Origin of the sequence: Marinobacter lipolyticus SM19 (assembly GCF_000397065.2) — a bacterium.
In the GTDB taxonomy this organism is placed as follows: Bacteria; Pseudomonadota; Gammaproteobacteria; order Pseudomonadales; family Oleiphilaceae; genus Marinobacter; species Marinobacter lipolyticus.
Genome location: NZ_KE007328.1, coordinates 55,386 through 170,728 on the forward strand (window position 1 = coordinate 55,386; position 115,343 = coordinate 170,728).

Consider the following 115,343-nt stretch of genomic DNA (forward strand, 5'->3'; position numbering starts at 1 on the left):
CTCCGCAGGGTTTTGGAAAGGATTACCCGACCGCACCACCCAACTGTTGAGTAATATCGATTCTTGCACGGAGCATGAGCATGCAGTTGAGGATGGGTATACGAAACCGTGCGGAGCCATGGATGGCGGAGCCCGAGCCGCACAGGGACGTCTTGAGGCGTGTTTCGTATACCCATCCTCAACTGCATGCCTGCACCAATGCTTAATGTGCTGAATCCTGAAATGGGGTTCGACCGGGGTATTTCAACCCCGTCCGGATCGAATTCAGTCTTCCAGGAGAAAGTGGGCTCGCGCCGTGGCAATTGGTTGGGAACGGGATTTCTGCCAGGCGGTGATCATCACGTTGGCCACACGGTTGCCCTGCCGGGTCAGTCGGCACTCGGCATAGGTTTCGCGGTCCAGGCCAGCGCGCAGGTAATCCAGGGAAAAATCCACGATACGAGGCATGCGCATACTGTCCTGGGACATCATCAGGTAGATGGCAGCAGACATTTCCATAAAGCCGCCGATGACGCCACCGTGAATGGCGGGCAGGATCGGATTGCCCAGGTTTTCTTCCTTTTTCGGTAAGCGGAAGATCAGGTCGTCGCCGAAACGGTCGCACTCCAGGCCGATAAAGCGGGCGTAGGGAACGCTTTCCAGCAGCCGGGAGAAATCACCGCTTTCGCGGGTGTGACGGAGGATTTCAGGGTCGGTCATTCTTCACCTCCGGTGATCAGATCCCGATAGCCTTTCGGTGTTGCTTCCTTACCAATACGCATGAAGGTGCCGACGCAGTTGGCGATGGTTTCGCCGCCTTCCTGGTAGGCCTCGCACCGGGTAAAGATGATGTTGCGGGTAATCTTGTAGGTTTCCGCGCGGGCAAACACCGGTTTGTGGGGTTCCGCGGGGCGCATGTAGTCAACCCTCAGGTCCAGCGTCGGGCACAACTCAAAATCCTGCAGGGCGCAGATGATCACCGAACCCGAGGTCGTGTCCATCAGCGTGGTAATCGCACCACCGTGGATCACGCCGGTATCCGGGTTACCGATAATCCGGTCACTGTATGGCAAGCACATGGTCAATACGCCGTCGCCAGTGGCCTCAACGGTCAGGCCCAGTTCACGCGCCTGGTTCAGGGTCTCTAGAAACCGGCGAACCCGGTTCAGTCGGATATCATCAGTCATTCAGAATCGCCAGATCGGTAACTGTTGGATTTCGACGCGGCATCGGATTTCGCCGCAGGTTCTTCAAACACTTTTCCGCCGCGCAGGGCCTCCAGGGCGTTGGAATGAAATTCCCGACGGTACAGAACGATGACAACCAGCGTGGAGCCCGCAATAAAGGCCACCGGGTGGATAAACCACGCCACCACCGCCATGGCATAGTAATAGGATCTCAAGCCAAGGTTGAACGCGTCCCCCGCCAGGTTACATACCCGCGCCGCGCTCTGGGCAAAGGCTTCCCGCGCAGCCGGACTGACTTTGGTGTCCTCCGGTAATGGTGCGCTCCCGATGAGCACAGCCACGAAGTTATACATGCGCATGGACCAGGTGAACTTGAAGAAGGCATAGATAAACACCATCAGCAAAACCACCATGCGTAACTCCCAGATCGCACGACTCGGCAAGTTGCCGAACGGCAGAGTACTGAACACCTCCATTACTTCCTGAGTGTAGCCCAGTGCGGTAATAATACCCGCGAGAATCAGCAGGCAGCTGGACGCAAAGAAAGCGCCGTTGCGTTCCAGGTTTCCCACGACCGACGCATCCGGAATGCGGTTATCCCGGCGCAGCATCCCCCGCATCCAATCCTCCCGGTACAGGTCCAGGGTGTTGGACAGGCAAGGTCTGTCATTGGCTTTGCGGCTGGAATACTCGGTATAGCCAATCCAGCACACCAGAAACCAGGCCAGCGCAATCAGTTCCAGATAATCAACCATGAAGGTTCCATTTGCGGAATCAGAAAAAGGAAGGTTAACAAGCGCTTTATCATACACTTCGCAAGGAATTCTCTCCAGATTACAAGGGCACCATGACTATAACCGTCGGTCATCGGATGTGGTATAAACTGACCCTGACCACCCGGGGTTACGTACATCCCGGATCAAGGACTGATAACAGGAGTTTACTGTGACGAACCGGCTGTTTTTTCGCTGCCTGCCCCTGACAATCCTGCTCTTTGCGATGACGGGATGTTCTGTAAACCCGGTCACCGGGGAAAAGCAGTTGTCACTGATACCGGAAAGCCAGGAGCTTTCCATAGGCGCGGAGCAATACACCCCGACCCAACAGACCCAGGGCGGTCAGTTCTATCTCGACCCGGACCTGACCGTGTACGTACGCGAAGTGGGCCAGAAGCTGGCCAGGGTCAGCGATCGCCCCGACCTGCCCTATGAATTCGTGGTGCTGAACAGCAGTGTTCCCAATGCCTGGGCACTGCCGGGCGGCAAGATCGCTATAAACCGGGGTCTTCTGACCGAACTGGAAGACGAAGCCCAACTCGCATCTGTGCTCGGCCATGAGATTGTCCATGCCGCCGCACGTCACAGCGTCCAACGCATGCAACAGGGTATGTTGATCAGCGCCGGGGTCGCCGGGCTGGGATTCGCCCTGTCGGATAATGAATGGACTGGCCTGCTCATGGGTGGCGCTGCTCTTGGCGCGCAGATTATTCAGGCTCAGTACAGCCAGGGCGATGAACTTGAGTCGGACCGTTATGGCATCGAGTACATGGTTGAGGCGGGCTACGATCCCCAGGCAGCGGTAGAGCTTCAGGAATTATTTGTGAAACTGTCGGAGGGGCGTCAGTCCAACTTTATTGATGGCCTCTTCGCCAGCCACCCTCCGTCACAGAAGCGGGTTGCGGAGAACCGCAAACTGGTTCAGAAATACGGCGCCGGTGGATACCGCGGTAAGGATGTTTACGACAGAAAACTGGCCAAGGTCAGAAAACTCAAGCCCGCTTACGATGCCCATGACGAAGCCTTGAAACTGGCCAGCGAGGGAGACATGGAAGCGGCGCTGACCAGGATCAACGAAGCCATCCGCATAGAGCCGGACGAAGCCCTGTTCTTCTCCCTCAGGGGACGCATTTACGAAGCGCAGGAAAAGAAGGCCAAGGCCGAGGCGGACCTCGAGAAAGCGGTGTCCCTCTATCCCGAAATGTTCAGTTACCGCCTGCACAACGGCCTGAATGCGCTGTCCCGGAACAAGCTGGATAAAGCCCGGACCAACCTCACCAAGGCCAACGAAGTGGTTCCGACCTCCATAGCCTTCCTTCGTCTGGGTGATGTGGCGGTGAAACAGAACCGTCGCGATGACGCCATCAGGTACTACCAAACAGCGGCGGAAGCCGGCGGCGCAGTGGCTGAAGAGGCCAAACGAAAACTCGCCAATCTGACCCAGTAACTACTGGACAGCCCTTCTCCAAAGGCCCGGATCCACTCCGGGCCTTTCTGTATCGGGACACCTTGTACGCAGGCGTTAGCCCGACTTTTGCCGTGGTGACAGCACCTCCCTGTCAATGATCGCATTGACTTTTAGAGCAATAACTCTAAAAATCAGATCACACCAACAACAATCGGATGATTGCCATGTTAGCGAAACGTATCCAACCGATGGCTTTCCAGGCGAGACGACTGTACGTGGAGCTGATGTTCCAGGTTATGGGTCGCGCCCTTCAGGCCGTTAGTGAAGTGGATGAGACAGTCCAACAGGAAGCCATTGCCCTTCCCGAAGGTTTTCTGTTTGAAATGATGGTGATGCCGAACGGCTCCAACCTCATCGTCGAACATACCGGTAACGGGCGCTTCCACTACCATGGCAGTACCGCCCCACGACCGGTGGATCTGTCAATACAGTTCAAGCACATCGCCCACGCCTTCATGGTGCTGTCGTTCCAGGAGAAGACTTCCGTGGCCTTCGCCAATGACAGGATGCTGGTGGATGGCGATATCAGCTACGCCATCCGCATGACACGGGTACTGAACCGGCTGGAAGCGTTCATACTTCCGAAGCTGATTGCGAAGCGGGCCGTCAAGGAATATCCCGCCAACCTTCACCTGCCGGAAAAGCTGATCAGTGCCGCACGGATCTACCTCAAGGTCGCAACCAATTTTGTCGAAACGGTGAGAGCATAATGACTAACAAATACTATGAGTTCTTTTGCCCGGTTAAGGTGATCGCCGGAAAGGCGGCCCTGGAGCATATCCCTTACGAACTGACCGGCATGGCGGCCAAGCGCCCCATGATTGTGACCGACAAGGGCGTACGTGCCGCTGGCCTGCTCGATCCGGTCATTTCCGCGTGCGAGGAAAGCGGGTTGGAGATCGTCAGTATTTACGATGACGTACCACCGGATTCATCCACCGGAGTGGTCCGCGACATTGCTGGCATCTACCGAGCTGAAAAGTGTGACTCCATCATCGCTGTCGGTGGTGGTTCCGCCATTGATACCGCCAAGGCTGTCAACATCCTGGTGTCCGAGGGTGGTGATGATATTGCCGCCTACTCCGGTGCCGGCGTACTCAAGCACCCACTCAAGCCGTTCTTCGTTGTGCCGACTACCGCTGGCACCGGCTCCGAAGTTACTGCTGTCGCAGTTATTGCTGACACTGAAAAACACGTGAAGCTGCCGTTCACTTCGTCATTCCTGTTGCCGAATGCCGCGATCATCGATCCCCGCATGACGCTGACGCTGCCGCCCCACATCACGGCGGCAACGGGGATGGATGCGATGACCCACGCGATCGAAGCTTTCACCTGCATGGCGAAGAACCCGCTCAGCGACGCCTACGCCACGGCCGCGATCAAGAAGATCAGTACCTCCCTGCTGTCGGTGATGGAAAACCCGAAAGACGCCGATGGCCGTCTGGAGCTGGCTCAGGCTTCCACCATGGCGGGGATTGCTTTCTCCAATTCCATGGTCGGCCTGGTCCATGCACTGGGTCACGCGACGGGTGCTATCTGCCAGCTACCTCATGGCCTGTGCATGAGCCTGTACCTGCCCTACGTGCTGGAATACAACATTGAATCCATCCGTGAGCCCTTGGGCGAGTTGCTGTTGTACCTGGATGGCCCCGATGTGTACGCGGCGACGCCGGCGGCCCGTCGCGCTGAAGCCAGCATTTCCACCATCCGCCGCATGCGGGATGCGCTTTACAAGCACTGCCAGCTGCCGCGTACGCTGAAGGAAACCGGCAAGGTGGTTGAGGCACAACTGGATCAGATCGCCGAACTGGCGTTGGATGACGGCGCGATCATGTTCAATCCGAAAGAGGTGACTCGGGAAGACGCCCGCGAGGTCCTGCGCCGCGCCTGGGCATAATCCCTGGCCTTTCTCTGGCTATTGGTGCAGGTTACCCCCGCGAGGCCGGGGCCTGCACCGATATGGGTCAGAGTAAATATTTGCAAAACATATACATCAAATCATTGAAAAGGCCTTACAGAAACGTAACAATTGCCGAAAAGCTGGCAAGGATGTGCCGGGTTAATTTTTTTCCGACATCAGAGCCATCCTTTTATGCCAAATCGAACATCCGGCCTTCCTGTCCTCCCCCCTGTCGCGTCAATCCTGCTACTCGTTATCGCCTTTATATTGTCAGCTCCGGTATTCGCGGACGACATCGCTCCGACGAAAAAAGCCAGAACTCTGCATTTCAATGTGTCTCCCAATGGCTATCCGCCGTACCTGATCGTAGATGGACAAGAACCTTCGGGCATTATGTGGGACGTCGTCACGCTGATCGCGGATCGTATTGGCTATGAGGTTGTTCCGGAGCAGATTCCCCGCAAACGCGTGGACACGATGTTGCTGGAGGGCTACATAGATGCCACTTCGCGGGCCATCGAATGGACGGACAACCCGGAGCAGTTCCTTTTTACCGATTCCATTGTCGAGGTCGAGGAGGTTGTTTTCATCCCCGCCGACTCTGACCTGACATATCAGACGACGGAAGATCTGTTCTCACGGACCGTGGTGACTCACCTTGGCTACTTCTACCCTTTGCTGGAGTCTCATTTCCAGTCAGGCGCGATCAAGCGCTTTGACGTCTCCCGCGACCGGGACATGTTCACCTTCTTGCTCCACGGAAATCGCTTTGATGCCGCTATAGCTGATCGACTGGTCGGTCAGTGGATCCTCCGAAACGAGGGTTGGCGTGAAGACTTTCGCATCTCCAAGGAAAGTCTCACCAATTACGGCTTCCGCCTGATGCTTCGCAAGGACTGGACAGCGTTTGCCCGGTTATTCAACGCCGAACTGGCCAACATCCGTGCAAACGGAGAACTGGAAGCCATCCTCTCCCAGTACCGCTGAGGCCGGATTACTCCAGGCGCCGCAGTAACAACATCGGGGAAACATTCAGCACCGGTCTGAGCTGCCAGCGTCCGAACAGCGCGAGAACCACTGCGCTCAATAGAGGTATCGGCAACACGATCGCCCAATGCCACTGGAACTCTCCCTCAAACATCCGGAATTGCAGAGTCCAGACCGCAGCCTCTGCCGCGGTTACGCCCAGGACACCAGCAAACAATCCCAGCAATGCGAACTCCAGCATGGTGCTTCGCACCAGCAGAGACTGCCGCCCACCGAGTGTACGCAGCAGGGCTCCCTCCCGCTGACGGTCCCGGAGGGTGGCACTGACCACCGCCGCCATGACGACCAGGGCCGCAGCCAGAATCAGCGCCAGAATGGCTTCAATGGCCTGGGTTACCTGCCTGACGATGTCCTGTATACGCTCGATGATGTGATCTATCTCCAGCACCGAGATTGTTGGATACTGACGGGAAAACTCATTGAGGGCATTCTTGTTGCCGGGTGACAAGTAGAAGCTGGTAATCCAGGTGGCCGGCATCTCCTCCAGCCCGCCGCCTGGCGGAAAGGCCATGTAGAAATTGGGCTTCATGCTGTCCCACTGCACCGTGCGAATACTGGTAACCGCCTCGGTGACTTTCTCCGATCCGATGGTAAAGGTCAGTTCATCGCCGACTTTCAGGCCCAGCTTTTCCGCCAGCTCCGCCTCAACGGAAACACCGCGGGTCTCGCCCGGACTGAACCACTCACCCTCCACGATCTCATTGTCTGCCGGCAGCGACTCCATCCAGGTCAGGTTCAGCTCCCGGTTCAGGGCGCCTACCCTCTCGTCTTTGCTGACCGCTTCCTTGACCGGTTCCCCATTCAGTTCGGTAAACCGGCCACGCACCATGGGATACAGCTGATCCAGCGGTTGCCCCCGATCCTGCCAGAAGGCGTCAACGTCTTTGACCACGTCAGGGGCAATGTTGATCAGAAAGTGGTTGGGCGTATTTTCCGGTAATTGGGCCTGCCAATCCGCCAGCAGCGAGGTTCGAACCAGAATCAGCGTCGCCGCCAGCATCAGCGTCATGGCGAACACGGCAATTTGCGACAGGCTGGCCCGGCGATGCCGGTAGAGCCCCACCAAGGCCAGGCGCCAGGCATTGCCACCACCACTGATTCTGCGCAATCCCAGCACCATCAGCCACCCGAGCAATGCCAGGGTGCCCAATAACAGGATCAGCCCACCCAGCAACGCCAGAACCAGAGACACTTCGCCGGCATACATCCACACCAGCCCGAAAATCGCCACCAGGGCAACAATCAGGTCGGGCAGCGCTTCGCGACCGGATTCTCCGGGCTGGGAACGCAATACACGCATGGCCGGTACGTTGCGTAAGCGCCGGATGGGCGGATAGGCAAAAGCAAACAGGGACACCAGAGCCGTCAGCAGCGACGGCGCCAGTGCGGCAGGATCGAGCTGGTAATCCACCGGTCGTTCCAGCACATCGCTGAGCAAGCGGGACAGCAACCAATACAGAGGCAACGCAATCACCAGCCCCCCGACAGCGCCGGCCAGCCCCCAGAGGCCCAGGCGTTGCAGGTACAGCCTGCCAATGCCCTGACTGCTCACCCCGAGGGTTTTCAGCAGTGCCACGGTGTCTCTCTGTGACAGCGCATACTGACGGCTGGCGACGGCTACCGCGACAGCCGCCAGCATGACCGCCAGACTGCCGCCCAGCAGAAGGAATCGCTCGGCACGCTCCAGGGATCGGGAAAAGGTTTCGCCATCCCGTACCCCCTCCCACTCATGGCTCGGCTCGAGTTGCGGCTGCAACCAGCGATAGTAGCCTTCCAGTGCCGCTTCCTCACCGGCAAACAGGTAGACATATTCCACCCGGCTGCCTTCCTGTATCACGCCAGTGTCCGGTACGTCGTCGGCGTGCATCATCACCCGGGGTGCCAGGGCCGACAGGCGGAAGCCGCCATCGGGTTCGCGCACCAACAGGCCGGATATTTCCAACTCAAGATTACCGACTTCCAGGGTGTCGCCCACACTGGTGTCCAGCAGCCGGAGCAGTCGAGGGTTGATCCAGACTTCACCCGGGCCCGGGCCTGACGACACCAGTTGCCGTGGTTCATCCGGGCCCAGTTGATATTCGACCTGGCCACGCAACGGATACTCGTTGCTGACCGCCTTGATTGATACCAGCTGGAAAGTATCCGCGCCGAACACCATGGTAGAAAATTCCACCATCTGCCCGGTTTCCAGTTGGCGATTCTGCGCTTCCGCCAGCCAGGCGTCAGGAATGGGGCGACCGTTTTCAGCTTCCAGTTGCCGGTCCGCCGCCAGAAAGGAGCTGGCCGAGGATACCAGTGTTCGTTGTAGCTGGCTGGCGAACAGCGCAATGGTGGCCACCGTGGCAACGGCAATCATCAATGCCGCCAGCACAACGCGAACGTCCCGTTCACGCCAGTCGCGGCGTATGGACATCAGTTTACGGGAGGCCACCATCAGATGACTGGCTCCTCGTCGGTGCGGGTATCGGGTTCAGTGAGAACGCCCGCCTCTATACTGAACTGGCGGCCACAGCGCACGGCCAGGTGCTCGTCGTGGGTCACCATCACCAGCGTTGTACCCTGCTCATGGTTCAGTGCCATCAACAGGTCCGACACTGCCTGCCCGGTGCGGTTGTCCAGGTTGCCAGTGGGTTCGTCCGCAAACAGCACCACCGGATCCGAGGCAAAGGCCCGGGCAATGGCAACCCGCTGCTGTTCACCGCCGGACAGCTGGCGCGGCGTATGGGTGAGACGCTCGCCAAGGCCCACGCGCTCCAGCAATTCCCGCGCTTTTTTCTCCGGAGCCTCATGCCCACCAAGTTCCAGCGGTAGCATCACGTTCTCGAGCGCTGTCAGTGCCGGCAACAATTGGAAAGACTGGAATACAAATCCGACCCGTTGTGCACGCAACCTGGCACGCTCGTCCTCGGACAGCTTGCTGATGACCGCTCCGTCCAGTTCAACGGTCCCCTCTGTGGGAGTATCCAGCCCGGCCAGCAACCCCAGAAGCGTCGTTTTGCCAGACCCGGACCGCCCGACAATCGCCACCGACTCACCTCGATTGATTTCCAGACTGACCCCCTGCAATATCGTCAACGTATCAGTCTCCAGACTGACACGGTGGGTCAGGTCACTGACTTTCAGCATGGGTTCGTTCACAGTGTCTCCAACGAGATTAAGTCTTTAACGGGTTGTCTATGGATACGGTATTTTTACGTCTGAGATCAATAGTTTTCATCGTTTTTCTTTGTGTCTTCACACAGAGTCAGGCTGATGAGAGTCCGGCATCCAATACCTTGCTGATTGTTGGAGACAGCCTGAGCGCGGCCCACGGCGTTCAAACCGAAGAGGCCTGGGTGACCCTGTTGCGTGGCCGCCTGGATGCCGAGGGCCTGGAAAACTGGGAGGTCGTCAACGCCAGCATCGGTGGAGAAACGACCGACGGCGGGCTCAGACGCCTGCCGGAACTGCTCCAGAAGCACGATCCGGAGGTTGTGGTTATCGAATTGGGCGGCAACGATGGGCTGCGAGGTTTCCCGCCAAATGTGATTGAGAAAAATCTGGCCAGAATGATTGAGCATGTCCGTAATGCCGGCGCCCACCCGTTACTGGTCGGCATGCAGATACCGCCCAACTACGGTGAACGCTACACCCGGATCTTTGCCGGCATATTTCCGAAACTGGCGGAGCGGTACGACACCGGTCTGGTTGAGTTCTTTCTCGAAGGCATCTACGACCAGGACGGTATGATGCAGCCTGACGGCATACACCCTTCTGCTGCGGCCCAGAGCCAGTTGCTGGCCAATATCTGGCCCGAGCTGGAGCCGCTGCTGAAATAATCCGGGTTATCCCGCCACGGTCTGGATATGAGCTATGGCCCGGCGTTCAGACCAGTAGTAGCCGTCCCGGGCGTGCTCTACAAACCCTACATGACCACCCCAGCGCGGCGCTTCCAGACGAACGTGCTGCCCCAACAGCTCCCGCGATTCCGGAAAGCACTGGGGAGACAGGAAGGGATCATCAGCGGCGTTCACCATCAGTGACGGCACACGGATATCCCGCAGCTTACCGAGAGCAGAGCAGCTGGCCCAGTAATCCCGGGCATCACGAAAGCCATGCAATGGCGCTGTGTAGCGGTTATCAAATTCGTGAAAGCTACGAATGCTATCGAAGCCGGTTACATCTATCAGATCCGGAAAACGCCGGGCTTTCTCTTCCATCTTGATATGCAGATCCCTCAGGAATCGCTGCATGTAGATTTTCCGGCTGGGTTTGGCCAATTCATCCGCACTGCCCGCCAAATCACAGGGCACGGAATAGGTAACCGCACCACAGATGCGGCTGTCCACTCTCTCCGACTGTTGACCCAGGTACAGCAGGGTCAGGTTACCACCCATACTGAAACCGGAAAGGAATAACGTCCGATAGTCCCGCGACAACCCGTGACGCACCACGCGATCCAGATCTTCCGTGGCACCACTGTGGTAGAACCGGGGCTGCAGGTTCATCACTCCGCCGCAGGAACGGAAGTTCCAGGCCAGCACATCCCATCCCGCCGTCAGCAGCGCCCGGGTCAGCCCAAGCATATACGGCCTGCGACTGTGTCCCTCAAGCCCGTGGGACAATATTGCCAGCCGGTCACTGCCCTGTCGGTACCAGTCCAGGTGCAATTCGTCATTATCGCAGGTGGTGAGCACCTCCCTTTCTGGCTCGGCCAGAGTCACCTTGCGAAACAGCGTTGGCCACACCGATTGCAGGTGACCGTTACGAAGCCACGGTGGTGGCTGATAACGGAACACCCGTTTACCAATATCCGGCGGCACGGGATGGGGAGCAGACTGGTAGTACAATTTTTAACCTTTTAATTCAGAGGGTTGACCCCAACGAATAAAGCCCTTATTATTCGCGCCACTTAGCTGTTCCCCGATAGCTCAGTTGGTAGAGCAACGGACTGTTAATCCGTTTGTCGCTGGTTCGAGCCCAGCTCGGGGAGCCACTTATTCCGAAATGCCGCTGTTTCTTCTGAAACCAGCGGCATTTTTCGTTCAGGACCTCAGAAAATCTGAGGTCGCTGCATAAATGCCTGCATTACACGATACAGTGTATAACCGTCTTCCGTTCCGGTCATCTCACGAATCGAGTGCATACCCAGCTGAGGCACACCGATGTCGAGCGTCGTCACCCCCAGATTCCCGGCTGTCAGCGGTCCGATGGTGCTGCCGCAACCCATATCACTTCGCACAACGAATGTCTGGTAGGGCAATCCCAACTCGTCACTGATATGGCGGTACACCCCGGCGGAACGACTGTTGGTGGCATAACGCTGGTTGTGGTTGACCTTGATCACTGGCCCCTGATTGATCAGCGGACCGTGGTTCTCGTCGTGGCGGTCCATGTAGTTGGGATGGATGCCGTGGGCGTTGTCCGCCGAAATCATCATCGAGCGCGCAATGACTCGGGACTTTTCTGTCCCACACCAGCGATCCAGAAGAGCTGACAGGAATGGCCCCTGGGCACCTTCCGCCGACACACTTCCCACCTCTTCGTGATCATTGCAGACCAGCAGCGTGGGCTCATCAGCGGAGGTGTCCAGTAATGCCTGGAGACCAATGTAACAGCTCAGCAGATTGTCCAGCCGAGCCGAAGCAATGAACTCGTCCCGTAACCCCACAAACGAGGCACCGCGGGCATCGTAAAAGCTCAGTTCATAGCCCAGCACCTTGCGAACCCCGATTCCGGCTTCGGTGGCTATCTGACGCTCCAGCAAGGAAGCAAACGTTGTGGTATCAGAATCCGGCACCTGCATCATCACCGGTGGCAGGTCAGTCTGGGCATTGATGGAGCGGTTGCTGTTAGCCTCACGGTCCAGATGGATTGCCAGGCTGGGAATAAACGCAACCGGCTTGCTGAAGTTAACCAATACATCCTTCACGGTACCGGCGTCGTCAAGAACGGTAACACGGCCAGCAAGCGACAGATCACGGTCAAACCAGGGGTTCAGTAATACGCCGCCGTAGACTTCCACTCCGACCTGGAAAAACCCCTTACGGCGAAGCTCCGGGTTGGGCTTCACCTTCAGACAGGGACTGTCTGTGTGAGCGCCGACCATACGGATGCCGCTTTCCACAACCTCTCCCTTGCCGGTACGAAACGCCACAATCGAAGAACCGTTACGGATTACGTAGTAGCCCTGCCCCTTCTCCAGCGACCACTCGTCTTTCTCATCCAGCTCCGCAAAGCCAGCCTCGTCGAGGCGGGCCTTTATGGTGGCCACCGCATGCCAGGGGGTTGGGGAGGAATCGAGAAAATTCAGCAAACCGTGATTAAACTGCGCGTGTTCCATGATGCTCCTGATTAACTGATAATACCGCCAACAGTATGGCATGAAGCCAATAACCGTCATACTGCTAACCAAAGTTCGTCGGATTACGGCTTCGCCTAATCCGACCTACGGTGGAGCCGCCGACACGCAAACGTAGGTCGGATTAGCGCAGCGTAATCCGACATAGACACGAACTAAATGGCACCGGGAGTTTACCTTGCCGCTACCACGATTTCTCGACATCGAATACTGCCAGACCGACGACACCCTGTTTCCCACCGCCATGTCCTGGTCACTGGAAGACGGCCGCCTGAAAACCGTTGTCATTGCTCCGGAAGACAGCTGGATCCCCGAAGACGGCGACCTGGGCGACATCGACCTGCTCTACCTGGAAGAACAGGGCGTGCCACTGATCGAACTGGCACGGGAACTCCATCAGGACCTGCCAGACCAGACTGTGTTCACCGATGGCATGGACCCGGATGAAATCCTGGTGGACCTGATCTTCACCGCGGTCAGTATGGAAGCCCCATTCGAAATCGCCCCCATTACCGAGCTGATCACCACCTCCGATACCGACAGACTTGAAGACCGCCGCCGCCAACTGCTGTTTGATGAGGGATTGGAGCCCACACAATCAGAAAACGGCGTTTATGCCCTACTCCTGCTGGCCCGCGAAGAAGGCCTGCTGGAAGACTAAGAGAGTAATCCGGGGTTCCCTGAGGGAAGTGTGACGCGGGTCGACGTAACACACCGTTACAGAAGGCAGAATCTGCCCGTACCCGCAATCGTCAGGAAAGCCCATAACAATGAACAAGGTGTTGCGACAAGCTCTTCCGGCAGCCCTGCTGCCCATCGCACTGCTCGGCGCTGATCTCACCTCGGCCGAGGAGAAAGCCCGCGAGGACATGCACTACGTTGGCGTTTACGCCACCGCGCTGAACCATCGCAGCATCGGCGAAATCAGCAACGACTCCGCCTGGGGCCAGACTGGCACACTCGTTGTTGGCGGGCACATCACTGATCTGTTCCACGCGGAAGTTCGCGCCGGCGGTGGCTACAAAGATGCCAAAACCGGCGACCTGACCCTCTCCATCGACTACTTCGCCAGTTGGTACCTCGGGTTACATTATCCCGTCACCAGCTACGCCAATGTCTACGCCCAGGCCGGTTTCTCCCACATCAGCGGCGACGCCGAACTGGCCAACGCCGATGCGGACGAAAACCGCCAGTTCCGGGATATTGAGGGAGACTTCCCCGACAGCAGCTTCAGCATCAGCTGGCTGGCGGGGGTGGACTTTGAAGTGATCGACAACGGCTACCTGGTGTTTGAAGGTGGCCGACTGTTCAAGGATACCGGGTCAGGTGCCAACACCTTCCAGTTCTCTGGCGGGGTTCGATACGAGTTCTAGTAGGTCGGATTAGCGCAGCGTAATCCGACAAGATATATGGCAACAATCATGCAGGCAAAGGTGTCGGATTACGCTGCGCTAATCCGACCTACGGGTTAAATTCACACTTTATGGCGAATATGCCAGCACCGATGAATCCGCGCATTACGCTGGAAGTCCTTGTCGATGGTGTCCCGTGACACTTCCTCAATGGCAAATTCCTGCTCCAGTGCCTCATCCAGCTTGAAGCGTCGGAAGTTGTTGGAGAAGATCAGCAGCCCCTCTGACGTCAGTCGCTGCATTGCCTGACGGACCAGCTTGCCATGATCCTTCTGGATATCCAGCACCCCGGCCATCCGGGCGGAATTGGAAAACGTGGGTGGGTCCATGAAAATCAGATCGAACCGCTGGTCCGGAGTTGGCTTCGCCGCCAGCCAGGCCAGACAATCCGCCTGCTCCACCTTGTGATGGCGGGCATCGATCCGATTTAGCGCCAGATTGTCCTCGGCCCACTTCACATAGGTCTTCGACATATCCAGGCTCAGGGACCGGCTCGCGCCACCAACCGCAGCGTGCACCGTTGCCGCCCCGGTGTAACAGAACAGGTTCAGAAAGCGCTTGCCAGAGGCATGCTGCTGAATCCAGTGCCTCACAGGACGATGATCAAGGAACAGACCGGTATCCAGATAATCCTTGAGGTTTACCTTCAGCGCACAGCCATGCTCGTGAACATTGAAAAACTCACCGCTGGCCGCCTGCTTCTCGTACTGGGAAGTGCCTGACTGTCGCTGGCGGTGTTTGCACACTATGTCCTCCCGCTCAACCCCGAGTGCGTCGGGAATGACTGCCAACGCTTCCGCCAGCCGCTCCCGCGCGGAGCGTTCGTCCACCGATTTGGGCGCAGCGTATTCCTGGACGTGAACCCGCCCGTCATAAATATCGATGGCCAGGGCAAATTCCGGCATATCTGCATCATAGAGTCGATAGCATTCAATGCCCTGCTTGCGGGCCCATTGACCAATCGTCTTCAGGTTCTTCTTCAGCCGGTTACGCAGCATTGCCGCCCGTTCTTCATTGGCGATGCGAGGTTGAACTTCACCGGGTATTCCCGGCTCCCGGGGTGTCATCGCGCTGGCGTCGTCTACCGAGAACAGCAGCAGTTGCGCCGGCAGCTTGGCGTTAAACAGGTTGTACTGCTTGTAGCTGCGCAGGCCGACGGATTTGCCGAACTCTGGCGCGCCGGTAAATACCCCCAGTCGCCAACCGGGCACCGCAGCCTTCACTGCCTCGCCCAGAGAACGGTAAAGCGCCCCCAGCTCCTTACGCTCGCTCAAACGCTCACCATAGGGAGGATTGGTCAACACCAGACCCTGCTCAGCCCATTCGCCGTCAAGGGCAAGGTCTTCGACCGATCGACATTCAACATGAACCAGGCCGTCCAGCCCCGCACGTTGGATATTTTTCCAGGCGGTGGCAATGACACGGCTGTCCTGATCGTAGCCGGCAATACGGGGCAGCTCGCCCTGCTTGCCTTCGTGGGCACGGCGTTCGGCTTCCTGGCGCAGTTGCAGCCACAACTCCGGCAGGTGGCCGGGCCACGTCTCAAAACCGAACCGGTCCGTGTTCCGACCAGGAGCAATATCCAGCGCCATCAATGCTGCCTCGATAGCCAGCGTGCCGGAGCCGCACATCGGATCAATAAAATCGCCGCCAGCTTTGACCAATTCCGGCCAGCCCGCGCGTAACAGCAGTGCCGCCGCCAGGTTTTCCTTGAGCGGGGCAACCCCCTTCTCGGTACGGTAACCACGCATATGAAGGCTGTGGCCACTGAGATCCAGCCCCAGAGACAGGCGACCACGGTTCAGGCGCGCTGAAATAGTGACATCCGGTGTTTTGGCATCCACTGAGGGTCGCTGCCCGCTGCTCGATCGCATGCGGTCAACAATGCCGTCTTTAACCCGCTGGGCACCGTACTGGGTGTTTCGAATCGCCTCATTCTGTCCCAGGAACATGACCCGGAAGCTGCCATTGGCCGGGACGTGCTGCTGCCAGTCCAGGTGCACCACGCCATCATAGAGCTCGTCGCCGCTGGTGGCACTGACCTCGTCGATGTGAAGAATGACGCGGTTCGCCAGCCGCGACCAGAGACACGCCCTGTAGCCGCTTTCCAGGGGCCCTTCTGCCCACACGCCAGCAGGCGCATTTCGCACTGGTTCCATACCGAAGGTGCGAAGTTCATCCGCCAGAAGGTACTCGACGCCCTTCGGACAGGTTACGAAAAAGACAGAATCAGACAAGTTCTACTCCCGGGAGTTTCGGTATTCGGCTAACTGCATGGAAATGGCGCATTTTCTCTGGATCAATACACCTTCGTTATGTCACACAACTATAAGAGAAGCTTCATATAGATGAAATAATTAGTGTACATCGGCGCGATGTTCGACTTACCTTGTATGAGACGCGTCGTTCGGGAGAGCTTACGAGCTTCTCCGTTAACAGGATCCTGACTGCTCTGGCCGGAACTGGCAATAGTGAGTTACCCCACTTGGTTTGTTCTTGGGGGCAACCGCATGCCAGGGCTACAGCAGAAGTGTACACGCTTGTTCTGTTAATCCATCAGTGAGGAACGGCATGAAAAGACAGAAAAGAGATATGTACGCTCGTGCATTCAAACGGGGTTATCTGGCCGGTGTGTCCGGTAAATCCAAAGACAGCTGCCCGTTAGAGCAAATGGAAGTCCGCCAGGAATGGTTAAACGGGTGGCGAGAAGGCCGCACAGATCAATGGGAGGGCATGACCGGTGTATCCGGCATCCATAAGCTCGCAAATGTCACCACCGCGTGACGCAGTCCATTAACCCCGATCTTTAATCTGATCTTTTAACACATACAATTTGACGCAACATTCAGAATAACCCAAACGGGTCCTCCCGACCCGTATCATGCGAAGAAGCGCCACGGGGTTTATTCCCCGCAAGGGCCCGCTCAGCGGGCCCACCTTCGTTCTGGGCCCAAAGAAATCCTGCGCCTTTTTTACCACTCCCGAAATTTCCGGCTCACTGCAGCTTACGAATCGCCTCGACGGCCTCTTTGATTAATGCCGGTCCCCGGTATATGAAACCGGTATATATCTGGACCAGTTTTGCCCCTGCCTGAATCTTTTCAGCGGCACTCTCGCCGTCTGTGATTCCGCCCACGCCGATGATGGGCAGATCTTCGCCCAGTTCCGCGTACAGCCCCTTAATCACCCTCAGGGAAGGCTCACGCACTGGCGCTCCACTCAGCCCACCGGCTTCATCCGCATGCGGGTGTCCCTGGACCGCATCACGTCCGATGGTTGTATTGGTAGCGATAACGCCATCCAGCCCCGAGTTTCGCAACGCTTGTGCAACAAACCGGATTCCCTCGTCGTCCATATCCGGTGCGATCTTGACCGCGATGGGAACATAGCGTGAGGTGTTGGCAACACATTTGCCCTGTTCGTCCTTGACGGCATCCAGCAGGCGCTTCAGGGAATCTCCGAACTGAAGATCCCGCAGCCCGGGTGTGTTCGGCGAAGAAACGTTCACAGTGATATAGTCAGCCCGGGAATACACGGCGGCGATACCCTTACGGTAGTCCGATTCGGACTCTTCATTGGGAGTGTCCTTGTTCTTGCCGACATTGATGCCAAGGATGCCTTGATACCGACGCTTGTCTATCCGGGCAAGCATGTGCTCGAGGCCTTCATTATTAAAGCCCATGCGATTGATGATGGCCTGATGTTCGGGCAACCGGAACATGCGAGGCTTCGGGTTGCCAGGCTGAGCCAACGGCGTCACGGTTCCCACTTCGATGAATCCAAAGCCCAGGGCGCCGAGGGCATCCAGATGGTCGGCATTCTTGTCCAGACCGGCAGCCAATCCCACCGGATTGGGAAACTCCAGCCCCATAACATTCACTGGGCATGCATCAAACTTCGGAGCCAATGCCTTCAGCAATCCAAATCGGTCGGCCAGGTCAAGTCCGGAAAGTGCAAAGTTGTGGGCCTGTTCCGGGGGCAACCGGAATAACAGATTGCGAATAGCGCCGTACATCGAAAAAACTCCTTGCGTTTGGGTGACGCGGAGTATACCGGAAGTTTTCCACAGCATCTTCCAACTTACTTATTTCACCCGTAAATGCCTGTAACGTGGACGTCTCGTAAGCTTTTCCACGGTTTCTGTGGATAAACCTGTTGAAAATCGAGGGGCAACGGTTGCTATCCCTTGATAACTGCGCCGGTCTACAGATTGATCATTTTTTGACCAGTTATTTTTTTCTTTGATATCATAGTCTTACAGAGTATTTGCATTACGGGCCAACACATAAGAACAAAACGTTACAGATTCACCGTTTTGTCACCATGTGCATAAATCGTACAGAGGTACCGCTTTTTACCCTTTTGCTCGGAAAGCACTCCATTACCGCTATAATGAGCCCAGAACTTACCGGAGATTGCCACGAAATGTCCCTACACCAGAAAGCGTCAGTTCACCACAGTGCCAATCTGGATGCGGAACGACAGGCCGCTTCACGGGTGACAGTCATTGGTATGATCCTGGATGCAGTGCTTGGCGCCATTAAAGTCATCGCCGGTGCTCTTTTCCATTCCCAGGCCCTGATCGTCGACGGCATTCATTCATTCAGTGACGTCGCATCGGATTTAGTGGTTCTCGGAGTAATGCGATTTTCACGTCAGGCGCCGGATCAAAACCATCCATACGGCCACCAGCGCATCGAAACCATTGGCACCCTCGCTCTGGGCAGCATTCTGATTGCCGTCGGCGCCATTCTGGCCTGGGATAACATTCTGCGCCTGTTTGCTGGCGGCGCCGATCATGTGCCCGAATGGCCGGTGCTGGTCGCTGCTGCCGTGTCAGTTGGCAGTAAAGAGTGGATTTATCGCTACACCCGGCACGTCGGTCAGGCAATACGGTCGGATCTGATTATTGCTAACGCCTGGCATAGCCGCACAGACGCATTTTCCTCCGTCATTGTCCTATTCTCCACCATTGGGGCAATGGTTGGTTTTATCTGGCTCGATATTCTGGCCGCAGTGGTGATTGCGGCCATCGTTATTCACATCGGCTGGAAATTCACCTGGGACAGTGTCAAGGAACTGGTTGACACCGGACTGTCGGCGGAAGACACCCGGATGCTGAAGATCATTGCCAACGATACCGACGGTGTACGTAACGTACACGAACTCCGCAGCCGCCGGATGGGACATGACATCCTGCTGGATATCCATTTAGTGGTGCGCCCGGAAATCAGCGTATCGGAAGGTCATCAGATTGGCATGCAGGTGGTGTCCAACATGCGGGACGCCCTCGGCAACATTCGGGATATCAATTTTCACATTGACGCCGAACACGATGAGGACCACCCACCCACTTCGGAACAGCTTCCCTCCAGGCAGGAAATTGTCGACGTTCTCACCAGACACATGGGTGAATTGCCGTCCCACACCCGTCTGCGCCTGCACTATCTGAAGAATAAGGTGCACATGGAACTGTTCTTTGATAACCGGGAGCACGAGCCAGCGCTTGAAAACAGCGAGATCAGAAAACAATTAGCCCACTATCCCTGGTTCGGAAGCCTGCGCACCTGGTACGGCGCCCATTAACGGCGCCGGTTATCTTCCATGCGGGAAAGGAATTCCTGCATGATCAGGGTGTAGAGCTCACCACCCAGGAAACGGTCCTCGACACCCGCATCGATGCTGGGGTTATCGTTGACTTCAATCACCGCGACCCGGTTCCCGGACTGCTTGATGTCGACACCGTAAAGGCCATTGCCGATCAACCGCGTCGCATTCAGGGCGGCCTGAATCACATTTCGCGGTACTTCATAGGTCGGCATGGTCTCGAATCCGCCGCTGTCCACTTCGGCTCCGCCGTGCTGATAGATTTGCCAGTGGCCTTTCACCATATAGTATTTGCAGGCATAAATGGCCCGACCACCCAGTACGCCGATACGCCAGTCGTAATCGGTGTAGAGGTATTCCTGGGCCAGTACCAGGGCCGATTGTTTGAAGAGCTCCTTCAGGCCCGCCTTCAATGATTTCTCATCTACCGCCTTGGTTACCCCTCGCGAAAAGGCGCCGTCTGGAATCTTGATCACCGCCGGAAAGCCGAGCTCGCGGACCACCTGTTCCACGCTGTCTTTCTGGTCTTTCGACAGAATCAGGGTCTTGGGAGTGGGCACCTTGTTGTTCTTGAGCAGATCGGCAAGGAACACCTTGTTGGTGCAGCGCAGGATCGATACCGGATCATCAATCACCACCATACCCTCGGCTTCTGCCTTGCGGGCAAAGCGGTAGGTATGGTGATCAATCGCCGTGGTTTCCCGGATGAACAGGCCATCGTATTCCGGCAGGCGCATATATTCACGACGGGTAATCTGTTCCACATTGATACCGAGTTTGCGTCCGGCCTTCTCGAAACGGCTGAGTGCCACCTTGTCGCTGGGTGGCATTTCCTCTTCCGGATTAACCAGCACTGCCAGGTCAAAGCGATAGCGCCGGCGCGTTCGGGGTTTGCGCCAGACCATGCTGCTAAAGCGATCGAAGGCCGTGGCGAAGACGTCCTGCTCTTTCTCATCCAGGTCCGCCGGTGCCGCCGGCTTCATGGATTCAATCTGCCAGGCCTTGCGGCGTTTGAAGACGATTTCCAGGATCGGGCACGGAAAGCGCTCAAAAAGAGCGCGGGCAACCGGCTTCAGGTCTGGGTGCTCCGCCTGGCCAAAGTACGTGCGGATACGCACTTCGTGTGTGGCGTGGCGTTCGTCGCTAGCCGGATCAATCTCGGATCCGGCCGCTTCCAGCCAGTTAATAACGCTGGCATCCAGCTCTTCCAGCTCCAGGGAAAACAGCCCCTTGCGGCTCAGGTCGTTCAGGGTCATCACGGATGGAACCACATGGTGACCACGGGCCTCCGCCAGCAGGGAACAGTAATAGCCCCGGCTAAGATACTTCGCGCTCTGACACAGATTAATGACCCGCACCCGACTGGAAGGCGGCGCGGAAAATTGAAGGTACTGATCAAAGGTGAGGACATCCTCACTGGGATAATACGGGGCCCAGTCTTTGGCGCGATCCACAACGATGAGCAAACGGGACATGACATCCCTCCCTGGAGGTAAGAACAGACAGAATTCCGGCAACAATACGCCTGCCCCCATACCCGCACAATCCTTTCAGGATGCGTGCTTTTACGCATGGTTGCGCTTGCCGGACTCTCTACCATAATAGCCTGATACGGGAAGCACGCGAGCACACCCGGCCACGATGTACCAAGGCACCACGTTTATGTCCGATCTGACCCTCCGCCAAGCCACCCAGGATGACCTGGACGCCTTGATACAGCTGGAACACCGCTGCTTCCGCGAGGACCGACTCTCCCGGCGGAGTTTCCGGCGTTTCCTGGAAATGCCCCGGGACCGGCTGATCATTGCTGAATTGGAAAACGAGCTGGTGGGCTACTGCCTGGTTCTGATGAGCGCCGCGACCCGACTTGCTCGCATCTATTCCATCGCCGTCTCCCCTGACATACGAGGCCGGGGTCTTGGTGAAAAGCTGGTGCGGGAAGCTGAAAAGGAGGCCGTGGAAGCAGATCGCATCGTGATGCGACTGGAAGTACGGGAGGACAATGCCGCTGCCATCAATCTCTACAGGCGCCTCGGGTATCGTCAGTTCGGAACCTACCGGGACTACTACGAGGATCACGGCGACGCCCTGCGTTTCGAGCGCCGTATCCTGTTCTATGAACCGTCCCGTGAGTTCCCGCAGGTGCCCTACTACCCGCAAACCACCGAGTTCTCCTGTGGCCCGGCAGCATTGATCATGGCGATGGCAACCATAGACCACCACCAGCCTGTAACCACCCTGGAAGAACTGAAACTGTGGCGCGAGGCCACCACCATATTCATGCTTGCCGGCCACGGCGGCTGCGGTCCCCACGGCCTGGCGCTGTCCGCCTGGAACCGGGGCTTCCATGCCAGTGCCTGGATCAGCAAGGAAGGCGCCCTGTTCAAAGATACTGTCAGAAATGACGACAAGAAACGGGTACTGGAACTGGTGCACGAGGGTTTTTTGCACGACATTGGCCAGACCGGAATTCAGCTCCATCATGACCCGCTGACGCTCGACGGCCTGGAAAACGCCCTGCACGAAGGCAGCGTCCCGGTGATCCTGATCAGCACCTGGCAACTGAACCGCAGCCGCGTTCCCCACTGGGTTACGGTCTGTGCCATTGACGACCAGTTCGTCTACATCCACGATCCGGAAATCGACGTCGAAGCCGGTGAAACCGTCGCAGATAAACAATACCTGCCCATTGATCGCAGAGTCTTTGACAAGATGTCCCGTTATGGCCGCAATCAGCCTTTACAGGCCGCGGTCATTGTTGGCCCGAAACGACCTGACTAACTACTATCCCGTCCGCAGTGCGGCTTCCTTCAGTTCGGAAATATCATCCCGCAGGCGGGCAGCGGTTTCAAAATCCAGCTCCGCAGCCGCCTTGTACATCTCGTCTTCCAGACGCGCCACTTCCTTGAGGACTTCCTGAGGCGACTTGTTTCCGGTCCTGGCACGGTACTGTTCGGCTTCTTCCGCTGCCTTCTCTCCGGGCCGTTCAGCTCTGCGGCGACCGCGACCACCGCCACCCGCGCCTTCCATGATATCAGCGATTTTCTTGTTCAGGCCCTGAGGGGTAATACCCTGCTCCAGATTATGGGCTTCCTGTTTGGCACGTCGGCGCTCGGTCTCATCAATGGCCCTCTGCATGGAGCCGGTGATTCGGTCACCATACAAAATGGCTTTGCCATGAATGTTCCGTGCGGCACGCCCGATGGTCTGAATCAGTGAACGTTCGGACCGCAGGAAACCTTCCTTGTCGGCATCCAGAATGGACACCAGGGAGACCTCCGGCATATCCAGTCCTTCCCGCAGCAGGTTGATACCGACCAACACATCAAACTCACCCCGGCGCAGATCGCGGATAATTTCCACCCGCTCGACGGTGTCGATATCCGAGTGCAGGTAACGAACGCGGATATCGTGCTCCATCAGGAAGTCCGTCAGATCCTCCGCCATGCGCTTGGTCAGAGTGGTGACCAGCACTCGCTCATTCACTGCAGTACGGGCACGGATTTCCGATAACAGATCGTCCACCTGTGTAGACGCAGGACGAACTTCAATCTCCGGGTCGAGCAACCCGGTCGGTCGCACCACCTGCTCAACCACCTGCCCGGCATGGTCGGCTTCGTAGTTGCCGGGGGTAGCTGAGACGAAGATCATCTGGGGTGCAATCCGCTCCCACTCGTCGAACCGCATGGGCCGGTTATCCAGTGCCGATGGCAGCCGGAAACCGTATTCCACCAGGGTTTCCTTACGGGATCGGTCACCTTTGTACATGGCGCCGATCTGGGGAATGGTAACGTGGGACTCGTCCACCACCAGCAAGGCGTTGGGTGGCAGGTAATCGAACAACGTGGGCGGCGCCTCACCGGGACGGCGACCCGACAGATAGCGGGAATAGTTCTCGATGCCGTTGCAGTACCCCAGCTCCATCATCATCTCGATGTCGTAGCGGGCCCGTTCTTCCAGGCGCTGTGCTTCCACCAGGCGGTTATTGTCCCGCAACTGTTGCAGTCGTTCGTCCAGCTCCACCTTGATTCGTTCAACCGCGTCCAGCACGGTCTGCCTGGGGGTGACGTAGTGGGATTTAGGGTAGATGGTGACCCGGGGTACGCGCCGCAGCACCTCTCCGGTGAGCGGATCAAAATAGCTGAGGTTTTCCACCTCGTCATCAAACAACTCGATGCGGATCGCTTCTTTCTCCGATTCCGCCGGAAACACATCGATCACATCGCCCCTGACCCGATAATTGGCCCGGTGGAATTCAACATCATTCCGGGTGTACTGGAGCTCGGCCAGCCGCCGCAGGATGTCACGCTGATCGATCTGATCACCCCGATCCAGGTGCAACATCATTTTCAGGTAGGACTGAGGATCGCCGAGACCATAGATCGAGGATACAGTGGCCACGATGATGGCATCCGGCCGTTCCAGCAACGCCTTGGTGGCGGACAGACGCATCTGCTCGATGTGCTCGTTGATGGACGCGTCCTTTTCGATAAAAGTGTCCGAGGAAGGCACATAGGCTTCCGGCTGGTAGTAATCGTAGTAGGAAACGAAGTACTCAACGGCGTTGTCCGGAAAAAACTCCCGGAACTCCCCATACAGCTGCGCTGCCAGAGTCTTGTTGTGCGCCATGATGATAGTGGGCCGCTGAACCTGCTGGATCACATTGGCGATACTGAAGGTCTTGCCGGAGCCGGTGACCCCCAACAGCGTCTGGTGTGCCAGCCCCGACTGAATACCATCCACCAATTCGGCGATCGCCTTGGGCTGATCCCCGGCGGGCTGGAATGGTGAATCGACCTTGAACGCACCGTCTTTCATGAGGGCGCCGGTTTCTGAAGTGGCCATGATCGGCAGACAACCTCCACTGAATGGTTCGAATATTCTATTGCTGCATACTACAGAGAAATTTATCGTTGCGCTGGCTTCATGGTACCATCACTGCGATCGACGACCGCCCGCAAACCAACCAGAACAACTGGATGCCGGCGCATCGGAGCCCTATCAGACGCAGCTTTAAGGAGCGCAAGTTTGGACCTTCAACTTTCCAGCCGAGTACAGGCAATCAAGCCCTCTCCCACCCTCGCTGTCACCAACAAAGCAGCCGAATTACGCGCTGCTGGCCAGGACATTATCGGCCTCGGTGCCGGCGAGCCGGACTTCGACACCCCTGAACACATCAAACAGGCAGCCATGGAGGCCATTAAGAACGGCCAGACCAAGTACACTGCCGTAGATGGCACGCCCGCGCTGAAAAAGGCGATTATTGCGAAGTTCAAACGGGACAACGGCCTGGAATACGAAGCCAACCAGATTTTAGTAAGCAGTGGTGGCAAACAGAGCTTTTTCAACCTCGCCCTTGCCACACTGAATCCAGGTGATGAAGCCATCATCCCGGCGCCGTACTGGGTCTCCTACCCGGATATGGTGCTGGTCGCTGAAGGCCAGCCGGTCATCATTGATACCACCGCTGACACCCGCTTCAAGATCACCGCGGAACAGCTGGAAAACGCCATTACCGATCGCACCCGCCTGTTCGTGATCAACAGCCCGTCCAACCCCAGCGGTATGGCCTATACCCTGGAAGAGCTGCAGGCCATTGGTGAGGTGCTGAAAAAACACCCGCAGATCATGATCGCCACCGACGACATGTACGAACCGATTCTGTGGACCGGCAAGCCGTTCTGCAACATCCTGAACGCCACCCCGGAACTTTACGACCGCACGTTCGTTCTGAATGGTGTATCCAAGGCTTACTCCATGACTGGCTGGCGTATCGGCTACGCCGCAGGCCCGGCAAAAATCATCGGCGCCATGAAGAAGATCCAGTCCCAGAGCACGTCCAACCCGGCGTCGATCTCTCAGGCCGCCGCACAGGCTGCCCTGGATGGCCCGCAGGATTGCGTGAGTGAGATGGTCACAGCGTTCAAGGAACGTCATGACTGGCTGGTAGAGGCCCTGAACAAGCTGCCTGGCGTAGAGTGTCTGACTGGTGACGGAACCTTCTATGTGTTCCCGAGCTTCCAGGGCGCTATCGATGCCGACAGCAGCGTCAGCACCGATGTTGAATTCGCCGAGAAGCTGCTGACTGAAGCGGGCGTGGCCCTGGTTCCAGGCTCGGCGTTTGGTTGCCCAGGCCACATGCGCCTGAGCTTTGCGACCAGCATGGATAACCTGAAAAAGGCCATCGAGCGGTTGCAGAAAGCCCTCGGCTAAAAAGTTTTGGCCAGGGGTTGACGGGGCGGTATAGCCACCTTAATATACGCGCCTCGTCACATGACGACGTTCCCCGATAGCTCAGTTGGTAGAGCAACGGACTGTTAATCCGTTTGTCGCTGGTTCGAGCCCAGCTCGGGGAGCCACTATTCCGAAAGCCCGCTAATTCTCTGAGTTAGCGGGTTTTTTCGTTTTTGGCCTTTATGGTTTGTATTCCTGGCTGGATTGGTGGTTGCTGTTTTGGTTCTGCCCTAGCCTGCTTGGTTTGGGGTATGGGGCGATGGGAGCTTTCTCCCAAAAACCGCTACGAGCACCCCTCCGGGGTCCAGCCACACCACTCCCGCCAAACATAAAGGTTAGGGTCGAACTAGAATGCCAGGCACCGAAGTCAGAGGGCCACGATCTCAGAGTGAATAGCCTCCAAAGCCGCCAGAGGGTCAGAGGCCTGGGTAATCGGACGCCCGATAACTAGGTAGTCGGACCCGGCCTTGAGGGCATCCGTAGGCGTCATGATGCGTTGTTGGTCGCCTTTGGCGGCGCTCAGGGGACGGATGCCCGGGGTGATCAGTTTGAAGTCGGTGCCCTGTTCGGCTTTCAGCTTGGGGGCTTCCTGGGCGGAGCAGACGACACCGTCGAGGCCGCAGTTTTTGGTGAGGGTGGCCAGGCGGGAGACGTGGGCCTCCGGGCTCTCGGTGATGCCGATACCTGCCAGGTCATCCGCTGACATGCTGGTGAGTACGGTAACCGCGATCAGTAACGGGCGGTCAGCGCCGAAGGCTTCCAGGCGCTCGCGACAGGCGACCATCATGTTTTCGCCGCCGGAGGCGTGGACGTTCACCATCCACACGCCAAGATCCGCCGCCGCCGCTACTGCTGCGGAGGTAGTGTTGGGGATATCGTGGAATTTGAGATCCAGGAACACATCGAAACCGCGGTCCTGCAGGCCGCGTACCAGAGACGGACCGGAGCGGGTGAACAGCTCCTTGCCGACTTTCAGGCGGCATTTCGCCGGGTCCAGCTGATCCACCAGCGCCAGCGCGGGGTTTTCTGAAGGGAAATCGAGAGCGACGAGGATTTTCGGGTCGTTTTTGGTTTGCACGGTCGGATCCTGCAGATAATCGAATTAAAAAGGGCTATTCGGCTTCCACGCCCTGAATCGGGCGAACGGTTTCCCATTGTTTACAACTGGGACACAGCCAGTGCAGCTGCCGGCCCGAGAAACCACAGCTGACGCATCGGTAAACCGGTCGGTTGGCCAGAATCAGGTGACCGATACGGCTGACGAGACGACCTTCATCAGTCGTCATGCCTTTCTCGTAGCCTGCCATCTCCACCAGACGCAACAACCCCCGGACACTGGGACGAACCTCCAGCTCAAGGCGTAACAAATCAATAGCAGCTGGACGACCGGATGCACGCTCCACCGACTCCACCAGCGCCAACAGCAGGCTGGTGCTCGGCCAGGTTTCGTAAAGCTTGCGGAGTTTTTTCACCAGGCGCCCGATATCGCCGTGCTCATGCTCCAGCTTCATCAGACGATCGACCGCTTCGGAACCAAATTCCGGGTTCTGATCAAATACTTTCAAACTCTGACTCGCAGCTTCCTTGAAACTGCCCTGCCGTACCTGCAACTTCATAATGATAAAGGTGGCCCGGACGCATGATTGATCGTAATCCAGCGCTTCTTTGGCCAGTTTCTGAGCGCCCCAGCGATCATCGTTCTTAAGGGCTTCATCGGCAAGTTCACAAGTGATATAGGCCAGGGTTTTCAGAACGGCAGGATCGGTCTGACCGCTCGTCAGGGTTCTGGCAACCTGAGCTGCTTTCTCCCATTCTTTTTCCTGCTGATACAACTCAATCAGCTGTAATGCCGATTTCCGGCCGTATTCCCGGTCCCCCATCAATTCATGGAGCAACGTTTCCGCCCTATCCAGAAGACCGGCATTCAGATAATCCAGCGCAAGCTCGAACGTCACTTGCGGGGAGAAACGGGTTGGAAGTTCCGGGCGGGCAAGCAGGTTTTGATGAATCAGAATTGCCCTGTCGGTTTCACCCTTGTGGCGGAAATGAGCACCAACAGAAAGATGCAGGCTAACTGTGTCGCGGTTTACTGCCAAGGACTGGACAAAGTTCTCTACCGCCTGGTCGGAGTAGTTGGTAAACAGAAACTGAAGACGATCCCGCACCGACTCTTCGTCTGAAATGGCTTTCTTGGAGCGCCGCGTGGAACTGCCAAGGCGCCCGGCAAACCAACCAGCCGCCACAGCGATTGTCAGAAGCAGCCATTGAAGCACTATGTCCATTAAAGAGTCCGGTCGTTCTCGGCCCTGGATTTCTCCAATGCCTGCTCGGTACGAGCAAGTCGTTTCTCAAGGTTCCGGCGCGAAACAGAGGTTCGAAAAGTCGCCAGCATGGTAATCAGAACACCGAGCAGTGCGCCAATAACAAAGGACATGATAATCCAGACGGCCACACCATGAGGCTGGGTCTCAAAGATCAGGAAATTCAGGGAAACCGCCATCTGGTTATTCAGGGAAAAGACCAGTGCCAGCAGGACCAGGAACAAAATCAACAGAACAATGAGAATTTTCTGCAATCCTGCCATCGATATAAAGCTCCCCAAGGATGGTGTGTGCCGCGGCTAGTGTCTTGTCCAGTAAAGGACAATCAGAAGCCTTTCTTCAGGCTGTCATTAACCTGTTCGCGCAACTCCTTGCCCGGCTTGAAATGCGGCACAAACTTGGCCGGTAGCTGTACGGCTTCGCCGGTTTTCGGGTTCCGGCCGGTTCTTGCCGCACGATGATGCAGGGAGAAACTGCCAAATCCACGAATCTCAATCCTCTGGCCATTGGACAGCGACTGAGACATATGCTCAATAATCGTTTTTACAGCCAGCTCCACATCTTTCACGGAAAGCTGTGTTTGCTTGGATGCAATCAGCTCAACCAGTTCGGACTTCGTCATGAGGCTCTTCCCTCTTCTTTATTATTGGATAGCCGGTTACCAGCTCCATGCCCCCTAGTTTAGCCAAACCAGAAAAAAACACAAAAAAAACGGGCTCTTAGAGCCCGTTTTTTTATACCAACCGGAAAATTTATTCCTTGTTGGCGTTTTGCTGCTGCATCTGCTCCTTGATGAGATCACCGATGGTGGTCGCACCAGAAGTTTCAGCGGTCTTGCTGCGCACGTTCTCAAGCGCCTGCTTGTCGTCCTCAACGTCTTTGGACTTCACAGACAGATTGATAATGCGGTTCTTGCGATCGATGCTGATGATCTTCGCTTCCACTTCTTCGCCTTCCTTCAGCGCGTTGCGTGCGTCTTCAACACGGTCACGGCTGATTTCGGAAGCCTTCAGAACAGCTTCAACTTCGTCGTTCAGGGAGATAGTAGCTGCCTTGGCGTCAACGGCGGATACAGTGCCCTTAACAATGGAGCCCTTGTCGTTCAACTGAACAAACTCGGCGAACGGATCGCTTTCCAGCTGCTTGATGCCCAGGGAGATGCGCTCACGCTCCGGGTCAACAGACAGGATAACGGTTTCAACTTCGTCGCCCTTCTTGTATTCACGAACGGCTTCTTCGCCAGTCTCGTTCCAGCTGATGTCAGACAGGTGAACCAGGCCGTCGATACCACCGTCCAGTCCGATGAAGATACCAAAGTCAGTGATTGACTTGATCTTACCGGAGATACGGTCGCCCTTGTTGAACTTGCTGGAGAAGTCTTCCCATGGGTTGGAAACACACTGCTTGATACCCAGGGAAATACGACGACGCTCTTCGTCGATATCCAGAATCATCACGTCTACTTCGTCGCCTACCTGAACAACTTTGGACGGATGGATGTTCTTGTTGGTCCAATCCATTTCGGATACGTGAACCAGACCCTCAACACCTTCTTCCAGCTCAGCAAAGCAGCCGTAGTCGGTCAGGTTGGTAACGCGAGCCTTGACCTTGCTGTTCTCCGGATAGCGACCCTTGATATCAACCCAGGGATCTTCACCCAGCTGCTTCAGACCCAGGGATACACGGTTACGCTCACGGTCGAACTTCAGTACCTTGACGTTGATCTCGTCGCCCACATTCACGATTTCGCTCGGATGCTTGATACGCTTCCAGGCCATATCAGTGATGTGCAGCAGGCCGTCAACACCGCCCAGATCCACGAACGCGCCGTAGTCGGTCAGGTTCTTGACGATACCCTTGATTTCCAGACCTTCGGTCAGGGTTTCCAGCAGAGCTTCACGCTCGGCGCTGTTTTCAGCTTCCAGAACGGCGCGGCGGGAAACAACCACGTTGTTACGCTTCTGGTCCAGCTTGATAACCTTGAATTCGAGCTCTTTGTTCTCCAGGTGCGCGGTGTCGCGAACCGGACGAACGTCTACCAGAGAGCCTGGCAGGAAGGCACGGATGCCGGCCAGATCGACGGTGAAACCACCCTTGACCTTGCCATTAATAATACCCTTGACCACTTCTTCAGCTTCGAAGGACTTCTCGAGTACCTTCCAGGCTTCAGCGCGCTTGGCCTTTTCGCGGGACAGACGAGTTTCACCGAAACCGTCTTCAACAGCGTCGAGAGCTACATCGACAACGTCGCCAATAGCAACTTCCAACTCGCCTTTTTCGTTCAGAAACTGGGAGGCGGGGATAACGCCTTCGGACTTCAGTCCGGCGTTAACGGTGACCCAGTCGTTGTCGACGTCAACTACGGTTCCCTGGACGATGGAACCCGGTTGCATGTCAATTTCTTTTAGGCTTTCTTCAAAAAGATCCGCAAAGCTCTCGCTCATTATGTGTCCTATATGATCAACGCAAGTGTGCTCCGTGCCACCAGCAACACGGTCTGTTAGTAAGTTCCGGACGCAGCCTGTGGCTGGCAGATAGCGCTACGACCGGCATTTCAACAACAAAAAGGTGTGGTCAGGCCTGGCCCGCTGCGGCCATACACCTGCCCAACACCTCTTCTATACTCAAGCCTGTAGAATCAATGACTTGCGCATCATCCGCGGGCTTGAGAGGGGCTGCGGAACGGTTCATGTCCCGTTCATCGCGAACCCGTATCTCCTCTAAAAGGGCGTCAATATTAACATCGACACCTGCGTCCTTCAACTGGCTGTAGCGTCGCCGGGCTCTCTCCTCGGCACTGGCCGTCAGGAAGATCTTGACCGGGGCGTCCGGAAATACCACGGTGCCCATGTCGCGACCATCGGCCACCAGGCCGGGAGCCTGCCGGAAGTCCCGTTGGCGCTGCAACAGGGCATCGCGAACCGGCTGCATCACAGCAACCCTGGAGGCGTTGTCACCGGTCGTTTCTGTACGTATATCTGCGGTCACGTCCTGACCGGCGAGAATCACCCTGACCGGCTCACCTGCTGCCGTTGGCTCAAAGGCCACATCAAGACCAGCAGCCACCTTCACCAGACCCGCTTCATCGTCCAGGGCTACGCCCTGGCGCACGGCGGCCAGAGCTGTCAAGCGATACAGCGCACCGCTGTCCAGCAAATGCCAGCCCAGCTTGCGAGCGAGCATCTGGGTAACGGTACCCTTGCCGGAGCCTCCCGGGCCGTCAATGGTGATGACCGGAGCCTTGGTGCTGGGCATCATTCCCCTCCTTCGGCGGTTATGCGAATGCCGGTGTTGCGGGCAAGTTCCACAAATCCCGGGAATGACGTCGCCACGTTGGCGCAATCGGTCACCTCAATATCTCCGGTTGCCCGTAGAGACGCTACGGCAAAAGACATGGCTATGCGATGATCCCCGTGACTGTCGACCGTACCACCACCAATAGTCTGACCGCCGTCGATAATAATGCCATCGGGTGTTACGGTGGTTTCGACGCCGAGTGCCGCCAGGCCATCCGCCATCACCTGAATCCGATCGCTCTCTTTTACCCGCAGTTCTTCCGCCCCGCGCAGGACCGTGCGACCTTCAGCGCAGGCGGCGGCAATGAACAGGACCGGGAACTCATCAATCGCCAGAGGTACCTGATCTTCCGGGATATCAATACCCTTGAGTTGTGCGGAACGGACCTTCAGATCCGCCACCGGCTCGCCACCGATCTCGCGCTCTTCCAAAACTTCAATGTCCGCACCCATCTTCTTCAGGATGTTAATGACGCCAACGCGCGTCGGGTTCATACCAACGTGGCGCAAAGTCAGTTCGGAATCCGGAGCAATACTGGCCGCTACAAGGAAAAAGGCCGCAGAGGAAATGTCAGCCGGCACATCAATAGCGGCAGCTTGCAGCCTGCCACCACCGGAAACACTGGCTGTAGCACCATCACGATGCACATGATAGCCAAATCCTGCCAGCATTCGTTCGGTATGGTCGCGGGTCGGCGCGGGCTCGGTTACCGAGGTGACACCTTCAGCATACAGGCCCGCCAGCAACAGGCAGGATTTGACCTGGGCTGACGCTACCGGCATTTCGTAATGAATTCCCGTCAGCGGCTGGCCGCCACGAATCTTTAACGGTGGGCGACCACCGTCGGCGGTATCGATCACAGCCCCCATAGCGCGGAGCGGATCGGCAACACGCCCCATCGGCCGCTTCGAGAGACTGCTGTCACCGGTCAGTTCGGAATCAAACGGCTGCGCCGCCAGCAACCCCGAAAACAGGCGCATGGCAGTGCCAGAATTGCCCAGGTACAGCGGACCACGGGGCGCCTGCAGGCCATTCACACCCACTCCGTGAATGCACACAAACCCATCATCCGGCCCTTCGATGGTTACCCCCATGTCGCGAAACGCCTGCAGGGTTGCAAGACTGTCCTCTCCCTCCAGGAAGCCCTTTACTTCAGTGATCCCATCTGCCAGAGCGCCCAGCATGATGGAACGATGAGAAATGGATTTGTCCCCCGGCACCCGGATATCACCGGCAATGCTGCCACCGGGCTGAAGACGAAACGTTACCTGATTCTGACTGTTGTTTGTCACGTAAGCCTGTCCTGAAAGCATCTTCGAAAAATGTTCCCGCGCCGCCTTGGCGCGACTGAAAACCCTGAGCATGGTCGCACCGTCTCCGTTGGCAATGGCGGTGCGGAGCTGGTCGAGATCGTGCGTAAAGTGGTCAATGACCCGCAGTACGGCATCCTTGTTAGAGAGAAAAATGTCGTGCCACATTACCGGATCACTGGCAGCGATCCGCGTAAAGTCCCGGAAACCACCCGCCGCGTAGCGAAAAATATCCAGATTCTCATCCTCGCCGGCCAGGGTGTCCACCAGCGAAAACGCAATCAGGTGCGGCAGATGACTGGTTGCCGCCAACACTTCATCATGGTAAGCCACGGACATGGTCAGGACGGTAGCACCACATCCCTCCCACAGCGCTTTCAAACGCGCCAGATCCCCGGCATCGACGTTATCTGGCGGCGTAAGAATGACCTTGTGATTAGCGAACATCCCGGGGTTTGCTGCGCGGATACCACTTTTTTCGGATCCCGCGATTGGGTGGCCGGGAATCACGCGGGGTGAGAGCTCACCAAAAACTGCCCGCACATCTTCAACAAAGCTGGTCTTGGTGCTCCCTACGTCGGTAAGAATAGCGTCGGCGGGCAGATGGCATTTCAATTCTTCCAGAACCGTACGGGTAGCGCGAACCGGAACGGCAAGGATCACCAGCTCACAGCCGGCAACCGCTTCGGCAATGGTGCCAGCAGCCCGGTCAATGACACCCAGCTCAACCCCTAATGACAACTCATCCTCTCGCTTGTCGGTGCCGACAACGGTTTTGGCCAGCCCGTTTTCACGCATGGCCTTCGCCAGTGAGCCGCCAATCAACCCCAGACCAATAACGGCAACCCGACTGAACAGTGGCTTGGTCGTCGCCACGTTACGCCCCCTGCCCCGACAGGCCGAGCGCATTGGAAAGAGCCTTCAACAGTTTTGCATTTTCCCGCTCAAGACCGATGGACACTCGCAGATGCCGGGGCATGCCATAACCGGCGATCGGTCGCACAATGACGCCCTGCTCGAGCAAGGACTGGTAAACGCCCATGGCATCATCCCCAACATCCACCGCGATGAAGTTACCCGCGGAAGGAATAAAGGACAGGCCAAGTTCGCCGAAGCCGGCTTCCAGCTGGGCCATCCCGCTGACATTGACCTTGCGGGAACGCTGCACGTATGCCTCATCCTCAAGAACCGCTGTCGCCGCGGCCAACGCTATGGTGTCCACATTGAACGGCTGGCGTACCCGGTTAAGAATATCCGCGATTTCAGGAGAACTGATGCTGTAGCCAACCCGCAACGCCGCCAGCCCCCAAGCTTTGGAGAAAGTACGGCAAACGATCAGATTCGGGAAACGGGACAGCAATTCGACACCATCAGCGTATCCCTCGCCCTGCAGGTATTCGCAGTAGGCTTCGTCCAGCACGACCACAACCCGCTCAGGGATTCGCTCCAGGAACGCCAGAATGGCTTCGGCGTTATGCACCGTACCAGTCGGGTTATTGGGGTTGGCCACAAAGACCAGCTTTGTGCGATCCGTCACCGCTGCGGCCATGGCATCCAGATCGTGCCCCCAGTCCTTCGCAGGTACAGGGACGCCCTTGGCACCAATCGCCTGGGTGACCAGAGGATAAACCGCAAACGCATACTGGGAAAACACCACCTCGGATTCCACATCTGCAAAGCAACGGGTAATCACCTCCAGCACATCATTGGAGCCATTGCCCAGGGTAATCTGCGACATATCGACGCCGAAACGGGCCGCCAGTGCCTGCTTGAGGTCAAAGCCGTTACCGTCAGGGTAAAGGCACAACTCGCTGAGGGCTTCCCGGGCTGCGGCCAGCGCTTTTTCGCTTGGGCCCAGCGGATTCTCGTTACTGGCCAGCTTGATGATATCGGCGGGATCCAGCCCGAGTTCACGGGCCAGCTCATCGATGGGCTTGCCGGGCTGATAGGGGGACAGCGCCTGCACTCCCCTGACCGCCAGACTCTGATAATCAATCGACATTACACCTTCCTCAACCCTGTCCGATTCGTTTTACTGTCAGTAACTTTCGCTGATGTCGCTACTCTCGTTAAAGTACACCAATCGGGTATGAACCGAGGCGCTTGAGCTCCACGGCTTCGTCTTCCACATCCGCCAGCACTTTACGCACCTGCTCGTCTTCCACATGCCCCTCAAAATCGATATAGAAGACGTAAGCCCAGGTGCCACTTGGGGACGGTCGGGTTTCAATGCGCGTCAGGCTGAGGCCGTGGCGATGGAATGGCTCCAGCAACTGATACAACGCCCCGGGCTTGTTCCGCATGGACACGAGAATGGAGGACTTGTCGTGTCCACTGGCGGGCACTTCTTCCCGACCAATGATCAGGAACCGGGTGGTGTTATCCGGACGATCTTCAATGCTGTTGGCTACAATCTCAAGCCCATACAACTCCGCCGCCATATCACCGGCAATCGCAGCTGTTCCCGGCTCTTCCGCTGCCCGACGTGCGGCCTCGGCGTTGCTGCTCACCGTCACCCGCTCAATACCATAGCGATGGGTATCCAGCCACTGCCGACACTGGGCGAACGACTGTTGATGAGAGTATATGCGAGTGATCTCCTGATCCTTGTTGGCTGGCGAGACCAGCAGGTGGTGATGGATGCGGAGCTGGACTTCACCGCAGATCTTCAGGGGCGATGACATGAACATGTCGAGGGTATGATTGATCATACCTTCAGTGGAGTTTTCCACCGGAACCACACCGTAATGAGCCGCACCGGATTCCACTTCCCGGAACACGGCATCAATCGCAGGCAGCGGAACACTGACCACGGAATGCCCGAAGTGCTTCAGGGCCGCCGCCTGGGTAAAGGTGCCTATCGGCCCCAGGAAAGCGATGTGCATGGGCTTTTCCAGCGCCAGGCAGGCGGACATGATCTCGCGGAACAACCGGGCCATCTCCTCACCGGACAAGGGACCGGGATTCTGCTCCTTGATGCGCCGCAACACCTGAGCTTCCCGCTCGGGACGGTAGAAGAACACGTCCTGCCCCGAATTGGACGTCATCTTGACGCTTGCCACTTCCTGGGCGCACTTGGCACGTGCGCTGATCAGCTCCATGATTTTCTGGTCAAGCTGGTCGATTTCTTCCCTCAGTTCGCCCAGACGGGTTTGCTCGTCGGTCATGATCAGCCCCGCTCCTTCGCAAATTCCGCCATATAGGCGATCAAGGCATCCACGCCGGCTTCCGGCATGGCGTTGTAGATGCTGGCGCGCATGCCACCTACCGAGCGGTGGCCCTTCAGGTTCAGCAACCCGCGGGCATCCGCACCTTTCAGGAAATCACCGTTCAGGGCATCGTTCCCCAGAGTGAACGGTACATTCATCCAGGAGCGGAAACGGGGATCGATGGGGTTGGCGTAGAAATCATTGTCGTCAATGAAATCGTACAGTTTCTTCGCCTTGCGCAGGTTGATCTCTCCCATGGCCTGTACGCCGCCCCGGGCCTTCAGCCACTTGAACACCAACCCGGCCAGGTACCAGGAATAGGTCGCCGGGGTGTTGTACATGGAGTCGTTATCCGCGATGACCTGATAGTTCATCATCGTCGGGGTTTCCTTGCGGGCTTTGCCCAGCAGGTCCTTGCGGATAATGACCACCACCAGACCAGACGGCCCGATATTCTTCTGCGCGCCGGCGTAGATCAGGCCGAACTTCGACACGTCCAGTGGGCGTGACAGCATGGTGGACGACAGATCCGCCACCAATGGCACGCTGCCGGTGTCAGGCACGAAGTCGAACTCCAGACCACCGATGGTCTCGTTCGGCGTGTAGTGCAGGTACGCGGCGTCAGCGCTGGTTTCCCAACGGCTCTGGTCGGGAATGGTGGTGAAACCATCCGCCTCGCTGCTGGCCGCTACATTAACGGTTCCATACCGGCTGGCTTCCGCAATGGCCTTCTTGGACCAGATACCGGTGTTCACGTAATCAGCCGATGTTTTGTTTCCCAGCAGGTTCAACGGAATGGTCGAGAACTGACTGGAAGCTCCACCCTGCATGAAGAGTACGGCGTAATCATCTGAAATTCCGGCCAATTCACGAAGATCATTTTCGGCCGTCTCGGCAATTTCCACGAACTCGTCACTGCGATGGCTCATCTCCATCACCGACATGCCGGTACCGCGCCAGTCGAGCATTTCATCCCGTGCCTGTTGCAGCACGCTTTCCGGCAAGGTTGCCGGGCCTGCACAAAAATTATACGCCCTGCTCATGATCCTGTGATCTCTCAAGTCTTACCAATCGTTCGTTCTGCGAAGCACCGGCTTATTCCTCGCCGGTGCCCTCTTCTGTGTTATCGCCTTCTGCGGCAGGACTTTCCTCGCCTTCGACGTCTTCGTCATCGCTTTCAGCGATACGCTCAACACCGACCAGACGTTCGTCTTCCTGGCTCAGTTTGATCAGGCGAACACCCTGGGTATTCCGGCTCAATACCGACACTTCATCGGTGCGGGTACGAACCAGCGTGCCCTTGTCCGAGATCAGCATCATTTCGTCGCCATCGAATAACTGCAGCGCCGTAACCAGGTTACCGTTACGCTCAGAGCACTGCATGGCAATAACACCCTGGCTGCCCCGGCCATAGGTCGGGAATTCGTCGATCGCGGTGCGCTTACCATAGCCGTTCTCGCTGGCAGTCAGAATTACGCCGTCTTCCTGCGGAATGATCAGGGACACCACGTGGTGGCCTTCCGGCATTCTGATACCACGAACCCCGCGGGCCGTGCGGCTCATCGGACGAACGGCCTCCTCATTAAAGCGAACGGCTTTGCCGGCGGTGGAGAACAGCATGACCTCAGCATCGCCCTTGGTGATGGCCGCGCCGATCAAGGTATCGCCTTCGTCCAGTGACAGGGCGATCAGGCCGCTGCTACGCGGACGGGAGAAGTTCGGCAGCGGGGTCTTCTTGACCACGCCAGCAGAGGTGGCCATCAATACATACTGGTCTTCCGGATAGTCACGGACCGGCAGGAAGGTGGTAATGCGCTCACCCTCGTCCAACGGCAGAATGTTGACCATCGGGCGACCACGGGAAGCGCGACTGGCACGGGGAATCTCGAACACGCGCAGCCAGTACACCTTGCCACGGTTGGAGAAACACAGGATGGTGTCGTGGGAGTTGGCAACCAGCAGTTTCTCAACGAAATCCTCGTCCTTCATGGACGTTGCCGCCTTACCCCGGCCACCACGGCGCTGGGCCTGATAGTCTTCAACGGCCTGGGTTTTGGCATAACCACCGTGGGAAATGGTGACCACCAGGTCTTCTTCATCAATCAGGTCGGCAATGGTCAGGTCACGTTGTGAACTGGTGATTTCGGTACGGCGCTCGTCACCGAACTCGGACACCACGGCTTCCAGTTCTTCGCGGATCACCTGCATGAGACGCTCCGGATCCGCCAGGATTTCCAGCAGGCCGGCGATCTTCTCCAGGATTTCCTTGTACTCGTTCTGGAGCTTTTCCGTTTCCAGACCGGTGAGGCGGTGCAGACGCATATCCAGGATCGCCTGAGTCTGCTCCGGCGACATATGGTACAGCCCATCACGCAGGCCATAGATTTCCGGCAGATCATCAGGGCGGCAGGCGTCTTCACCAGCACGCTCCAGCATCGCCAGCACATCACCCGGTGCCCAGCCCTTCGACATCAGCTTTTCTTTTGCTTCAACCGATGTGGGAGAAGACTTGATCAGCTCAATCATCTCGTCGATGTTGGCCAGGGCAACGGTCAGGCCTTCCAGGATATGACCGCGCTCACGGGCTTTGCGCAGCTCGTAGATGGTTCGGCGGGTCACCACTTCACGGCGGTGGCGCACGAACGCGTCGAGCATTTCCTTCAGGTTGAGGATCTTTGGCTCGCCGTTGATCAGTGCCACCATGTTGATACCAAACACGGTCTGCAGCTGGGTGTGGGCAAACAGGTTGTTGACGACCACTTCCGGGTTTTCACCCCGGCGCAGCTCGATCACAACTCGGATACCTTCCTTGTTGGACTCGTCCCGCAGTTCGGTAATGCCTTCCAGGCGCTTTTCCTTGACCAGCTCTGCGATCTTCTCGATCAGGCGCGCCTTGTTCAGCTGGTATGGCAGCTCGGTAATGATGATGGCATCGCGATTGGTCTTCTTGTCGTGCTCGATTTCGTGACGGGCACGAATGTAGATACGACCACGGCCGGTGCGATACGCCTCAACAATACCGGCACGGCCATTGATAATGCCCTGAGTCGGGAAATCGGGGCCGGGAATGAACTCCATGAGCTCATCCACGGTCAGGTCCGGATTATCAATCAGAGCCAGACAACCGCTGACCACCTCGGTCAGGTTGTGAGGTGGAATGTTGGTGGCCATGCCGACCGCAATACCGGAGGAGCCGTTGACCAGCAAGTTCGGAACCCGGGTGGGAAGCACATCGGGAATCCGCTCGGTGCCGTCGTAGTTGTCGACGAAATCCACGGTTTCCTTGTCCAGATCCGCCAGCAGGGAGTGAGCAACCTTCTCCATGCGAATCTCTGTGTAACGCATGGCGGCAGCGTTATCGCCATCAATGGAACCGAAGTTACCCTGACCGTCGACCAGCGGATACCGCAGGGAGAATGGCTGGGCCATACGAACGATGGTGTCGTAAACCGCCGAGTCACCGTGTGGGTGGTATTTACCGATGACGTCACCCACCACACGGGCAGATTTCTTATAAGCCTTGTTCCAGTCATTGCCCAGTTCGGACATGGCGAACAGAACACGGCGATGAACCGGCTTGAGGCCGTCACGAACATCCGGAAGGGCCCGCCCGACGATGACGCTCATGGCGTAGTCGAGGTAAGACTGCTTCAACTCATCTTCAATATTTACCGGCAGGATCTCTTTGGCTAACTCACCCATCGAGAAAGGTTCCTTTGCGTTTGCTGGAAGTCGTTTCAGGGCTATTTCTGTGCCCCATAGTTATTCTTTAACAAGCGGCCAATACTATCACAGTCAGCCCCTTACGGGGGCATACAGCGACTGTGCCTTAATTAAAAACCACCGTCTTGTTTTCGTAGGTGATGACCCGATCCTCGATATGCGACCTCAGGCCACGGGCCAGGACGTTCTTTTCCACATCCTTGCCGAGGCGGACCATGTCCTCTATGGAATCGCTATGGCTGATGCGGATCACGTCCTGCTCAATGATCGGACCTTCGTCCAGGTCCTGGGTCACGTAGTGGCATGTGGCACCGATCAGCTTTACCCCACGACTGTAGGCCTGATGATACGGTCGCGCACCGGCAAATGACGGCAGGAAGCTGTGGTGAATATTGATCACCTTGCCGGCGAACTTTTCACACAGGCTGGCAGGCAGGATCTGCATGTAGCGGGCAAGCACCACCACATCCGTATCATAACCCTCGATCAGGCCTTCGATTTCACCAAAGGCCTCGTCACGATTGTCCCGGGAAACCGGAATATGGTGATAAGGTATCTCATGCCATTCGACCATGCGGCGCAGGTCCTCATGGTTGGAGATCACGGCAACGATTTCGGCATTGATCTCACGACTGTGCCAGCGATGCAGCAGGTCCGCCACGCAGTGGGATTCCTTGCTGCACATCAGGACGACTTTCTTGGGTCGGGCCGAATCCGCAATGTGCCAGTTCATGCCGAACTCGCGGGCAATCGGCTCAAAGGCCGTCCGAAACTGGTCCAGGCCGAACGGAATCGAGCTGGCCTTGATCTCGTGGCGCATGAAGAACCAGCCGGTCTGTGTATCAGAATGGTGGCTCGCCTCGGTAATCCAGCCATTGTAGGTGGACAGAAAGTTACTCACCTTGGCGACAATTCCAACCCGATCCGGGCAGGAAATCACAAGACGATAAGTATGCTCCATGAAAGCCTTTCCTTAACTGAATAACGGGAAAGCAGGCGCGTCGGGGAATCACCACCGGCATTAACGGCAGGTTAACGGCACGCACCTATTAAAATGACCGGCTATCATAGCCTATCTGAACGCCAGAAACGAGGAATGGAGATATGGACAGAGGCCTCTACCACCGCACAAACAAAAACCCCGCCAGGAGGCACTCAGGCCGCCTTTCAGTTGTAGCTGCCATGACTTTTCTTTTCGTCATCGGGCCTGCATTCGGGCAAGCCATTCTTGAGGGTGAGCGTTTTCACCCGGTCACGGCAAAACAGGGCATGGTCGCAACCAGCCACACACTGGCCACCGATGTGGCCCTTGAGGTACTGAAAAAAGGCGGCAATGCCGTGGATGCCGCCGTGACGGCAGGTTTTGCCCTGGCGGTGACCCAGCCCCGGTCCGGCAATATTGGTGGCGGCGGTTTTATGTTGATATCCAAAGGGGATGGCTCGGAGCCGGAAGCTATTGATTACCGGGAGAAGGCGCCCGCCGCAGCCACGGAGAGCATGTTTCAGGATGAATCCGGCAATGTCGTCCGTGATCGCAGCCGTTTCACCCACCTGGCTGCCGGCGTTCCGGGGACCGTGGCGGGCCTGGCCCTGGCACTGGAGCGACACGGCACCATCTCCCTGAAACAGGCACTGGCGCCGGCCATCACACTCGCCCGGGAAGGCTTTATTGTGCCCCTGCGTTTCACCGAAGGCCTGGAACAGGCCCGGGACAGGCTTGAGCGATGGCCTGCTACCCGAACCACCTTCTATAAAGAGGATGGCCGCGCATGGCAGCCCGGCGAACGCTTTCGTCAGCCTGAGCTGGCCGACACACTCCAGAGGATTGCTGATAACGGTGTGAAAGGCTTTTATGAGGGCAAAACCGCCACACTCATTACCGAAGAAATGGCCCGGCACGGCGGCCTGATCACCCGGGAGGATTTGATAAACTACCGTCCCGCAATCCGTACTCCGGTCCATGGCACGTATCGCGGATACGACATTTACTCCATGTCACCCCCCTCATCCGGCGGTACCCACATTGTCCAGATCCTCAACATTCTGGAAGGCTTCCCCATGGCGCAATTCGGTCACAACTCCGCTGATGCGATCCATCATATGGCCGAGGCCATGAAGCTCGCCTATGCCGACCGGTCGAAGTACCTCGGTGACACCGATTTTGTAGACGTACCGCTGACGGGCCTGACCAGCAAAGGTTACGCCGAAGAACTACGTAAGAGCATCGACCCTGACAAGGCCCGCCCCGCCGACGACATCAACCCCGGTCAGCCGGCAGCCTGGGAGAGCCCGGAAACCACCCACTTCTCGGTGGTGGACAAATGGGGCAATGCGGTGTCCAACACCTACACCATCAATTTCAGTTATGGCTCCGGCATCACGGTAAAGGGCGCCGGTTTTCTGCTTAATAATGAGATGGATGACTTCAGTGCCAAACCTGGCGTCCCTAACGCCTATGGACTGATCGGCGGTGAAGCCAACAAGGTGGAGCCCGGTAAGCGAATGCTCAGCTCAATGTCACCGACCATTGTCAGAAAGGATGGCCAAAATGTGCTGGTAACGGGCAGCCCGGGTGGCTCACGGATCATTACCACCACCTTGCAGGTGATCCTGAATGTGATTGATCATGGCATGAACATCCAGACCGCCGTGAGTGCGCCACGCATGCACCATCAGTGGCTGCCGGATGAGATCCGGGTTGAGCAGGGCATCAGCCCCGACTCAATCCACCTGCTGGAAGAACGGGGCCACACAATAGTCCATGGTTCAGCCATGGGTGCCATCCAGAGTATTATGGTGAGTGAAGATGGCGTTTTGCATGGTGGTGCAGACCCAAGGCGTAGCACATCGTCAGCCATGGGCTATTGATGGCGGTAATTGACCAGAGTCACTGACCTGACCGGAGGCATTATGTATCTTTCTGTACAACTGAGCTGTTACCCCCTGAAAGACGACTACAAACAGCCAATATGGGATCTCATCACACGGCTGGAGCAATCCGGACTGGAAGTCCACTCGGGACGTATGAGCACGGAAATTTTTGGCGACTATGATGAGGTTATGAAGGTTCTCTCGGATACCATGAAGTGGTCGTTCGAGACGTACGGTAAATCCGTCTTCGTGGTGAAGATCATGGAGGGCGACCGGAGACCCAAATGACAGCACCCAACGGGCCAGGAAACCAGCAAAAGCCGGACAATAATCCGCAACCGGCTCTTCCCAACCGGTACTCGTTCCTGTGGCTCAGCGCCGCCATCTTCCTGATGATGCTCTGGCTACAGGACAGCGGACAGCCCCGGCTTCAGGAACTGGCCTACTCGGACTTCAAGACAGCGGTGGCGAACGATCAGGTCGCGGAGGTCACGCTCAAGGAAGAATCGATTACCGGCCTGTTCACAGACAGCGGTGCTGCGTCTTTCAGCTCGGATAGCCCCGCGCGGCTCAGCAGCCCGGGATTCCACACCATACGTCCGCCCATGGAAGATCCGTCACTGCTGACTCTGCTGGAAGAACACGAAGTGACCATCAAGGCCACACCCTCGGGACTGCCCTGGTGGCAGGAGATGATTCGTGGTTTCCTGCCGTGGCTCCTGCTACTGGCGCTGATGTTCTGGTTCTGGGGCGCGGCGCAGAAAAAGATGACCCAGGGCGGCGGGCCCTTTGATTTCAGCCGCTCGAAAGCCCGAAGAGCCCGCAAGGAAACCTCCACGGCCACACTGGACGATGTGGCCGGGATCGAATCCGCCAAGCGTGAGATCGCCGAGATCATCGATTTCCTCAAATCCCCTGAAAAGTACCGGGCCCTGGGGGCCGTGATGCCTAAGGGGGTCTTGCTGGTTGGTCCGCCGGGAACGGGCAAGACCCTGCTGGCGCGCGCTATTGCCGGTGAAGCGGAAGTACCCTTTTACAGCATCAGTGCGTCAGAATTTATTGAGATGTTTGTCGGCGTAGGTGCGGCCCGGGTGCGGGATATGTTTCAGGAGGCGCGCAAGGACGCGCCGGCGCTGACCTTCATCGATGAACTGGACGCTATTGGCCGCTCACGAGGCGCTGGCCTGGGTGGCGGTCACGACGAACGGGAACAGACGCTGAACCAGATCCTCACCGAGATGGATGGCTTCGAAGCCCATGAAAATGTTCTGGTACTGGCCGCCACCAACCGGCCGGATGTGCTGGACAGCGCCCTGCTCCGTCCGGGACGTTTCGACCGCAAAATAACCCTGGACCGCCCTCACAAGGAAGCCCGCACGGCCATCCTGCAGGTCCATGTCCGCAAGGTACCGCTGGCAGAGGATGTGAACCTGGAGCAACTGGCTGCCCGGACCATTGGATTTTCTGGCGCAGACCTCAAAAACCTGGTGAATGAAGCAGCATTGACCGCTGCCCGGGAAAATCTCCATGAGGTCACTGCGCACTGTTTTGAACTGGCCCGGGACCGGATCATTCTTGGCGAAGAGCGGGACGCCCATCTTACTCCGCAGGAACGGGAAGCCGTGGCGTATCACGAATGCGGCCACGCCATCATGGCCTACTACATGCCGAACGCCGACCCGCTGACGAGGGTGACGATCATTCCCCACGGCATGGCCATGGGCGTAACGGAACAAACCCCGAGAGAAGACCATTACACCTACACAGAAAGCTACCTGAAGGATCGCATCAAGGTGATGCTTGGCGGGCGGTGCGCCGAAAAGCTCATCTACGGCGAGGTGAGCACCGGCGCCCAGAACGATCTGAAGGAAGCCACCACCCTGGTGCGCCGAATGATCGGTCAGTGGGGCATGAGCGAAACAATCGGTCCCCTGGGCCTGAGCATCGGCGAAGAACACGTGTTCCTTGGTCGGGAAATGGGCCTGCCAAGGGAGTTCAGCGAAAAGATGGCCGATCTGATCGACACGGAAATCCAGTCAAAGCTGATGTCCCTGGAAAAAGACACCCGTGAGTTCCTGAGCGAGCACCGTAACCAACTTGAAGCTTTGGCGAAGGCGGTGCTGAAGAAGGAAACCCTGGCAGCCGAGGAAATCGAGGAAATTCTGCGCAAGGAAGACGCCCGTAAAATTGCCTGACCAGCTTCAAGATTCAGGGTGTTATCGTTACCGGGAGGTTCAGTGTCGCCAGCAAATGCTCAGCTCCGGGCTCCCGCAGCAATGTACAATCCCGGCTGAGCACCAACTGGGCTGCCCTCTCCTGACGCAAAACCTGAACAACGGTCGCCGGATCGGTGGATGGCAGCGTTCGCACCCGGAAGTCCGAGTCAGACACGCCCAGATCCTGCTTGATAGGCTCAAGGCGATCCGGGGGGATATCCACTCCCGCCCCCAACAGCAGGGTCACTGGCTGATGGGTATGCCAGACAGCGTCCGCCGCGGCCATAATAGCCCGGCGATTTACATCATCGTGGTCGTTCAGAAATACCACAACCCTGCCCCGGGACGAGGCCTGGCTCTCGCACCAGAGCAACATCCTGCCCGGGGACCGGCGCCACAAGCCTTTAGCCGTGGAACCCAATCGCGCCCCCGGTGCAGATGACCAGCCAACCCGACCAAGAACCAACAGATCGTTGGGCTGCGCCAGAGCCAGGACTTCATCCACAACGCTGCCGCGGGTAATGCTCAGGGCATGTCGGCCACCGTAACGAGCAGCCGCGACGGCGAGAGCACGACGGGCATGCTCCGCCAGCCTCTGTATACGCTGCTCAATCTCAGCCGTACCGAAAGGCCGACTTACACCCGACTCTGAACCAACTTCCCTGGCAAAACCAAATCCGGCACTACGCAAGAGATTCAGTTCCTCTACAAAAATACCCAGTACATCCGCCCCCGTTTTCGACGCAATATCCGCAGCCGCATCCAGGGCGGCGTAACTCATTCTGGAACCATCCAGAAGCACCAGCACACGCCCTCTTGGGGCGCCGGAGCCAGACTGAGTTGCGGGTGTGTCAGTCACTGCCATTGCCCCCGCTGTTATTATTCACATCGCCCGTGTCATCCTGTTTCTTACTGGCTTCGGCGAACTGTGCCAGACGCTCGGCAACCCGTCTGTTAAAGCTGTTTTCCGGAAACTCACCTTTGCCGTCCGGCTCTCCCGCCTCCAGGCCAGTCAAAAGCTCAATCGCCTGGTTAATGTCGGAAACCGGATAAATCCGGAACCGTTGCTCGGCAATGGCCTGCCGCACATCGGCTCTGAGCATCAGGTGTTCCACGTTACTGGCCGGCAGTAAAACGCCTTGCTCCCGCACGTCACCAGCCTCTCGGCACACGTCAAAGAAGCCTTCTATTTTTTCATTGACCCCACCAACGGCCTGAACCTCGCCATGCTGGTTCATGGAACCTGTAACGGCAAACGATTGCTTCAGAGGAATCCGGGCAATTGCCGAAAGCAGCACGCAGGTCTCTGCCACTGACGCAGAATCGCCTTCAACGCCACCATAGGATTGCTCAAAGGCCAGACTTGCCGACAGAGACAACTCCCCCTCCCCGGCATAACGGCTTGCTATAAACCGGGACAAGATCATCACGGCCTTACTGTGAATGGGTCCACCAAGCTTGGCCTCACGTTCGATATCCACGACTTGCCCCTTACCCGGGCGAGCCGTTGCGGTAATCCTGGTAGGCTGCCCGAACATGGAGGCACCAAGCCTGAGCACCGATAAACCGTTCACCTGAGCCACTTCCTCACCTTCCGTGGCAATCATCACAACGCCCCGGCTGATTTGCTCCCGGCTCCGCTCACGAACCCGGCTGGCACGGTATTCCCGCTCATCAATGGCCTGCTGAATATGGCTGGCTTCTACGGTATCAGCGCCGGACTGGCCGGCCCAGTGATCTGCTTCAGTCAGAATGTCCCGAAGCACGCGATCGTGGGCGGTCAATTTGCGCTGATCTGCCGCCAGGCGGCTGGCGTGCTCGATCAGGCGGGCCACGGCATCACGTTCCAGCGGCCGCATTTTCTGGGCCCTGGCCATGGTGGCAATCATTCGGGAATAGAGCTCGTAGCACTCGTCGTTCCGGTCGAGATCGTCCTCGAAATCCGCTTCCACCTTGAACAGGTCCAGAAAATCGGGATCGAAATGGGAGAGCAGGTAATACAGCATGCGATCCCCCAGCAGCACCACCTTGATCGAAACCGGAATCGGCTCCGGCTGCAGACTGACGGTGCTGACCAGTCCATAGAGCCGCTCCAGTGACTCAATACGAATCTCACCGGAAAGCAGAATCCGCTTCAAACTCTCCCACGCCATTGGCTGGGTCAGCACCCGCCGGGCATCGATAATCAGGTAGCCTCCACTCGCCCGGTGCATGGAGCCTCCGCGAATGAGGGTGAAATCGGTGTAGAGATTGCCTTGTCGCGCCCGGTGCTCAATCTGCCCCGTCAAATGCTGGTGATTGGGAAGGTCTTCGTAAATGACTGGCGCACCCACGGTATCTGCATTGTCGACCAGTAGGTTGGCCCTGTAGCGGGCCAGCAAACCGACCGGTGGACCGTTTTCGCTGTCCTGGAAAGCTTCAGCGTGTTCAACCACGTCCTCACGAACCGCATCCAGATAATCGACAACATCCGGGAGGTGCGACCACTTTTCGCGCAGCTCACCAATGGGACCGCCAAGGGTCAACTGCACCATCTCCTCATTCAGCGCGTGAATCCGCTCCCTCACGTCCTTCCGCAATCTGGGAATCTGCTGAATCGTGTGCTGCAGCTTTTTCTGCAGCTCTTCGACCTTGGATTCAATCAGTTGCTTTTCTTCGTCAGAGAAGTTTTTGTATTCCTCCGGATCGATCACTTCCCCCTTTCGCATGGGCGCAAAAGTAAAGCCGGCCGGCGTGGTGATCATCGCAATGTTATTGCGGTTCGCCTCCTCCTGGATATCAAACAGGCCCTGGTGCTGGCGTTTGGCCGTTTCTTCCTGAAGCTCCTGGATCCGGGCCTGGTATTCCTCGCTCTCAAATGTTGCCGGAATGGCTGTGCGAAGCTCTTCAGCCAGGTCATTCAGATCCTTCTTGAACTGCTGCCCTTCACCAGCCGGCAGCCGTATGGCCGTTGGACGGTCTGAAAACCGGAAGTTATAAACGTGGCACCAGTCCGGAGGCACTGGCTCCCGGGCTGCGTGTTGGGATAGGAAACGCTCGACAAACTCGTGCTTGCCTGCGCCTGATGGCCCCAGGACAAAGAGATTGAAGCCACCAGCCTGCATACTTGCCCCGAACTCCAGCGCTCTCAGAACCCGGTCCTGACCGCAGGGCTGCTCCAGGTCTTCGAGGTCGTCCGTGGTGATGAAATCCAGCTTTTCCGATGGGCAACCGTGGTAGACCTGGTCTTCTGTCAAAGGGGCAGGTAATGGCATTGCATCCTCCTGATGACTTCAACGGTATGGCAACATGCCTTGGTGCCAGACCAGTTGATGCATTCTCATGAGGAAACTATAGATTATCCCGCACAATTCTAAAGCGGATATGCGGAATCACTAAGTCTGTAACAGGTAATGCGCACATCCACGGTGACTGTCAGGGAGTTCAGCGCAGAGGCGCGCTCAATCCCCTCCGCGCCGGCCCGGTATAGATGTGGCGTCATCGCCAGCAGATCAGCAATCTGGTCCTGACTGGTCAGTTCCAGGGAAAACCGCTCCGCTGTGGTCGCCAGCGTAGTGAACCCCTCGGGTGCAACGGTGTCCTCATTCTTCTCCGGTTTCACTGTGGGGTAGATAATCTCACGCAACTCTCGCAGGTGCCCGGGGCCTGCGTCCACCTGCACAATCTGACCGCCCGGCTTCAGAACCCGGGCAAACTCGGAATACACGGGAAACCCGAATAAGCACAGTATCCGATCCACCGAGGCAGACAGTACCGGGAGCCTGGCGTTGGTGCCCACCACCCATGCCGGACGCTTGTCCTGCTTTGCCGCAGCCAATACCGCCCACTTGGAAATATCCACCCCAAGCAGCTCCAGGGTTCGCCGTTCTCCGGCGGCAGTCGCGAGCTGCCTCAGGTAATACCCTTCACCGCATCCGGCATCCAGGCAGCTGAGCGTCCCCTCACCGGGTACATCCGCCAATGCTGCACGATTCACCGCTTCGGCGATGGGTTGATAAAAGCCGCCATTCAGGAACTTGCGGCGTGCCGCTACCATCTCCTTGCTGTCGCCTGGATTGCGGGAGCGCTTGTTCTGCACCGGCAGCAGATGGGTATAACCCTGGCGGGCAATATCAAAGCTGTGACCGGCCGGGCAGCGCCAGGCGGTGTCAGTCCGGGTCAACGGGTCACCGTCCAATGGGCAGGCCAGGGCCTGAAACGGGGTAACGGGCATGCAGTATCCGCCTGAGTTCATCTATGTACGGGGATGCAAGGCTAACCCAAACGAATCCAATGGTCTAAATTGAAAACCACACATCTCATGAAACCAGCCCGTTGCGCGTTTATGAGCAACCCATTCGCCAAGCTGTTTAACATCCACCGCGAGGAAATCTTCCCGGTCATGCTTGCGGTGTTGTTCTTTTTCTGTGTACTCACCGCACTGATGGTATTGCGTCCTGCGCGGGAGGCCCTTGGTATTCAGGGTGGCATCGAGACCGTGCGCTGGCTGTTTGTCGGAACCGCGGTCATTACCCTGCTGGTTAACCCGGTGTTCGGGCTACTGGTCAGCCGCTTGCGCCGCCTGACCTTCATCACCACGACCTACGCTTTTTTCGGGTTCAGCCTTATTGCGTTCTATCTGGTCATGACACGGGCTCCCAACATCATCGGTGTCATTTCCGGGCAGATATTCTATGTCTGGTTCAGCGTGTTCAATCTGTTCATCACCATGGTGTTCTGGGCGCTGATGGCGGACCGCTTCACCCTCGATCAGGGTAAACGCTTTTTCGGTGTTATCGCCGTGGGTGGTACCTGTGGGGCCATTTTCGGACCCTGGCTGACGTCCGTGCTGGCTGAACCCCTGGGGACTCCGGCCCTGCTTCTTGTCAGCACCGGGTTTCTGGCTCTGGCGATGGCTGCCTGCTGGGCCATTACCCACATACAGCCGGACCGGATCGGTCGTACACATGAGACCCGGCCAGCCATCGACGAGCGCGAACTGATCGGTGGTAAAGCCTGGGAAGGCTTTCGAGCAGTTTTTCAATCCCGTTACCTGTTGGGCATTGCCATCTACGTCACCATCCTGGCGATCGTGGTTACGTTCATTTATTTCACGCGGTTGCAGATGGTGGCCGAACTCGGTGAAAGCACCGACCAGAGAACCACCCTGTTTGCCAGAATCGATCTGATCACCCAGGCGGCCACGCTCATCATGCAGGCACTGGTAGCCGGCCACCTGATGAAACGGCTCGGCGTACACATCACCCTGGCTCTGCTACCTTTAACTACAGTGCTGGGTTTTATCGGCCTGGCCATGGTCGGCTCTCTGGCGGCGCTGATTACCCTGGAAGCGTCCTTCCGTGCAGTTCAGCGCGCCATTATGCGCCCGGCCCGGGAAACCCTGTATACCGTGTCAAGCAGGGAGGACAAATACAAAGCCAAGGCCTTTATTGATACCTTCGTCTATCGTGGTGGTGACGTGGTGGGCGCGCAGGTAGAAGGCCTGCTCGGGCGCCTGGGTATGGGGCTGGCCGCCGTGGCCAGCGTCGCGGTTCCCCTGGCATTAATGTGGGCCTTACTGGGGCTATGGCTGGGCAGGACGCAACAGTCCATCGCGACCGCTCTGGAATCGGAGGACACCACCGACAAGAGGACATCACCATGATTTCCCGCAGGGATTATCTGAAACTCGCCCTTGCCGCCGGGACCACACTGGCCCTTAAACCCGGCCTACTCTGGGCCGAAGACAAACAACTGGACCTGATTACCCGTGCCATCCCGTCGTCCGGCCAGCGCCTGCCAGTAGTGGGACTGGGCAGTTCCGCCACCTTCGCCAGCGTGTCCCGCAGCGAAGATCGGGATGCCTTGCGGGACGTTCTGAAAACACTGGTCGAGCAAGGCGGCAAAGTCTTCGACACTGCCCCGAGCTATAGCGCTTCAGAAGCAGTCGCCGGGCAGATCGCCAGGGAACTGAACATCACCGATGACCTGTTCTGGGCCACCAAGGTCAACGTTGCCGGATGGGGTGACGGCAAGGCCGATCCCGACACCGCGAGAGAGCAGATCGAAACCTCTTTCAAGCGCATTGGTAAGCCTGTCATTGACCTGATACAGGTCCACAACCTCGGGGACGTACCCACGCAACTTGGCATTCTCAAGGAGATGCGGGAAGAACAACGGGTGCGTTATATCGGTGTGACCACCACCTTCCCCCGCCAGTATGACGATCTGGAGCGCATCATGGCGCGGGAACCCCTGGACTTCATCGGCATTGATTACGCCATCGACAACCTCACGATGGAACAGCGGATACTGCCACTGGCCAGGGAAAAAGGCATGGGTGTACTGGTCTACGCCCCTTTCGGCCGGACCCGGCTCTGGGACAAAGTGAAAGGCAAAGATGTACCCACCTGGGCGGCGGAGTTCGACGCCTATTCCTGGGGTCAGTTCTTCCTGAAATTCGTCGTCGCCCACCCGGCGGTCACCGCGGCCACACCAGCAACCAGTAAGCCTCGCCACATGGCGGACAATATGGGGGCCGCCATGGGTGTTTTACCCGACGAGGAAATGCGTCAGAGGATGATCCACCACATCGCCGGCCTTTGATCACGGCAGACCGGAACCATACTGATCAGCCCCCGAAGGCTGCATCCGTTCGTGCCGCCATAATGAAGTCATTTTTATGAAGACCACCGATCTTGTGGGTCCACCAGCGCACAGTCACCTTACCCCATTCCAGCAGGATTGCAGGATGGTGCCCCTCCGCTTCAGCCAGTTCCCCGATCGTGTTAGTAAACGCCAGAGCCTTGGCAAAATTGCTGAACTTGAATACCCGCTTCAGCTGCTCTTCGCCATCCAGTTCAATAAGCTGCCACTCTGGAACTTCTCGCTGCAGGCTCTGCTTCTCTTCTTCGGTGGCTTTCGGAGCATCCGCACGACAGGCTTCGCAGGATTGCGTGGTCAGTGAACTCATGGTTCAACCTCCCTGGTCAATGACTGGTACTACAAGCGTGGGTGCGGGGCTCCACATTATCAAGCCCACTATTGAAATCCCCGCCTTTTCGGAATACTGTATATTTAAACAGTATTCCGAGAGTTTTCATCATGAGCGAGATTCTGAACACGCTGATGCAGGATGCCCGCATCTGGCAGGGGCATCGTCACGTACAGACCACACAGACTGCGGAGCCAACCGGGTATCAGGTGCTGGATAACCAGCTTGGCGGCCTGGGCTGGCCCCGGGGCGCCCTGAGTGAATGTCTTCTGGATGCACCGGGTATTGGGGAGCTCCATTTGTTGTTACCACTTATGCAACGGGTGTGCACTGAGGGTAGAACCGTGTTCTGGCTGAATCCACCGCACACGCCCTATGCACCTGCCCTGGCCCGGGAAGGTGTCAATCTGGACCAGGTAGTGCTGGTCCAGACCGAAGACGAAGGCGACTTTCTGTGGACACTGGAAAACTGCCTGCGCTCACCGGTGACCGGGTTAGTCGTGGCCTGGCCCGGGAAACTGGCCTCCCGGGAAGTCCGGCGCCTGCAGCTGGCCGCCGAAGCCGGCAGCAATGTGTGCGCATTGTTCCGGGAACGGCGTTACGCCGAGCAGAACTCTCCGGCCGCCCTGCGTCTGGAGCTGGAGCCCGATGAGCACCAGGCGCTCAAGGTGAATGTGCTGAAGCGCCGGGGCAGCTGGCCCGGGCAACGCTGCTCACTGGACATGGCCCAGCGGGCCGACCTGTCATTCCGTGAAACCACCCGGATCGTCCAGGGCCCCTGGTCGGATTCAACCGGGTAATCATTCGTCATGCTGTGGCTGTATCTGCATTTCCCGCACCTGTTGCTGGACCACATTCGCCGTTCCCGTGAAAACCAGGGCGCTCTGGTCATTGTGGAAGGCTCTGGCCAAAAGGTTACCCAGGCCTGCCCTGAGGCCAGGACCCAGGGCATCCGTACTGGTATGCGCCTGAAAACCGCCATCAGTCTGGCGCCAGATCTGGGTATGGTCCGGGCCGATGCCTTTCAGGAAGCCCGAATCCTGGAAGACCAGGCCCGCTGGCTTTACCGCTACGCGGCCCACATTGTGCTGGTTCCTCCGGATGGCATGCTGGCCGAGGTAGGCAGTCTGCAAAAGCTGTATGGTGGTTTACCCGCCGTCTGGCAAACGGTGGAACAGGGGCTGAATGAGCGCCAGCTGAATGCCTGGATCGGGATTGGCTACACGCCCTTGGCCGCCCGCCTGATTGCGCGTGCAGGCAAAGGGGAGTGCACGTCAGACAAGGGGCATATTCAGCGAGCCCTGAGCCAGATGCCCCTGCTCGCGGCGGAACTCGATGAGAAAGCCTGCACCCGCCTGCAGCGACTGGGGCTGAATACGCTGGGGGAGGTTTTTGATTTGCCGCCCAATGAACTGGCCCGCCGCCTGTCTCCGGAACTGCTGGCTTACATCCAGAAAATCCAGGGCACCCGGCCAGACCCTCGAACACCCTGGCAACCGCCCCACTCTTTCCGCCAACAGGCAGATTTCGTGCAGGAGATTGAGCACACCCAGGGGCTGTTGTTTCCGCTCCAGCGAATGCTCACAGAACTGGAAGAGGATCTTTGCTGGCGCCAGCAGGATACCGACAGCCTGCGGCTGGTACTGAAACACCGGCACTCTGAGCCCACCCGCATGCATATCCGCACTTCCGGGCCGGAGCACCGGGCCGACAACTTCCTCAACCTCATTCGCCTGCGGCTGGAACAGCACTCGCTGCAGGCGCCGGTGATTTCTCTGATGTTGTCGGTGAAGCGCTTCCTGTCCCGGGAGGCGCCCTCCGGCCAGGATTTACTGGGCGAAACACAGGATCTGAACGAGGCCTGGCATACCCTGATCAGCCGCTTGCAGGCCCGGCTCGGGGAAAAAGCGCTCAGACAGCTCTCGCCCCAGGCCGATCACCGCCCCGAACGGGCATGGTCTGCTTCGGAAGTCCTGCGCAAAACCGGAACGCCGCTAAAGCCTGTCGAAGAACTGCCACGGCGCCCCCTCTGGCTGCTGAAAGGCCCACAACCGCTGACTGAGGCACCGGTTGCCTGGTTTGCCGGCCCGGAGCGAATCAGCGGTGGCTGGTGGGATGGCCAGCGGGTGCACCGGGATTACTACATTGCCCAGTTGCACAGCGGCCAGTTGGCCTGGGTCTTCCGGGATGCCCGGGAGGGCTGGTTTGTGCATGGGTGGTTTGGCTGATGTCCGAGCGTCAGTACGCGGAACTGTTCTGCTTCAGCAACTTCACGTTTCTGACCGGAGCCTCTCACCCTCAGGAGCTGGCCGAGCGGGCACACGAGCTTGGCTACACGGCTCTGGCCATCACCGATGCCTGTTCCGTTGCCGGTATCCCCCGGGCCTGGGCGGCACTGGCAGAAAGCCCGGTCCAATTGATTACCGGCAGCTGGTTTGAACTGTCCGATGTGCTGCCCGGCGCCACCACTCCACGCTTCATCCTGCTGGCCCGCACCCGCAAGGGCTATGGCCAGCTCTGCCAGTTGATCACCACCGGCCGTCGCCGGGCCGAGAAAGGCCAGTACCAGCTGTTCTGCCGTGACATTGAGACTCACACGCTGGATGACTGCTTGTGCCTGTGGCTGCCACCCTCGCCGGCCGAGGCGGCGTCCGATCAGGCCCTGGCCTGCGGCGAATGGCTGGGCCGCCTGTTTGATCTGCGGCTCTGGATTGCCGCCGCCCGCACCCTGGAGTCCGGCGAGGAACAGCGGCTTGCCCGGATACACTGGCTGGCTGACCAGTTACGCATCCCGGTTGCCGCCGTTGGTGAAGTACACATGCACAGCCGGGAGCGCCAGCCTCTGCAGGATGTGCTCACGGCCCTGCGCAATCACACCAACCTGGAAAATGCCGGCCACTGCCTGTTCCAGAATGGGGAGCGATACCTGCGCCCATTACCCGTGCTGCAACGGCTGTTTCCACAAACCTGGCTGAATGAAACCCTGACCATTGCCCGGCAGTGCACCTTCGAGCCCGGCAGCTTGCGTTACGAATACCCGCCAGATCTGGTACCGGAAGGCGAAACCCCTGCCGCTTACCTGAAGCGGCTGACCAGTGAGGGCGAGTGCCGGCGTTATCCGGAAGGCACGCCGCTGCAGGTCCAGAGCCTGATCCGCAAGGAGCTGGGCCTGATCTCCGAGATGAAGTACGAGCACTATTTCCTGACCATCCACGACATCGTGGCCTTTGCCCGCAGCCGGGGCATCCTGTGCCAGGGCCGGGGTTCCGCCGCCAACTCTGCGGTCTGTTATTGCCTGGGCATCACCGAGGTGAATCCGGCCCGGGTGGAACTCCTGTTCGAGCGGTTTATTTCCAAAGACCGCAACGAGCCCCCGGATATTGATGTGGATTTTGAGCACGAACGCCGGGAAGAAGTCATCCAGTATATCTACCGGCGCTACAGCCGCGAGCGGGCCGCCCTGGCCGCCACGGTGATCCGTTACCGGCCCCGCAGCGCCATTCGCGACGTCGGTAAGGCTCTCGGCTTTGATCCCGCCCTGGTAGAACAACTGCTGGAAGGTATTGACTGGCGAGACCAGGCCACCAACTGGCGCCAGCAGATCCTGGACAAGAAAATCACCCGTAACCCGCAGGTGGCAGACCAGTTCTTTAGCCTGGTCAACACCCTGCTGGGCTTCCCACGGCACCTGTCCCAGCATGTGGGCGGGTTTGTCATCAGCGCCGGGCCGCTGGCCGAGCTGGTACCGGTGGAAAACGCCACCATGGCCGACCGCACTGTGATCCAGTGGGACAAGGACGACCTGGAAAGCCTGGGCCTGATGAAAGTGGATGTGCTGGCCCTCGGTATGCTCTCTGCCATACGCAAGGCCCTGGAGTTAATCAGCGAAGAAAAGGGCCAGCCATTCCGCATGCAGGACATTCCCCAGGAAGACCGGGCCACCTACGCCATGCTCCAGAAAGGCGACAGTATCGGCGTATTCCAGGTGGAATCCCGGGCCCAGATCAACATGTTGCCGCGCCTGAAACCGGAGACCTATTACGACCTGGTGATCGAAGTGGCCATCGTACGACCCGGCCCCATCCAGGGAGACATGGTGCATCCGTACCTGCGCCGTAAACACGGCCAGGAACCAGTGGACTACCCGAATGGTGCCGTACGCAACGTTCTCGAACGTACTCTTGGCGTGCCTATCTTTCAGGAACAGGTCATCAAACTGGCCATGGTGGCGGCCGGTTTCTCCGCCGGCGAAGCCGACCAGCTGCGCCGGGCCATGGCCGCCTGGAAATCCCATGGCGACCTCACCCCGTTCCGGGAAAAACTGATTACCGGTATGCTCGAACGCGGCCACGATGCCGACTTTGCCGAACGGCTCTACCAGCAAATCTGTGGCTTCGGTGGCTACGGTTTCCCGGAATCCCACGCCGCCAGCTTTGCCTTGCTGGTGTACGTCTCCGCCTGGATCAAACGGCATTATCCCGCGGCCTTTTACTGCGCCCTGCTCAACAGCCAGCCCATGGGATTCTATTCCCCCTCACAACTGGTGCAGGACGCCCGGCGGCACGACGTTACCGTCCTTCCGCCGGACGTGAATTTCAGCCAATGGAACCACACACTGGAGAGCAAAGAACGCCACCTGCGCCTGGGCCTGAGGATCATCCAGGGCCTATCCGCCAACGGCGCCGAACGCATCCACCAGAACCGCCCGGCAACCGGCTACCGCTCCGCCAGCGAACTCCGCCATCTGGCCGCCCTGAATCAGCGGGATATGGAACTGCTTGCCGGCGCCAACGCCATGCCCGGATTCACCGCCAACCGGCATCAGGCTTACTGGCAACTGCTCGACCACGAACAGCCTACAGAACTGTTCGCTGAGGAAACTTCGGTTGAATACCAACCGGAATACTGCACCCAACTACCGGAGCCCACGGAAGGCCAGAACGTCCTCGCCGACTACGCCAGCCAGGGCCTGACCCTGCAACGCCACCCGCTGGCCCTGCTGCGGGAACAAGGCCACCTGACGTTCTGTCTGAGCGCCGAGCAACTCAGAACCACCAAAGCCGGCATCCCCGTCCAGGTCGCCGGTCTCGTCACCGGCCGCCAACGCCCCGGCTCCGCCTCCGGCGTGACCTTTGTGACCCTGGAAGACGAGACCGGTAACGTGAATGTGGTGGTGTGGCTGGAAACCGCGCGGCGGCAGCGCAAGCCGTTATTGACTGCCCGGTTACTGCATGTGAAGGGGATTCTGGAGAGAGAGGGAGACATTGTGCATGTGATGGCGGGGAAGCTTTCCGATCTGAGCCACCTGATTCAGTCGTTGCCCGTTCATTCCAGGAATTTTCATTAAAAACAAAAAAACCCCGCACAAAGGCGGGGTTTTCGGTACTGCGATAAGAGGATCAGCTCAACAGCTTGATCATCACACCGGCAGCAACCGCAGAGCCGATAACACCAGCCACGTTCGGGCCCATGGCGTGCATCAGCAGGAAGTTCTGCGGGTTAGCTTCCAGGCCAACCTTGTTGGAGACCCGCGCAGCCATCGGCACGGCAGATACACCGGCAGAACCAATCAACGGGTTGATAGCTTCTTTGCTGAAGCGGTTCATCAGCTTCGCCATCAGAACACCAGACGCGGTGCCCACACCGAAGGCAACAATACCCAGGCCGAGAATACCCAGAGTCTGCGGATCCAGGAACTTGTCAGCCATCAGCTTGGAGCCAACCGACAGGCCCAGGAAGATCGTCACGATGTTGATCAGCGCATTCTGGGCGGTGTCACTCAGACGCTCAACAACACCACATTCGCGCATCAGGTTACCGAAGCAGAACATACCCAGCAGCGGAGCCGCATCTGGCAGGAACAGAACCACGGCAATCAGCACTACCAACGGGAAGACGATCTTCTCCTTCTTGCTGACCGGGCGCAGCTGGGACATCTTGATGGCCCGCTCTTTCTGACTGGTCAGCGCCTTCATGATCGGCGGCTGGATCATCGGAACCAGCGCCATGTAGGCGTAGGCTGAGACCGCAATGGCACCAATCAGGTGAGGAGCCAGAACACTGGACACGTAGATGGATGTTGGGCCATCCGCGCCACCAATGATACCCACAGCCGCGGCTTCAAGGATGGTGAAATCCAGAATACCGAAGAAATCCAGCAGGGCCGCACCGATCACGGTACCGAAGATACCGAACTGAGCAGCCGCACCCAGCAGCATGGTCTTGGGGTTCGCCAACAGCGGACCAAAGTCGGTCATGGCGCCCACACCCATAAAGATCAGCAGTGGGCCAATGGTGCTTCCGATAACCACTGAGTAGAAGTTATAGAGCATGCCATTGCCATAACCGAAATCCTGCGCCAGCGAATTCGCCATGGCCATTTCAGAGTAGCTGGCTTCCTTGACGCCGATCTTGAAGGCTTCCTTCACCTCAGGCGTTATAGCCTGGCCGGCCTGGTAGGCCACATCAAGGGGGGCAGCCAATGCGGCCAGAATATTCGAGGCGCCGCCCTTCAAAGCAAAATGAATGGCATTTTCGGCCGCAGTCAGGGCAAGCCCTGCCTCCGGAATGTTCGCCAGGATGCCACCGAAGCCAATCGGCACCAGCAGCAGTGGCTCAAAGCCCTTGCGGATAGCAAGGAACAGCAGGAGCAGTCCAATGGCAATCATCACCACCTGGCCCGGCTCGATATTGAACAGGCCACTGCCTGTCCAGAGCGTCATAATTTTATCCATGGAATGCTGGCCCTTATGCGATTGTCAGCATTTCATCATCAGGGGAGACGGCATCACCGACCTTGATGAAGACTTCGCCGATAGTACCGGCCTTGGGTGCGCGAACCTCGGTTTCCATCTTCATGGCTTCGAGGATAATCAGCACATCGCCTTCTTCTACGGTGTCACCCGGAGAAACCAGAACCTTGAAGATGTTACCGCCCAGGGGCGCAACTACAGGCTCACCTTCGCCAGCAGCAGGTGCTGGTGTTGAAGATGCAGCCGGCGCAGAAGCAGCACCGCCCTCACCCTGGATCTGGCTGATCTCACCACCTTCAGATACTGCCACCACGAACTTCTTGCCGTTCACCTCAACGGTGTAAGTCTCGGGGCCTTCAGTCTTCTTGGCAGGTGCGGCATCTTCGGCGGTCGGAACCGGCTCGAATGCATCCGGGTTGTTGCGGTTTTCCAGGAACTTGAGACCGATCTGCGGGAACAGAGCGTAGGTCAGCACGTCGTCCACGACGTTGTCTGCCAGCTTGATGCCCTTCTCGTCCGCCAGCTTCTTCAGCTCGTCGGTCAGTTTGTCCATTTCTGGTTCAAGCACATCCGCTGGACGACAGGTCATCACTTCCTTTCCATCCAGAACACGCTCCTGCAATTCCTTGTTCATTGGCGCCGGTGCTGCACCGTACTCGCCCTTCAGGATCGCAGAGGTTTCCTTGGAGATGGACTTGTAGCGTTCACCAGTCAGAACGTTCAGTACCGCCTGGGTACCCACGATCTGTGAGGTCGGCGTTACCAGCGGGATGAAGCCCAGGTCTTCGCGAACCTTGGGAATCTCGTCCAGAACCTGGTCGAACTTGTCGCTTGCGTTCTGTTCGCGCAGCTGGTTTTCCATATTGGTCAGCATGCCACCCGGTACCTGGGCAATCAGGATGCGGGAATCGGTACCCCGGAGGCTGCCTTCAAACTTCGCGTACTTCTTACGTACCTGACGGAAGTAGCTGGCGATCTCTTCGAGCAGATTCAGGTCAAGACCGGTGTCACGGTCAGTACCTTCCAGGATGGCAACCACAGCTTCTGTGGGCGAGTGACCATAGGTCATACTCATGGAAGAGATGGCCGTATCCACGTTATCAATACCGGCTTCCGCCGCCTTGATGGCGGTGGCGGTAGACATGCCTGTGGTCGCGTGGCACTGCATGTGAATCGGGATATCCAGTTCTTTCTTCAGACGGCTGACCAGGTCAAAAGCCACATAAGGCTTGAGAATACCCGCCATATCCTTGATGGCAATGGAGTCCGCACCCATATCGGCGACTTCCTTTGCCAGCTCTACCCACATGTCGATGGTGTGCACCGGGCTGGTCGTGTAGGCAATAGTGCCCTGCGCATGCTTTCCGGTCTTGCGTACGGCCTTGATGGCGCGATCCAGGTTACGGGGATCATTCATCGCATCAAAAATACGGAACACGTCGACGCCATTCTCGGCAGCACGCTCACAGAAACGGTCCACAACATCATCCGCGTAATGACGGTAACCCAACAGGTTCTGGCCCCGCAGAAGCATTTGCTGCTGAGTGTTGGGCATGGCCTTTTTCAGTTCGCGGATACGCTCCCAGGGGTCTTCGCCCAGGTAACGGATGCAGGAGTCGAAGGTAGCTCCACCCCAGGATTCCAGAGACCAGAAACCGACTTTGTCGAGTTTCTCGGCAATGGGCAGCATGTCGTCAAGCCGCATACGGGTGGCGAGCAGGGATTGGTGGGCGTCACGCAGGATAACGTCCGTAATCCCCAGCGGTTTCTTTGTGTCAGTCATCGTGTCAGCCTTCTGTTTAAAGGTTCTATCTTTTACCGGGTCACTTCTTGTGGCGCGACCGGAATTGTGCAATCGCCTTCTTGATGGCCTCGGCGGTGTCAGGGTCAACCGACGTTGGCGCCTTGGGCTTGGCACGTGGCGTTCTGGCCGGGGTTGCCGGCTCTGGCGGCGCAAACCGTGAGATGAGCTTGGACATGAGCAGCGTTGCGAATACCAGCACAACCAGGAACGCAAACACGAACCCCATACCTGCAATCATCAGATCTACGGCTTGTGACATCAGGTCATTCATATCGAATAGCTACCTGTATTGGTTTGTGTGATTTCCCCGACTTGCCCGGTGCAACCGGATTGGACTAAGGTCATAGGTCCAACAAAAACAATTCGGGAGGCAAAATCCTGCGTAATTTACCGTTTTAGATTGCCATGGGCAACCTGAATGCGAATTACTATACGCGCTTTCCGAGCCTCAAGACCCATTATGACAGAAATGGGTCCCGCCTTAATCCGCCGTCACTCAGGCATATCGGACGCGCATTTTACGGCCTTTTATCCTGCCATTCTCCAGCCTCTTCAGCGCCTCTCCGGCGACACTACGGTCAACTGCCACAAAGCACTGGAAGTCAAACAGATCAATTTTGCCAACGGCTTTGCCCGGGATACCCGCCTCTCCTGTGAGCGCTCCCAATACATCTCCCGGCCGGACCTTGTCCTTGCGGCCGCCAGAAATACATAACGTGCGCATCGTCGGCACAAGCGGCCTGTCAGGGTTGGCTAACAGTTTTTCTGTATCTCCCCACCGCACTTCCTCGTCACGCAGGGATTCCAGACGGGAAATCTTATGGCCTTGGGAGGGTGTACTCAGAGTCACTGCCAGACCCGCCTCACCTGCCCGGCCGGTGCGGCCAACCCGATGTGTGTGAACCTCCGGATCTCTGGCCGGCTCGACATTTACCACCAGCGGCAACGCTTTGATGTCCAACCCACGGGCAGCAACATCCGTTGCCACCAGGACCGAGCAACTCTGGTTCCCGAAGCGAACCAGCACACTGTCACGATCCCTTTGTTCGAGATCTCCGTGCAGGGGCAAAGCCGAGAAGCCGCGATCGCCTAAAGCCGCAGCCAGTTCATCGCACTGCTGCTTGGTGGTGCAGAAGGCAATACAGGAGGTAGGCTGAAGATCCGACAACAGCGCCGCCAGCGCATCCGCCTGCCGGCCGGAAGCAATCTCATAAAAAATTTCACGAATGTCGGGCTTCTCAATATGCCCTTCAACCCGGATATCGATCGGATTGGACTGGTAACGTTCACTGAGTGTGCGAATAGCGTCCGGCCAGGTTGCCGAAAACATCAGGGTCTGACGCTGCGATGGCGCCTGACTGATGATATCTTCCACCGTATCCTGAAACCCCATATCCAGCATGCGATCCGCTTCATCCAGCACCAGGGTTTGCAGCTTATCCAGGATCAGAGTGCCCTTGCGCAGATGGTCCTGGATACGTCCCGGCGTACCAACAACGATATGGGCGCCATGACTCAGGGAACCAATCTGTGGTCCTATGGCAACACCACCACACAGCGTCAACACCTTTACATTGGTCTTTGCCCGCGCCAGTTCCCGCAAAGCTTTGGCCACCTGATCGGCAAGTTCCCGGGTCGGACATAAAACCAGCCCCTGAACCGAAAACTGCCGCGGCCTGAGCTTCTCAATCAGTCCGATCCCGAACGCCGCTGTTTTACCACTGCCGGTTTGCGCCATGGCAATGACATCCTTCCCAGCGATGGCAGCAGGCAACGCCCTGGCCTGTATGGGCGTGGGTTGCTGGAATCCCAACTGTGCAAGATTGGAGACCATGGCCTGCGAAAGGCCAAGCTGGTTAAAGGAAGACATAAATAGAAAATCCTGAAATGAATAATGCTGGTTATGGCGGAGTTTGCAGTGCGCGTATACTACCTTATCAACGCACGCCCCGTCTGGTTAATTCATCATCAAGACGGGCGTCAGAGTCAGCAACTATAGAGGGAGGCGTCGATGGCATCACTTCAGGACCAGCTACTGAAAGCAGGACTTGCCGATGAAAAAAAAGCCAAGGCCATTCGCAACGAAAAGAAAAAGCAACGGAAGCAGCAACCCAAAGGAACCGTGCAGGTCAGCGAGGCTGAAATCCGCGCCCGCAAGGCCCGGGAAGAGAAAGCAGAGCGTGATCGCCAATTAAACCTGGAACGCCAGAAGGAAGCCGAGAAAAAAGCCATTCAGGCACAGATTCGCCAATTGGTTAACACCAACCGACTGGACCGATCCCGGGGCGAAACCTCCTACCAGTTTGTTCACGACAAGAAAATCAAGAAAATCTTCGTCGACGACAAAATGGTCGACCAGCTGTCCCGGGGCCGCCTGGCCATTGTGTTCGTCAACGATCAGTACGAAATCGTTGCCGAAGGCGTTGCGCGGAAAATTCAGGAGCGGGATGAAAATGCCGTGGTTGTACTCCATGACCGCCAAAAAGACGATGTCGGTGAGGACGATCCTTATGCCGGGTTCGAGATCCCTGACGATCTGATGTGGTGATCGCCCACATGTTCTTCTGGGCCAAATTGCTGATTATTTGTTATGAGGTGCATCTGATTTGCCACTTCATGCGAATACTCCTATGCGGCTTACCGCTAAAACAGCAAAAACCAAGGAGAACACCGATGAAATCATCCAGCGTAAAAACCCTGATGGCAGCAACTCTGACCTGTGCCGCCATGGGCGTATCGTCTGCGGCCATGGCGGGTCACACTAACCACGTGCTGACCACCCAGTTAAGCGCCAAGGAGATGGTAGGTAGCAAAGGCGACCCCAACGGCAAAGGGCATGGCCACGTTTTCGGTGTGGACGGTGACCCCACGACTCTGTGTTACATCCTTCAGGTAAAAGGCATTCAGACTGTACCGGTGGGCGAAGGCATGGCTGCCCACATCCATGAAGCGGGCAAAGGCATGAATGGTGCCCCGATTGCCATGCTTGCAGGCCCTGAAGACGGCGATGCAGCGGACTGCCTGACCGAAGGCGAGAAAGGCAAGTTCCCGACAGGTGAGAGCGGTATCGTAAAGCGTATTCTTGAGAATCCGTCCGACTTCTACATTAACGTGCACAATCCGGAATACCCCGATGGTGCTGTTCGTGGACAGCTGATGGGAGCGGACCAAAAACACAAAATGTGAGAATTCAGGCCAGGAGGCCGGAAAGGATGGCCTATCAGGACGGTCAGGGTGACTACTAGAGGTGGTAACAACGTTAGCGTCCCGCCTGGTTAATTCGCAGCAGGTTAACGAATTAGCCAGACGGAACGCTATGTCTAAAGCTCCAGTATATAGAACAACAACGGCACCGGTGCCACCGCCAATGCCACGGTTAACAAGTACTGATAGTATGGAATCAGCCGACTCATACCGAGCACCAAACTAATCCCCCCTCCTCCACCGATCAACGCATTACCCGGCAGATTCAACAACGCGGCAACCGCCAAAAACCGGTGGCGCAGCAAAAACGGAACGATGCCCGCTGGAGCCAGATTGTAGATTTTGCCTATCCGCTCCGAGGGTGACACCTCTTCCACCTGCATCACCATCTTCGCAGCACGATGGAAATGCAGCCATTGCAACAATCGGCTGATGGTACGCTCAGGCATCAACCGGCCAACCCAATAACTGATGGACAAGGCCAGAACAGTACTCATGTAGACGAGCAATGCTCCCTCCCCCCCCAGCAGCAGTAACAGCGCAAGCCCAATCTCAATGCCTGGCATAAAGGGGATTGCCATCAACATAACGTAAAGCCCGGCCGCACTCAGGACCATCAGATGCAGCACCGGCTCATGCCGTGGAAATACCTGGAAATCCAGCTCATCTACCAGAGCGTGCCCCATCAAATTCAACCCGACTGCCAGGGACACCAATAAAGCCAACCTAACGAATCGACCGCTCAGCGCCATGACCTCTGCTCACCTTTCCACTCCAGGCCATCAATTGGCGATGCCAGGAAACACCGAAAAGCCCCCTATTTAACCAGCAAACCTTCAAATGCATATTCACGCCGAATATCCCAGTACCAACGTTCTTTAGTCCAAACCACACGAGCCTTCAGTTGATCATCCTGTACCGCTCCACGCCACTCCATACGGCCATGACTGGGGCTAGTCGCTGTCGCGTGAAATCTCACCACTCCAGATTCGTGGTCCACCGTGTATTCCGTTCGGAAAAATCCGTAATCCTCACAGGCTCGCGAGGTAAAAAAGCCTCCTTCGAACACCAACCGGTCATCATCCCCGCCCGAAGATTTATCGACTTCCCTCAACACACCTTCGAAAACCGCACCATCAAGCGGATCCATGGCTGGTTCAGCATACGCATACAGGGACAACAGTGTGAGTAGAGCTACCAACCAGAGCGAAGACAAAGAGAGCAGACGCAAAAACATAGCCCCTCCCCAGGAGCCAAACAATGAACCCCTTCTTTTTTAGTTTAGACCACGTACGCTTTGGTGAAAGACTCTTGTTCTTTGGTTGCATGCCGGTCGAACCTCTTTCGGTTCAAATCCTCCCAGCTGCACAAAGCAAAACGCCTCGGCCTGTGGGGTGCACAAACTGAGGCGTTCTGATCTTGATATGGCGCGGCTGGGAGGATTAGGCGGGCCTACGGCCCTTCCCCTTCGGGGCCGCCGTCGCTGCGCTCCCGCGTTCCTCCGCACACTGCGTGTGCTGCGGTCGAACCTCTTTCGGTTCAAATCCTCCCAGCCATACAAAGCAAAACGCCTCAGCCTGTGGGGTGCACAAACTGAGGCGTTCTGATCTTGATATGGCGCGGCTGGGAGGATTCGAACCTCCGACCGCCTGGTTCGTAGCCAGGTACTCTATCCAGCTGAGCTACAGCCGCTTAAAACTTTGTATGGCGAAAATGGCGCGGCTGGGAGGATTCGAACCTCCGACCGCCTGGTTCGTAGCCAGGTACTCTATCCAGCTGAGCTACAGCCGCGCATCTATTCGCTCTGGTTGGTTGCCAGACCAACCTGCTCTCATAATCCAGTTAAGGAAAATGGCGGAGAGGGAGGGATTCGAACCCTCGGTACGATTGCTCGTACGGTTCCTTAGCAGGGAACTGGTTTCAGCCACTCACCCACCTCTCCTTGAGAACGGGGCGTATACTACCATAATTTTTCTGTTTTCATAGGGTTGACACAAGTTTTTTGCATCTCATTTTAACCAGGCAGAAAAAAAGCCGTTCAGGCTTCCCTTGAACGGCTTTTAAAAGCTCTTAGCTATTACCAGGCTCTGGTTCATCAGAATCTTTTTCACTCTGAATCCGCTGATAAATCTCTTCACGGTGTACCGCCACTTCTTTTGGAGCGTTGACACCAATTCGTACCTGATTCCCCTTGACTCCGAGCACGGTAACGGTGATTTCGTCACCCACCATCAGAGTTTCGCCAACACGGCGAGTCAAAATCAACATATCCTGTTCTCCCTTGTCCAGAGCTACCTGTTCCGAAAAATAATCTTCCACTTTTATAATAGGGTCACTTGCTACTCAAAAAACGCACAATCCCTTATACGGAACAACTACGCTAACGGGGGCAACAAATGACTGCCTTTATACAAAAAACCTGAGCGAACCGACCTGTGCTTCGCTGGATCAGGCTTCTTCAACCCCGGACTTGTCCAGCTCGAATGCACTGTGAAGTGCGCGAACCGCAAGCTCGAGATACTTCTCATCAATCACCACGGAAATCTTGATTTCTGACGTGGAGATCATCTGAATATTGATACCCTCATGGGAGAGAGCTTCAAACATCCTGGTTGCCACACCCGCATGTGAGCGCATTCCTACGCCAACAATGCTCACCTTTGCAATTTTACTGTCACCACCAACGTCACGGGCTCCCAGCTCGTCTGCGACACTCCGGAGCACTTCCTGGGCGCGCTTGAAATCATTGCGATGAACCGTAAAGGTGAAGGACGTGCGGTTATCCTCACCCACGTTCTGCACAATCATATCAACTTCAATATTAGCGTCGCTAACAGGTTTCAGTATACGCAATGCACTGCCAGGTGTATCGGGAACACCGGAAATAGTGACCTTGGCTTCATCACGGTTGAAAGCGATACCGGAGACGACCGGTTGTTCCATGGCGTTATCATCCTCAAAAGTGATCAGGGTGCCTTCACCTTCCTGGAAGCTGGAAAGAACCCTTAAAGGAACATTGTACTTACCTGCAAACTCGACAGCACGGATCTGCAGCACCTTTGAGCCCAGGCTGGCCATTTCCAGCATTTCTTCAAAGGTGATTCGCTCGAGACGCTGCGCACTGTCGACAACACGGGGATCGGTCGTGTAGACCCCATCAACGTCTGTATAAATCTGGCATTCGTCGGCTTTCAACGCCGCCGCCAGTGCAACGGCCGTGGTATCCGATCCACCACGACCAAGCGTGGTAATATTGCCGCTTTCATCTATGCCCTGGAAGCCAGCAACCACAACCACCCTGCCCGCATCCAGATCTTCGCGCATTCGCTGCTCATCAATCTGCTTAATACGCGCCTTGGTATGAGAGCTGTCGGTCACGATACGGACCTGCGAGCCCGTATAGGAACGCGCGGTGCATCCCAACTTCTGCAGCGCCATGGACAGCAACGCAATCGTTACCTGCTCGCCGGTAGAGACCAGCACATCCATTTCCCGGGGCGTGGGCTCTTCCATAATGTCGTTTGCCAATGCGATCAGGCGATTGGTTTCGCCACTCATGGCGGACACCACCACAACCACATCATGCCCCTCACGGCGGAAGTGGGCCACTTTCTCGGCCACCGCCTGAATACGATCGGTCGTCCCGACCGACGTACCACCGAATTTCTGAACCAACAGAGCCATTTTCTTCCCGGTATCCTGAAATAGGACAAAGGCGGAGCCAAAGCCCCGCCGGTTAAAAATCAAACGGACAGGATTATAAACGCCTACCCGCCATCACGACAGTTGCTTATGCAATATTTTCTTTGACCCAGGCAGGCACGCCTGCCAGAGCATCCGCCAATCGGGAAGGATCGTTACCGCCACCCTGAGCCATGTCCGGACGGCCGCCGCCTTTACCATCGACCTGAGCCGCGAGATGCTTCATCAGATCTCCAGCCTTGATCTTCCCGGTGGCCGATTTGGTAACACCGGCTACCAGCGTCACTTTGCCGTCTTCAACACTGGCAAGCACCACAACCCCTTCACCAAGCTTGTTCTTCAGCTGATCCGCCGTTTCCATCAACGCCTTGCGGTCGGCGCCTTCCAGCTCGGAAGCCACCACTTTCAGCCCACCCACGTCAACGGCGGAACCCGCCAGATCGGTTCCGGCAGAGCTGGCCAATTTGGCCTTGAGGGCTGTCATTTCTTTTTCCAGCTGGCGGTTGCGCTCGACGGTTTGCTGCACTTTTTCGATCAGCGATTCCCGGGTTCCTTTTACCAGTCCTGCAGCCTGTTTCAGAGTTTGCTCGGTTTCGTCGACCCACTCCAATGCGCCGAAGCCGGTGACGGCCTCAATGCGGCGAACCCCGGAGGAAATACCACTTTCCGAGGTGATGCGGAACAAACCAATATCCCCTGTGCGAGCCACGTGGGTACCACCACACAACTCAACGGAAAAATTATCCGAGCCCATGCTCAATACCCGAACGGTATCGCCATATTTCTCACCGAACAGGGCCACCGCACCTTTTGCCTGAGCCCGCTCCATATCGGTCACTTCCGTCTGAACCGGCGTGTTCGCAAGAACCTGCTCATTCACCTGACGTTCGATTTCCTTTAACTGCGCCGGCGTTACAGCCTCAAAGTGCGAGAAGTCGAAACGCAGCTTATCCGGGTCCACCAACGAGCCTTTCTGGCTGACATGCTCCCCCAGCACATTGCGCAGTGCGGCATGCAACAGATGGGTGGCAGAATGATTGCGCTTGGTGCGCTCGCGGCGGGCGTGATCGATGCGGGCGTCCACTTCCAGCCCGGAGAACAGCTCGCCTTCAATGACAGTGCCGATATGAAGATGGTTATCCCCTTCCTTGCGGGTATCGGTTACCTGAAAGCGGCCACCACTCCAGGTCAACAGGCCGGTATCACCCACCTGCCCGCCGGATTCCGCGTAGAACGGAGTACGCTCCAGAACGACAACCGCTTCGTCCCCGGCTTCTGCCGCTTTCTCTTCATCGCCGACAATCACGGTGCGAATCGTCTCATGGCCATCGATATGCTCATAGCCGGTAAACTCTGTCTTGCCTTCAATGGACAGGCCGGCAGCATTGTAATCAATGCCAAACTTGCTGGCGGCTCGGGCCCGCTCACGCTGGCTTTCCATCGCCTTTTCATAGCCTTCATAGTCCAGGGTCAGGCCACGCTCACGGGCGATGTCATTGGTGAGATCCACGGGAAAACCGTAGGTGTCATACAGGGTGAAAATTGTCTCACCGGGAATGACGCTGCCTTTGAGCTCTGCAATGTCCTGCTCCAGCAAACGCAAACCCTTGTCCAGCGTCTTGGCGAACTGCTCTTCTTCCTGCAACAGCACCTTTTCAATCTGCTTTCGGCTACTGACCAGCTGTGGATAGGCATCCCCCATCAACTCAACCAGGGCACCAGTGAGCTTGTAGAAGAAAGGCTGGGTAGCGCCTAGCTTGTTGCCATGGCGAGCGGCGCGGCGAATGATCCTGCGCAAAACAAAACCTCGACCTTCATTGGAAGGCATAACGCCGTCAGAAATAAGAAACGCACAGGAACGAATGTGGTCAGCGACCACACGTAGCGACGCTTCGGTGGTGGCGACACCGCCCAGAATTCCGGAGGCGGCTTCCAGCAGGTCCTGCATCAGGTCGATTTCGTAATTGCTGTGCACGCCCTGGAGAACAGCAGTGATACGCTCAAGCCCCATGCCGGTATCTACCGACGGCTTTGGCAGATTCAGCATTTCGCCGTCAGCCGTGCGGTTGTACTGCATGAAGACCACGTTCCAGATTTCGATGTAACGGTCGCCGTCTTCTTCCGGACTGCCGGGAGGGCCACCGGCCACGTCCGGGCCATGGTCGTAGAAGATCTCCGTACAGGGACCGCAAGGCCCCGTGTCACCCATCTGCCAGAAGTTATCGGACGCATAGGGGGCGCCCTTGTTGTCGCCAATGCGTACAATTCGCTCTGCCGGAACGCCAATTTCCTTGTTCCAGATATCGTAGGCCTCATCATCCGAGGCGTAGACAGTCACCCACAATTTGTCTTTTGGCAGCTTGAGCCAGTCGTCACCGGTCAGGAACGTCCAGGCGAAGTTGATCGCTTCGCGCTTGAAATAGTCGCCAAAGCTGAAATTGCCCAGCATTTCAAAAAAAGTGTGGTGGCGTGCGGTGTAACCCACGTTCTCAAGGTCATTGTGCTTGCCGCCGGCACGCACGCATTTCTGGGAGGTGGTCGCACGGGTGTAGTCACGTTCCTCGCGACCAAGGAACAGATCCTTGAACTGGTTCATCCCCGCATTGGTGAACAACAGGGTGGGATCGTCCGCCGGTACCAGCGAACTGCTCGGCACAATGGTGTGGCCCTGCTGTTTGAAATAGTCCAGAAACGCCTGTCGCAACTCTGCGGTTTTCATAGCCCTTTGATACCCTTCTATAAACCCGTCGGGGTCCACGATTGAGAACACATACTTACATGCGTGTGCAAATCCGCTACTCTAGCACACGCCGAGAACAGGAAAAACGTGAAACATCACAGGAGACCCCATGCCCCGACGCTTTCATGACGCCGAGGAATTGCTGCCCCCAGCTACATTTATCAAACGACTTCTGACCATTATTTACGATGGGTTGATCTGCATTGCCGTGCTACTGGTGGCAACCTGGATTTACACCATGATCGCCGGGTGGCTGACGGGGTGGGATCGCTATCAGGAAATGGCTGAAAGCGGCACGCTGGGCGGTGATCCACTACTGACGTTTATCCTGTTCCTGGTGCTGTACCTGTTTTTCGCCTACTTCTGGACACGAACCGGCCAGACACTGGCCATGCAGGTGTGGCGAATTCGTATCGAAAACCTGGATGGCACCTCCGTGAGCTGGTCACAGGCCTTGCGTCGCTATGTCACAGCTGCAGCGGTTTTCTTTGTAACTCTTCTGGCCTCCCACTACCTGGGGGCCATTACCCTGGTGATCACCCTGCCCGCCATGCTATCCCTGTTCTGGCCCATTAACGGCTTGTCCGTCACCGACCGGATTTCTGACAGCGTGGTGGTTCAGGTGCCCAAACAGGACAAGAAGTAGCTCTACTCTTCTCACCCCGCCCGTCGCATCAACACCGCACCGACAGCAGCGTTGATTGCGATGGGTACCAGGATAGCCAGAACCGGGTTAAAGCCGAAAACAAGACTCATCGGGCCAAGCAGGTCCTGCATGTATTTGAAAAGCAGCCCGACGATCAGACCGGTAAAAACCCGGAACCCCATGGTGACTGAGCGCAGCGGGCCGAAGATAAAGGAAATGGCCACCAGCACCATCACCGCCGTCCCCAGGGGCATCAGCACTTTCTTCCAGAACGCCAGCCAGTAGTTGGCCGAGCTTAGCCCCTGCTGGTCCAGATAACTGGCGTAGGTATATAACCCGGTCACGGGCAGGTTCTCAGGCTTGACGATAAGTACGCTCAGCACATCAGGCGATATCCCCGTCTCCCAACGCAGAGTTTCGTAGGTTTCCTGAGTCAGTTGCTCTTCACCCATCATGGTGGTGGTCACGTTCTGCAACTGCCAGTAATCGCCCTGATAAGTCGCACGCTCGGAAAAGCTGGCCGAGAGCATCCAGCGGTCGGCATCGAAACGAAACAGGGAAACACCCTGCAATTCGCCGTCCGGACTGACGGCGTTGAGGTGCATGAACACATCCCCTTCCCGGTGCCAGATACCCGATGCCGTTGCGACATTTTCCCCCGCCCCCTGGGCGATCGCCTTCTGACTCTGAGCCATGCGCTCTGCCGGCGGCGCAACGTATTCCCCGACAACCAGCCCGATCATCACCACAATCAGTGTGGGCTTCATCGCGGACCAGACAATGCGCTTGATGGACACCCCGGCCGCACGGATAACTGTCAGCTCAGAGGAACTGGCCATCGCCCCCAGACCCACAAGACACCCCATAAAGGCCCCAAGCGGCAGGTAATCGTATATGCGGCGAGGCAGCGTCATGAACACGTACCACAGCGCCTGCAGCGTCTGATAATCGTTACGGGCGTCATCCAGTTCGGCAATGAAACCAAAAATCAGATCCAGGGACAGCACCACGACCATGACCAGGAACATGGCGCCGCCCACGGTACGCATGACGTATTGATCAATCTTACGCACGAGCCCGCCCCTCCCTGAGTAAGCGCCGCTTATAAAGCCAGGCAGGACCAAACTGGAGCCACAACCCCAGGGCAAGGAAAATGGCATGCACCCATAACATGCCGATCCATTCCGGCACCTTGCCACTGGCGAGCGCATCCCGGGCTACGATCAACAGGCCAAGATAGGTGATGTAGACCAGCATTGCCGGAAGCAGGTGGAAAAAACGGCCCTGGCGGGGATTCACACGACTCAACCGTACCGCCAGTAAGGTGACAATGGGAACGATCAGGGGCAAGGTGAATCGCCAGTGCAGCAATGCCCGATCTTCCGGGTCGTTCGACGCCATCAGATCCAGGGTACTGACCCCCTCTTCCAGCTCCTTATCACGGCCACCACCACTCTGAACTTTCAGTCCGTAGGCATCAAAACCGGTAATCTGATACTCAAGCTGACCGGGCAGCCCCTCAAAACGCCCGCCCTCTTCCAGGATCAGGAAACGACTTCCGGTTTCCTGATCAATTAACTGGGAGCCGGACTCCGCCGTAATAATGGTTAGCCCCTCACGACCGTATTCTGCGATGAACACACCCTCAAGCACCCGCTTGTCATCGCTCAGACCCTCGGTATAGGTAACCCGACCACCGGACGCCAGGTCCTGAAAACGTCCCGGGGCCAGCATTTCAAACTCAGTCGCTTTTCGTTGCTCATTAAAAATGGCCTCTACCTGCTTCATACCCCAGGGCGAGACGTACAGACTCATCGCTCCCACCGTCAGCATTACCGGAATACTGGCCAGCAGCGTTTTGCCAAGCACCTGGCGGTCACTCATGCCGCAGGCAAACAGCACGGTCATTTCACTCTCCAGGTACATACGACCGTAGGCCAGCAGGATGCCGATAAAGAAGCCCAGGGGAAGGATCAACTCCAGAAACCCGGGAAATCGGTACGCCATGATCTGGAACAACACATCACCCGCCAACTCGCCTGCGGCGGCTTCGGCCAGATACTTGATAAACCGGCCACTCATGAACACCAGCAGTAAAACACCGGAGACGGCGAGCATGCTGATCATGGTCTGACGGGTAAGGTATCGGAAAACGATGCTCAAAACGTTGTCTCTGGCCGGAACGGATCGTTGTCAATGGATGGAAAAACGACGGGGCTATTCTATGTAACCTTGGGGCTGAATGACAGTACCGGAAGTTAAGGAGCTGTCAACGCTTGATAAATCCGTCCGAAACCTCAATCCTAGGGACATTGTTCGCAAGGTTCTGCCACCTGTTCGCACTCAATCAGACTCGCACTCAACCAGAATCAAACAAGGGAGTTGCCATGAACTTCAGCCTGAGCAGTAAATCGATCACCAGCACCAAGGCCGACTGCCTCGTCATTGCCGTTCCAGAAAAAGGCAACTGGCCCGAAACCACCACCCAGGCGGATGAAGCTCTGGGCGGACTGATAAAGAAACTACAAAAGACCGGCGACATCAACGGCAAAAACGCGACCACCACACTGATCCCCGTGGATGACCAGCCATGGGGCCGCGTTCTGGTGATTGGTACCGGCAACGACAGCGACCGTACGCCGGCCAATTATCGCAAGGCCCTGATAGCCATGATGGGACAACTGAAAGATGGTGCCTCGAAATCCGCACTGATTGCGTTGGCGGATACATCCGTAACCGGAGAAGAAGCGGTAAGCTCCGAAAGCGCTCGCCTTAACCTGATTGGCCGCACACTGGAAGAACAGCTCTACACGTTCAACGACTTCAAGAGCGAAAAGCCCGGCGCGCGCAAGCTGAACAAAGTACTCGTGACCGCCTCAAGCGCAGGTAAGGCGCTGAAAGATGCCTTTAACCTCGGACTGGCGACAGGCCGCGGCATGAATTTCACCCGTGATCTTGGCAACACTCCGCCGAATATCTGCCACCCCACCTGGCTGGGTGAGCGGGCGGAACAGCTCGCCAAAGACCATGACGTCATCAAGACCGAGATCCTTGATGAAAAACAGATGAAGAAACTGGGCATGAACAGCCTGCTGTCAGTTTCCGCAGGCAGCGCGCAACCGGCCAAACTGATCGTTATGGAATACCGTGGCGGCAAGGCCAAAGACAAGCCCTACGTCCTGGTAGGCAAAGGTATTACCTTTGACACCGGCGGCATCAGCCTCAAGCCGGGCGAAGGCATGGATGAGATGAAGTACGACATGGGGGGCGCTGCCGCCGTGTTCGGGGCGATGCAGACCATTGCCGAAACCAAACCGAACATCAACGTCGTCGCGGTCATCGCCGCCGCCGAGAACATGCCCAGCGGCACCGCAACCCGCCCCGGCGATATTGTCACCTCCATGTCCGGCCAGACCATCGAAATCCTCAATACCGATGCGGAAGGCCGCCTGGTGCTGTGCGATGCCCTTACCTACGTGAAAAAGTTCAACCCGGAAACAGTTGTCGACATGGCCACCCTCACCGGCGCCTGCATCATCGCCCTGGGCAACCACGCCACCGGCCTGCTGAGCAATAACGACGAACTGGCCAACGAACTGCTGGCCGCGGGTGAGCGCGCCGGCGACCGCGCCTGGCGCCTGCCGCTGTGGGATGAATACCAGAGCCAGCTGGACAGCAACTTTGCCGACATGCAGAACATCGGCGGCCGCCCCGCGGGCACCATCACCGCCGCCTGCTTCCTGTCGCGCTTCACCAAGGAATACCGTTGGGCTCATCTGGACATTGCCGGTACTGCCTGGAACTCGGGTAAAGCCAAAGGATCAACCGGCCGCCCGGTACCTCTGCTGGTCAACTACCTGATGTCCCATGCCGGAAAATAATTCCGACAGCCGCCCGGAACCCGGCAGCACTGCTGCCGGCACCTCCGGCCAGGGCGACCGCAACCAACGCTACTGGTTCCACATCCTCGCCCAGAACACCCCCTCAGCCCGCAACCTCCACGCCGCAAAACTCGTGGACAAAGCCTGGCAGCAGGGGGACCGCGTGTGCATCGTCTGCGACACCGCGCGACACGCCGAAGAACTGGACGACCTGCTGTGGAACTTCAGCCCGGACGCGTTCATACCCCACAGCGTGATACCCGACTCCGCTACCACTTGCACCGACCCCGTCGGCATCCTGCTCTGTCCGCCGGTGGCTGAGGACTGGGATACCGTGATCATTCTATCGGCTACCCTGCCGGCGGATGCTGATCGGTTCAAGCGGCTGGCTTTAGTGGCGCATAATGATCCGGCGGTGCTTGATCAGGCGCGGTCGCATTTCAGGCAATTGAGGGCGCTGGGGATTGAACCGAGGGTGCATGATCAGAGGAAGCGGGGGTAGCCCCCCACAATACAGAGGTTCGCCGCAACGAGGGCGAGCATGTATAATCAGGCGTCTTAATTTTCCCTTGTGAATCAACCAAACGGTCACCAGCAGAAACCCATGGAAAAAACCTACCAGCCAGAAAACATCGAGCGCCAGTGGTACGAAAACTGGGAATCCAAAGGGTACTTCCGCCCCAGCGGTGAAGGCCAGTCCTACAGCATCGCCATCCCGCCGCCCAACGTCACCGGCAGCCTCCACATGGGCCATGCGTTTCAGCACACCATTATGGACACCCTCACCCGCTACAAGCGCATGCAGGGCAACAATACCCTGTGGCAGGTAGGCACCGACCACGCCGGTATCGCCACCCAAATGGTTGTTGAGCGCAAACTGGCAGCCGAAGAAGGCAAAACCCGCCACGATCTGGGCCGGGAAGAATTCATCAAGCGTATCTGGGACTGGAAAGATCATTCCGGCGGCACCATCACCCGCCAGATTCGCCGCCTGGGCAACTCCGTGGACTGGGACAACGAACGCTTCACCATGGATGACGGCTTCTACAAAGCCGTGCAGGAAGTGTTCATCCGCCTGTACGACGAGGGCCTGGTCTATCGCGGCAAGCGCCTGGTCAACTGGGACCCGAAACTGCACACCGCCATTTCCGACCTGGAAGTGGAAAACAAGGAAGAAAAAGGCTTCTTCTGGCACCTGCGTTACCCGCTGGCTGACGGCGCCACAACCCAGGACGGCAAAGACTACGTCGTCGTCGCCACCACCCGCCCGGAAACCATGTTGGGCGACACCGCCGTGGCCGTACATCCGGACGACGAGCGCTACCAGCACCTGATCGGCAAGCACGTCATGCTGCCGCTGGTGAACCGCCGCATTCCCATCCTGGCCGACCACCATGCCGACCCAGAGAAAGGTTCTGGCTGCGTGAAGATCACCCCGGCCCACGACTTCAACGATTACGCTGTTGGTAAACGCAACAACCTGCCGATGATCAACGTCATGACCCAGGATGCCAATATCCGGGCCATGGCCGAGGTCTTCAACAGCGACGGCACCGAAAACAATGAACTCGATGGCACCATGCCCGCCGCCTACGCCGGCCTGACCCGGGAAGATGCCCGCAAAGCCATCGTCGCGGATCTGAAAGAAGCCGGTCTGCTGGAGCGCGAAGAGGACCACGTGTTGAGCGTGCCTCGTGGCGACCGCTCTGGCCTGATCATCGAACCTATGCTGACCGACCAATGGTTCGCCGACGCAAAAACCCTGGCCAAGCCTGCCATCGAAGCGGTGGAAGACGGACGCATCCAGTTCGTACCCAAGCAGTACGAGAACATGTATTTCGCCTGGATGCGTGACATCCAGGATTGGTGCATCTCCCGTCAGCTGTGGTGGGGCCACCGGATTCCCGCCTGGTACGACGCCGAGGGCAATATCTACGTCGGCCGCAGCGAAGAGGAAGTACGCCAGAAGCACAACCTCGCCGCCGACCTGGAACTGAATCAGGACGACGACGTGCTGGACACCTGGTTCAGCTCCGCCCTGTGGACCTTCGGCACCCTGGGCTGGCCGGAAATCACCGAACGCCTGAAAACCTTCCACCCAACGGACGTACTGGTCACCGGCTTCGACATCATCTTCTTCTGGGTCGCCCGGATGATCATGATGACCATGCACTTCATGAAGAATGAGGATGGCACCCCGCAGGTACCGTTCAAGACCGTCTACGTTACCGGCCTGATCCGCGACGAACACGGCGACAAGATGTCCAAGTCCAAGGGTAACGTCATCGACCCGCTGGACATGATTGACGGCATCGGCCTGGACGACCTGCTGGAGAAACGTACCGGCAACCTGATGCAGCCCAAACTGGCCGAGAAGATCGGCAAGCGCACGAAGAAGGAATTCCCGGAGGGCATTGCCGCCCACGGCACCGACGCCCTGCGTTTCACCCTGGCTGCCATGGCCACCACCGGCCGCGACATCAACTGGGACATGAAGCGCCTGGAAGGCTACCGTAACTTCTGCAACAAGCTGTGGAATGCCGCCCGCTACGTGCTGATGAACACCGAAGGGGAAGACTGCGGCGTCAACGACGAGCCGGTGGCACTGTCCCTGGCGGATCGCTGGATCATCAGCGAGCTGCAGAAATGCGAACAGGATGTCACCCGCTACCTGGAACAGTACCGTTTCGACCTGGCGGCACACGCTCTGTACGAATTCATCTGGAACGAGTACTGCGACTGGTACCTGGAACTGTCCAAGCCGGCACTGAGCGATGACAACGCCAGTGCGGAAGCCAAGCGCGGCACCCGACGCACCCTGGTGCGGGTACTGGAAGCCGTTCTGCGCCTCGCCCACCCGGTCATGCCGTTTATTACCGAGGAGATCTGGCAGCGTATCGCTCCGCTGGCAGGCAAGACCGGTGACAGCATCATGCTTCAGCCCTTCCCGCAACCCGACAGCAGCAAGCAGGACACGGCTGTGGCAGCGGACATCGAATGGCTGAAGGGCGTTATCGTGGCCGTCCGCAATATTCGTGGCGAGATGAACATCTCCCCGGCGAAGAAAATCCCGGTGCTGCTGCGCGGCAAAGACGCCGAAGACAAACGCCGCATGGATGATAACCGTCAGTTCCTGAGTTCACTGGCCAAGCTGGAAAGCCTGGAATGGTTCGAAGGTACCAAGGCGCCCATGTCCGCCACGCAACTGGTTGGCGAAATGGAAGTACTGGTCCCCATGGCCGGCCTGATTGACAAGGATGCTGAACTCAAGCGCCTGGACAAGGAACTGGACCGCTTGCAGAAAGAGATTGGCCGCCTGGAAGGCAAGCTTGGCAATGAGAAGTTTACCGCCAAGGCGCCCGCCGAAGTGGTCGAGAAGGAACAGGAAAAGCTGCGGGATGCGCAGGGCAGCCTGACCCGACTCAGTGAACAGCGGGCAGACATCGAGGCCATGTAAGCCATGGCCGATACCCGGCATCAAGTACAGAGCGGCAACGGGAATGGCCTGACAGCCATTCTCGGTGCCGGCTCTCTCGGTCGGCTCTGGGCCGCCCTTCTCCCAACGGGGACGACCACTTTCATCCTTCGCCAGCATGCCCCGGAAGAACATAAACCAGACGTGACCTATCGTTTTCAGGGCTGTCACGGTAGCCAGTTTCCGGTCACCGTTCCCTCAATGGACTGGACCACCCGACACCCCGATGTGCTGATCGCCACCACCAAAGCCGGTGACACACTGAGCGCATTGGAAGCCACACTCCCAAACCTGAAACCAACTGTGCCCGTGGTACTGTTCCAGAATGGCATGGGTAGCCAGCAGGCCGTGGCGGAACGCTGGCCAAATCGTCCCATCATGGCCGCCAGCACGACAGAAGGCGCCAATCGCCCCGACAACAGCACAACCGTTCATGCCGGCCGGGGAGAAACCTGGATTGGCGCTCTGACACCCTCCGCCTCACCGCTCGTTACCGGCGTCGCCAATCAACTGAAGGCTTCTGGCCTGGTCATCCACGAGGAACCGAACATTCTGAGGCGACTCTGGGGCAAGTTGATCATCAATGCGGGGATCAACCCTTATACTGCGATTCTCGATTGTGCCAACGGTGACATCCTCGATGCCCCGCTGTTCCGGGAGACTATCGGGCAACTGTGCCTTGAACTGGCCGAGGTGATGCATCTTGAGGGCTTGCCACCCCGTTCCCCGGAAGATATGCAGTCACAGATCGAAGCCGTTGCCAGAAGTACCGCAAAGAACACCTCATCCATGTGCAGTGATGTGCGCCGGGGCAAGCCGACGGAAATCGACTACATCAACGGCTTTATCGTCAGTCGTGCCCGTGCCCACAACCTTCCGGCACCAGTGAACCAAATGCTGACGGAACGGGTAAAACTCCGAACAACCAAACTGCACGAACCTCTTTCTGACAGTCCAGGAGCAACCTGATGGGCCACCGCCTTTCCAAGATCTACACTCGCACCGGCGACGACGGCTCGACCGGACTTGCCGACGGCAACCGCATTGCCAAGAATGCACAACGGGTTGAAGCAATGGGCACCGCTGATGAGCTGAATTGCCAGATCGGGCTGCTGATTGAGTGTCTGGATGCCGATGACAGCCTGGTAGAGACCCTGCGCCGGATACAGCACCACCTGTTTGATCTGGGAGGGGAGTTCGCCATTCCGGGCAGTCGCATGATCGGGGAAGAACACATTGGATGGCTGGAGACGACCCTTGATGAGCATAACGAAAGCCTGCCACCACTGAAGAATTTCATCCTTCCCGGCGGTACACCGGCAGCCGCCCAGTGTCATCTTGCCCGTGCGATTTGCCGCAGAGCGGAGCGGATCGTCGTCGCGCTCGGTCATGAAGACTCGATCAATGCCGCCTCCCGACAGTATCTCAACCGATTGTCTGATCTGTTGTTCGTGGTCGCCAGGGTACTGGCACGCCGGGATGGCGGACAGGAAATCCTGTGGGAACAGAAAAAGTCCGGCCTCTGAGGCCGGATCTTGGACATCAGACCTTGAAGGCCTCTACCAGACGCTGAAGGGAGGCGGTCAACTCCGACATCTGACGAGCCGAGCCCAGGGTTTCATCCGCATTCTCCGCTGTAACGTGTCCCAGGTCGCTGATTCTTTCAACGTTTGTGTTCACGTTCCTCGCAACCGCCGATTGCTCTTCCGCCGCCTGGGCAATCTGATGACTCATATCCACAATCGTGGAAATACCTCCGGCAATACGATCCAGCGCTTCGGTGACTTCCGAAGACTTACGAACCGTTGTCTCAGTGACATCATGGCTGTTGGTCATGGCCCCAACGGCATCTTTCACACCGCTCTGCAAACGGGAAATCATGCCTTCAATTTCCTCGGTGGATTTGTGGGTTCGCTGAGATAACGAGCGAACCTCGTCAGCCACGACCGCAAATCCACGCCCGTGTTCACCCGCGCGGGCCGCCTCAATCGCAGCATTCAACGCCAGCAGATTGGTTTGTTCAGCAATCGCCTTGATCTCAACCAGCACCTGACTGATGTTGTCGCTATCCGAGCTGACGCGATTGATCACCGCCACGGCACCGGATATCTCGGTCGCCAGGCGATTGATGGTTTCCACCGTATCCGCCACCACCTGGCGACCAGCTTCCGTATCATGCTCCGCGGTACCCGCACTGTCAGAGACCCGGTGAGCACTTTCAGAGACCTCATGAACGGCTTCCACCATCTGGGTCATGGCTTCATTAATCTGGCCTGATTCATCCATCTGGCGCGCGACAGCCTCACTGTTTGCCGTGGCCGTATCCTTTACGCGGGTCGCCTGTTGGTCGACATCCAGGGTTGTACGGCTCACCGAGCGAATCAGGTCCGCGATGCGGTCTGTCATGTTATTGAACTCAGTCGTTAACTCACCAAGCTCATCACGGTTATCAAGCTGAATGTGCGCCGTCATGTCACCGGCTGCCACGGTCCTTGCCGCCTCGCTGAAGCGGTTAATGGCCGTGCGCACCGACATGAAGAATCCTATATACAGGTAGACTACGACAAGCAAAACCAGGACCAGAGCAACAATGATGAGCTGCCGCTGACGGATTTCCCCTTGCAACCTGGCCGACAGGTTGTTTCCTACCACATCAAAGACGGCCTCGGTCAACGCGTCGTAGTGCGCGAGCTCGTTCGCGACCAGAGCATCAAATTCCTGCCAGGGCAATTCTAGGCGCATAGGGGTAATGACATTAACGTCCAGCTGGTCCCTGACAACCGACAGACTGAGATTGACGCTATCTATGGTATCACCGGCTTCCGCAGCCAGTTTCGGAGACGCATTCCTGGCAACAGACAAAGCGGGGGTCAGCAGAGAAGCACGGTTTGTGAGGGCATCGTATATTTCATTCAGCCCCTCACTCAGGTTGTATCCCACCTGCCCGTCTACCAGCGCAAACGTCCCGAAAGCCCTGGCACGACCTAAGACATGGCGGGCCTCTGGAAGGGATTCTCTCAAGAGCCCCAGCAGCAACAGATTTTCCCTGGATGAATCCTGACCAATGCCGGAAATCTCAATAGTAGCCGACAGCATAGCCCGAACTTTCTGGACAAACTCCTGATAGTACTTGAACTGCGGGTCGAGGTTGCTTTGGTAACTGTCCTCACTGCGCAGGGCTTCCCACTCTTCCTGTAACTGAACCAACTGCTCCTTCCAGTTACCGGAAGCATCAAATGCCAACTCGCGAGTAGACAGGTCTTGCAGGATACGACTGATGGTTTCAGCAGCCTGATCGGATTTCGCCAGAAGTTCAGAATGATCCCGGACTTTTCCGGGGGCACGATAGTCCCGGTAATCAAATGAGGCATTGAGCAGGCGATCCACTTGCTCCAGTTGTTCCAGTCCCTCGACCCCCCGGGTCATGGTTTCCACGGAACGATTCAGTTCGCCGATTACCAGCCAGGAAAGACCACCAATGGGAAGCAGGAACAGCAGACTGATCAGGCTGAACTTGTAGAACATCGGCAACCGGTTCATCAGCGCGACTGCTGGATTGATTAATTGCTTCACTGTTTGCCCCTGCCAGGTGTTTCAAAGAAAGGATGATTTATTCTTTGTTTATATTGTCGCCTAAAGTATTAAAAACTTTAGGCCTTATTGTTGTTATTCTGCAAACTTTTTCAAAAACCGGGACTTCAAACCACCCCGGCGATCACCAACAGGGCAATGCCACACACCCAAACCAGCATGCTTCGGTTCAGCAAATCTCGAATAGCTTTCAGACTTCTGCCACCAAATGCGGTCCACTCATCCGGATGAACCTGAGCAAAGCGTGCGGGATCCAGTGCGTATCCCGTCAATGCGCCATTGGCGGCCCGAATCAGTACCTGGTCAGCTGCCAAGCCGGACGCAAACAACACGCCCCGCACATCTTTCAACCAGCCGGCGAGATCTCCCGCCAGACCAAAGGTACAGGCAAGCAGTCGTGCGGGTATCCAGTTGGCTAGTCCGGCAATACGGGCGTAGTGAGGGCGTGCAGCCGCTTGTGGCCAATGCTCCCGCAATGCCACCAGCCCCCTTGCCAAAAAGGCCAGACCAATACCACCCACCACATACCAGAACGCCACCAGGAAAAAGCGCTCAAACACAGCAACCAACAGCTTCTTGGACAAAGCCAGATGCATTTCATCCGGTGAAATTGCCTGCCCCCGCTCGTCAGCGGGCAGACAATCCTGGATATGATGCCAGGCTGCCTGCATATCCCCCCTGCTCCATGCTTCGCTGTACGCCCTCAGAAGCGGCTTCCATCCCGGCGCTCCCATCAGTAGCAATAACAGCAGGAACTCCAGGGGATACAATGACATGCGCCAGCCATAGATCGACGCCGCCCAGACCACCCCCACCAGCAACAATGCCGGCACAATGACTCGCACCAATCCCCAGCGGATTTCCACTTCCCGCCCAGCCTCTGATGAACGTGCAGAACGAAACCATACCCGCCATACCCGGTCACCGGACAAGCTATCGGAAAGGTCCAGCCGGCGACGGACCAGCCAGGCACACAGAAACACCACCAGTACCATCAGGACATCTCCCCTGTCGTTGCGTCCGGATCGGACAACCGCTGGCGGTAATGCTCCCAGTCAAATACCGGGCCGGGGTCGGTTTTTCGGCCTGGTGCTATATCACAGTGGCCGGTAATCCTGTCTCCGGTAATCCTCGGCCATGCTTGCATGATCAGCCTTGAGAGTTCCGCTAACCGCTCGTATTGCACCGGTGTGTAGGGCACATCATCGGTACCCTCCAACTCGATCCCGATGGAAAAATCGTTGCACTCGTCTTCACCGCGAAAACTCGAGCGCCCGGCATGCCAGGCACGCTCCAGCAGACTGACAAACTGCACAATCTGTCCATCACGCCGAATCAGCGCATGAGCGGATACCTTGAGTTCAGCAATGGTTTCAAAATACGGATGTTCGGAGGCATCCAGGCAATTACAGAAGAAGCGTTCAATAGCAGGTCCGCCAAACTGTCCTGGCGGCAGACTTATATTATGCACTACAAGCAGTGAAATATCGGCGCCCTCGGGTCTCGGACCAAAATTGGGCGAAGGACACCAGCGCACTCCGGAAATACGACCGGTCTTGCGCAAATGGTCAATGGAATCTTGATTACAGGCTATAGCTTTCTGGCGTTGAATCGAGTCAGGCAAGGTAAATCCAGCAGGTTTGTTGCTGTTGATATCCGCACTGATTGAAGCACAAAGTTGCCCGGGTTGCTACGACGGCTCAATCCTTGCGACTGCTGCGTAGATTATCGATGATGGATTCCAGAGCCCGGTCAAAGATCAGGCCATCGTCCAGCATTGTAATCTCATCGCCGGCCATGGCCTGTGCCAGGGAATCCCGATGATACTCGGCCACTTTCGCACCACTGCGATTGACAAAAATGTACTTGCCTGTCGCCTTGATGAATGCCGCCAGCTTGCAGCGGGTCTTGGTGGCATCTCTGGTTAATTCGATCCAGGAACCCACTCGCAGGTTGTCCGCGCGATCAAGCCATGCCTGCTCAATCGCTGGCTCAGGTGCGTCGCCAGTTCCGACAGCAACCTCTTCCGTCGCTTCCCGACGCTCAGCCGACTCAGTCTCCCGGAGATCGTTAACAGATTCCACATCGCCCACATCAGCAGGCCCGTGATCGTCGACAGATGGAACGTCGTCGGGGCAGCTATCGATGGATGGGGCGACTCTGGACGTCACCAGCCGCTGAAAAACATCAACATGGGCCAGTTCAAGATCACGGATCGCCGCATCCGTGGCGAACGGATCCCACGAGATTTCCTGAAGCGCATGGCGCAAGTTGTCCACGATCGAAGGAATCGACCGCAACAACTCGGTACGGGTTTCTTCGGTTACAGGCCGGGGATCCACACTCCAGACCAGCTTTCGCGTCAAATCAACGGCAGACGCCCAGCTTTCACTGCCCTCCCCATCTCTTAACACCTTCCACTGGAGGTACTTGCTCCAGGCTTCCCGCATCAGGTTGTTGACTGAATCCGGCAGCTCTCGCCCCGCCGTCATTTCATCCAACATCTGACGGGCTGCCTGAGCCGCCTGTTCCTGTTTCGCTCGCCCCTCTTCCGCATCACGCAGACGCTGCTCAACCAACTCCCTTCGCCGACGGTCAAGATCCATGAAATGACTGAAATCCGCGAGCAACTCTCCGAAAAGGTCCACGTTATCGGTAAAGTCGTTCAGAACCCGGTCCACCACGGATTCGATTTTTTCCCTCAGGGGATCCCGCTGGCTATTTTGCTTTTCTGTCCAGCCAATGGCGGACATAGCCAGCTCATTGAGAAGCTTGCGAACCGGGTGTCCGCCACGGTTGAAAAAGTTTTTGTCACTGAGGGCGACTTTCAGAACCGGAATTTGCAATCGGCCAATCAGAGCTTTCATAACTGGATGGAGCTGACGGTCTTCCAGAATGAAATCAAACAGCATCGACACCAGGTTGATCACGTCGCTGTCCACCTGGCCTACATTGGACGCCCGACCATTATTGATTTTGAGCACGGGCTGCAGCTGCTCGGTCAGCGACACCACTCGCCCCTGGTCCCAATGTCCGGGTAATGACTGAACATCATTCAGCCGCGCCATGAGAGCCCCGGTATCCAGAAAACCATCGACGCCAGCATTAGCGCCTACTCCGTCGTTGCCGCGACCTTGATGGAGCAGCGCACTGAGTTCAGAAAAGGTTCCTCCGGACTGGCCGGCCGATGAAGAGCCACCCCCCGGGGCGCTATTTTCATTGGCCGTCCGCACCGGTTGGGTCGCCCCGGCAGACTTCGATGATGAGGAACCCTGACGACCATCAACAGGCGGGCGCTTCATATCCGGCAGCACGCCCTCGGCGATCAGAGTACGGTTTGCTTGCTGATAAAAATCGCCGAGGGTATCGGCCAGCAAGCGATCAAACAGTTTCAGCACGACCAGCTTTGCACGAATATCTATTTCCAGATCTGAGCAGGCCTCCGCCAGCCCACCACAGATGACTTCAGGACTCAGGGGCATCTGGCTGTCACTGAGACGCACGGACGGTACCAGATGATGTACCCGGGCATTCAGCATTCTTATGGCAGTCGCATGCCTGTTTCGTAGCTTGCTGACCAGGTTTTCAATGGCCACGCGCTGTTCCAGTTCGGAATGGTCCAACAAGCTCAGCGAGTCCTGGTCCACAGCATCCAGGGTCGCGCTGGCATTGTCGGGATGGAACTTGCCAATATCGTTGAAGGCCCGACTGATGTACTGGAGGATGGAAACGGTCATCAGCTTGCGGCGCAGCCGCAATTCACGCATGGCATCAAAGTAGGCGGTCCGGTCCTCATTCGAGCCGGCCTTATCGGCCAGTTCGAACAGGGCATCGTCCGAGTTGTCAAAAAAACCCGCCAATACAGACTTCAGTGACTGACCCGATGCGTCACGCAGACGAACCAACCCATTGGGCAAGGCAAACCGGCCTCCGGATGTCCGTGCTGCGAAACTGACCACCTTGCTATCCTGCGCCATTTGGCTGCTCCGGGTATTAAGTGACAAACTAATCGGGCTTTACTCCACTGCATATCCTAAGTCTTATCAACGTCACCTTGTGTCAGAATTTGTCACCTTTTGTGACCAGTAGATGCAGTTCACATTTTAGCAGTCAACCAGGTTCCCGTTTGGCGAATCTGCTGGCTGGCTATAGAATCACGCCCCAGACCCCAACAACTCTCTTTTTACCGGACAGTTACCATGATCCCAGCCGAAATGCTTCGCCAATCCCGTGTTGAATCCATCGCGCTCAGTCTGCGAGAAGACATTGGCAGCGGGGATATCACGGCACAACTGATCCCGGCTGACAAGATCAGCACTGGTCGCGTGATTACCCGTGAAACCGCGGTGATCGCAGGGCGCCAATGGGTCGACGAGGTGTTCCGACAGGTAGATCCATCCCTTGAACTGACCTGGCATGTAAAGGACGGCAATCGTGCTGAGCCCGACAGCGTGCTGTTCAGCTTCAAAGGGCCGGCACGCGGACTGCTGACTGCCGAACGGGCTGCCCTGAACTGGCTGCAGACACTCTCGGGAACCGCAACCGTCTGCGCCGCTTACGCGGAGCAAGTCGCCCACACCGGTGTTAAATTGCTGGACACGCGCAAAACGTTTCCTGGTCTGCGCCTTGCGCAAAAATACGCAGTCAGCTGCGGCGGCTGCTACAACCATCGCATTGGCCTGTGGGATGCATTCCTGATCAAGGAAAACCACATTGCTGCCTGCGGCTCCATTGCCCAAGCGGTCAGCGAGGCCCGTCGCATTGCCCCCGGGCGCCCCGTAGAAGTGGAAACAGAAAATCTGGACGAGCTGGATCAGGCGCTGGAAGCAGGTGCCGACATCATCATGCTTGACGAGTTTTCACTGGAAGATATGGCCAGAGCTGTCACCACCACTGCCGGCAGGGCAAAGCTGGAAGCATCTGGCGGAATCAACGCCAACACGCTGGTGCCGATTGCCGAAACGGGAGTCGACTATATATCCATTGGTGCATTAACCAAGGACGTCCGGGCCGTCGATCTCTCCATGCGCCTGGACTAGGATCGCTTCAGGGCTACCCTGACAACAACTCGTCCATGACCTCCAGCTCCCGAATCAGCCCCTCGCCGGATTCGGGACGCCCGCGAAAATGTTCCTCTGCCATGGGTGCCATACCGGAAACCGATGGCAGCGTGCGATCCTCCTCAATGAGAATCTTCAGGCGAGCGACGAATACAAACTGCAGCCACTGGGTAAACTCCAGAGTGTCTATGCAGAACGGCTGTGTGCTGTCAAAAGCTTCAGGGGGCGGCGCCTTACTCTCCCACGCCCCAATCTGACGGAGTTGCATTTCAATTCTGAGCAGGCTGTCCGCAACTTCCGCAATCTGACTGGATGACTGTGACATAAACTCCCCGAAATCAGTCTGCGAGCGGCTCCAGTTCCACGGTCTCGCCATGCAGAACCTTGAACAGGTCTTCAAACTGCCTGGTCAATGCGTGTTTTGGGGCCATGTGAGCCAAAGGCTGCCGACTTTGATGAGACTCTTTCATTTTGACGGAACTGGATAATCGCACCGGCAATACTGGCAACCCTTCTTCGGTCAATTCACGGACCAGTTGCTTCGGCAGACTCGCACGGGGCTGGAACTGGTTGGCGATAATGCCCTCCACCACCAGATCCTCGTTATGATCTTCCTGCAGGTCACGGATTTCGTTGAGAATATTGTATAGTGCCTGACGGGAGAAATCATCGCAATCGAACGGAATCAGGCATCGCTGGGCGGCAATCAACGCTGATCGGGTGTAGAAATTCAGGGCCGGTGCGGTATCGATGTAAATGGCATCGAAGGACTCTCCGAGCTTCTTCAGTGCCTCCCGCAGCTTGTATATCTTGTGCTTGGCTTCCAGTTTGCGCTCAAGAAAATCCAGCTCGGGACTGGAGGGCATGACAAACAGATTATCAAACGGCGAGGCGTGAACAAACTCGTCGGGGCGACGGTTGAACACCGTAAAAGCTACCGTTTGCTCCAGCATATCGGCCACGGTGTCCTTCAGGTCAGCGGCAGGCTTGCCCAGCAGATAGTGTGTCGAGTTACCCTGAGGGTCCAGATCTACCACCAATGTACGTTTTCCCCTGGCCGCACTGATCGCCGCCAGGTTACAGGTAATACTCGACTTTCCGACACCACCTTTCTGATTGAAAACGACTCGTCTCATTTCTTCCCCCTGACGTAACTCTGCGCTGCCCGACTTCCGTCGAACCTGCTGCTTCTGATGTTATTGTAAATGTTCGAGACCGTCACCAGCCCATAACGGACTTGACGAACGGTATGGTCAACCTGCGCTGTGCCTGCAGGGAGTTCTCATCCAGGCGATCCAGTATTGCCAGCAACTCGCCCAGCCTGCGTGGTGCCCGGCGCAGAATAAAGCCTGCCACGTCGTCACCCATAACCAGTCCACGCTTCTCTGCCCTTGCCATCAGGATTTTCAGGCGATCGTCATCCCGATAGATACCCAACTGGATCAACAAGCCATGAGCAAGCCGCGACACCAGATCCGGCAACACAAGCGGCAGGGAACCCGGTACCTCCGACATACTGACGAGTAACAAATGACCGTTATCGAGTACGCGATTGTACAGATGGAAGACCGCTTCTTCCCAGTCTTCCCGACCGGCGATCAGGTCGACATCATCAAGACAGATCAGAGCCTGGTTCTCAAGGCCCGACAACGCTTCTGGCCCAAACGGCAGCAGCTCCTGGATACTGACGCAAACCGCCGAATCATCACGACTTTCCATGAAGTGACAGGCAGCCTGTAACAGGTGGCTTTTACCCGTATCCGAATCACCGCAAACCACCACGACTGGAACGCGACTCTCATCACGACAAACGGCTTCCAGACGAGCAGCGGCCTCGGCATTCCGGTCACCGTGAAAGTTATCAAACCGCGCGTCGTCCCGGAGCTTGACCCCCAAAGCCATTTGTGACGAACTCACTGTCGCTTTGCCCTCCAGGCCCGAACGCTCCAGACGACCAAATAGTGCCCGCCACTGATAATCGCCGAAACTGCGACCAGAAAAATGCCCACTTCCAGCACCCATGGCGGCATAGGCAACCCTGCAAGCAGCACAATGATAGCGAGCACCACCAGAATCTGAATCAGTGTGTTGAATTTGCCCGGAATACTGGGCTCCATATCAAATCGACCGACACCATAGTGATACGCCAACCCGCCAATAACAATCAGGATATCCCGACCGAGGACCAGGGTAAAAAGCCAGAGTGGGAGTACGCCGGTCCAGGTCAACATCAGGTAGGCCGTGATCAGCAGCGCCTTATCCGCCAGGGGATCCGCAATAGCCCCCAGGCGGGATTTCCAATTGAACCGCCTGGCGAGAAAGCCATCAAAGGCGTCCGAAGCTGCTGCTACAAAAAATATTCCCAACGCCATGCGGTAGTCACTGGCCAACAGCGCGGCGGCAAACGGAGCAATCAGCACGAAGCGCAAAAACGTCAGAGCATTGGGTATCCAGCGCCACCGTTCTGACATCAACAGGCTCCCTCTACCCTATGGTTACTCGGCGTCATCCGTACTGATCACCGATGCTGGCTGCCAGCGATAATGGAGAATTTCGTAGAGCGATTCAAAAGTCTCCTCGACCTCCTCACTGCCACTCAATAGTGGCTGGTAGGCATACAGTGGATCGGACATGGCATCCGCGGATTCCTGCACCGCTCCCACCGGGGGCTCTTCCGGGGGCTCTTCCGGGCTCTGCTCCGGGGAAGACTGCTCGGCAGGCTCGCTATTCACCGCCTCCGCTTTGGATAACGGCACAAAGCGAGTATCCAGCGCTATATATTCCCGAAGTTGCTCAAGCTCACCCGAGAAGGCAACCCTCAGAGTAAGCTGATCCCCTGCAACTCTGGAAGCGCCGACATCCTGCACCGGAGTCAGGTTATCCAGAACACGGATGATGTTGCCATAATCCTGCAAGGTACTGACACCCTGAATAATAATTTCGACCCTGGGCAGATCCCCGACATCACCGGCAGCCACCGCGTAGCGGCTGGCAAAAGCGTCAGCCCACCGATCAATCACCTTTTCTGCCAGCGCCCTCTCACTTCCGGCAGTCACGGATTGCTCACCCTCGTCCATGCCCATGCCGTCAAAAATCCAACCGGCGCGCCACTGATTTCCGGAACGGCTTACCCGAACCAGCGCCATCAAATCGTGATCAAGATCCCCGGAAGCCGACTTCACACGGCTGGTGAACTGCCCCCAGATATCCGATAGCAGCTCACGATTCCCCGCCATCGACCCGGGAGGGAGATTGATGGGTAAACCTCGATCAGCCGCAGCCTGCCGGAAGGCTGCTGACCACGGGCTGCCAGCATTATCAGCACCCGCTCCTGAGGTTAGCAACGACCGGGAGCCTCGCTCCTCGACCGCAATCCAGGCCAGCGTCAGGGGACGATTTGCCCCCCAAACCGGGGCATTGACCGATGCCAGCGCCCTGTTCACGCCCACAGCACCGAAACTCATGCGGAGGCGATCGCCTCCTTCGCCGCGAAGCAGTTGATAAGACTGAAGCAGGGTTTCGGCATCCTCAAGGAGCGATTGCACACCCGCTTGCCCGCGAATATTACTGTTGCCCGACACCCGGATAAGAACCTTTTCGAGGCCATCGGCATAGCCTTGTCGAAGCTGGCCAGCTTGCCCCCCCGCAACAGGCACCTCCACGGTATACAGCCCGCTAACGGTCGCTGCCCCGACCGGAAAGACCGCCAAGAGGGCCAGGGCGCCGGCTAACGGCAAGATGTGCCGCAATAAACGCGCTGCCCGTGTCGAAATTCGTCCTGATAATGACATGAAACACCCTGCAATTCGCCTGAATGGCGCATAGGATACACCAAGGCCCAAGTCGTGAGTAGCTAACGGGGATTTCGGAAAATCAATTTGGAGCACCACCGCTCACCTGTTAAAATCCGCCGCCTGACCCACTGGCCAAACGGTTAAGCACACCATGAGCGAACAGAAGCCCTCCCTCACCTATCGCGATGCTGGCGTCGATATAGACGCCGGCAATGAACTCGTCAACCGCATCAAGGATACCGCAGCCCGTACGCGTCGCCCGGAAGTGCTTGGAGGGCTGGGCGGTTTTGGCGCCATGGTTTCCATTCCCACCGGTTACCGCGAGCCGGTATTGGTGTCCGGCACCGACGGCGTTGGTACAAAGCTGCGACTGGCCATGCAACTGCAAAAACACGACAGCATCGGCATCGATCTCGTTGCCATGTGCGTGAACGATCTTGTGGTCGGCGGTGCCGAGCCCCTGTTTTTCCTGGATTACTACGCAACGGGTAAGCTGAACGTCGACGTTGCTACACAGGTCGTGGCTGGTATCGGTGAAGGCTGCGAACAGGCGGGCTGCGCACTGGTCGGCGGTGAAACCGCTGAAATGCCGGGTATGTACGAGGGTGACGATTATGACCTGGCGGGCTTTTGTGTCGGAATTGCGGAACGTAGCGAGATCATTGACGGTAGCCGGGTACAGAATGGCGATGTCCTGATTGCACTGGGCTCCTCAGGGCCACACTCCAATGGCTACTCGCTCATTCGTAAAATCATTGAGGTCAGCAAGGCCGACCTGAGCCAACCCTTGGGCGACAGCACCCTGGCTGACGCCCTGATGGCACCCACACGTATTTACGTCAAGAACCTGCTACAACTTTTCCGCGAAGTCGATGTACGGGCATTGTCCCACATCACCGGTGGCGGCTTGCCGGAGAATATTCCCAGGGTACTTCCTGATGGCTCCGTCGCTGCAATCGACACCTCAAGCTGGACACTTCCACCGGTATTTCAGTGGCTCCAGAATGCCGGAGGTGTTGCCAGCGAGGAAATGTATCGCACCTTTAACTGTGGCGTCGGCATGATTGTCTGTGTACCGGCCAACCAGAGGGATCTCGCTCTCGATACTCTCAACTCCATGGGCGAACAGGCCTGGCAGATTGGCATGATCGAAAGCGCGGACGATGCCTCAGCAAAATCTGTGGTTCGCTACGCGCCGGGACTGCTTGCCGAATGAATGCCGATCCAGCACCACAGCCACGCATTCTGGTTCTCGCCTCTGGCAGCGGAACCAATCTTCAGGCGTTGATTGATGCCAGCCGCGAACGGGACTTCCCGGGGCAGATCGTGGCTGTCGGCTGCAATCGCCCGCAGGCGTTTGCACTGGAGCGGGCAGCCCAGGCTAACATCGACACGTTCATCGTGAACCATCAGGATTATGGATCGAGGGAAGAGTTTGATGGCGCCCTGATGGCAGAGATTCGTCGACACAATCCGGATCTTGTCGTCCTGGCCGGATTCATGCGCATCCTGACAACCGATTTTGTGCGGGCATTGCGGGGCACCATGCTGAACATCCACCCCTCACTGCTTCCCAAATACACCGGACTGAATACTCACCAGCGCGCACTCGAAGCTGGCGACAAGGTGCACGGCGTCTCTATCCATTTCGTGACTGAGGAACTGGATGGCGGCCCGGTGATTGCCCAGGCAGAAGTGACGATCGATCCGGATGACACCCCGGAATCCCTCGCGGAGAAAGTTCAGGAAAAAGAACACCTGCTTTACCCGATCGTGGTTCGGTGGTTCTGCGAAGGACGCATCCACCTGGGTACCGACTACGTCCTGTTTGACGGCGAACTGCTCAAGCAGCCTATGCGACTGCCTGATGAGCGGGTGACTCACTAAACAGATTGTCATCCTCCCGCATAGCCGGACGGGCTACACTGACGACATCATGTAGCCGTGCGCAACAGGAGTGAACCATGACTGTACCCCTCCGGGTCAGATTTCCAGCTGTCGTTATTACCTGGATTGCCCTGACGTTTTTAGCCACCCCGGCTTTAACAGAGGAGGTGCAGGACCATGCCAGTGAACCACAGCAGCAAACCCGGACCCCGGAACCCGAATACCCTCCCCTGCTGCCACTAAAGGCCAGCTACAGCGCTTCCATGAACAAAGGCATCGCCCTGAACGGCACCGCCAGCAGGCGCCTTATCAAAAGGGACGACGGCACCTGGCTCTATCGAACCGATGTCGATTCCTTTATTGCAGATATCAGGGAATCCCTGATCCTTCGCTGGGAGAACAATCGGGTTGTACCGCTCAGGTATCGTTACAAACTCTCGGGTTTTCTGATTCGGGATCGCGAGGTGGCGATTGACTTTGAGTGGAGCAAGGGCGTTGCAACCGGTCATCACGAGGGTGACCGGTTCTCCCTGAAGCTTGAAGAGGGCGCCCTGGATCCGATGGGTTATCAACTTCAGCTTCACCAGGACATACGCGCAGGTAAGCGGGAGATGGTGTATCGCGTGATCGACGAGGGTGACTACGATACCGATCGTTTTGCGGTAATTGATGAAGAGATACTGAATACCGATCAGGGCAGGATCGCTACCGTCAAGGCAGAGAAAGTCCGCGACGACGGCAAGCGCCAGACCCTGATGTGGTTCGCCCCCGAACAGGAATACCTGTTGATTCGACTATTGCAGGTTGAACCGGATGGCAGCCGCTACGAAATCACCATTGATGAGGCGGAAATCCGTCGCTAGCCTTGCCGCTCGCCCCACACCGCTTTGACCTCATCGGCAATAATGCGCAAACCTTCGGCTACCCGTTCATCGTCCTGGGAGTAGGTCACCCGCAGACACTCGTGTCGGTGCTTCCAGCTCTCATCCGCTAACCCCGGGAAGAAGTAATGACCGGAGACCACCAACACGCCCCGGGCCTTGAGACGCTGGTATAGCTCCAGGCTACTGATTGGCAAATCCGGGAACCACAACCACAGGAACATCGCCCCCTCCGGCTTGTGGATATACCAGTGGCAACTGTCCTCGCCCATGGCATCCTGGAACACGGCTACCGCCCTCTCCATCTTGGCCTTATAGAACGGGCACACCACATCGCGGCTCAGAGACAGGATCTCGCCAGAACGTACCAGGGGCTCCGCCAGCATGGCGCCGAAGCTACCGGTGGCCAGGTTCATGATGGCATTGATTCCGGAAAGCGCCTTGATCACCGGCTCAGCGGCTATAACAATCCCGGTGCGGGCCGCTGGCAAACCAAGCTTGGACAAGCTCAGACAAAGAATAATCTGCTCATTCCAGGTCGGTGTCGCATCCACGAACAAAAGGTTTGGGAACGGAGTGCCATAAGCCCCATCGACGATCAGCGGCACGTCGTGCTGGCGAGCCATCTGCTCCAGCCTGGCCAGCTCCTCATCAGTGATGACGTTTCCTGTCGGGTTTGTGGGCCTGGATACACAGATAGCACCGGTTTCCCCGGTCACCTCGACTGCATCAAAATCCACCCGATATTTGAACTCATGGGCATCGGTAAACGAAATATCCGGCTGCACGGCATGGAACAGGCCCGGCTCGATGCCGGCGTCCGCGTAGCCGATGTATTCCGGCGCCAGCGGCAGCAGGATGTGTTTTTTGAGGCCGTCCCCGTAATCTCCGCCGAACATGTTGAAGAGCATGAAGAAGGCAGCCTGGCTGCCATTGGTGAGCGCAATGTTCTCGGGCTTGAGCCCCCAGCCATACTCGCGATTGAGCAATTCTGCCAGCGAGGCGATGAACTGCTTTTCGCCCTGGGGTGGATCGTAGATTCCCACCAGGCGACGCATGTCCGCCGGTGTCTGACAGATATCCGCCAGTATTTCCTGAACCCGCTGCTGGATCTCGGGAATATGCCCCGGGTTACCTCCCCCCATCATGATCATATCGTCGCCAGAGGCTAGCGCATTACCCAGGTCATCCATCAATGAGGTGATGCCGGCATCGGCAGTAAATTTCCGGCCAAAAGCTGAAAGTTTCATGAGGCTTCCCAAATTCAACAGGGGGTTACGGATTCAGTGTAGGACAGGAGCGGGGCAACCGCAGGCTAGTCTCCGAGGGAGACGCCCAGGTTGCTCACGCCGTCGTTGGCGGCTTGCTGGCGCAATCGCTCGACAAACTGACTGGTAGGTGTGCGTTGTCGCTTGAGGTCAAGCACCAGGTCCCGCTGGAACGCTTTGTCTTCCTTCATGAGTGGGTGCTGGTCAAGTAGCCTGACGAGTTCGTCCTCGTCGAGATCTTCACCCTCGGACATTTCCACGAAGTTCATGACGGTTGCGGTGGCAATCCCGGAGGCTTCGGTTGCCCGGTGCTTACCCGGATTGAGCCTGTTGAGCAACGCCTGTTCCAGCAACTGGCAAAAATCAAACGCCGGATAGACGCCGTAGGCATCATAGGCATTCACGTCCGGGGACAGGGCTTCCAGCTTCGCCAGCAATTGTGGGATCGCCGCTTCCGAGGCATCCTTTTGCAGCATGTCCCAGGCCAGGTCCATGAGTTGGCGCATTTTGGCACCGGTTTTCAGCTCAACCGCGTCCGCAAACAGGGCGTAATTGGGAAAGGAGCGTTCCGCCAGTGCCAGCAGGAAGGCACATTCCCGCCAGCCCTGGAGTTGTGAAACCGCTTTGAGAAACTGATTGGCGTTCAAGTCAGCCTCCAGTATTGCTCAGGAAATCGGCTGGATTTCCTCATGTCTTGGGCAACGTTACGCCGGTCTGGCCAAGGTATTTGCCGCCCCGATCCTTGTAGCTGGTTTCGCAGATTTCGTCGGACTCGAAGAACAGCATCTGGGCCACACCTTCGTTGGCGTAGATTTTAGCCGGCAGGTTGGTGGTGTTGGAGAATTCCAGGGTTACCTGCCCTTCCCACTCGGGTTCCAGCGGGGTGACGTTGACGATGATGCCACAGCGCGCGTAGGTGGATTTGCCCAGGCAGATGGTGAGTACGCTGCGGGGAATGCGGAAGTACTCTACGGTCCGCGCCAGTGCGAAGGAGTTTGGCGGGATGATGCAGACGTCACCGGTGTAGTTCACGAAGCTGTTGTCGTCGAAGTTTTTGGGGTCGACGGTGGCCGAGTGGACGTTGGTGAAGATTTTGAATTCGTTGCTGCAGCGTACGTCGTAGCCGTAGCTGGAGGTGCCGTAGGAGATGACACGGCCTTTTTCGGTTTCACGGACCTGGCCGGCCTCGAAGGGCTCGATCATGCCGTGTTCTGCGGACATCCGGCGAATCCACTTATCGGATTTGATGCTCATGGGTGACGGTCTCGTTTTCGCTGGGAAAAATTGAGGCGTAGTTTACCTGTTCGGTTGAAGTCTGTCGAAGCTTCATCCTTCTGGGACTTGGAGGGCTTCGGGGGCAGGAAGGGCGGTCCAAAAACCGCTACAAGCACTTCCCTGTGCGCTTCTCTCCGGCCGTCCATGGCCTCCGAGATTTTTGGACCGCCCTTCCTGCCCCCTCGATCAAACTGCTTAGCGAGCCATCCGGATTCTGCGAATTTAGTGTTCCGTCACCGATACGCTGGAAATTGACCCGCTCAGGTTCCGCTCTCTGGTAGACAGCTCTGCCCCAACCCGACGTGCAATATCCCGGTAACGTCGGGCAACTTCCGAGTCCGGTTCGGCGACCACGGACGGGGTGCCGCCGTCAGTCTGTTCGCGGATAGTCATGTGCAGAGGCAACTGGCCAAGGAGCGTTGTGTCGTATTCCTCAGCGATACGTTCACCGCCGCCGTGGCCGAAGAGAGGTTCTTCGTGGCCGCAGTTACTGCAGATGTGGACGCTCATGTTTTCCACTACGCCCAGCACCGGGATGTCGACTTTGCGGAACATTTCGATGCCTTTCTTGCCGTCCAGCAACGCGATGTCCTGCGGGGTGGTGACGATGACGGCGCCGGTGACCGGAACTTTCTGGGCCAGGGTGAGCTGGATGTCGCCGGTGCCCGGGGGCATGTCGACGATGAGGTAGTCGAGTTCGTTCCACAGGGTCTGTTGCAGCAGTTGCATGACGGCCCCGCTGACCATGGGGCCGCGCCAGACCATGGGGGTTTTCTCAGTGACGACGAAGGCCATGGAGTTGGCCTGCAGGCCGTGGGCTTCCATGGGGACGAAGTATTTGTTTTCGCGGGTGTCGGGGCGTTTGCCTTCGGGCACGCCGAGCATCATACCGATGCTGGGGCCGTAGATGTCGGCGTCGAGGATGCCGACTCTGGCGCCTTCGGCCTGCAGGGCCAGGGCGAGGTTGACGGCGGTGGTGGATTTGCCGACGCCACCCTTGCCAGAGGCCACGGCGATGATGTTTTTCACGCCGGGCACTGAGGGCAGGTCTTTCTGGACTTTGTAGGAGTGGATTTTCTGGCCAACGTGAACGTCCGCACTTTCCACGCCATCAACATCTTCCAGGGCGTGGGTGACCAGTTGTTTCAGCGCGCCAGCAATGCCTTTTGACGGGTAGGGCAGTTCCACCATGAGGGTTACCTTGCCGCTGTCGTCGGCGGTCAGGGACTTGACGGCGCCTAGGTCATATAGGTCCTGGTTGCGGTATGGGTCACGGTACTCGCGAACCGCCGCTTGCAGGGCCTGTTCAGAAATCTGGGTCATCGGGTTCTCCGGAATAAGCTCATGCTCTATTTTAAGCACGGAAACAGGTGTTTCGGATGAAAAATATCTGTCCGGAAGGTATCATCTGTGCCCGTTTCTGGCCATACAGAGTCTTTACCCGGATCAAGGGGTATCTCTGTTTCACTGATTAACGCCAAATCCTTATTCATTAAAGGTTCGGATACCAACATGACGCAAGCGAGTTCAAAGCAACAGCGCGATATTCTGGTCACCAGCGCCCTGCCTTATGCCAATGGTCCCATTCACCTGGGTCATCTGCTGGAATACATTCAGACCGACATCTGGGTGCGTTACCAGAACATGCGAGGCCAGAACTGCTACTACGTTTGCGCCGATGATGCCCACGGTACCGCGATCATGCTGCGTGCCGAGCGTGAGGGCATTACTTCCGAACAGCTGATCGATCGCATCCGTGACGAGCATCAGCAGGATTTCAGCGGTTTTCATATCCGCTTTGACAACTATTACACCACGCATTCCGAGGAAAACCGCCAGTTCTCGGAATACATATACCGGCAATTGCAGGAAAACGGGCATATTGCGACCCGCAAGATTACCCAGTCCTATGACCCGGAAAAGAACATGTTTCTGGCGGACCGGTTTATCAAGGGCACTTGCCCGAAATGCAAGACCGAGGACCAGTACGGGGACAACTGCGAAGCCTGCGGTGCTACTTATACGCCGGCTGAGTTGATTAATCCGCGTTCTGCGGTGTCGGGCGCCACTCCGATTGAGAAGGAATCCGAGCACTATTTCTTCAAACTGCCGGACTTTGCCGATTTCCTGGCGAAGTGGACCCGTAGCGGTACCCTTCAGCCGCAGGTGGCCAACAAGCTGGCCGAGTGGCTGGACGCGGGGCTGCAGGAGTGGGACATCAGTCGTGATGCACCCTACTTCGGATTCGAGATTCCGGACGCTCCGGGCAAGTATTTCTATGTCTGGCTGGATGCGCCGATAGGATACCTGGCCAGTTTCAAAAACCTGTGCAACCGGGAAGGTATCGATTTCGAGCATTTCTGGAAGGCCGATTCCACCGCCGAGGTGTACCACTTCATCGGCAAGGACATCATCAACTTCCACGCGCTGTTCTGGCCATCCATGCTGCACGATGCCGGTTTCCGCACGCCAACAGCGGTCTGGGCCCACGGGTTTGTCACCGTTAACGGTAAGAAGATGTCCAAATCCCGGGGCACGTTCATCATGGCCCGCACCTACCTGGACCACCTGAATCCGGAATACCTGCGTTATTACTTCGCCGCCAAGCTCACCAGTGGCGTGGATGACATGGACCTGAACCTGGAAGACTTCGCATCGCGGGTGAATTCGGACCTGGTCGGCAAGGTGGTCAATATCGCCAGCCGCAGTGCCGGCTTCATTACCAAGCGCTTCGACGGCCAGCTTGGCAAGGTCACCGAGCACGACAAGCTGAAAGAGTTCATCGATGCCGGCAATGACATTGCCGACTTTTATGAGGCCCGCGAGTTCGGCCGTGCTATGCGTCGCATCATGGAGCTGGCGGATATCGCCAACCAGTACGTGAACGACGAACAGCCGTGGGTGATTGCCAAGCAGGAAGGCCAGGACGAGAAGCTTCAGGCCATCTGCACCAACGCCATCAATATGTTCCATCTGTTGATGACCTATCTGGCCCCGGTACTTCCGGAAACGGCTAAAGCCTCCGAGGCGTTCCTGAATGCGCGCCTCGACTGGAATAACCGCGGCGAGCGTCTGGAAAACCACGGTATCAACAAATTCAAGCCGCTGATGAACCGCGTGGATATGGCGCAGATCGAAAAAATGCTGGACGCGTCCAAGGAAGAAATGCCCGCAGCGACCGCGAAACCTGCCGAGACCGCCAATCTCGAACCGGTCGCCGAGGAGATAGAATTCGGAGACTTTGCGAAAGTGGATCTTCGGGTCGCAAAAATTGTCAAAGCGGAACATGTGGAAGGTGCCGACAAACTGCTGCGTCTGACACTGGATATCGGGCATGGTGACCGGAACGTATTTGCAGGCATCAAATCCGCCTACAAGCCCGAGGAACTGGAAGGCCGTCTGACAGTTATGGTTGCCAACCTGAAGCCACGTAAGATGAAGTTCGGAATGTCCGAGGGCATGGTTCTGGCAGCCGGTCCCGGCGGCAAGGACATCTTTATCCTGTCACCGGACTCCGGGGCCACCCCGGGCATGCGGATCATGTAAGGCACCTGCATAAGGGCAGTGTGATGGAGCAAAGCGAATGACCGAGTATTTGCTGATTCTGGTCAGCACCATTCTGGTGAACAACTTTGTACTGGTTCAGTTCCTGGGGCTGTGCCCGTTCATGGGGGTGTCCGGCAAGCTGGAGACCGCCATGGGCATGTCCCTGGCCACCACGTTTGTGCTGACCCTTGCGTCCGTATGCAGCTATCTGGCGTACACCTACCTGCTGGAACCCCTGAACCTCGCATTCCTGAAAACCATCACGTTTATCCTGGTGATCGCGGTGGTGGTTCAGTTCACCGAAATGGTAGTACGCAAGACAAGCCCCCTGCTCTATCGGGTTCTGGGTATTTTCCTGCCGCTGATCACCACTAACTGCGCGGTGCTCGGTGTGGCGCTGCTTAACCTGAACAAGAACAACAACTTCGTGGAATCTGTCCTGTATGGTTTTGGCGCGGCCGCCGGCTTCTCGCTGGTCCTGGTGCTGTTTGCCGCCATGCGTGAGCGCATTGCCGTGGCCGATGTTCCCGTGGCTTTCCGTGGCGCCGCCATTGGTATGGTGACGGCGGGGCTGATGTCATTGGCATTCCTGGGCTTTACCGGCCTCGTCGGCGTTTGACGGGGTAAGGTTTAAGGGTATCGATTTTATGTGGACGAGCATCCTCATCGCTGTTGTTGTTCTGCTGGCCCTGGCTGTGGTGTTCGGCGGCTTGCTGGGCTTCGCCGCTGAGCGCTTCCGGGTGGAAGGCAATCCCCTGGTCGAACAGATCGACTCTCTACTACCACAGACCCAGTGTGGTCAGTGTGGCTACCCTGGCTGCCGCCCCTATGCGGAGTCCATTGCCGAGGGCGGTCCCATCAATAAATGCCCACCGGGCGGTGAAGGTACGATTAAATCCCTGGCCGACCTGCTGGATGTGGAGCCCGAGCCCCTGGACGCTGAGCACGGTGTCGAGCAGGAGAAACGGGTGGCCGTCATTCGCGAGGATGAGTGTATTGGCTGTACCAAGTGCATTCAGGCCTGCCCTGTTGACGCCATTCTGGGTTCCGCCAAGCACATGCACACGGTGATCGAAAGCGAATGCACCGGCTGTGACCTGTGCGTGGATCCCTGCCCGGTCGACTGCATCGACATGATCACCATCGAACCGGACATCCGGGCCTGGACCTGGAATCCGCCAAAGACCGACATCATTGCCACCGATCGCCAGGGGGCCAGTGCCTGATGACACAACTCTGGGATTTCGCCGGCGGTATTCACCCGGCAGAACACAAGCATCAGTCAACCAGTCGCCCCATCCGTCAGTCCGGACTTCCGGAGCGGCTGATACTGCCCCTGCAACAACACATTGGCGCGCCTGCCGAGGCCATTGTGATCGAAGGCGAGCGCGTCCTTAAAGGCCAACGAATTGCCGAGGTAACCAACGGCATGGGTGTTCCCGTGCACGCACCAACCTCCGGCACCATTGAGTCCATCGCCCGCTTGCCGGTTCCCCATCCCTCCGGCATGGACGACTGGTGCATTACCCTCATTCCCGACGGTGAGGACCAATGGTGCCAGCGCCATCCGATAGCGGACTATCGCCAAATGGAGCGGGACGAGGTGTTGGACACCATTCGCATGGCCGGCATCTCCGGCATGGGCGGTGCGGGCTTCCCCACCAATATCAAACTGAGACCGCCCAGGGACCGTAAGGTCAGCACACTGATCCTCAACGGCGCAGAGTGTGAGCCCTACATCACCGCCGATGACATGACCATGCGCGAACGATCGGATGAGATCATCTCCGGCCTGAAGATCATGGCGTGGATTCTGCGCCCCGAGCGCTGCGTCATTGCGATTGAAGACAACAAGCCGGAAGCGGCCGCAGCCATGAAGAAAGCGGCCGAGGGCACACAGATCGAAGTGGTTGTGGTGCCGACGAAGTACCCGTCCGGCGGCGAAAAGCAGCTGATCCGGATCCTTACCGGCATGGAGGTGCCCAGTGGTGGTATACCGGCGGATATCGGTGTTATGTGCCAGAACGTGGGAACCGCCATTGCTGTGGCGCGGGCTATCCTTGAGGGCGAACCGCTGATCAGGCGCGTGGTCACCATTACCGGCGAGGCCGTCGCCGAACCCGGAAACTTCGAAGCACTCCTGGGCACCCCGATCCACTATCTGCTGAGCCAGGCCGGGCTGCAGGAGACACAACTCCACCGGCTAGTCCTCGGCGGCCCAATGATGGGGTATACGCTGAACACCCCGGATATACCGGTGGTCAAGACCAGCAACTGTGTGATCGCCGCCACTGCGCAAGAGCTACCCGACCCGGAACCGGAACAGGCCTGTATCCGTTGTGGTCAGTGCGCCGAAGCCTGTCCCATGGAATTGTTACCGCAACAACTGTTCTGGTACGCCAAAGCTGGTGAATTTGAAAAAGCAGAACACCTGAATCTGTTCGACTGCATCGAGTGCGGGGCCTGTTCCTATGTGTGTCCCAGCTCTATTCCTCTGGTGCAGTACTACCGCTATGCCAAGGGTGAAGTCCGGATTCAGCAGGCCGAGCAATTGAAAGCCGATCGCGCCCGGGAACGCTTTGAGGCGCGCCAGGCCCGTCTGGAACGTGAGCAGCAGGAGAAGGAGCTGCGCCGCAAAGAACGCGCCAAGGCTGCAGCGGAAGCTCAGGCAAAGAAGAAGGCCGAAGCGGAACAAGCCGCTGCCAAAGGCGAAGCAGTTGATGAAAAGGCCGCCAAGGCGGCTCTGGTCCAGGAAGCATTGGCTCGAAAGAAAGCCGGTGCAGCAACTGCCCCCGAAACTCAGACCACCGACGCGGAGAACTCATCTCCGGCACCGGACATTCCTGCTCTGGAAAAACAGTTGACCCAGGCGAAATCCAAGCTGGACACCATGCAATCGATGCTTGAGGACGCCAAGGCCCAACAGGCCGACAACGTCGATAAGCTTGAGCGCGCGGTTGCCAAGAACCATGAACGGGTAAAACGGGCGGAAGAAGCCCTGGCCGAGGCCAGGGCGGACACAACCCCGGCTACCCAATCCACCGAATAACGGACATCAGGGCCAAGTCTTCATGGCATTAGCACAACAGTCTTCTCCCCATGCCCGCAAAGCCCGGTCAACCTCCCGGCTCATGCTCTGGGTGATTCTGGCCACCGTGCCCGGCCTGCTGGCACAGACAATCTTCTTCGGCTGGGGCAACCTGATCAATGTGGTGTGGTGTATTGTTATCGCCCTTGCGGCGGAAGCCGCCATGCTGTCGATTCGCAAGAAGCCACTGGCGTTTTTCCTCAAGGACAATACCGCCGCCGTCACCGGTCTGTTGCTGGGACTGTCGCTGCCCCAGTTTGTGCCCTTGTGGGTCTCGGCCATTGCCGTGATCGCGGCCATCGTCATGGCCAAACAGCTCTATGGTGGGCTCGGCTCCAATACGTTCAATCCGGCCATGGTGGGTTACGCACTGGTGCTGATCTCCTTTCCCGTGGCGATGACAACCAACTGGGCCCAGCCCGGCCTGCTCTGGGAGTCCGCCCCAGGCTTTGGTGAAACCCTCAACCTGCTGGCGTCCGGTCAGCAGACTGTGGTGGATGGCTATACCATGGCCACCCCCCTGGACGAGTACAAACACAAGATCGCCACCCACACCGCTGCGGAAGTACTGGAGCACCCCACTTTCGGTGAGGGCATCGCCCGCGGCTGGGAGTGGGTTAACGCAGCATTCCTGCTGGGCGGCCTGGTACTGATCGGCCTCAAGATCATTACCTGGCACATTCCCGTCAGTATGTTGGCCGCCATTGCCGTGATGAGTCTTGCTTTTGGCAGCAACCCCGACCAGTACGCACCGGTCACCCTGCATATGCTGGCTGGCGGGACCATGCTCGGTGCTTTCTTTATTGCCACTGACCCGGTATCCGCCGCCACCAGTCATCAGGGCAAGCTCATTTACGGGGCTGCTATCGGCGTGCTCATATACGTCATCCGCAGCTGGGGGAATTATCCCGACGCGGTTGCTTTCAGCGTACTCCTGATGAACTTCGCTGTACCCTTTATCGATCACTACACGCCGCCACGCACTTATGGTCACCACAAGGCCCGGCGCGGCGTGCCCGGCAAGACCCAGGGGTAATCCATGGCCGCCATTGCACAGTCCGTCCGTCGCAGCGCCATTGGCCTTGGCCTTTTCGCTGTCATCACCGGTGGCACCATTGCTGTCACTCAGGTTCTGACCGCTGATCGCATTGCCGAACAGGCCGCCCGCGCCGAAGCCAGGGCCCTGTTCGAAATCATTCCCGAGAGCCGTCATGACAACGACCTGCTCAGGGATACCGTGCAACTGCCGGCAAGCGATCGCCTGCCCCAATCCGGCCCGGTAACGGCCTGGGTCGCACGATCCAACGGGCAACCGGTCGGAGTGATTCTTCCTGCCGTCGCTCCCGACGGCTATTCCGGAGATATCCGCCTGCTGGTCGGCATCGACCTTGATGGCAACGTCCTTGGTGTACGGGTGACAAGCCACAAGGAAACCCCGGGCCTTGGCGACCGCATCGAAACCAAGAAGTCCGACTGGATCTATTCCTTCGAAGGGCGCAACCTCAGGGACCCGCTTCCCAGGCGCTGGAACGTAAAGAAAAACGGCGGAGTGTTTGACCAGTTTACCGGTGCCACCATCACCCCCAGGGCCGTGGTCAAGGCCGTTCAGAAGACACTGATCTACTTTCGCCAGAACCGGCAGGAACTGCGTAAGATTCTCAATGAACCTCCGCAAAAGCGGAGCACGCCCATCATTCCCGACGCCGTGGCTGGCCAACATCAAGACGCGGAGCATTCCTGATCATGGCAACCAAGACCAACTCGGAAATCGTTCGTGAGGGCCTCTGGACCAACAACCCCGCCCTGGTTCAGGTGCTCGGTTTGTGCCCGTTGCTGGCGGTCACCAGCACCGTGGTTAACGCCATCGGACTGGGACTGGCAACCCTCATGGTATTGATGGGGTCAAACCTGGCCGTGTCGCTGATCCGGAATTTCGTCAGCGAGTCCGTACGCCTGCCCGCATTCGTGATGATCATCGCTTCCTTCGTCACCTGTGCCGAGTTGTTGATGCAGGCTTTCACCTATGAGCTGTACCAGATTCTCGGCATTTTCATCCCACTGATCGTCACCAACTGTGCCATCCTGGGCCGTGCCGATGCTTTCGCCTCCAAGAACGGCCCGGTCCCGGCGTTGCTGGACGGTGTGATGATGGGGCTGGGCTTCCTTGCCGTGTTGATTGTCCTCGGCGCCATGCGGGAACTGATTGGCCAGGGCACCTTGTTTACTGATATGGACTTGCTACTCGGCCCCATCGCGGCGGATTGGGGCATGCGCCCCCTGGAAAACTATCCGGATATGCTGTTCATGGTACTGCCACCGGGTGCGTTCGTCGGGCTGGGCCTGTTGATTGCCCTCAAGAACAGCATCGATAATCAGCTCAAGGAACGTCGTAGCGCCAAAGTAACCGAGCCGGTTGCCAGTGGTAGCAAGCGGGTACGGGTCACAGGGCAGGTATCCTGATATGAACCGTGAAAAGCGCATTGAGATTTTCACCCGGTTGCGGGACAACAACCCCAATCCCACGACCGAGCTGAACTACTCGACTCCATTTGAGTTATTGATCGCTGTGATACTGTCTGCCCAGGCTACCGATGTCGGGGTCAACAAGGCCACGGACAAACTGTATCCGGTTGCCAATACACCCGCCTCCATATTCGCCCTGGGTGTGGACGGCCTGAAGGAATACATCAAGACCATCGGCCTGTTTAACAGCAAGGCGGAGAATGTCATCAAGACCTGCCAACTGTTGCTGGAAAAGCATGGGGGCGAGGTGCCCGATAATCGTGAGGATCTTGAAGCCCTGCCCGGCGTTGGCCGGAAAACGGCGAATGTAGTGCTCAATACCGCGTTCGGCCAGCCCGCCATGGCTGTGGATACTCACATTTTCCGGGTATCCAACCGAACCGGTATCGCCCCCGGGAAAAACGTTCTGGAAGTGGAGAAGCGTTTAATGCGCCTGGTACCCAGGGAGTTCCTTCTGGATGCCCACCACTGGCTGATTCTTCACGGCCGTTACGTCTGCACCGCGAGAAAACCCAGATGCGGGGCCTGCCCTATTGAGGACCTGTGCGAATTCAAACAGAAGCGGGATTACCAATAGCGGGACTGAGATTGCGGGGTCGGGTAGCCGCCAGGACAACTCGCCCGGCGGCTGATACCGGGACGAGTTATCGCTGCCCCAGCATACTGGCTTTCAGTTCCTTCTGGGCAGGCTGGTCAGACAACCAGATGCCGAACAGAGCCTTCTTGAACTCGAAATCACCCACAGTGTCCCTGACTTCGCCATTCTTGAGAACACGTACCCCCTCCGACGGGAGATAAACGAGATCAAAGACATCACCCTCCTTGATCTCTTCCTCGAAGACAGACATAAACTGGTCAACATCATCCTGGATTGCCGACAGGTCACCACCAGTCGCGTTTTCAAAGCCTTCCAGGGTGGCTTCCGTCATACGCTCGCTGGTAATCATGTCCGATATAATGTGGAGCGTAATAGCCTGTGGTTCATCAGCATTAATAACCGCCTGGCCATCTTCGATGCTTTCCGGCACATAAAGCCCCCCCACGTACAGATCCATGAACCACTTGGAGCGGGTGCCTGCTCCGTTGAGCTTAAGCTCGGTATCCATGGCGGTATAGGTATCCGGAACATCCACGCCTTCCACCGTAAGGGCCGACACGGGAGCCGACAGCGCGGCAGACAGTGCCAATGAGACAAAACCTGTTGATAGAGCCTTCTTCATCATCCTTTCCTTTTCAGTCGTCATTATTGAGTTATTTTATTTTTATGCCGGGTTTCGACTGCCTATCCCTGCCCGGAAGATCATTCTAACAGGGTAGTTAAGGGACATTGCGCAACCTGGTTCTCATTTGAGGGCGTACTGAAACAGAAAAGCCGACCATTTTCCATGGCCGGCTTTCGGGGATGATAAAGCTCTATTGGTTAGTGGTTACATGAAAAGCAATGAGCCAGAAAGGCCTTCCTTCTCCAGAATCTCACGGAGACGACGCAGGGCCTCGACCTGGATCTGACGCACGCGTTCGCGGGTCAGCCCGATCTCCTGGCCAACTTCCTCCAGAGTACTGACCGGATAGCCACGCAAGCCAAAGCGACGGGAAAGCACCTCCTGTTGCTTCTCACTGAGCTGATCAATCCACTTCTCGACACAGGAACACATATTGTTGTCCTGCAGGAGATCAGCAGGATCCGAAGCACCTTCATCAGCCACGGTATCCAGCAGGGATTTCTCGCCACCAGCCCCAATAGGCGTATCCATCGAGGCCACCCGCTCATTCAGACCGAGCATGCGCTTTACGTCATCCACGGGTTTGTCGACCATGCGGGCAATTTCTTCCGCTGACGGTTCGTGATCCAGCTTCTGGGTGAGCTCACGGGCTGCACGCAGGTACAGATTGAGCTCTTTGACGACGTGAATGGGCAATCGGATGGTGCGGGTCTGATTCATGATGGCCCGCTCAATAGTCTGGCGAATCCACCATGTTGCGTAAGTAGAGAATCTGAACCCCCGCTCGGGATCAAACTTTTCCACCGCACGGATCAGGCCAAGGTTGCCCTCTTCAATCAGATCCAGCAGGGTCAGTCCGCGGTTGACGTACCTACGGGCTATTTTAACAACCAACCGAAGATTACTTTCAATCATGCGTTTACGACCGGACTCTTCACCCTTGCGGGCCAGCCTGGCGAAATACACTTCTTCTTCGGGAGTAAGTAGTGGAGAGAAGCCAATCTCGTTCAGATACAACTGGGTTGCATCAAGTTGTTTTTGGCTCGTGAAGTATCGGCCCTGGGCCGGAATACCTTCTGTAACTTCTGCCACTTCCGTGTCAGAGGATTCCTTTTCGACCTTATCTTCCGCCAGAAGCTGATCTTCAGCCTCTTCAACGTCACTCACACGGTCGATGATGAGTTCTTCTTGATCTGCTGACATATCTTTGCCCCGCCTCTCAATAATCCTGGTTGTCCGCCCACGACTTTTTATTATTGTGAGCACCTGCTGTATTCGCGTTTTTGTTCAGGACATTTAGCTATTGGCTGGCTACTACTGTAACCATTATTTTTGTTCTTTGCTGTCGGCTTTCTTGTCAGTACCGGGACGTCTGTATCTGGCAGGATACCCGGTCAGCGTGGCGGTAAGTAATGACTTGGGTCAACCGGATTGCCATTCTTCCGAATCTCGAAGTGCAATTTGGGTCGATCCGCTCCGCTACTACCAAGCTCTGCAATTACCTGCCCGGCTTTTACATCCTCCCCTTCCTGCACCAGAATTTTCCGGTTATGGGCGTAAGCACTCAAGTAGTGCTCATTATGGTTCACAATAATCAGATTACCGTATCCAAGCAATCCACTACCGGCGTAGACCACATTACCACCCGCGGCTGCCCTTACAGGATCTCCCGGATTTCCAGCAATATCAACACCTTTATTGACTTTCCCGGATGTCGAATAACCTGCAATTACGGTGCCAACGTGCGGCCAACGCCAACTGACATTCGATACCGTTTGCGTCTGACTGTTCAACGGCGACGTCCGATTCGGCTCTCTGGAAACCGTTGGCCGGGGTTCAGGTTTCGGGGTTGGTGCCTTACTAACCTGCCTCGACTGCGGCTTCGCCGATGGCGGCTTGGTACGCCCCTTATTCTGAGCCGATGATGTGACAGTTCCGCGAAGGTCCAGACGCAAAACCTGGCCGGCTCTCAAATGCCACGGTGCAGATATGCCATTCGCATTGCCCAGCTCACGGTAATCCCGACCGTACCGCCAGGCTATGCTATAAAGTGTTTCCCCGGGTTTTACCACATGCCGCCCCCAGTAAACCGGAGGATTGTAGCGGTCGTCCTGGTAAATCGCGTTGGTATTGCAGCCACTGATCAGTGGAGGCAAAAAGAGAAGAGCCAGAAGTAAAGGCAGCCAGGAGACAGAGCGAACGGATTTTTCAGACCATAAGGATACCCGGGTACCGGAGGGGAACCGCAGAAATGTCGCCAAATAAGCCTTGGGGAACCCAGGTAAACATCTCACAGGTATAAAAATCGCCCCGTTATAAAAAATCCGTATTAAAAATACGGCAGTTTCTAAAGTTCTTGGAGTAACCCGCTAATATATTGCACATTTTATATTCAATGCCAAGTTACTCCCTCGCCATATCTGTTACCGGGAGAAACACCGGCGGTAACTGAAAAGTAACAATCCCGGGGACTTATACTCTGTTTCGACGTCCCATCCACTCCACCAGCAACACTACAGCAAAGCCCAGAACAGCGACGCTTATCGCCATGACCCATTGGGAATCCAGCCCGGTCAGTTCGGTGTAATAGCCGGGAGTGACACTGACCTCGTTGAGGGGAACCTGCTCACCGGAACTGTTGGTACGCCAGCTCAGAGTTTCCTTCCAGGGCCATACCTTATTGAGCGCACCGATCATAAAGCCGGTCAGCAACGCCAGAACGGCATCATGAAACCGATGAAATGCCCAGGTGATCAACCGCGCGATGGACATCAGTCCGATCATACAACCCAGGGCAAACAGTAGCAGGGAACCCGCTTCGATGTTTCGGATTGCATCCAATACCGGCGAGTACATACCAATGATCACCAATATGAAGCTTCCGGAGATACCTGGAAGGATCATCGCACAGATTGCCAGCGCTCCTGCTCCCAGGAACACCAGGCCAGAAGGGTCCACCTGCCCCGCCGGCAACGTGGTCACCCACCAGGCAAACGCGATACCCGCAAGCAAGGGCATTGACAGAGTCGGCGACAGCTCACGCACCTGTCGTCCAACGTGCCAGACCGACGCGACAATCAATCCGAAGAAGAAGCTCCAGATCAGGATGGGGTACGCCTCCAGGCCATAGCTGATGATGGAGGCCAACGTCGCTATGCTGGCCAGGATTCCGATCAGCAAGCTGATCAGGAATGTGCCATCACACCGGAACCAGAATCCTTTCAGGTCGCCACGAAACAAGTGATGTATAACAGCCCCCGGGACTGCATTGATCGCCTCCAGTAACCGGAAATAGATGCCGGTAATGAACGCAATGGTGCCGCCGGACACCCCCGGGACGATGTCCGCGGCTCCCATGGCGATGCCCCGGAGAAACACGGCAAACGGATGATGCTGACGAAGATCCTCCGTCACCGGACAACCCCACCCAGCAAGGGCACAAAGTTCACCGCTTCAATTTCAGTGGTTTCAAAGCTGTCGCCGTATCGCACCATTTTCACCAGTGTCTGTTCCTCTTCTCCAACCGGCGCAACGATTACCCCACCATCAGCCAACTGAGCTTGGAGTTCACGGGGAATATCCTTGGGGGCCGCCGTCAGCATAATGCCATCGAACGGGCCCTTGTCTGGCCACCCCATACCGCCGTCAGCGTGCTTAAGCAGAGTGTTACGCAGTTCCAGCTGACGCAGCCGTTCCCGCGCACGATCCTGCAATGGCTTGATTCGTTCCACACTGAAAACCAGATCCACCAGCCGCGCGAGAATCGCAGTCTGATAGCCGGACCCGGTTCCCAACTCCAGCACGCGCGAGGGCGCATGCTGCATCAGGATTTCCGTCATCCTCGCGACAATGTAGGGCTGGGAAAGCGTCTGGTTGTATCCAATAGGCAGGGATGTATCCTCGTAAGCGCGGTGTGAGAGCGCCTCATCCAGAAAGATATGGCGCGGTACATCCGCCATCACATCCAGTACACGCTGGTCATTGATGCCCGCATCCCTGAGGCGCTGAATCAGGCGCATTCGGGTCCGGCGAGAGGTCATGCCAATGCCCTGAAGTTCTGCAACCATCAATGCCCCTCCCCCGACGTCATATCATCAACCCACTCCCGGAGAGAAGACAACGCTTCATGACGAGTCATGTCGACATGGACTGGAGTAATGGAAACGTAACCTTCACTAACCGCATGAAAGTCAGTGCCTGGTCCGGCATCACTGCCCTGCCCCGCAGCACCAATCCAATACCGTTCCTTGCCACGGGGACAGGTCATGGGTACAGCGCCCTCGGCCCGGTCACGGTGACCCAGCCGGGTCACACGGAACCCGGCAATGTCTTCCCATGGCACGTCCGGCACGTTGACGTTCAGGATACATCGGGGGCCCAGCGCCAGGGTTTTCTTGCCTTCAAGGAGAAGACGAACCACCCTGGCGGCAGTGTCATAGTGGAAATGACCATCGTTGACGAGGGAAACCGCAATGGCCGGCAAACCCAGGTTGCGCCCTTCAGTCGCCGCAGCCACAGTACCGGAATAGATGATGTCATCGCCCAGATTGGCATGGGTGTTAATACCGGACACGACCCGATCAAACGGCTCGCTGAACAGGCCATTCACCGCCAGATGGACGCAATCCGTGGGCGTTCCGTCTACAGAACGGAAACCGTTCGGATGCTGCTCCACCGTCAGGGGGCGGTTCAGTGTCAGGGCGTTGCTGGCCCCACTGTGATCCCTGTCGGGAGCAACCACCTCCAGCTCGCCGAGGCCTTCCAGCCCGTCGTAGAGAGCCTGCAGGCCCGGTGAATGAACACCGTCATCATTGGATAACAGTATGCGCACAATTTTCTCCGCTAGCCTTTACGCACCGGGTCATCACACCTGAAAGCACAGGTTGTCCGCCCGGACACTTTATTGTTCGGGGTCTTTTGCCCCTTCATGCAATTCAAAAATATCTGCCAGGAGTGTGGTGGCGTATTGCCCCGGCGCGAGCCAGAAACTGACCGAAAGATTGTCATCTTCCAACCACTGCCAATGCAGCTGCTCCGGTATGGCAATCAGGGGACGGCGCTCCGGCTTCATCCTGGTGACCGAAAACAACGCTTCCAGCCCGGGGGTTTCGGCAACCACTTCGCGCTCGAAGGCCCCCTGCTCCGATACCGCTTCGGTACCTCCGTCTCCCCATAGGGGGCCTGTTGTAACCGGTTCCGAATCGGGGCTAAATCCCGGCTCCCCATCCAGGACTTTTCGCCAGTTGCCAACCGCTACCCGACGGCCAAGCACCTCGTTGAACAGCCATGACCGGGCTGCAGAAAAGTACAATACGTTTTTACTGTCCTGACTGCCAGACCCCGAACGCCCACCCCCTCGCTTTTTACCGCCTTTTCGGCCGCCACGATTGAGTTTCGATGGGTCGATGGTCAGGGCGCGATCAAGATTGGCGCCGCCATGGCCGAACCGCTGGGGACCAAAATAATTCGGGGCGCCCAACGTGCTCAGCTCATGCAATGCTTCATCAATGTCAGCTGCGGTGCCGGCCACCCTGCGAAGGGTAATCTCGAAGCGATTGCCCCGGTGGTCTCCACGGCGGAGTTTACGGGCAGAGCGGGTCCACGCCAGAACCGGCCAGCGATCCACCACCCGCGAGATGAAGACTTCATCGTCCGCTTCCAACCCCGGGCGATAGATACTGAACCACTGACGGGTCACAGCGTGACGGTCCTTGAGACCACAGAAGCCCACATCGAAATGGCGACAGGCCGACAACAACGCCAACTGGCGGGCGACATATTCGGTATTGTCACCGGTCTTTTCCAGAAACAGGCAGAGATGCTCGCCACCGGTGGTGTCTTCTCCCGACGAGCCCTCAGCGGGAAACCCGGGCAACCCCAGATCTTCAAAAACCCGAAAATCCTCGGGGCTACTCTTCAACTCGGCTCGGGCAACCCGATGCCCCCGTGACGTTGGCCAATCCAGTGTCCAGCTGCCGGTGTCCCCTGTATTTTTACTCACGAGGTCACCGACTCCAGCAGGCAAATCGCCTGACAGGCAATGCCCTCACCTCGCCCGGTAAAGCCCAGTCTTTCGGAGGTGGTTGCTTTCACACTGACCCGGTTGGCAGGTATGTCTAGGTCATCGGCAATATTCAATCGCATGGCTTCCACGTGCGGCGCCATCTTGGGCGCCTGGGCGATGAGAGTGGTGTCCACGTTCACCACGGAAAAACCTTCCTCGGCGACCCGATTCATGACGCGACGCAGCAAATCCCGACTATCGGCTCCGGCCCATTCATCACTGGTATCGGGAAACAGATGCCCGATATCACCGAGCGCCACTGCTCCCAGGAGCGCATCCGCCAGCGCGTGCAGAAGCACGTCGCCGTCAGAATGGGCTTTCAGGCCGTGACTGTGAGGAATCCGGACACCACCAAGAGTAACAAAGCTGCCTTCGCAGAAGGCATGGACATCAAAGCCCTGACCAATACGCATAGAGACTTTCCCGAGACCGTGCTGGCAAATTCAGAACTGGCTGAGGATAAATCCCGCCAAGGCGAGATCCGCTGGAACAGTAACCTTGATATTGTCCGGACGTCCTTCCACCAGTACCGGCATGTTACCTGAAAATTCCATGGCAGAGGATTCATCTGTCACAGGCCGGGCATTTTCTGCAGCCAACTCCAGCGCGTTAAGCAGTTTGGCATAGCGGAACATCTGGGGTGTCAGGGCTCGCCAGAGGGAGCTCCGGTCAACCGTCTCCCGGACTTGCGGGGGGGTGTCGTTATTGCCCTTCTTGAGAGTGTCGGCAACAGGAGAGGCCAGCAAGCCGCCGACGTCGTGATTCTGCAGGGAGGTGATTAACCGAGTCAGATCGTCCCGGTGGATACACGGGCGGGCGGCATCGTGGACCAGCACCCAGTCGTCCGCATCAACCTGTGGAGCCAGCGCACGAAGAGCCGCCAGAACCGAGTCTGCCCGCGCAGAGCCGCCGTGACAGGTTTGAACCCGCGAATCGCCACTGGCTTCAGTGTCCGGCCACCAGCGGTCGTCTGGGTGCAGGGCAACCATACATCCATCAAACGGAGCAGAGTCGAGGGTGCGTGACAGGGTAATATCAAGAATAAAACGACGATCAATCTTGAGGTACTGCTTGGGGCATTCGGCCTGCATGCGCTGACCAATGCCGGCTGCGGGCACGATCAGCCAGAATCGGGGATTCGTCATTGGCTTGTATCAGTTTTCAACAACCAGGAAGAAGGTTTCGTCATCACGGATCAGCCCCAGGTTCATCCTCGCGCGCTCTTCCACCGCACCCTGCTCGTTATGCAGATTCCGGACTTCAGCGTAAAGGCGCTCGTTGCGGGTAGACAATTCGGCGTTCTCTTCCCGCTGCTCGGAAATGGACTGTTCCAGAGCCCAGACCTGCGCAAAACTACCCTCCCCAACCCACAGGCGAACCTGCAGCAGGAGTATCAGCACAGCCATGATGGACCAGAGCAACTTCATTGCTAATTCCGTTTAATAAAAGCCGAACAAAAAACCAACACTGAATGTTGAGTATAGACCTTAGAGTAGATTAACAACAAATTATGCTAAATGGTTGTGCTAAAAGGCCATCGTGACTGAATGTTCATCCAGAACACGATGGCCTTAACACTTAGCCCTGTCCCTTGATCTCGGTCAGGCCACGGTATGGTGCACTACCATCCAGGGCTTCCTCAATGCGCAGAAGCTGGTTGTACTTGGCAACACGATCCGAGCGGCACAGAGAGCCAGTCTTGATCTGGCCGGCGCAGGTAGCCACCGCCAGGTCGGCAATGGTCGTGTCCTCAGTCTCACCGGAACGGTGGGAGATCACCGCCGTGAAACCTGCGTCCTGAGCCATCTTGATGGCATCGAGGGTTTCACTCAGGCTACCGATCTGGTTGAACTTGATCAGGATGGAATTGCCAACGCCCTTGTCGATACCCCGCTTCAGGATTTTGGTGTTGGTTACGAACAGGTCATCACCGACCAACTGTACCTTGCTGCCCAGCTTGTCGGTCAGCACTTTCCAGCCGTCCCAGTCGCTCTCATCCATACCGTCTTCGATGGAGACGATCGGATAACGCTCGCACAAGCCCGCCAGGTAATCCGCAAAGCCTTCGGAATCAAAGCTCTTGCCTTCACCGGACAGTTGATACTGACCGTCCTTGTAGAACTCGGAAGATGCGCAGTCCAGGGCCAGGGTCACGTCGGACCCCAGCTTGTAGCCGGCCTTTTCAACCGCCTCCTGAATCACCGCCAGCGCCGCTTCGTTGGACGGCAGGTTCGGGGCAAAGCCACCTTCGTCACCTACCGCGGTGTTCAGCCCCTGGGCCTTCAATACCTTCTTCAGGCTGTGGAAGATCTCGGCGCCAATTCTCAGGGCTTCTGCAAAGCTCTTGGCCGCCACCGGCTGAACCATGAACTCCTGGATATCCACGTTGTTGTCCGCGTGCTCACCGCCATTGAGGATGTTCATCATCGGAACCGGCATGGAGAACTTGCCGGAAGTACCGTTGATGTCCGCAATGTGCTCATACAGCGGTTTGCCCAGGGAAATCGCAGCGGCCTTGGCTGCAGCCAGAGACACCGCCAGAATCGCATTGGCGCCCAGATTGGCCTTGTTCTCGGTGCCATCCAGCTCCAGCATCACGTTGTCGAGGGCACGCTGATCGGCTGCATCTTTACCGATCAGGGCTTCACGGATTTTGGTGTTTACGGCCTCAACGGCTTTCAGCACACCTTTACCCAGATAGCGGTTAGCGTCCTGGTCCCGAAGCTCCAGGGCTTCACGGGAGCCGGTGGACGCACCGGAGGGCGCACAGGCACTGCCAATGGTGCCGTCTTCAAGAATCACATCGGCTTCAACCGTGGGGTTCCCGCGGGAATCCAGTACTTCACGGCCTTTGATGTTGGCAATTTTGGTCATTCGTCCGAATCTCCATATTTTCAATGTCTAGAAGGTTATGACTTATAGTTCGATCAAGAGCAGTCGGGGGTATGACTGCTCGCTCCCCCCAAGCAATACAAAAACAAACACCGCCAATCAGGCGGTGTCGATAGGCTTAAAGCTTTTAACAAGGTCGTCAACGGCCTTCACCCGCTCCAGGAACGGCGCAAGCTG

102 protein-coding genes and 5 tRNA genes (1 of these 107 only partly in view) are annotated in these 115,343 nt (G+C 57.2%); 41 read left to right on the forward strand and 66 right to left on the reverse strand.

Annotated elements, in window-relative coordinates:
- Nucleotides 1-264 precede the first annotated feature (264 nt).
- Genes MARLIPOL_RS16260 through MARLIPOL_RS16270 form a run of 3 tightly spaced genes read right to left on the reverse strand, consistent with a single transcriptional unit; the run spans nt 265 to nt 1,921 of the window.
- Nucleotides 265-699 (reverse strand): PaaI family thioesterase, encoded by a 435-nt coding sequence (locus MARLIPOL_RS16260; RefSeq protein ID WP_012139397.1) that lies wholly within the window; start codon nt 697-699, stop codon nt 265-267.
- Nucleotides 696-1,166 (reverse strand): PaaI family thioesterase, encoded by a 471-nt coding sequence (locus MARLIPOL_RS16265; RefSeq protein WP_012139398.1) that lies wholly within the window; start codon nt 1,164-1,166, stop codon nt 696-698. The genes MARLIPOL_RS16260 and MARLIPOL_RS16265 overlap by 4 nt, the downstream gene beginning before the upstream one ends.
- Nucleotides 1,163-1,921 carry a DUF599 domain-containing protein gene (locus MARLIPOL_RS16270; protein WP_012139399.1) on the reverse strand — a complete coding sequence of 253 codons (759 nt, stop codon included), beginning with the start codon at nt 1,919-1,921 and terminating at the stop codon, nt 1,163-1,165. The genes MARLIPOL_RS16265 and MARLIPOL_RS16270 overlap by 4 nt, the downstream gene beginning before the upstream one ends.
- Nucleotides 1,922-2,165: 244 nt before the next feature.
- Between MARLIPOL_RS16270 and MARLIPOL_RS16275 the strand changes: the two genes are divergently transcribed.
- From MARLIPOL_RS16275 to MARLIPOL_RS16290, 4 genes are all read left to right on the forward strand, one after another.
- Nucleotides 2,166-3,389, forward strand: coding sequence for a M48 family metalloprotease (locus MARLIPOL_RS16275; RefSeq protein ID WP_051123175.1), 1,224 nt, complete (start codon nt 2,166-2,168; stop codon nt 3,387-3,389).
- Nucleotides 3,390-3,574: 185 nt separating this feature from the next.
- Entirely contained in the window at nt 3,575-4,120 is a 546-nt protein-coding gene (locus MARLIPOL_RS16280) for a hypothetical protein (protein WP_036192193.1), read from the forward strand.
- Entirely contained in the window at nt 4,120-5,307 is a 1,188-nt protein-coding gene (locus tag MARLIPOL_RS16285) for an iron-containing alcohol dehydrogenase (protein ID WP_012139402.1), read from the forward strand. Before MARLIPOL_RS16280 ends, MARLIPOL_RS16285 begins: the two co-directional genes overlap by 1 nt.
- Nucleotides 5,308-5,502: 195 nt before the next feature.
- On the forward strand, nt 5,503-6,297 hold the full coding sequence (locus MARLIPOL_RS16290) for a substrate-binding periplasmic protein (protein WP_036192196.1): 795 nt from the start codon (nt 5,503-5,505) through the stop codon (nt 6,295-6,297).
- Between the two features lie 7 nt (nt 6,298-6,304).
- Here the strand turns inward: MARLIPOL_RS16290 and MARLIPOL_RS16295 are convergent, their stop codons facing one another.
- Entirely contained in the window at nt 6,305-8,791 is a 2,487-nt protein-coding gene (locus MARLIPOL_RS16295) for an ABC transporter permease (RefSeq protein WP_012139404.1), read from the reverse strand.
- On the reverse strand, nt 8,791-9,483 hold the full coding sequence (locus tag MARLIPOL_RS16300; protein ID WP_012139405.1) for an ABC transporter ATP-binding protein: 693 nt from the start codon (nt 9,481-9,483) through the stop codon (nt 8,791-8,793). The genes MARLIPOL_RS16295 and MARLIPOL_RS16300 overlap by 1 nt, the downstream gene beginning before the upstream one ends.
- A gap of 50 nt (nt 9,484-9,533) precedes the next feature.
- Between MARLIPOL_RS16300 and MARLIPOL_RS16305 the strand changes: the two genes are divergently transcribed.
- Nucleotides 9,534-10,175 (forward strand): arylesterase, encoded by a 642-nt coding sequence (locus MARLIPOL_RS16305; protein WP_012139406.1) that lies wholly within the window; start codon nt 9,534-9,536, stop codon nt 10,173-10,175.
- Between the two features lie 6 nt (nt 10,176-10,181).
- Here MARLIPOL_RS16305 and MARLIPOL_RS16310 read toward each other — a convergent pair whose 3' ends face one another.
- The gene (locus tag MARLIPOL_RS16310) at nt 10,182-11,186 is read right to left on the reverse strand and encodes a YheT family hydrolase (protein WP_012139407.1); all 1,005 of its coding nucleotides are present in this window, start codon (nt 11,184-11,186) and stop codon (nt 10,182-10,184) included.
- A gap of 70 nt (nt 11,187-11,256) precedes the next feature.
- Here MARLIPOL_RS16310 and MARLIPOL_RS16315 point away from each other — a divergent pair.
- A tRNA-Asn gene (locus MARLIPOL_RS16315) sits at nt 11,257-11,332 on the forward strand.
- A gap of 57 nt (nt 11,333-11,389) precedes the next feature.
- Here the strand turns inward: MARLIPOL_RS16315 and MARLIPOL_RS16320 are convergent.
- Nucleotides 11,390-12,679 (reverse strand): M18 family aminopeptidase, encoded by a 1,290-nt coding sequence (locus tag MARLIPOL_RS16320; RefSeq protein ID WP_012139408.1) that lies wholly within the window; start codon nt 12,677-12,679, stop codon nt 11,390-11,392.
- Between the two features lie 196 nt (nt 12,680-12,875).
- Between MARLIPOL_RS16320 and MARLIPOL_RS16325 the strand changes: the two genes are divergently transcribed.
- Together MARLIPOL_RS16325 and MARLIPOL_RS16330 are read left to right on the forward strand one after the other, a co-directional pair.
- Nucleotides 12,876-13,358 (forward strand): hypothetical protein, encoded by a 483-nt coding sequence (locus MARLIPOL_RS16325; protein WP_012139410.1) that lies wholly within the window; start codon nt 12,876-12,878, stop codon nt 13,356-13,358.
- Nucleotides 13,359-13,467: 109 nt separating this feature from the next.
- A complete protein-coding gene (locus MARLIPOL_RS16330) occupies nt 13,468-14,070 on the forward strand; it encodes an outer membrane beta-barrel protein (RefSeq protein ID WP_012139411.1) in 603 nt (200 codons plus the stop codon).
- A 101-nt stretch (nt 14,071-14,171) separates the two neighbouring features.
- Here the strand turns inward: MARLIPOL_RS16330 and rlmKL are convergent, their stop codons facing one another.
- On the reverse strand, nt 14,172-16,346 hold the full coding sequence (rlmKL, locus tag MARLIPOL_RS16335; RefSeq protein ID WP_012139412.1) for a bifunctional 23S rRNA (guanine(2069)-N(7))-methyltransferase RlmK/23S rRNA (guanine(2445)-N(2))-methyltransferase RlmL: 2,175 nt from the start codon (nt 16,344-16,346) through the stop codon (nt 14,172-14,174).
- Nucleotides 16,347-16,680: 334 nt separating this feature from the next.
- Here rlmKL and rmf point away from each other — a divergent pair, with 334 nt between their 5' ends.
- On the forward strand, nt 16,681-16,893 hold the full coding sequence (gene rmf / locus MARLIPOL_RS16340) for a ribosome modulation factor (RefSeq protein ID WP_036192202.1): 213 nt from the start codon (nt 16,681-16,683) through the stop codon (nt 16,891-16,893).
- A gap of 211 nt (nt 16,894-17,104) precedes the next feature.
- On the opposite strand, the gene MARLIPOL_RS16345 is transcribed toward rmf, so the two are convergent.
- The gene (locus MARLIPOL_RS16345) at nt 17,105-18,124 is read right to left on the reverse strand and encodes a quinone-dependent dihydroorotate dehydrogenase (RefSeq protein WP_012139414.1); all 1,020 of its coding nucleotides are present in this window, start codon (nt 18,122-18,124) and stop codon (nt 17,105-17,107) included.
- Between the two features lie 410 nt (nt 18,125-18,534).
- Between MARLIPOL_RS16345 and MARLIPOL_RS16350 the strand changes: the two genes are divergently transcribed.
- Entirely contained in the window at nt 18,535-19,695 is a 1,161-nt protein-coding gene (locus tag MARLIPOL_RS16350; protein ID WP_012139416.1) for a cation diffusion facilitator family transporter, read from the forward strand.
- On the opposite strand, the gene MARLIPOL_RS16355 is transcribed toward MARLIPOL_RS16350, so the two are convergent.
- On the reverse strand, nt 19,692-21,191 hold the full coding sequence (locus MARLIPOL_RS16355) for a RimK family protein (RefSeq protein ID WP_012139417.1): 1,500 nt from the start codon (nt 21,189-21,191) through the stop codon (nt 19,692-19,694). The genes MARLIPOL_RS16350 and MARLIPOL_RS16355 overlap by 4 nt on opposite strands.
- Nucleotides 21,192-21,378: 187 nt before the next feature.
- Here MARLIPOL_RS16355 and rimI point away from each other — a divergent pair, with 187 nt between their 5' ends.
- Nucleotides 21,379-22,497: a ribosomal protein S18-alanine N-acetyltransferase gene (rimI, locus tag MARLIPOL_RS16360; protein WP_012139418.1), complete on the forward strand. Its 1,119-nt coding sequence runs from the start codon at nt 21,379-21,381 to the stop codon at nt 22,495-22,497.
- Between the two features lie 3 nt (nt 22,498-22,500).
- Here rimI and uvrB read toward each other — a convergent pair whose 3' ends face one another.
- The gene (uvrB, locus tag MARLIPOL_RS16365; RefSeq protein WP_012139419.1) at nt 22,501-24,534 is read right to left on the reverse strand and encodes an excinuclease ABC subunit UvrB; all 2,034 of its coding nucleotides are present in this window, start codon (nt 24,532-24,534) and stop codon (nt 22,501-22,503) included.
- A gap of 210 nt (nt 24,535-24,744) precedes the next feature.
- On the opposite strand from uvrB, the gene MARLIPOL_RS16370 reads away from it, so the two are divergent.
- Nucleotides 24,745-25,929, forward strand: coding sequence for a pyridoxal phosphate-dependent aminotransferase (locus MARLIPOL_RS16370; protein WP_012139420.1), 1,185 nt, complete (start codon nt 24,745-24,747; stop codon nt 25,927-25,929).
- A gap of 70 nt (nt 25,930-25,999) precedes the next feature.
- A tRNA-Asn gene (locus MARLIPOL_RS16375) sits at nt 26,000-26,075 on the forward strand.
- 242 nt (nt 26,076-26,317) lie between these two features.
- Here the strand turns inward: MARLIPOL_RS16375 and pyrF are convergent.
- The 12 genes from pyrF to purU all read right to left on the reverse strand — a co-directional run bounded on the left by pyrF (nt 26,318) and on the right by purU (nt 40,771).
- A complete protein-coding gene (gene pyrF, locus MARLIPOL_RS16380) occupies nt 26,318-27,028 on the reverse strand; it encodes an orotidine-5'-phosphate decarboxylase (RefSeq protein ID WP_012139422.1) in 711 nt (236 codons plus the stop codon).
- Nucleotides 27,029-27,062: 34 nt separating this feature from the next.
- Nucleotides 27,063-28,232, reverse strand: a complete 1,170-nt coding sequence (gene lapB / locus MARLIPOL_RS16385) for a lipopolysaccharide assembly protein LapB (RefSeq protein ID WP_012139423.1) — start codon at nt 28,230-28,232, stop codon at nt 27,063-27,065.
- Entirely contained in the window at nt 28,232-28,534 is a 303-nt protein-coding gene (locus tag MARLIPOL_RS16390; protein WP_012139424.1) for a LapA family protein, read from the reverse strand. Before MARLIPOL_RS16390 ends, lapB begins: the two co-directional genes overlap by 1 nt.
- 62 nt (nt 28,535-28,596) lie before the next feature.
- A complete protein-coding gene (locus MARLIPOL_RS16395) occupies nt 28,597-28,893 on the reverse strand; it encodes an integration host factor subunit beta (protein WP_012139425.1) in 297 nt (98 codons plus the stop codon).
- A gap of 130 nt (nt 28,894-29,023) precedes the next feature.
- The gene (gene rpsA / locus MARLIPOL_RS16400) at nt 29,024-30,715 is read right to left on the reverse strand and encodes a 30S ribosomal protein S1 (RefSeq protein WP_012139426.1); all 1,692 of its coding nucleotides are present in this window, start codon (nt 30,713-30,715) and stop codon (nt 29,024-29,026) included.
- Nucleotides 30,716-30,845: 130 nt separating this feature from the next.
- Entirely contained in the window at nt 30,846-31,526 is a 681-nt protein-coding gene (cmk, locus tag MARLIPOL_RS16405) for a (d)CMP kinase (protein ID WP_012139427.1), read from the reverse strand.
- Nucleotides 31,526-33,787, reverse strand: coding sequence for a bifunctional prephenate dehydrogenase/3-phosphoshikimate 1-carboxyvinyltransferase (locus tag MARLIPOL_RS16410; RefSeq protein ID WP_012139428.1), 2,262 nt, complete (start codon nt 33,785-33,787; stop codon nt 31,526-31,528). Before MARLIPOL_RS16410 ends, cmk begins: the two co-directional genes overlap by 1 nt.
- A complete protein-coding gene (gene hisC, locus MARLIPOL_RS16415; RefSeq protein ID WP_012139429.1) occupies nt 33,756-34,880 on the reverse strand; it encodes a histidinol-phosphate transaminase in 1,125 nt (374 codons plus the stop codon). The genes MARLIPOL_RS16410 and hisC overlap by 32 nt, the downstream gene beginning before the upstream one ends.
- Before the next feature lie 67 nt (nt 34,881-34,947).
- Entirely contained in the window at nt 34,948-36,045 is a 1,098-nt protein-coding gene (pheA, locus tag MARLIPOL_RS16420; protein WP_012139430.1) for a prephenate dehydratase, read from the reverse strand.
- Nucleotides 36,046-36,047: 2 nt separating this feature from the next.
- Nucleotides 36,048-37,130 (reverse strand): 3-phosphoserine/phosphohydroxythreonine transaminase, encoded by a 1,083-nt coding sequence (gene serC, locus MARLIPOL_RS16425; protein WP_012139431.1) that lies wholly within the window; start codon nt 37,128-37,130, stop codon nt 36,048-36,050.
- A 52-nt stretch (nt 37,131-37,182) separates the two neighbouring features.
- Complete coding sequence (gyrA, locus tag MARLIPOL_RS16430) at nt 37,183-39,789, reverse strand: DNA gyrase subunit A (RefSeq protein ID WP_012139432.1); 2,607 nt, start codon at nt 39,787-39,789, stop codon at nt 37,183-37,185.
- A gap of 127 nt (nt 39,790-39,916) precedes the next feature.
- Nucleotides 39,917-40,771: a formyltetrahydrofolate deformylase gene (purU, locus tag MARLIPOL_RS16435; protein ID WP_012139433.1), complete on the reverse strand. Its 855-nt coding sequence runs from the start codon at nt 40,769-40,771 to the stop codon at nt 39,917-39,919.
- A 221-nt stretch (nt 40,772-40,992) separates the two neighbouring features.
- Between purU and ggt the strand changes: the two genes are divergently transcribed.
- From ggt to ftsH, 3 genes are read left to right on the forward strand one after another with little or no spacing between them, the layout of a single operon-like run.
- Nucleotides 40,993-42,678 (forward strand): gamma-glutamyltransferase, encoded by a 1,686-nt coding sequence (gene ggt, locus MARLIPOL_RS16440; protein ID WP_228677636.1) that lies wholly within the window; start codon nt 40,993-40,995, stop codon nt 42,676-42,678.
- 42 nt (nt 42,679-42,720) lie between these two features.
- A complete protein-coding gene (locus MARLIPOL_RS16445; RefSeq protein ID WP_012139436.1) occupies nt 42,721-42,969 on the forward strand; it encodes a YkoF family thiamine/hydroxymethylpyrimidine-binding protein in 249 nt (82 codons plus the stop codon).
- Nucleotides 42,966-44,876 (forward strand): ATP-dependent zinc metalloprotease FtsH, encoded by a 1,911-nt coding sequence (ftsH, locus tag MARLIPOL_RS16450; RefSeq protein WP_012139437.1) that lies wholly within the window; start codon nt 42,966-42,968, stop codon nt 44,874-44,876. Before MARLIPOL_RS16445 ends, ftsH begins: the two co-directional genes overlap by 4 nt.
- Before the next feature lie 13 nt (nt 44,877-44,889).
- Here the strand turns inward: ftsH and MARLIPOL_RS16455 are convergent, their stop codons facing one another.
- The 3 genes from MARLIPOL_RS16455 to MARLIPOL_RS16465 form a co-directional block, all read right to left on the reverse strand.
- Nucleotides 44,890-45,756, reverse strand: a complete 867-nt coding sequence (locus tag MARLIPOL_RS16455) for a universal stress protein (protein ID WP_228677637.1) — start codon at nt 45,754-45,756, stop codon at nt 44,890-44,892.
- Nucleotides 45,749-48,151 carry a Lon protease family protein gene (locus MARLIPOL_RS16460; protein ID WP_012139439.1) on the reverse strand — a complete coding sequence of 801 codons (2,403 nt, stop codon included), beginning with the start codon at nt 48,149-48,151 and terminating at the stop codon, nt 45,749-45,751. The genes MARLIPOL_RS16455 and MARLIPOL_RS16460 overlap by 8 nt, the downstream gene beginning before the upstream one ends.
- Nucleotides 48,152-48,249: 98 nt before the next feature.
- On the reverse strand, nt 48,250-49,110 hold the full coding sequence (locus MARLIPOL_RS16465; protein WP_012139440.1) for a putative RNA methyltransferase: 861 nt from the start codon (nt 49,108-49,110) through the stop codon (nt 48,250-48,252).
- Nucleotides 49,111-49,221: 111 nt separating this feature from the next.
- On the opposite strand from MARLIPOL_RS16465, the gene MARLIPOL_RS16470 reads away from it, so the two are divergent.
- Both MARLIPOL_RS16470 and MARLIPOL_RS16475 read left to right on the forward strand, forming a co-directional pair.
- A complete protein-coding gene (locus MARLIPOL_RS16470; RefSeq protein WP_012139441.1) occupies nt 49,222-50,541 on the forward strand; it encodes an NTP/NDP exchange transporter in 1,320 nt (439 codons plus the stop codon).
- Complete coding sequence (locus MARLIPOL_RS16475; protein WP_012139442.1) at nt 50,538-51,482, forward strand: aldo/keto reductase; 945 nt, start codon at nt 50,538-50,540, stop codon at nt 51,480-51,482. The genes MARLIPOL_RS16470 and MARLIPOL_RS16475 overlap by 4 nt, the downstream gene beginning before the upstream one ends.
- Nucleotides 51,483-51,507: 25 nt before the next feature.
- On the opposite strand, the gene MARLIPOL_RS16480 is transcribed toward MARLIPOL_RS16475, so the two are convergent.
- Nucleotides 51,508-51,849 (reverse strand): 4a-hydroxytetrahydrobiopterin dehydratase, encoded by a 342-nt coding sequence (locus MARLIPOL_RS16480; protein ID WP_012139443.1) that lies wholly within the window; start codon nt 51,847-51,849, stop codon nt 51,508-51,510.
- A gap of 131 nt (nt 51,850-51,980) precedes the next feature.
- Between MARLIPOL_RS16480 and imuA the strand changes: the two genes are divergently transcribed.
- From imuA to MARLIPOL_RS16495, 3 genes are read left to right on the forward strand one after another with little or no spacing between them, the layout of a single operon-like run.
- Entirely contained in the window at nt 51,981-52,670 is a 690-nt protein-coding gene (imuA, locus tag MARLIPOL_RS16485) for a translesion DNA synthesis-associated protein ImuA (protein WP_012139444.1), read from the forward strand.
- Nucleotides 52,671-52,679: 9 nt separating this feature from the next.
- A complete protein-coding gene (locus tag MARLIPOL_RS16490) occupies nt 52,680-54,098 on the forward strand; it encodes a Y-family DNA polymerase (RefSeq protein WP_012139445.1) in 1,419 nt (472 codons plus the stop codon).
- Nucleotides 54,098-57,217, forward strand: a complete 3,120-nt coding sequence (locus tag MARLIPOL_RS16495) for an error-prone DNA polymerase (RefSeq protein WP_012139446.1) — start codon at nt 54,098-54,100, stop codon at nt 57,215-57,217. The genes MARLIPOL_RS16490 and MARLIPOL_RS16495 overlap by 1 nt, the downstream gene beginning before the upstream one ends.
- A 52-nt stretch (nt 57,218-57,269) precedes the next feature.
- Here MARLIPOL_RS16495 and MARLIPOL_RS16500 read toward each other — a convergent pair whose 3' ends face one another.
- From MARLIPOL_RS16500 to dbpA, 4 genes are all read right to left on the reverse strand, one after another.
- A complete protein-coding gene (locus tag MARLIPOL_RS16500) occupies nt 57,270-58,604 on the reverse strand; it encodes a sodium ion-translocating decarboxylase subunit beta (protein WP_012139447.1) in 1,335 nt (444 codons plus the stop codon).
- 13 nt (nt 58,605-58,617) lie between these two features.
- Entirely contained in the window at nt 58,618-60,405 is a 1,788-nt protein-coding gene (gene oadA, locus MARLIPOL_RS16505) for a sodium-extruding oxaloacetate decarboxylase subunit alpha (RefSeq protein WP_012139448.1), read from the reverse strand.
- 40 nt (nt 60,406-60,445) lie between these two features.
- Nucleotides 60,446-60,697: an OadG family protein gene (locus MARLIPOL_RS16510; RefSeq protein ID WP_012139449.1), complete on the reverse strand. Its 252-nt coding sequence runs from the start codon at nt 60,695-60,697 to the stop codon at nt 60,446-60,448.
- Between the two features lie 225 nt (nt 60,698-60,922).
- Nucleotides 60,923-62,296 (reverse strand): ATP-dependent RNA helicase DbpA, encoded by a 1,374-nt coding sequence (gene dbpA, locus MARLIPOL_RS16515; protein ID WP_012139450.1) that lies wholly within the window; start codon nt 62,294-62,296, stop codon nt 60,923-60,925.
- 141 nt (nt 62,297-62,437) lie between these two features.
- On the opposite strand from dbpA, the gene MARLIPOL_RS16520 reads away from it, so the two are divergent.
- Both MARLIPOL_RS16520 and MARLIPOL_RS16525 read left to right on the forward strand, forming a co-directional pair.
- Entirely contained in the window at nt 62,438-62,974 is a 537-nt protein-coding gene (locus MARLIPOL_RS16520) for a DUF2058 domain-containing protein (RefSeq protein ID WP_012139451.1), read from the forward strand.
- 125 nt (nt 62,975-63,099) lie between these two features.
- Nucleotides 63,100-63,612, forward strand: coding sequence for a CHRD domain-containing protein (locus tag MARLIPOL_RS16525; RefSeq protein ID WP_012139452.1), 513 nt, complete (start codon nt 63,100-63,102; stop codon nt 63,610-63,612).
- 134 nt (nt 63,613-63,746) lie between these two features.
- Here the strand turns inward: MARLIPOL_RS16525 and MARLIPOL_RS16530 are convergent, their stop codons facing one another.
- From MARLIPOL_RS16530 to alaS, 8 genes are all read right to left on the reverse strand, one after another.
- Complete coding sequence (locus MARLIPOL_RS16530) at nt 63,747-64,382, reverse strand: hypothetical protein (RefSeq protein WP_012139453.1); 636 nt, start codon at nt 64,380-64,382, stop codon at nt 63,747-63,749.
- Nucleotides 64,383-64,447: 65 nt separating this feature from the next.
- The gene (locus tag MARLIPOL_RS16535; protein WP_012139454.1) at nt 64,448-64,867 is read right to left on the reverse strand and encodes a hypothetical protein; all 420 of its coding nucleotides are present in this window, start codon (nt 64,865-64,867) and stop codon (nt 64,448-64,450) included.
- Between the two features lie 378 nt (nt 64,868-65,245).
- Nucleotides 65,246-65,322: transfer RNA gene (locus tag MARLIPOL_RS16540), tRNA-Arg, on the reverse strand.
- A 22-nt stretch (nt 65,323-65,344) separates the two neighbouring features.
- Nucleotides 65,345-65,421 (reverse strand) — tRNA-Arg (locus MARLIPOL_RS16545).
- Nucleotides 65,422-65,482: 61 nt separating this feature from the next.
- Nucleotides 65,483-65,572, reverse strand: a tRNA-Ser gene (locus tag MARLIPOL_RS16550).
- Between the two features lie 128 nt (nt 65,573-65,700).
- Nucleotides 65,701-65,898, reverse strand: coding sequence for a carbon storage regulator CsrA (csrA, locus tag MARLIPOL_RS16555; protein ID WP_012139455.1), 198 nt, complete (start codon nt 65,896-65,898; stop codon nt 65,701-65,703).
- Between the two features lie 180 nt (nt 65,899-66,078).
- Nucleotides 66,079-67,314: an aspartate kinase gene (locus MARLIPOL_RS16560; protein WP_012139456.1), complete on the reverse strand. Its 1,236-nt coding sequence runs from the start codon at nt 67,312-67,314 to the stop codon at nt 66,079-66,081.
- Between the two features lie 106 nt (nt 67,315-67,420).
- Entirely contained in the window at nt 67,421-70,051 is a 2,631-nt protein-coding gene (gene alaS / locus MARLIPOL_RS16565) for an alanine--tRNA ligase (RefSeq protein ID WP_012139457.1), read from the reverse strand.
- A 130-nt stretch (nt 70,052-70,181) separates the two neighbouring features.
- On the opposite strand from alaS, the gene MARLIPOL_RS16570 reads away from it, so the two are divergent.
- Nucleotides 70,182-70,718 (forward strand): RDD family protein, encoded by a 537-nt coding sequence (locus MARLIPOL_RS16570; RefSeq protein WP_012139458.1) that lies wholly within the window; start codon nt 70,182-70,184, stop codon nt 70,716-70,718.
- An 11-nt stretch (nt 70,719-70,729) separates the two neighbouring features.
- Here MARLIPOL_RS16570 and lptG read toward each other — a convergent pair whose 3' ends face one another.
- Both lptG and lptF read right to left on the reverse strand, forming a co-directional pair.
- Nucleotides 70,730-71,791, reverse strand: a complete 1,062-nt coding sequence (gene lptG, locus MARLIPOL_RS16575; protein ID WP_012139459.1) for an LPS export ABC transporter permease LptG — start codon at nt 71,789-71,791, stop codon at nt 70,730-70,732.
- Nucleotides 71,784-72,881, reverse strand: coding sequence for an LPS export ABC transporter permease LptF (gene lptF, locus MARLIPOL_RS16580; protein WP_012139460.1), 1,098 nt, complete (start codon nt 72,879-72,881; stop codon nt 71,784-71,786). The genes lptG and lptF overlap by 8 nt, the downstream gene beginning before the upstream one ends.
- A gap of 224 nt (nt 72,882-73,105) precedes the next feature.
- On the opposite strand from lptF, the gene MARLIPOL_RS16585 reads away from it, so the two are divergent.
- The 5 genes from MARLIPOL_RS16585 (at nt 73,106) to MARLIPOL_RS16605 (ending at nt 79,600) form a co-directional block, all read left to right on the forward strand.
- Nucleotides 73,106-74,599, forward strand: a complete 1,494-nt coding sequence (locus tag MARLIPOL_RS16585) for a leucyl aminopeptidase (RefSeq protein ID WP_012139462.1) — start codon at nt 73,106-73,108, stop codon at nt 74,597-74,599.
- Nucleotides 74,586-75,101, forward strand: coding sequence for a DNA polymerase III subunit chi (locus tag MARLIPOL_RS16590; RefSeq protein WP_012139463.1), 516 nt, complete (start codon nt 74,586-74,588; stop codon nt 75,099-75,101). Before MARLIPOL_RS16585 ends, MARLIPOL_RS16590 begins: the two co-directional genes overlap by 14 nt.
- 102 nt (nt 75,102-75,203) lie before the next feature.
- On the forward strand, nt 75,204-78,056 hold the full coding sequence (locus MARLIPOL_RS16595) for a valine--tRNA ligase (protein ID WP_012139464.1): 2,853 nt from the start codon (nt 75,204-75,206) through the stop codon (nt 78,054-78,056).
- A gap of 3 nt (nt 78,057-78,059) precedes the next feature.
- Entirely contained in the window at nt 78,060-79,043 is a 984-nt protein-coding gene (locus MARLIPOL_RS16600; protein ID WP_012139466.1) for a ketopantoate reductase family protein, read from the forward strand.
- On the forward strand, nt 79,043-79,600 hold the full coding sequence (locus tag MARLIPOL_RS16605; RefSeq protein ID WP_012139467.1) for a cob(I)yrinic acid a,c-diamide adenosyltransferase: 558 nt from the start codon (nt 79,043-79,045) through the stop codon (nt 79,598-79,600). Before MARLIPOL_RS16600 ends, MARLIPOL_RS16605 begins: the two co-directional genes overlap by 1 nt.
- 16 nt (nt 79,601-79,616) lie before the next feature.
- Here the strand turns inward: MARLIPOL_RS16605 and MARLIPOL_RS16610 are convergent, their stop codons facing one another.
- From MARLIPOL_RS16610 to MARLIPOL_RS16625, 4 genes are all read right to left on the reverse strand, one after another.
- Nucleotides 79,617-81,647, reverse strand: coding sequence for a methyl-accepting chemotaxis protein (locus MARLIPOL_RS16610; protein ID WP_036192226.1), 2,031 nt, complete (start codon nt 81,645-81,647; stop codon nt 79,617-79,619).
- 125 nt (nt 81,648-81,772) lie between these two features.
- Nucleotides 81,773-82,660: a hypothetical protein gene (locus tag MARLIPOL_RS16615; protein ID WP_012139469.1), complete on the reverse strand. Its 888-nt coding sequence runs from the start codon at nt 82,658-82,660 to the stop codon at nt 81,773-81,775.
- On the reverse strand, nt 82,660-83,289 hold the full coding sequence (gene ampD / locus MARLIPOL_RS16620; RefSeq protein WP_012139470.1) for a 1,6-anhydro-N-acetylmuramyl-L-alanine amidase AmpD: 630 nt from the start codon (nt 83,287-83,289) through the stop codon (nt 82,660-82,662). Before ampD ends, MARLIPOL_RS16615 begins: the two co-directional genes overlap by 1 nt.
- Nucleotides 83,290-83,365: 76 nt before the next feature.
- Nucleotides 83,366-85,642, reverse strand: a complete 2,277-nt coding sequence (locus tag MARLIPOL_RS16625; RefSeq protein WP_012139472.1) for a DUF1631 domain-containing protein — start codon at nt 85,640-85,642, stop codon at nt 83,366-83,368.
- Nucleotides 85,643-85,864: 222 nt separating this feature from the next.
- Between MARLIPOL_RS16625 and nadC the strand changes: the two genes are divergently transcribed.
- Nucleotides 85,865-86,704 carry a carboxylating nicotinate-nucleotide diphosphorylase gene (gene nadC / locus MARLIPOL_RS16630; protein WP_012139473.1) on the forward strand — a complete coding sequence of 280 codons (840 nt, stop codon included), beginning with the start codon at nt 85,865-85,867 and terminating at the stop codon, nt 86,702-86,704.
- Between the two features lie 13 nt (nt 86,705-86,717).
- On the opposite strand, the gene MARLIPOL_RS16635 is transcribed toward nadC, so the two are convergent.
- The 5 genes from MARLIPOL_RS16635 to MARLIPOL_RS16655 all read right to left on the reverse strand — a co-directional run bounded on the left by MARLIPOL_RS16635 (nt 86,718) and on the right by MARLIPOL_RS16655 (nt 90,516).
- A complete protein-coding gene (locus tag MARLIPOL_RS16635; protein ID WP_012139474.1) occupies nt 86,718-87,050 on the reverse strand; it encodes a YqcC family protein in 333 nt (110 codons plus the stop codon).
- A 13-nt stretch (nt 87,051-87,063) separates the two neighbouring features.
- Nucleotides 87,064-87,861 (reverse strand): ParA family protein, encoded by a 798-nt coding sequence (locus MARLIPOL_RS16640; RefSeq protein ID WP_012139475.1) that lies wholly within the window; start codon nt 87,859-87,861, stop codon nt 87,064-87,066.
- Between the two features lie 82 nt (nt 87,862-87,943).
- On the reverse strand, nt 87,944-88,660 hold the full coding sequence (gene hda / locus MARLIPOL_RS16645; protein WP_407638110.1) for a DnaA regulatory inactivator Hda: 717 nt from the start codon (nt 88,658-88,660) through the stop codon (nt 87,944-87,946).
- Nucleotides 88,639-89,196 (reverse strand): CDP-alcohol phosphatidyltransferase family protein, encoded by a 558-nt coding sequence (locus tag MARLIPOL_RS16650; protein ID WP_012139477.1) that lies wholly within the window; start codon nt 89,194-89,196, stop codon nt 88,639-88,641. The genes hda and MARLIPOL_RS16650 overlap by 22 nt, the downstream gene beginning before the upstream one ends.
- Before the next feature lie 24 nt (nt 89,197-89,220).
- Nucleotides 89,221-90,516 (reverse strand): DUF2066 domain-containing protein, encoded by a 1,296-nt coding sequence (locus tag MARLIPOL_RS16655; protein ID WP_082446220.1) that lies wholly within the window; start codon nt 90,514-90,516, stop codon nt 89,221-89,223.
- 154 nt (nt 90,517-90,670) lie between these two features.
- Here MARLIPOL_RS16655 and purM point away from each other — a divergent pair, with 154 nt between their 5' ends.
- The 3 genes from purM (at nt 90,671) to MARLIPOL_RS16670 (ending at nt 93,269) form a co-directional block, all read left to right on the forward strand.
- Complete coding sequence (gene purM / locus MARLIPOL_RS16660) at nt 90,671-91,735, forward strand: phosphoribosylformylglycinamidine cyclo-ligase (RefSeq protein WP_012139481.1); 1,065 nt, start codon at nt 90,671-90,673, stop codon at nt 91,733-91,735.
- The gene (purN, locus tag MARLIPOL_RS16665; RefSeq protein ID WP_012139482.1) at nt 91,732-92,406 is read left to right on the forward strand and encodes a phosphoribosylglycinamide formyltransferase; all 675 of its coding nucleotides are present in this window, start codon (nt 91,732-91,734) and stop codon (nt 92,404-92,406) included. Before purM ends, purN begins: the two co-directional genes overlap by 4 nt.
- Nucleotides 92,407-92,483: 77 nt before the next feature.
- A complete protein-coding gene (locus MARLIPOL_RS16670) occupies nt 92,484-93,269 on the forward strand; it encodes a DUF3108 domain-containing protein (protein WP_012139483.1) in 786 nt (261 codons plus the stop codon).
- Here the strand turns inward: MARLIPOL_RS16670 and MARLIPOL_RS16675 are convergent.
- From MARLIPOL_RS16675 to apbC, 4 genes are all read right to left on the reverse strand, one after another.
- A complete protein-coding gene (locus MARLIPOL_RS16675; protein ID WP_012139484.1) occupies nt 93,266-94,537 on the reverse strand; it encodes a valine--pyruvate transaminase in 1,272 nt (423 codons plus the stop codon). The genes MARLIPOL_RS16670 and MARLIPOL_RS16675 overlap by 4 nt on opposite strands.
- 65 nt (nt 94,538-94,602) lie before the next feature.
- The gene (locus MARLIPOL_RS16680; protein WP_012139485.1) at nt 94,603-95,202 is read right to left on the reverse strand and encodes a YjaG family protein; all 600 of its coding nucleotides are present in this window, start codon (nt 95,200-95,202) and stop codon (nt 94,603-94,605) included.
- A gap of 40 nt (nt 95,203-95,242) precedes the next feature.
- Nucleotides 95,243-95,809 (reverse strand): dCTP deaminase, encoded by a 567-nt coding sequence (gene dcd / locus MARLIPOL_RS16685; RefSeq protein WP_012139486.1) that lies wholly within the window; start codon nt 95,807-95,809, stop codon nt 95,243-95,245.
- 243 nt (nt 95,810-96,052) lie between these two features.
- Nucleotides 96,053-97,153 (reverse strand): iron-sulfur cluster carrier protein ApbC, encoded by a 1,101-nt coding sequence (gene apbC, locus MARLIPOL_RS16690; RefSeq protein WP_012139487.1) that lies wholly within the window; start codon nt 97,151-97,153, stop codon nt 96,053-96,055.
- Nucleotides 97,154-97,342: 189 nt separating this feature from the next.
- On the opposite strand from apbC, the gene metG reads away from it, so the two are divergent.
- Genes metG through nth form a run of 8 tightly spaced genes read left to right on the forward strand, consistent with a single transcriptional unit; the run spans nt 97,343 to nt 105,564 of the window.
- Entirely contained in the window at nt 97,343-99,376 is a 2,034-nt protein-coding gene (metG, locus tag MARLIPOL_RS16695; protein ID WP_012139488.1) for a methionine--tRNA ligase, read from the forward strand.
- A 37-nt stretch (nt 99,377-99,413) separates the two neighbouring features.
- Nucleotides 99,414-99,995 (forward strand): electron transport complex subunit RsxA, encoded by a 582-nt coding sequence (gene rsxA, locus MARLIPOL_RS16700; RefSeq protein ID WP_012139489.1) that lies wholly within the window; start codon nt 99,414-99,416, stop codon nt 99,993-99,995.
- A 28-nt stretch (nt 99,996-100,023) separates the two neighbouring features.
- Nucleotides 100,024-100,602 carry an electron transport complex subunit RsxB gene (rsxB, locus tag MARLIPOL_RS16705; protein WP_012139490.1) on the forward strand — a complete coding sequence of 193 codons (579 nt, stop codon included), beginning with the start codon at nt 100,024-100,026 and terminating at the stop codon, nt 100,600-100,602.
- Nucleotides 100,602-102,425, forward strand: a complete 1,824-nt coding sequence (gene rsxC, locus MARLIPOL_RS16710; protein ID WP_012139491.1) for an electron transport complex subunit RsxC — start codon at nt 100,602-100,604, stop codon at nt 102,423-102,425. The genes rsxB and rsxC overlap by 1 nt, the downstream gene beginning before the upstream one ends.
- A gap of 22 nt (nt 102,426-102,447) precedes the next feature.
- Nucleotides 102,448-103,500: an electron transport complex subunit RsxD gene (gene rsxD, locus MARLIPOL_RS16715; RefSeq protein ID WP_036192236.1), complete on the forward strand. Its 1,053-nt coding sequence runs from the start codon at nt 102,448-102,450 to the stop codon at nt 103,498-103,500.
- Nucleotides 103,501-103,503: 3 nt separating this feature from the next.
- Nucleotides 103,504-104,205, forward strand: coding sequence for an electron transport complex subunit RsxG (rsxG, locus tag MARLIPOL_RS16720; protein ID WP_012139494.1), 702 nt, complete (start codon nt 103,504-103,506; stop codon nt 104,203-104,205).
- A 2-nt stretch (nt 104,206-104,207) separates the two neighbouring features.
- Nucleotides 104,208-104,924 (forward strand): electron transport complex subunit E, encoded by a 717-nt coding sequence (locus MARLIPOL_RS16725; RefSeq protein ID WP_012139495.1) that lies wholly within the window; start codon nt 104,208-104,210, stop codon nt 104,922-104,924.
- Between the two features lies 1 nt (nt 104,925).
- The gene (gene nth, locus MARLIPOL_RS16730; protein WP_012139496.1) at nt 104,926-105,564 is read left to right on the forward strand and encodes an endonuclease III; all 639 of its coding nucleotides are present in this window, start codon (nt 104,926-104,928) and stop codon (nt 105,562-105,564) included.
- Nucleotides 105,565-105,631: 67 nt separating this feature from the next.
- On the opposite strand, the gene MARLIPOL_RS16735 is transcribed toward nth, so the two are convergent.
- The 12 genes from MARLIPOL_RS16735 to kdsA all read right to left on the reverse strand — a co-directional run.
- On the reverse strand, nt 105,632-106,207 hold the full coding sequence (locus MARLIPOL_RS16735) for a chalcone isomerase family protein (RefSeq protein ID WP_012139497.1): 576 nt from the start codon (nt 106,205-106,207) through the stop codon (nt 105,632-105,634).
- A 207-nt stretch (nt 106,208-106,414) separates the two neighbouring features.
- Nucleotides 106,415-107,413, reverse strand: coding sequence for an RNA polymerase sigma factor RpoS (rpoS, locus tag MARLIPOL_RS16740; protein WP_012139498.1), 999 nt, complete (start codon nt 107,411-107,413; stop codon nt 106,415-106,417).
- 191 nt (nt 107,414-107,604) lie between these two features.
- Nucleotides 107,605-108,393, reverse strand: a complete 789-nt coding sequence (locus tag MARLIPOL_RS18940) for a peptidoglycan DD-metalloendopeptidase family protein (RefSeq protein WP_036192300.1) — start codon at nt 108,391-108,393, stop codon at nt 107,605-107,607.
- 289 nt (nt 108,394-108,682) lie between these two features.
- Nucleotides 108,683-109,567 carry a DUF368 domain-containing protein gene (locus tag MARLIPOL_RS16745; RefSeq protein WP_082446222.1) on the reverse strand — a complete coding sequence of 295 codons (885 nt, stop codon included), beginning with the start codon at nt 109,565-109,567 and terminating at the stop codon, nt 108,683-108,685.
- A 53-nt stretch (nt 109,568-109,620) separates the two neighbouring features.
- Complete coding sequence (locus tag MARLIPOL_RS16750) at nt 109,621-110,277, reverse strand: protein-L-isoaspartate(D-aspartate) O-methyltransferase (protein ID WP_036192241.1); 657 nt, start codon at nt 110,275-110,277, stop codon at nt 109,621-109,623.
- Nucleotides 110,277-111,041 carry a 5'/3'-nucleotidase SurE gene (gene surE, locus MARLIPOL_RS16755; RefSeq protein WP_012139502.1) on the reverse strand — a complete coding sequence of 255 codons (765 nt, stop codon included), beginning with the start codon at nt 111,039-111,041 and terminating at the stop codon, nt 110,277-110,279. Before surE ends, MARLIPOL_RS16750 begins: the two co-directional genes overlap by 1 nt.
- Before the next feature lie 69 nt (nt 111,042-111,110).
- The gene (truD, locus tag MARLIPOL_RS16760; protein WP_012139503.1) at nt 111,111-112,211 is read right to left on the reverse strand and encodes a tRNA pseudouridine(13) synthase TruD; all 1,101 of its coding nucleotides are present in this window, start codon (nt 112,209-112,211) and stop codon (nt 111,111-111,113) included.
- Nucleotides 112,208-112,687, reverse strand: a complete 480-nt coding sequence (gene ispF, locus MARLIPOL_RS16765) for a 2-C-methyl-D-erythritol 2,4-cyclodiphosphate synthase (protein ID WP_012139504.1) — start codon at nt 112,685-112,687, stop codon at nt 112,208-112,210. Before ispF ends, truD begins: the two co-directional genes overlap by 4 nt.
- Before the next feature lie 30 nt (nt 112,688-112,717).
- Complete coding sequence (ispD, locus tag MARLIPOL_RS16770) at nt 112,718-113,419, reverse strand: 2-C-methyl-D-erythritol 4-phosphate cytidylyltransferase (RefSeq protein WP_012139506.1); 702 nt, start codon at nt 113,417-113,419, stop codon at nt 112,718-112,720.
- A gap of 9 nt (nt 113,420-113,428) precedes the next feature.
- Nucleotides 113,429-113,701 carry a septum formation initiator family protein gene (locus MARLIPOL_RS16775; protein ID WP_012139507.1) on the reverse strand — a complete coding sequence of 91 codons (273 nt, stop codon included), beginning with the start codon at nt 113,699-113,701 and terminating at the stop codon, nt 113,429-113,431.
- A 151-nt stretch (nt 113,702-113,852) separates the two neighbouring features.
- Nucleotides 113,853-115,148, reverse strand: coding sequence for a phosphopyruvate hydratase (gene eno, locus MARLIPOL_RS16780; RefSeq protein WP_012139508.1), 1,296 nt, complete (start codon nt 115,146-115,148; stop codon nt 113,853-113,855).
- Between the two features lie 117 nt (nt 115,149-115,265).
- Nucleotides 115,266-115,343 carry the end of a 3-deoxy-8-phosphooctulonate synthase gene (kdsA, locus tag MARLIPOL_RS16785; RefSeq protein WP_012139509.1) on the reverse strand. Its footprint extends 768 nt past the window's final position, so the window shows 78 of its 846 coding nt (coding positions 769-846); the start codon falls outside the window, past its right edge — the gene reads right to left on this strand; the stop codon is at nt 115,266-115,268.

Bases quoted from the DNA above. Each gene is read 5' to 3' on its own strand.
- MARLIPOL_RS16260 (WP_012139397.1), bottom strand. From the start codon at position 699: ATGACCGACCCTGAAATCCTCCGTCACACCCGCGAAAGCGGTGATTTC.
- MARLIPOL_RS16265 (WP_012139398.1), bottom strand. From the start codon at position 1,166: ATGACTGATGATATCCGACTGAACCGGGTTCGCCGGTTTCTAGAGACC.
- MARLIPOL_RS16270 (WP_012139399.1), bottom strand. From the start codon at position 1,921: ATGGTTGATTATCTGGAACTGATTGCGCTGGCCTGGTTTCTGGTGTGC.
- MARLIPOL_RS16275 (WP_051123175.1), top strand. From the start codon at position 2,166: ATGACGGGATGTTCTGTAAACCCGGTCACCGGGGAAAAGCAGTTGTCA.
- MARLIPOL_RS16280 (WP_036192193.1), top strand. From the start codon at position 3,575: ATGTTAGCGAAACGTATCCAACCGATGGCTTTCCAGGCGAGACGACTG.
- MARLIPOL_RS16285 (WP_012139402.1), top strand. From the start codon at position 4,120: ATGACTAACAAATACTATGAGTTCTTTTGCCCGGTTAAGGTGATCGCC.
- MARLIPOL_RS16290 (WP_036192196.1), top strand. From the start codon at position 5,503: ATGCCAAATCGAACATCCGGCCTTCCTGTCCTCCCCCCTGTCGCGTCA.
- MARLIPOL_RS16295 (WP_012139404.1), bottom strand. From the start codon at position 8,791: ATGGTGGCCTCCCGTAAACTGATGTCCATACGCCGCGACTGGCGTGAA.
- MARLIPOL_RS16300 (WP_012139405.1), bottom strand. From the start codon at position 9,483: ATGCTGAAAGTCAGTGACCTGACCCACCGTGTCAGTCTGGAGACTGAT.
- MARLIPOL_RS16305 (WP_012139406.1), top strand. From the start codon at position 9,534: ATGGATACGGTATTTTTACGTCTGAGATCAATAGTTTTCATCGTTTTT.
- MARLIPOL_RS16320 (WP_012139408.1), bottom strand. From the start codon at position 12,679: ATGGAACACGCGCAGTTTAATCACGGTTTGCTGAATTTTCTCGATTCC.
- MARLIPOL_RS16330 (WP_012139411.1), top strand. From the start codon at position 13,468: ATGAACAAGGTGTTGCGACAAGCTCTTCCGGCAGCCCTGCTGCCCATC.
- rmf (WP_036192202.1), top strand. From the start codon at position 16,681: ATGAAAAGACAGAAAAGAGATATGTACGCTCGTGCATTCAAACGGGGT.
- MARLIPOL_RS16345 (WP_012139414.1), bottom strand. From the start codon at position 18,124: ATGTACGGCGCTATTCGCAATCTGTTATTCCGGTTGCCCCCGGAACAG.
- MARLIPOL_RS16350 (WP_012139416.1), top strand. From the start codon at position 18,535: ATGTCCCTACACCAGAAAGCGTCAGTTCACCACAGTGCCAATCTGGAT.
- MARLIPOL_RS16355 (WP_012139417.1), bottom strand. From the start codon at position 21,191: ATGTCCCGTTTGCTCATCGTTGTGGATCGCGCCAAAGACTGGGCCCCG.
- rimI (WP_012139418.1), top strand. From the start codon at position 21,379: ATGTCCGATCTGACCCTCCGCCAAGCCACCCAGGATGACCTGGACGCC.
- uvrB (WP_012139419.1), bottom strand. From the start codon at position 24,534: ATGAAAGACGGTGCGTTCAAGGTCGATTCACCATTCCAGCCCGCCGGG.
- lapB (WP_012139423.1), bottom strand. From the start codon at position 28,232: ATGGACATAGTGCTTCAATGGCTGCTTCTGACAATCGCTGTGGCGGCT.
- MARLIPOL_RS16390 (WP_012139424.1), bottom strand. From the start codon at position 28,534: ATGGCAGGATTGCAGAAAATTCTCATTGTTCTGTTGATTTTGTTCCTG.
- MARLIPOL_RS16395 (WP_012139425.1), bottom strand. From the start codon at position 28,893: ATGACGAAGTCCGAACTGGTTGAGCTGATTGCATCCAAGCAAACACAG.
- rpsA (WP_012139426.1), bottom strand. From the start codon at position 30,715: ATGAGCGAGAGCTTTGCGGATCTTTTTGAAGAAAGCCTAAAAGAAATT.
- cmk (WP_012139427.1), bottom strand. From the start codon at position 31,526: ATGCCCAGCACCAAGGCTCCGGTCATCACCATTGACGGCCCGGGAGGC.
- MARLIPOL_RS16410 (WP_012139428.1), bottom strand. From the start codon at position 33,787: ATGCGCTCGGCCTGTCGGGGCAGGGGGCGTAACGTGGCGACGACCAAG.
- hisC (WP_012139429.1), bottom strand. From the start codon at position 34,880: ATGTCGATTGATTATCAGAGTCTGGCGGTCAGGGGAGTGCAGGCGCTG.
- pheA (WP_012139430.1), bottom strand. From the start codon at position 36,045: ATGACCGACGAGCAAACCCGTCTGGGCGAACTGAGGGAAGAAATCGAC.
- serC (WP_012139431.1), bottom strand. From the start codon at position 37,130: ATGAGCAGGGCGTATAATTTTTGTGCAGGCCCGGCAACCTTGCCGGAA.
- gyrA (WP_012139432.1), bottom strand. From the start codon at position 39,789: ATGGGTGAGTTAGCCAAAGAGATCCTGCCGGTAAATATTGAAGATGAG.
- purU (WP_012139433.1), bottom strand. From the start codon at position 40,771: ATGGAGCATACTTATCGTCTTGTGATTTCCTGCCCGGATCGGGTTGGA.
- ggt (WP_228677636.1), top strand. From the start codon at position 40,993: ATGACTTTTCTTTTCGTCATCGGGCCTGCATTCGGGCAAGCCATTCTT.
- MARLIPOL_RS16445 (WP_012139436.1), top strand. From the start codon at position 42,721: ATGTATCTTTCTGTACAACTGAGCTGTTACCCCCTGAAAGACGACTAC.
- ftsH (WP_012139437.1), top strand. From the start codon at position 42,966: ATGACAGCACCCAACGGGCCAGGAAACCAGCAAAAGCCGGACAATAAT.
- MARLIPOL_RS16460 (WP_012139439.1), bottom strand. From the start codon at position 48,151: ATGCCATTACCTGCCCCTTTGACAGAAGACCAGGTCTACCACGGTTGC.
- MARLIPOL_RS16465 (WP_012139440.1), bottom strand. From the start codon at position 49,110: ATGCCCGTTACCCCGTTTCAGGCCCTGGCCTGCCCATTGGACGGTGAC.
- MARLIPOL_RS16470 (WP_012139441.1), top strand. From the start codon at position 49,222: ATGAGCAACCCATTCGCCAAGCTGTTTAACATCCACCGCGAGGAAATC.
- MARLIPOL_RS16475 (WP_012139442.1), top strand. From the start codon at position 50,538: ATGATTTCCCGCAGGGATTATCTGAAACTCGCCCTTGCCGCCGGGACC.
- MARLIPOL_RS16480 (WP_012139443.1), bottom strand. From the start codon at position 51,849: ATGAGTTCACTGACCACGCAATCCTGCGAAGCCTGTCGTGCGGATGCT.
- imuA (WP_012139444.1), top strand. From the start codon at position 51,981: ATGAGCGAGATTCTGAACACGCTGATGCAGGATGCCCGCATCTGGCAG.
- MARLIPOL_RS16490 (WP_012139445.1), top strand. From the start codon at position 52,680: ATGCTGTGGCTGTATCTGCATTTCCCGCACCTGTTGCTGGACCACATT.
- MARLIPOL_RS16495 (WP_012139446.1), top strand. From the start codon at position 54,098: ATGTCCGAGCGTCAGTACGCGGAACTGTTCTGCTTCAGCAACTTCACG.
- MARLIPOL_RS16500 (WP_012139447.1), bottom strand. From the start codon at position 58,604: ATGGATAAAATTATGACGCTCTGGACAGGCAGTGGCCTGTTCAATATC.
- oadA (WP_012139448.1), bottom strand. From the start codon at position 60,405: ATGACTGACACAAAGAAACCGCTGGGGATTACGGACGTTATCCTGCGT.
- MARLIPOL_RS16510 (WP_012139449.1), bottom strand. From the start codon at position 60,697: ATGAATGACCTGATGTCACAAGCCGTAGATCTGATGATTGCAGGTATG.
- dbpA (WP_012139450.1), bottom strand. From the start codon at position 62,296: ATGTCTTCCTTTAACCAGCTTGGCCTTTCGCAGGCCATGGTCTCCAAT.
- MARLIPOL_RS16520 (WP_012139451.1), top strand. From the start codon at position 62,438: ATGGCATCACTTCAGGACCAGCTACTGAAAGCAGGACTTGCCGATGAA.
- MARLIPOL_RS16525 (WP_012139452.1), top strand. From the start codon at position 63,100: ATGAAATCATCCAGCGTAAAAACCCTGATGGCAGCAACTCTGACCTGT.
- MARLIPOL_RS16530 (WP_012139453.1), bottom strand. From the start codon at position 64,382: ATGGCGCTGAGCGGTCGATTCGTTAGGTTGGCTTTATTGGTGTCCCTG.
- MARLIPOL_RS16535 (WP_012139454.1), bottom strand. From the start codon at position 64,867: ATGTTTTTGCGTCTGCTCTCTTTGTCTTCGCTCTGGTTGGTAGCTCTA.
- csrA (WP_012139455.1), bottom strand. From the start codon at position 65,898: ATGTTGATTTTGACTCGCCGTGTTGGCGAAACTCTGATGGTGGGTGAC.
- MARLIPOL_RS16560 (WP_012139456.1), bottom strand. From the start codon at position 67,314: ATGGCTCTGTTGGTTCAGAAATTCGGTGGTACGTCGGTCGGGACGACC.
- alaS (WP_012139457.1), bottom strand. From the start codon at position 70,051: ATGAAAACCGCAGAGTTGCGACAGGCGTTTCTGGACTATTTCAAACAG.
- MARLIPOL_RS16570 (WP_012139458.1), top strand. From the start codon at position 70,182: ATGCCCCGACGCTTTCATGACGCCGAGGAATTGCTGCCCCCAGCTACA.
- MARLIPOL_RS16585 (WP_012139462.1), top strand. From the start codon at position 73,106: ATGAACTTCAGCCTGAGCAGTAAATCGATCACCAGCACCAAGGCCGAC.
- MARLIPOL_RS16590 (WP_012139463.1), top strand. From the start codon at position 74,586: ATGCCGGAAAATAATTCCGACAGCCGCCCGGAACCCGGCAGCACTGCT.
- MARLIPOL_RS16595 (WP_012139464.1), top strand. From the start codon at position 75,204: ATGGAAAAAACCTACCAGCCAGAAAACATCGAGCGCCAGTGGTACGAA.
- MARLIPOL_RS16600 (WP_012139466.1), top strand. From the start codon at position 78,060: ATGGCCGATACCCGGCATCAAGTACAGAGCGGCAACGGGAATGGCCTG.
- MARLIPOL_RS16605 (WP_012139467.1), top strand. From the start codon at position 79,043: ATGGGCCACCGCCTTTCCAAGATCTACACTCGCACCGGCGACGACGGC.
- MARLIPOL_RS16615 (WP_012139469.1), bottom strand. From the start codon at position 82,660: ATGGTACTGGTGGTGTTTCTGTGTGCCTGGCTGGTCCGTCGCCGGCTG.
- MARLIPOL_RS16625 (WP_012139472.1), bottom strand. From the start codon at position 85,642: ATGGCGCAGGATAGCAAGGTGGTCAGTTTCGCAGCACGGACATCCGGA.
- nadC (WP_012139473.1), top strand. From the start codon at position 85,865: ATGATCCCAGCCGAAATGCTTCGCCAATCCCGTGTTGAATCCATCGCG.
- MARLIPOL_RS16635 (WP_012139474.1), bottom strand. From the start codon at position 87,050: ATGTCACAGTCATCCAGTCAGATTGCGGAAGTTGCGGACAGCCTGCTC.
- MARLIPOL_RS16640 (WP_012139475.1), bottom strand. From the start codon at position 87,861: ATGAGACGAGTCGTTTTCAATCAGAAAGGTGGTGTCGGAAAGTCGAGT.
- MARLIPOL_RS16650 (WP_012139477.1), bottom strand. From the start codon at position 89,196: ATGTCAGAACGGTGGCGCTGGATACCCAATGCTCTGACGTTTTTGCGC.
- MARLIPOL_RS16655 (WP_082446220.1), bottom strand. From the start codon at position 90,516: ATGTCATTATCAGGACGAATTTCGACACGGGCAGCGCGTTTATTGCGG.
- purM (WP_012139481.1), top strand. From the start codon at position 90,671: ATGAGCGAACAGAAGCCCTCCCTCACCTATCGCGATGCTGGCGTCGAT.
- purN (WP_012139482.1), top strand. From the start codon at position 91,732: ATGAATGCCGATCCAGCACCACAGCCACGCATTCTGGTTCTCGCCTCT.
- MARLIPOL_RS16670 (WP_012139483.1), top strand. From the start codon at position 92,484: ATGACTGTACCCCTCCGGGTCAGATTTCCAGCTGTCGTTATTACCTGG.
- MARLIPOL_RS16675 (WP_012139484.1), bottom strand. From the start codon at position 94,537: ATGAAACTTTCAGCTTTTGGCCGGAAATTTACTGCCGATGCCGGCATC.
- dcd (WP_012139486.1), bottom strand. From the start codon at position 95,809: ATGAGCATCAAATCCGATAAGTGGATTCGCCGGATGTCCGCAGAACAC.
- apbC (WP_012139487.1), bottom strand. From the start codon at position 97,153: ATGACCCAGATTTCTGAACAGGCCCTGCAAGCGGCGGTTCGCGAGTAC.
- metG (WP_012139488.1), top strand. From the start codon at position 97,343: ATGACGCAAGCGAGTTCAAAGCAACAGCGCGATATTCTGGTCACCAGC.
- rsxA (WP_012139489.1), top strand. From the start codon at position 99,414: ATGACCGAGTATTTGCTGATTCTGGTCAGCACCATTCTGGTGAACAAC.
- rsxB (WP_012139490.1), top strand. From the start codon at position 100,024: ATGTGGACGAGCATCCTCATCGCTGTTGTTGTTCTGCTGGCCCTGGCT.
- rsxC (WP_012139491.1), top strand. From the start codon at position 100,602: ATGACACAACTCTGGGATTTCGCCGGCGGTATTCACCCGGCAGAACAC.
- rsxD (WP_036192236.1), top strand. From the start codon at position 102,448: ATGGCATTAGCACAACAGTCTTCTCCCCATGCCCGCAAAGCCCGGTCA.
- rsxG (WP_012139494.1), top strand. From the start codon at position 103,504: ATGGCCGCCATTGCACAGTCCGTCCGTCGCAGCGCCATTGGCCTTGGC.
- MARLIPOL_RS16725 (WP_012139495.1), top strand. From the start codon at position 104,208: ATGGCAACCAAGACCAACTCGGAAATCGTTCGTGAGGGCCTCTGGACC.
- nth (WP_012139496.1), top strand. From the start codon at position 104,926: ATGAACCGTGAAAAGCGCATTGAGATTTTCACCCGGTTGCGGGACAAC.
- MARLIPOL_RS16735 (WP_012139497.1), bottom strand. From the start codon at position 106,207: ATGAAGAAGGCTCTATCAACAGGTTTTGTCTCATTGGCACTGTCTGCC.
- rpoS (WP_012139498.1), bottom strand. From the start codon at position 107,413: ATGTCAGCAGATCAAGAAGAACTCATCATCGACCGTGTGAGTGACGTT.
- MARLIPOL_RS16745 (WP_082446222.1), bottom strand. From the start codon at position 109,567: ATGGGAGCCGCGGACATCGTCCCGGGGGTGTCCGGCGGCACCATTGCG.
- MARLIPOL_RS16750 (WP_036192241.1), bottom strand. From the start codon at position 110,277: ATGGTTGCAGAACTTCAGGGCATTGGCATGACCTCTCGCCGGACCCGA.
- ispF (WP_012139504.1), bottom strand. From the start codon at position 112,687: ATGCGTATTGGTCAGGGCTTTGATGTCCATGCCTTCTGCGAAGGCAGC.
- ispD (WP_012139506.1), bottom strand. From the start codon at position 113,419: ATGACGAATCCCCGATTCTGGCTGATCGTGCCCGCAGCCGGCATTGGT.
- MARLIPOL_RS16775 (WP_012139507.1), bottom strand. From the start codon at position 113,701: ATGAAGTTGCTCTGGTCCATCATGGCTGTGCTGATACTCCTGCTGCAG.
- eno (WP_012139508.1), bottom strand. From the start codon at position 115,148: ATGACCAAAATTGCCAACATCAAAGGCCGTGAAGTACTGGATTCCCGC.